Source organism: Xanthomarina maritima, assembly GCF_008084905.1.
GTDB lineage: Bacteria > Bacteroidota > Bacteroidia > Flavobacteriales > Flavobacteriaceae > Xanthomarina > Xanthomarina maritima.
Genome location: NZ_VSFC01000052.1, coordinates 173,015 through 288,357 on the forward strand (window position 1 = coordinate 173,015; position 115,343 = coordinate 288,357).

104 protein-coding genes and 3 tRNA genes (2 of these 107 running past the window's edge) are annotated in these 115,343 nt (G+C 31.4%); 61 read left to right on the top strand and 46 right to left on the bottom strand.

Features of this window, described 5'->3' with window-relative positions:
- From FVF61_RS10705 to FVF61_RS10740, 8 genes are all read left to right on the top strand, one after another.
- Positions 1–3,141, top strand: the 3' portion of a protein-coding gene (locus FVF61_RS10705; RefSeq protein ID WP_148456232.1) for an efflux RND transporter permease subunit. 732 nt of this gene lie to the left of the window's left edge; the window shows 3,141 of its 3,873 coding nt (coding positions 733–3,873); the start codon falls outside the window, past its left edge; its stop codon occupies positions 3,139–3,141.
- A 68-nt stretch (positions 3,142–3,209) separates the two neighbouring features.
- Complete coding sequence (locus FVF61_RS10710; RefSeq protein ID WP_148456235.1) at positions 3,210–3,563, top strand: four helix bundle protein; 354 nt, start codon at positions 3,210–3,212, stop codon at positions 3,561–3,563.
- A gap of 1 nt (position 3,564) precedes the next feature.
- Complete coding sequence (locus FVF61_RS10715) at positions 3,565–4,857, top strand: TolC family protein (RefSeq protein ID WP_233586801.1); 1,293 nt, start codon at positions 3,565–3,567, stop codon at positions 4,855–4,857.
- Positions 4,858–4,946: 89 nt separating this feature from the next.
- On the top strand, positions 4,947–7,484 hold the full coding sequence (locus FVF61_RS10720) for a heavy metal translocating P-type ATPase (protein WP_148456237.1): 2,538 nt from the start codon (positions 4,947–4,949) through the stop codon (positions 7,482–7,484).
- A gap of 4 nt (positions 7,485–7,488) precedes the next feature.
- On the top strand, positions 7,489–8,280 hold the full coding sequence (locus FVF61_RS10725) for a cation transporter (RefSeq protein WP_148456240.1): 792 nt from the start codon (positions 7,489–7,491) through the stop codon (positions 8,278–8,280).
- Between the two features lie 26 nt (positions 8,281–8,306).
- The gene (locus FVF61_RS10730; protein WP_148456243.1) at positions 8,307–8,789 is read left to right on the top strand and encodes a DUF305 domain-containing protein; all 483 of its coding nucleotides are present in this window, start codon (positions 8,307–8,309) and stop codon (positions 8,787–8,789) included.
- Positions 8,779–10,557, top strand: coding sequence for an efflux RND transporter periplasmic adaptor subunit (locus tag FVF61_RS10735; protein ID WP_148456246.1), 1,779 nt, complete (start codon positions 8,779–8,781; stop codon positions 10,555–10,557). Before FVF61_RS10730 ends, FVF61_RS10735 begins: the two co-directional genes overlap by 11 nt.
- A gap of 35 nt (positions 10,558–10,592) precedes the next feature.
- Complete coding sequence (locus tag FVF61_RS10740; RefSeq protein ID WP_148456249.1) at positions 10,593–11,087, top strand: heavy-metal-associated domain-containing protein; 495 nt, start codon at positions 10,593–10,595, stop codon at positions 11,085–11,087.
- Positions 11,088–11,155: 68 nt separating this feature from the next.
- On the opposite strand, the gene FVF61_RS10745 is transcribed toward FVF61_RS10740, so the two are convergent.
- Positions 11,156–11,231 (bottom strand) — tRNA-Phe (locus FVF61_RS10745).
- 101 nt (positions 11,232–11,332) lie between these two features.
- On the opposite strand from FVF61_RS10745, the gene FVF61_RS10750 reads away from it, so the two are divergent.
- The 7 genes from FVF61_RS10750 (at position 11,333) to FVF61_RS10780 (ending at position 19,088) form a co-directional block, all read left to right on the top strand.
- Positions 11,333–12,064, top strand: a complete 732-nt coding sequence (locus tag FVF61_RS10750; RefSeq protein ID WP_148456252.1) for a type III pantothenate kinase — start codon at positions 11,333–11,335, stop codon at positions 12,062–12,064.
- Positions 12,061–13,386 carry an outer membrane protein transport protein gene (locus FVF61_RS10755; protein ID WP_148456255.1) on the top strand — a complete coding sequence of 442 codons (1,326 nt, stop codon included), beginning with the start codon at positions 12,061–12,063 and terminating at the stop codon, positions 13,384–13,386. The genes FVF61_RS10750 and FVF61_RS10755 overlap by 4 nt, the downstream gene beginning before the upstream one ends.
- 17 nt (positions 13,387–13,403) lie before the next feature.
- Positions 13,404–14,786 (top strand): tetratricopeptide repeat protein, encoded by a 1,383-nt coding sequence (locus FVF61_RS10760; RefSeq protein WP_148456258.1) that lies wholly within the window; start codon positions 13,404–13,406, stop codon positions 14,784–14,786.
- The gene (gene lptC, locus FVF61_RS10765) at positions 14,786–15,340 is read left to right on the top strand and encodes an LPS export ABC transporter periplasmic protein LptC (protein ID WP_148456261.1); all 555 of its coding nucleotides are present in this window, start codon (positions 14,786–14,788) and stop codon (positions 15,338–15,340) included. Before FVF61_RS10760 ends, lptC begins: the two co-directional genes overlap by 1 nt.
- 37 nt (positions 15,341–15,377) lie before the next feature.
- Complete coding sequence (locus FVF61_RS10770) at positions 15,378–15,572, top strand: hypothetical protein (RefSeq protein WP_148456265.1); 195 nt, start codon at positions 15,378–15,380, stop codon at positions 15,570–15,572.
- Positions 15,572–16,861, top strand: coding sequence for a hemolysin family protein (locus FVF61_RS10775; RefSeq protein ID WP_148456268.1), 1,290 nt, complete (start codon positions 15,572–15,574; stop codon positions 16,859–16,861). Before FVF61_RS10770 ends, FVF61_RS10775 begins: the two co-directional genes overlap by 1 nt.
- Positions 16,862–16,961: 100 nt before the next feature.
- Complete coding sequence (locus tag FVF61_RS10780; RefSeq protein ID WP_148456271.1) at positions 16,962–19,088, top strand: peptidylprolyl isomerase; 2,127 nt, start codon at positions 16,962–16,964, stop codon at positions 19,086–19,088.
- A 50-nt stretch (positions 19,089–19,138) separates the two neighbouring features.
- On the opposite strand, the gene FVF61_RS10785 is transcribed toward FVF61_RS10780, so the two are convergent.
- Together FVF61_RS10785 and FVF61_RS10790 are read right to left on the bottom strand one after the other, a co-directional pair.
- A complete protein-coding gene (locus FVF61_RS10785) occupies positions 19,139–20,041 on the bottom strand; it encodes a GYDIA family GHMP kinase (protein ID WP_148456274.1) in 903 nt (300 codons plus the stop codon).
- A gap of 2 nt (positions 20,042–20,043) precedes the next feature.
- On the bottom strand, positions 20,044–21,381 hold the full coding sequence (locus FVF61_RS10790) for a hydroxymethylglutaryl-CoA reductase, degradative (RefSeq protein ID WP_262712018.1): 1,338 nt from the start codon (positions 21,379–21,381) through the stop codon (positions 20,044–20,046).
- A gap of 134 nt (positions 21,382–21,515) precedes the next feature.
- On the opposite strand from FVF61_RS10790, the gene FVF61_RS10795 reads away from it, so the two are divergent.
- From FVF61_RS10795 to FVF61_RS10810, 4 genes are all read left to right on the top strand, one after another.
- Complete coding sequence (locus tag FVF61_RS10795) at positions 21,516–23,747, top strand: S9 family peptidase (RefSeq protein WP_148456279.1); 2,232 nt, start codon at positions 21,516–21,518, stop codon at positions 23,745–23,747.
- Between the two features lie 20 nt (positions 23,748–23,767).
- Positions 23,768–25,285 (top strand): peptide MFS transporter, encoded by a 1,518-nt coding sequence (locus FVF61_RS10800; RefSeq protein ID WP_148456282.1) that lies wholly within the window; start codon positions 23,768–23,770, stop codon positions 25,283–25,285.
- A 26-nt stretch (positions 25,286–25,311) separates the two neighbouring features.
- Positions 25,312–27,096 (top strand): peptide MFS transporter, encoded by a 1,785-nt coding sequence (locus tag FVF61_RS10805; protein ID WP_148456285.1) that lies wholly within the window; start codon positions 25,312–25,314, stop codon positions 27,094–27,096.
- 114 nt (positions 27,097–27,210) lie between these two features.
- On the top strand, positions 27,211–27,756 hold the full coding sequence (locus FVF61_RS10810; RefSeq protein WP_148456288.1) for a thioredoxin family protein: 546 nt from the start codon (positions 27,211–27,213) through the stop codon (positions 27,754–27,756).
- A 4-nt stretch (positions 27,757–27,760) separates the two neighbouring features.
- Here FVF61_RS10810 and FVF61_RS10815 read toward each other — a convergent pair whose 3' ends face one another.
- From FVF61_RS10815 to surE, 5 genes are read right to left on the bottom strand one after another with little or no spacing between them, the layout of a single operon-like run.
- On the bottom strand, positions 27,761–29,800 hold the full coding sequence (locus FVF61_RS10815; RefSeq protein ID WP_233586803.1) for a ComEC/Rec2 family competence protein: 2,040 nt from the start codon (positions 29,798–29,800) through the stop codon (positions 27,761–27,763).
- A 21-nt stretch (positions 29,801–29,821) separates the two neighbouring features.
- Positions 29,822–30,352 (bottom strand): C40 family peptidase, encoded by a 531-nt coding sequence (locus tag FVF61_RS10820; protein ID WP_148456291.1) that lies wholly within the window; start codon positions 30,350–30,352, stop codon positions 29,822–29,824.
- A 1-nt stretch (position 30,353) separates the two neighbouring features.
- The gene (gene lpxB / locus FVF61_RS10825; RefSeq protein ID WP_148456294.1) at positions 30,354–31,469 is read right to left on the bottom strand and encodes a lipid-A-disaccharide synthase; all 1,116 of its coding nucleotides are present in this window, start codon (positions 31,467–31,469) and stop codon (positions 30,354–30,356) included.
- Positions 31,470–31,480: 11 nt separating this feature from the next.
- Positions 31,481–31,762, bottom strand: a complete 282-nt coding sequence (locus FVF61_RS10830; protein WP_148456297.1) for a hypothetical protein — start codon at positions 31,760–31,762, stop codon at positions 31,481–31,483.
- A gap of 6 nt (positions 31,763–31,768) precedes the next feature.
- Positions 31,769–32,557 (bottom strand): 5'/3'-nucleotidase SurE, encoded by a 789-nt coding sequence (surE, locus tag FVF61_RS10835; protein ID WP_148456300.1) that lies wholly within the window; start codon positions 32,555–32,557, stop codon positions 31,769–31,771.
- Between the two features lie 229 nt (positions 32,558–32,786).
- Here surE and FVF61_RS10840 point away from each other — a divergent pair, with 229 nt between their 5' ends.
- Positions 32,787–34,904 (top strand): carboxy terminal-processing peptidase, encoded by a 2,118-nt coding sequence (locus tag FVF61_RS10840; RefSeq protein WP_148456303.1) that lies wholly within the window; start codon positions 32,787–32,789, stop codon positions 34,902–34,904.
- Positions 34,905–34,910: 6 nt separating this feature from the next.
- Complete coding sequence (locus FVF61_RS10845) at positions 34,911–36,005, top strand: ABC transporter permease (protein ID WP_148456306.1); 1,095 nt, start codon at positions 34,911–34,913, stop codon at positions 36,003–36,005.
- Here the strand turns inward: FVF61_RS10845 and yihA are convergent.
- The gene (gene yihA / locus FVF61_RS10850; RefSeq protein ID WP_148456309.1) at positions 36,002–36,607 is read right to left on the bottom strand and encodes a ribosome biogenesis GTP-binding protein YihA/YsxC; all 606 of its coding nucleotides are present in this window, start codon (positions 36,605–36,607) and stop codon (positions 36,002–36,004) included. The genes FVF61_RS10845 and yihA overlap by 4 nt on opposite strands.
- A 47-nt stretch (positions 36,608–36,654) precedes the next feature.
- On the bottom strand, positions 36,655–37,419 hold the full coding sequence (locus FVF61_RS10855; RefSeq protein ID WP_148456312.1) for an alpha/beta fold hydrolase: 765 nt from the start codon (positions 37,417–37,419) through the stop codon (positions 36,655–36,657).
- 295 nt (positions 37,420–37,714) lie between these two features.
- Between FVF61_RS10855 and mraZ the strand changes: the two genes are divergently transcribed.
- The 16 genes from mraZ (at position 37,715) to FVF61_RS10935 (ending at position 55,139) form a co-directional block, all read left to right on the top strand.
- On the top strand, positions 37,715–38,182 hold the full coding sequence (gene mraZ, locus FVF61_RS10860; RefSeq protein WP_109682121.1) for a division/cell wall cluster transcriptional repressor MraZ: 468 nt from the start codon (positions 37,715–37,717) through the stop codon (positions 38,180–38,182).
- The gene (gene rsmH, locus FVF61_RS10865) at positions 38,169–39,065 is read left to right on the top strand and encodes a 16S rRNA (cytosine(1402)-N(4))-methyltransferase RsmH (protein WP_148456315.1); all 897 of its coding nucleotides are present in this window, start codon (positions 38,169–38,171) and stop codon (positions 39,063–39,065) included. Before mraZ ends, rsmH begins: the two co-directional genes overlap by 14 nt.
- Positions 39,066–39,383: an FtsL-like putative cell division protein gene (locus FVF61_RS10870; protein WP_148456317.1), complete on the top strand. Its 318-nt coding sequence runs from the start codon at positions 39,066–39,068 to the stop codon at positions 39,381–39,383.
- Between the two features lie 60 nt (positions 39,384–39,443).
- Entirely contained in the window at positions 39,444–41,396 is a 1,953-nt protein-coding gene (locus tag FVF61_RS10875) for a penicillin-binding protein (protein WP_148456659.1), read from the top strand.
- The gene (locus FVF61_RS10880; RefSeq protein WP_148456320.1) at positions 41,393–42,856 is read left to right on the top strand and encodes a UDP-N-acetylmuramoyl-L-alanyl-D-glutamate--2,6-diaminopimelate ligase; all 1,464 of its coding nucleotides are present in this window, start codon (positions 41,393–41,395) and stop codon (positions 42,854–42,856) included. Before FVF61_RS10875 ends, FVF61_RS10880 begins: the two co-directional genes overlap by 4 nt.
- 1 nt (position 42,857) lies before the next feature.
- Positions 42,858–44,099 carry a phospho-N-acetylmuramoyl-pentapeptide-transferase gene (mraY, locus tag FVF61_RS10885; RefSeq protein ID WP_148456323.1) on the top strand — a complete coding sequence of 414 codons (1,242 nt, stop codon included), beginning with the start codon at positions 42,858–42,860 and terminating at the stop codon, positions 44,097–44,099.
- Positions 44,100–44,145: 46 nt separating this feature from the next.
- Positions 44,146–45,483: a UDP-N-acetylmuramoyl-L-alanine--D-glutamate ligase gene (gene murD / locus FVF61_RS10890; RefSeq protein WP_148456326.1), complete on the top strand. Its 1,338-nt coding sequence runs from the start codon at positions 44,146–44,148 to the stop codon at positions 45,481–45,483.
- A 79-nt stretch (positions 45,484–45,562) separates the two neighbouring features.
- Positions 45,563–46,756 carry an FtsW/RodA/SpoVE family cell cycle protein gene (locus FVF61_RS10895; protein ID WP_148456329.1) on the top strand — a complete coding sequence of 398 codons (1,194 nt, stop codon included), beginning with the start codon at positions 45,563–45,565 and terminating at the stop codon, positions 46,754–46,756.
- A gap of 24 nt (positions 46,757–46,780) precedes the next feature.
- Complete coding sequence (gene murG, locus FVF61_RS10900) at positions 46,781–47,884, top strand: undecaprenyldiphospho-muramoylpentapeptide beta-N-acetylglucosaminyltransferase (RefSeq protein ID WP_394348926.1); 1,104 nt, start codon at positions 46,781–46,783, stop codon at positions 47,882–47,884.
- A gap of 7 nt (positions 47,885–47,891) precedes the next feature.
- Complete coding sequence (murC, locus tag FVF61_RS10905; RefSeq protein WP_148456336.1) at positions 47,892–49,247, top strand: UDP-N-acetylmuramate--L-alanine ligase; 1,356 nt, start codon at positions 47,892–47,894, stop codon at positions 49,245–49,247.
- A 16-nt stretch (positions 49,248–49,263) separates the two neighbouring features.
- Positions 49,264–49,956 (top strand): cell division protein FtsQ/DivIB, encoded by a 693-nt coding sequence (locus FVF61_RS10910; protein ID WP_317131668.1) that lies wholly within the window; start codon positions 49,264–49,266, stop codon positions 49,954–49,956.
- A 3-nt stretch (positions 49,957–49,959) separates the two neighbouring features.
- Positions 49,960–51,273, top strand: coding sequence for a cell division protein FtsA (gene ftsA / locus FVF61_RS10915; RefSeq protein WP_148456339.1), 1,314 nt, complete (start codon positions 49,960–49,962; stop codon positions 51,271–51,273).
- A gap of 86 nt (positions 51,274–51,359) precedes the next feature.
- A complete protein-coding gene (gene ftsZ, locus FVF61_RS10920) occupies positions 51,360–53,306 on the top strand; it encodes a cell division protein FtsZ (RefSeq protein ID WP_148456342.1) in 1,947 nt (648 codons plus the stop codon).
- A 162-nt stretch (positions 53,307–53,468) separates the two neighbouring features.
- Positions 53,469–53,918, top strand: a complete 450-nt coding sequence (locus FVF61_RS10925; protein ID WP_148456345.1) for a GatB/YqeY domain-containing protein — start codon at positions 53,469–53,471, stop codon at positions 53,916–53,918.
- Positions 53,919–53,959: 41 nt separating this feature from the next.
- Positions 53,960–54,033, top strand: a tRNA-Arg gene (locus FVF61_RS10930).
- A gap of 236 nt (positions 54,034–54,269) precedes the next feature.
- Positions 54,270–55,139: a zinc-dependent peptidase gene (locus FVF61_RS10935; protein ID WP_148456348.1), complete on the top strand. Its 870-nt coding sequence runs from the start codon at positions 54,270–54,272 to the stop codon at positions 55,137–55,139.
- A 39-nt stretch (positions 55,140–55,178) separates the two neighbouring features.
- Here FVF61_RS10935 and FVF61_RS10940 read toward each other — a convergent pair whose 3' ends face one another.
- Together FVF61_RS10940 and FVF61_RS14275 are read right to left on the bottom strand one after the other, a co-directional pair.
- Complete coding sequence (locus tag FVF61_RS10940) at positions 55,179–57,260, bottom strand: glycosyltransferase family 9 protein (protein WP_148456350.1); 2,082 nt, start codon at positions 57,258–57,260, stop codon at positions 55,179–55,181.
- Between the two features lie 73 nt (positions 57,261–57,333).
- The gene (locus FVF61_RS14275) at positions 57,334–57,591 is read right to left on the bottom strand and encodes a Vmc-like lipoprotein signal peptide domain-containing protein (protein ID WP_199757299.1); all 258 of its coding nucleotides are present in this window, start codon (positions 57,589–57,591) and stop codon (positions 57,334–57,336) included.
- Between the two features lie 160 nt (positions 57,592–57,751).
- On the opposite strand from FVF61_RS14275, the gene FVF61_RS10950 reads away from it, so the two are divergent.
- On the top strand, positions 57,752–58,171 hold the full coding sequence (locus tag FVF61_RS10950) for a CBS domain-containing protein (protein ID WP_148456353.1): 420 nt from the start codon (positions 57,752–57,754) through the stop codon (positions 58,169–58,171).
- Between the two features lie 45 nt (positions 58,172–58,216).
- Here FVF61_RS10950 and rpe read toward each other — a convergent pair whose 3' ends face one another.
- Positions 58,217–58,879, bottom strand: a complete 663-nt coding sequence (rpe, locus tag FVF61_RS10955; RefSeq protein WP_148456356.1) for a ribulose-phosphate 3-epimerase — start codon at positions 58,877–58,879, stop codon at positions 58,217–58,219.
- Between the two features lie 145 nt (positions 58,880–59,024).
- On the bottom strand, positions 59,025–59,888 hold the full coding sequence (locus FVF61_RS10960) for a sigma-70 family RNA polymerase sigma factor (RefSeq protein WP_055442537.1): 864 nt from the start codon (positions 59,886–59,888) through the stop codon (positions 59,025–59,027).
- 168 nt (positions 59,889–60,056) lie between these two features.
- Here FVF61_RS10960 and FVF61_RS10965 point away from each other — a divergent pair, with 168 nt between their 5' ends.
- Positions 60,057–60,452, top strand: coding sequence for a hypothetical protein (locus tag FVF61_RS10965; RefSeq protein ID WP_148456359.1), 396 nt, complete (start codon positions 60,057–60,059; stop codon positions 60,450–60,452).
- Positions 60,453–60,508: 56 nt separating this feature from the next.
- Here the strand turns inward: FVF61_RS10965 and FVF61_RS10970 are convergent, their stop codons facing one another.
- The 3 genes from FVF61_RS10970 to rpsO all read right to left on the bottom strand — a co-directional run bounded on the left by FVF61_RS10970 (position 60,509) and on the right by rpsO (position 64,335).
- Complete coding sequence (locus FVF61_RS10970; protein WP_148456362.1) at positions 60,509–61,567, bottom strand: hypothetical protein; 1,059 nt, start codon at positions 61,565–61,567, stop codon at positions 60,509–60,511.
- Between the two features lie 100 nt (positions 61,568–61,667).
- Positions 61,668–63,905 carry a polyribonucleotide nucleotidyltransferase gene (locus FVF61_RS10975; RefSeq protein ID WP_148456365.1) on the bottom strand — a complete coding sequence of 746 codons (2,238 nt, stop codon included), beginning with the start codon at positions 63,903–63,905 and terminating at the stop codon, positions 61,668–61,670.
- A gap of 160 nt (positions 63,906–64,065) precedes the next feature.
- Positions 64,066–64,335, bottom strand: coding sequence for a 30S ribosomal protein S15 (rpsO, locus tag FVF61_RS10980; protein WP_148456366.1), 270 nt, complete (start codon positions 64,333–64,335; stop codon positions 64,066–64,068).
- A gap of 170 nt (positions 64,336–64,505) precedes the next feature.
- Here rpsO and FVF61_RS10985 point away from each other — a divergent pair, with 170 nt between their 5' ends.
- Positions 64,506–65,351, top strand: coding sequence for a hypothetical protein (locus tag FVF61_RS10985; protein ID WP_148456368.1), 846 nt, complete (start codon positions 64,506–64,508; stop codon positions 65,349–65,351).
- A gap of 42 nt (positions 65,352–65,393) precedes the next feature.
- Here FVF61_RS10985 and accD read toward each other — a convergent pair whose 3' ends face one another.
- The 3 genes from accD to tamL form a co-directional block, all read right to left on the bottom strand.
- Entirely contained in the window at positions 65,394–66,251 is an 858-nt protein-coding gene (gene accD / locus FVF61_RS10990; RefSeq protein ID WP_148456370.1) for an acetyl-CoA carboxylase, carboxyltransferase subunit beta, read from the bottom strand.
- A gap of 139 nt (positions 66,252–66,390) precedes the next feature.
- On the bottom strand, positions 66,391–67,458 hold the full coding sequence (fbaA, locus tag FVF61_RS10995; protein ID WP_148456372.1) for a class II fructose-bisphosphate aldolase: 1,068 nt from the start codon (positions 67,456–67,458) through the stop codon (positions 66,391–66,393).
- A 51-nt stretch (positions 67,459–67,509) separates the two neighbouring features.
- Entirely contained in the window at positions 67,510–70,032 is a 2,523-nt protein-coding gene (gene tamL / locus FVF61_RS11000) for a translocation and assembly module lipoprotein TamL (RefSeq protein WP_148456374.1), read from the bottom strand.
- Positions 70,033–70,168: 136 nt separating this feature from the next.
- Between tamL and FVF61_RS11005 the strand changes: the two genes are divergently transcribed.
- Positions 70,169–70,900 carry a TrmH family RNA methyltransferase gene (locus tag FVF61_RS11005; protein WP_148456376.1) on the top strand — a complete coding sequence of 244 codons (732 nt, stop codon included), beginning with the start codon at positions 70,169–70,171 and terminating at the stop codon, positions 70,898–70,900.
- On the opposite strand, the gene porT is transcribed toward FVF61_RS11005, so the two are convergent.
- On the bottom strand, positions 70,887–71,600 hold the full coding sequence (gene porT / locus FVF61_RS11010; RefSeq protein WP_148456378.1) for a type IX secretion/gliding motility protein PorT/SprT: 714 nt from the start codon (positions 71,598–71,600) through the stop codon (positions 70,887–70,889). The genes FVF61_RS11005 and porT overlap by 14 nt on opposite strands.
- Position 71,601: 1 nt before the next feature.
- Positions 71,602–72,330, bottom strand: a complete 729-nt coding sequence (ubiE, locus tag FVF61_RS11015) for a bifunctional demethylmenaquinone methyltransferase/2-methoxy-6-polyprenyl-1,4-benzoquinol methylase UbiE (protein WP_148456380.1) — start codon at positions 72,328–72,330, stop codon at positions 71,602–71,604.
- Between the two features lie 203 nt (positions 72,331–72,533).
- On the opposite strand from ubiE, the gene trkA reads away from it, so the two are divergent.
- Positions 72,534–73,883 (top strand): Trk system potassium transporter TrkA, encoded by a 1,350-nt coding sequence (gene trkA / locus FVF61_RS11020; RefSeq protein WP_148456382.1) that lies wholly within the window; start codon positions 72,534–72,536, stop codon positions 73,881–73,883.
- 74 nt (positions 73,884–73,957) lie between these two features.
- A complete protein-coding gene (locus tag FVF61_RS11025) occupies positions 73,958–75,385 on the top strand; it encodes a TrkH family potassium uptake protein (RefSeq protein ID WP_233586805.1) in 1,428 nt (475 codons plus the stop codon).
- A gap of 7 nt (positions 75,386–75,392) precedes the next feature.
- Here the strand turns inward: FVF61_RS11025 and FVF61_RS11030 are convergent, their stop codons facing one another.
- Together FVF61_RS11030 and FVF61_RS11035 are read right to left on the bottom strand one after the other, a co-directional pair.
- Entirely contained in the window at positions 75,393–76,580 is a 1,188-nt protein-coding gene (locus tag FVF61_RS11030) for a pyridoxal phosphate-dependent aminotransferase (RefSeq protein ID WP_148456384.1), read from the bottom strand.
- A gap of 34 nt (positions 76,581–76,614) precedes the next feature.
- Positions 76,615–77,709: a fatty acid desaturase family protein gene (locus tag FVF61_RS11035; RefSeq protein WP_148456386.1), complete on the bottom strand. Its 1,095-nt coding sequence runs from the start codon at positions 77,707–77,709 to the stop codon at positions 76,615–76,617.
- 143 nt (positions 77,710–77,852) lie between these two features.
- Here FVF61_RS11035 and rsmG point away from each other — a divergent pair, with 143 nt between their 5' ends.
- On the top strand, positions 77,853–78,482 hold the full coding sequence (gene rsmG / locus FVF61_RS11040; protein ID WP_148456388.1) for a 16S rRNA (guanine(527)-N(7))-methyltransferase RsmG: 630 nt from the start codon (positions 77,853–77,855) through the stop codon (positions 78,480–78,482).
- 17 nt (positions 78,483–78,499) lie between these two features.
- Here the strand turns inward: rsmG and FVF61_RS11045 are convergent, their stop codons facing one another.
- From FVF61_RS11045 to pruA, 4 genes are all read right to left on the bottom strand, one after another.
- Positions 78,500–79,000, bottom strand: a complete 501-nt coding sequence (locus FVF61_RS11045) for a hypothetical protein (RefSeq protein WP_148456390.1) — start codon at positions 78,998–79,000, stop codon at positions 78,500–78,502.
- Positions 79,001–79,020: 20 nt separating this feature from the next.
- On the bottom strand, positions 79,021–79,560 hold the full coding sequence (locus FVF61_RS11050; RefSeq protein WP_148456392.1) for a DUF4440 domain-containing protein: 540 nt from the start codon (positions 79,558–79,560) through the stop codon (positions 79,021–79,023).
- A gap of 20 nt (positions 79,561–79,580) precedes the next feature.
- Positions 79,581–82,043: a T9SS type A sorting domain-containing protein gene (locus FVF61_RS11055; RefSeq protein ID WP_148456394.1), complete on the bottom strand. Its 2,463-nt coding sequence runs from the start codon at positions 82,041–82,043 to the stop codon at positions 79,581–79,583.
- A 157-nt stretch (positions 82,044–82,200) separates the two neighbouring features.
- A complete protein-coding gene (gene pruA / locus FVF61_RS11060) occupies positions 82,201–83,826 on the bottom strand; it encodes an L-glutamate gamma-semialdehyde dehydrogenase (protein ID WP_148456396.1) in 1,626 nt (541 codons plus the stop codon).
- 146 nt (positions 83,827–83,972) lie between these two features.
- Between pruA and FVF61_RS11065 the strand changes: the two genes are divergently transcribed.
- Together FVF61_RS11065 and FVF61_RS11070 are read left to right on the top strand one after the other, a co-directional pair.
- Entirely contained in the window at positions 83,973–84,698 is a 726-nt protein-coding gene (locus FVF61_RS11065) for an NRDE family protein (protein ID WP_148456398.1), read from the top strand.
- Positions 84,691–85,686: a DUF6695 family protein gene (locus FVF61_RS11070; RefSeq protein WP_148456400.1), complete on the top strand. Its 996-nt coding sequence runs from the start codon at positions 84,691–84,693 to the stop codon at positions 85,684–85,686. Before FVF61_RS11065 ends, FVF61_RS11070 begins: the two co-directional genes overlap by 8 nt.
- 3 nt (positions 85,687–85,689) lie before the next feature.
- Here FVF61_RS11070 and apaG read toward each other — a convergent pair whose 3' ends face one another.
- Positions 85,690–86,076, bottom strand: a complete 387-nt coding sequence (gene apaG / locus FVF61_RS11075) for a Co2+/Mg2+ efflux protein ApaG (protein WP_148456401.1) — start codon at positions 86,074–86,076, stop codon at positions 85,690–85,692.
- Between the two features lie 95 nt (positions 86,077–86,171).
- On the bottom strand, positions 86,172–87,422 hold the full coding sequence (locus FVF61_RS11080; protein WP_148456403.1) for a type IX secretion system plug protein: 1,251 nt from the start codon (positions 87,420–87,422) through the stop codon (positions 86,172–86,174).
- 193 nt (positions 87,423–87,615) lie between these two features.
- Here FVF61_RS11080 and FVF61_RS11085 point away from each other — a divergent pair, with 193 nt between their 5' ends.
- The 6 genes from FVF61_RS11085 to nqrF all read left to right on the top strand — a co-directional run bounded on the left by FVF61_RS11085 (position 87,616) and on the right by nqrF (position 93,755).
- Positions 87,616–88,971: a Na(+)-translocating NADH-quinone reductase subunit A gene (locus FVF61_RS11085; RefSeq protein ID WP_148456405.1), complete on the top strand. Its 1,356-nt coding sequence runs from the start codon at positions 87,616–87,618 to the stop codon at positions 88,969–88,971.
- 45 nt (positions 88,972–89,016) lie between these two features.
- A complete protein-coding gene (locus tag FVF61_RS11090) occupies positions 89,017–90,216 on the top strand; it encodes an NADH:ubiquinone reductase (Na(+)-transporting) subunit B (protein ID WP_148456407.1) in 1,200 nt (399 codons plus the stop codon).
- Positions 90,217–90,218: 2 nt separating this feature from the next.
- Positions 90,219–90,965, top strand: a complete 747-nt coding sequence (locus FVF61_RS11095; protein WP_148456409.1) for a Na(+)-translocating NADH-quinone reductase subunit C — start codon at positions 90,219–90,221, stop codon at positions 90,963–90,965.
- Positions 90,966–90,968: 3 nt separating this feature from the next.
- Positions 90,969–91,613 (top strand): NADH:ubiquinone reductase (Na(+)-transporting) subunit D, encoded by a 645-nt coding sequence (locus FVF61_RS11100; protein ID WP_148456411.1) that lies wholly within the window; start codon positions 90,969–90,971, stop codon positions 91,611–91,613.
- A 77-nt stretch (positions 91,614–91,690) separates the two neighbouring features.
- Positions 91,691–92,443: an NADH:ubiquinone reductase (Na(+)-transporting) subunit E gene (nqrE, locus tag FVF61_RS11105; RefSeq protein WP_148456413.1), complete on the top strand. Its 753-nt coding sequence runs from the start codon at positions 91,691–91,693 to the stop codon at positions 92,441–92,443.
- A gap of 4 nt (positions 92,444–92,447) precedes the next feature.
- The gene (gene nqrF, locus FVF61_RS11110; RefSeq protein ID WP_148456665.1) at positions 92,448–93,755 is read left to right on the top strand and encodes an NADH:ubiquinone reductase (Na(+)-transporting) subunit F; all 1,308 of its coding nucleotides are present in this window, start codon (positions 92,448–92,450) and stop codon (positions 93,753–93,755) included.
- Between the two features lie 119 nt (positions 93,756–93,874).
- Here the strand turns inward: nqrF and FVF61_RS11115 are convergent, their stop codons facing one another.
- From FVF61_RS11115 to FVF61_RS11160, 10 genes are all read right to left on the bottom strand, one after another.
- Positions 93,875–94,261, bottom strand: a complete 387-nt coding sequence (locus tag FVF61_RS11115; RefSeq protein WP_148456415.1) for a cupin domain-containing protein — start codon at positions 94,259–94,261, stop codon at positions 93,875–93,877.
- Positions 94,254–94,985 (bottom strand): DUF6090 family protein, encoded by a 732-nt coding sequence (locus tag FVF61_RS11120; protein WP_148456417.1) that lies wholly within the window; start codon positions 94,983–94,985, stop codon positions 94,254–94,256. The genes FVF61_RS11115 and FVF61_RS11120 overlap by 8 nt, the downstream gene beginning before the upstream one ends.
- 34 nt (positions 94,986–95,019) lie before the next feature.
- Positions 95,020–95,760: a hypothetical protein gene (locus tag FVF61_RS11125; protein ID WP_148456418.1), complete on the bottom strand. Its 741-nt coding sequence runs from the start codon at positions 95,758–95,760 to the stop codon at positions 95,020–95,022.
- 14 nt (positions 95,761–95,774) lie between these two features.
- Positions 95,775–97,472 carry a gamma-glutamyltransferase gene (ggt, locus tag FVF61_RS11130; protein WP_148456420.1) on the bottom strand — a complete coding sequence of 566 codons (1,698 nt, stop codon included), beginning with the start codon at positions 97,470–97,472 and terminating at the stop codon, positions 95,775–95,777.
- Positions 97,473–97,712: 240 nt separating this feature from the next.
- Positions 97,713–97,910: a hypothetical protein gene (locus FVF61_RS11135; protein ID WP_148456422.1), complete on the bottom strand. Its 198-nt coding sequence runs from the start codon at positions 97,908–97,910 to the stop codon at positions 97,713–97,715.
- Between the two features lie 16 nt (positions 97,911–97,926).
- Entirely contained in the window at positions 97,927–98,673 is a 747-nt protein-coding gene (locus FVF61_RS11140; RefSeq protein WP_148456424.1) for a DUF6090 family protein, read from the bottom strand.
- A 7-nt stretch (positions 98,674–98,680) separates the two neighbouring features.
- Positions 98,681–99,421, bottom strand: coding sequence for a DUF6090 family protein (locus FVF61_RS14280; protein ID WP_199757305.1), 741 nt, complete (start codon positions 99,419–99,421; stop codon positions 98,681–98,683).
- A gap of 9 nt (positions 99,422–99,430) precedes the next feature.
- A complete protein-coding gene (locus FVF61_RS11150; RefSeq protein WP_148456426.1) occupies positions 99,431–100,156 on the bottom strand; it encodes a DUF6090 family protein in 726 nt (241 codons plus the stop codon).
- Positions 100,153–100,956, bottom strand: coding sequence for a DUF6090 family protein (locus FVF61_RS11155; protein WP_148456428.1), 804 nt, complete (start codon positions 100,954–100,956; stop codon positions 100,153–100,155). The genes FVF61_RS11150 and FVF61_RS11155 overlap by 4 nt, the downstream gene beginning before the upstream one ends.
- Positions 100,953–101,741, bottom strand: coding sequence for a DUF6090 family protein (locus tag FVF61_RS11160; RefSeq protein ID WP_148456430.1), 789 nt, complete (start codon positions 101,739–101,741; stop codon positions 100,953–100,955). Before FVF61_RS11160 ends, FVF61_RS11155 begins: the two co-directional genes overlap by 4 nt.
- 83 nt (positions 101,742–101,824) lie before the next feature.
- Here FVF61_RS11160 and FVF61_RS11165 point away from each other — a divergent pair, with 83 nt between their 5' ends.
- From FVF61_RS11165 to FVF61_RS11175, 3 genes are all read left to right on the top strand, one after another.
- Positions 101,825–102,202 carry a Na(+)-translocating NADH-quinone reductase subunit F gene (locus FVF61_RS11165; RefSeq protein ID WP_148456432.1) on the top strand — a complete coding sequence of 126 codons (378 nt, stop codon included), beginning with the start codon at positions 101,825–101,827 and terminating at the stop codon, positions 102,200–102,202.
- Positions 102,203–102,260: 58 nt separating this feature from the next.
- Positions 102,261–103,241 carry an FAD:protein FMN transferase gene (locus FVF61_RS11170; protein ID WP_148456433.1) on the top strand — a complete coding sequence of 327 codons (981 nt, stop codon included), beginning with the start codon at positions 102,261–102,263 and terminating at the stop codon, positions 103,239–103,241.
- A 304-nt stretch (positions 103,242–103,545) separates the two neighbouring features.
- Positions 103,546–104,640 carry a hypothetical protein gene (locus FVF61_RS11175; RefSeq protein ID WP_148456435.1) on the top strand — a complete coding sequence of 365 codons (1,095 nt, stop codon included), beginning with the start codon at positions 103,546–103,548 and terminating at the stop codon, positions 104,638–104,640.
- An 18-nt stretch (positions 104,641–104,658) separates the two neighbouring features.
- Here FVF61_RS11175 and FVF61_RS11180 read toward each other — a convergent pair whose 3' ends face one another.
- On the bottom strand, positions 104,659–105,423 hold the full coding sequence (locus tag FVF61_RS11180; RefSeq protein ID WP_148456436.1) for a class I SAM-dependent methyltransferase: 765 nt from the start codon (positions 105,421–105,423) through the stop codon (positions 104,659–104,661).
- A 5-nt stretch (positions 105,424–105,428) separates the two neighbouring features.
- The gene (map, locus tag FVF61_RS11185; protein ID WP_148456437.1) at positions 105,429–106,247 is read right to left on the bottom strand and encodes a type I methionyl aminopeptidase; all 819 of its coding nucleotides are present in this window, start codon (positions 106,245–106,247) and stop codon (positions 105,429–105,431) included.
- A gap of 120 nt (positions 106,248–106,367) precedes the next feature.
- Here map and FVF61_RS11190 point away from each other — a divergent pair, with 120 nt between their 5' ends.
- Positions 106,368–107,639, top strand: a complete 1,272-nt coding sequence (locus tag FVF61_RS11190) for an acetyl-CoA hydrolase/transferase family protein (protein WP_148456438.1) — start codon at positions 106,368–106,370, stop codon at positions 107,637–107,639.
- Here FVF61_RS11190 and FVF61_RS11195 read toward each other — a convergent pair whose 3' ends face one another.
- The 3 genes from FVF61_RS11195 to FVF61_RS11205 are packed head-to-tail and all read right to left on the bottom strand — an operon-like array spanning position 107,640 to position 110,107.
- Positions 107,640–108,056 carry a BT0820 family HAD-type phosphatase gene (locus tag FVF61_RS11195; RefSeq protein ID WP_148456439.1) on the bottom strand — a complete coding sequence of 139 codons (417 nt, stop codon included), beginning with the start codon at positions 108,054–108,056 and terminating at the stop codon, positions 107,640–107,642.
- Positions 108,057–108,094: 38 nt separating this feature from the next.
- Positions 108,095–109,612, bottom strand: coding sequence for a 2,3-bisphosphoglycerate-independent phosphoglycerate mutase (gene gpmI, locus FVF61_RS11200; protein WP_148456440.1), 1,518 nt, complete (start codon positions 109,610–109,612; stop codon positions 108,095–108,097).
- Between the two features lie 54 nt (positions 109,613–109,666).
- Complete coding sequence (locus FVF61_RS11205; RefSeq protein ID WP_148456442.1) at positions 109,667–110,107, bottom strand: GNAT family N-acetyltransferase; 441 nt, start codon at positions 110,105–110,107, stop codon at positions 109,667–109,669.
- Positions 110,108–110,258: 151 nt separating this feature from the next.
- Between FVF61_RS11205 and FVF61_RS11210 the strand changes: the two genes are divergently transcribed.
- Positions 110,259–110,331, top strand: a tRNA-Gly gene (locus tag FVF61_RS11210).
- Positions 110,332–110,361: 30 nt separating this feature from the next.
- On the opposite strand, the gene pepE is transcribed toward FVF61_RS11210, so the two are convergent.
- Positions 110,362–111,069, bottom strand: coding sequence for a dipeptidase PepE (pepE, locus tag FVF61_RS11215; RefSeq protein ID WP_148456444.1), 708 nt, complete (start codon positions 111,067–111,069; stop codon positions 110,362–110,364).
- A gap of 90 nt (positions 111,070–111,159) precedes the next feature.
- On the opposite strand from pepE, the gene FVF61_RS11220 reads away from it, so the two are divergent.
- The 4 genes from FVF61_RS11220 to FVF61_RS11235 form a co-directional block, all read left to right on the top strand.
- Positions 111,160–111,969 (top strand): peptidase associated/transthyretin-like domain-containing protein, encoded by an 810-nt coding sequence (locus FVF61_RS11220; RefSeq protein WP_148456446.1) that lies wholly within the window; start codon positions 111,160–111,162, stop codon positions 111,967–111,969.
- An 81-nt stretch (positions 111,970–112,050) separates the two neighbouring features.
- Positions 112,051–112,803 (top strand): hypothetical protein, encoded by a 753-nt coding sequence (locus tag FVF61_RS11225; RefSeq protein WP_233586807.1) that lies wholly within the window; start codon positions 112,051–112,053, stop codon positions 112,801–112,803.
- Between the two features lie 62 nt (positions 112,804–112,865).
- Entirely contained in the window at positions 112,866–113,369 is a 504-nt protein-coding gene (locus tag FVF61_RS11230; protein WP_148456448.1) for a DUF6702 family protein, read from the top strand.
- A 66-nt stretch (positions 113,370–113,435) separates the two neighbouring features.
- Positions 113,436–115,343 carry the 5' portion of a M1 family metallopeptidase gene (locus FVF61_RS11235; protein WP_148456450.1) on the top strand. It continues 399 nt past the right edge of the window, so the window shows 1,908 of its 2,307 coding nt (coding positions 1–1,908); the start codon lies at positions 113,436–113,438; its stop codon lies beyond the right edge, outside the window.

Genomic DNA, 115,343 nt, shown 5'->3' on the forward strand with positions numbered 1-115,343 from the left:
GCAGAATATTTAGTGCGAGGATTGGGTTATGTAAAATCTATAGAAGACATCGAAAATGCCGTAGTTACTTCCGAAGATTATACAGCCATACGAATCAAAGACATTGGAAAAGTTTCCTTAGGGCCAGCAATCAGACGTGGTATTTTAGATAAAGAAGGTGCAGAAGTTGTAGGTGCTGCTGTTGTGGCACGTTATGGTGCCAACCCCATGGAAGTTATTAATAATGTGAAAGCCAAAATAAGCGAATTAAGCGCAGGATTACCTTCCAAAGTATTAGCAGATGGTAGAACCTCACAAGTCACTATAGTACCATTTTATGATAGAACCGTATTAATTCAAGAAACATTAGACACCCTTAACGAGGCATTGACTTTAGAAATTCTAATTACCATTTTGGTTATTATCATTATGGTATTTAATCTTCGAGCGTCCATATTAATTTCTGGCTTATTGCCTGTTGCGGTTTTAATGGTTTTTATCGCGATGAAGTTCTTTGGAGTCGATGCCAACATTGTTGCTTTATCAGGTATTGCCATTGCGATTGGTACTATGGTGGATGTGGGTGTGATACTTTCAGAAAACATTATAAGGCACTTGGATGAAAGTGAAAAGCGAACAGTTAAAAGTGAAAAGTTAAAAGTGAATAGTGAAAAGTTAGAAGTGAATGGTGAGGTTCTTCACCCTTTTCAGAATGACAAACGTTCAATAAACCAAATTGTTTATAATGCTACGGCCGAGGTTTCTGGAGCCATAGTAACTGCAGTAATGACCACGATTATCAGTTTTATTCCTGTTTTTACAATGATTGGAGCAGAAGGAAAATTGTTCAGACCATTAGCTTTTACAAAAACCTTTGCTCTAACAGCATCTATTATTGTCGCTTTATTTTTAATCCCACCATTTGCAGCCTTTTTATTCAGAAAGAAACCCATTAAAACCACTTTTAAAACTATTTTAAATGGTGTTTTAATAGCATTGGGAATCGTTGCCATAGTCTATGGATACTGGTTAGGATTGATTTTGATAGCGTTTGGAATTACAGCACTTCTCAATCTTCAAAATAAGATAACAGACAAACAAGCTAATCTTATCAATATCATTATTTCAGCATCAGCAATCATATTTCTGTTAGCCAAATATTGGCGACCATTAGGTGTTGATAAAAGCATTTTTTGGAATCTCATTTTTGTAAGTGTTATATGCTTTGGTTTATTAGGTGTTTTCTCATTATTTATTAAATACTACACGCGTATTTTAAGATGGTGTTTAGATAACAAATTAGTGTTTCTATCTGTACCAACAGCCATCGTCATTGCAGGGTTTTTCATTATGAAGAACACAGGTAAAGAGTTTATGCCATCTTTAAATGAAGGCTCATTTCTGTTAATGCCAACCTCCATGCCTCATTCTGGTGTGGAAGAAAATAAACGCGTTTTACAGCAATTGGATATGGCAGTAGCCAGCATTCCAGAGATTGAAACCGTTGTAGGTAAAGCAGGTAGAACAGAATCAGCTTTGGATCCAGCACCATTATCCATGTATGAGAACATCATTCAGTATAAACCAGAGTACATGCTGAATGAACAAGGCGAACGTCAACGCTACAAAATCAATGAGGATGGTTTGTTTGAATTGAAAGATGGACGATTGGCTTTTGATGGAAGTGACAGACTAAAGGAATCGTCAGGTCGAGTGTCACGAGGAACGAGTGATGTATCGAGACCTAATGCTTCTCGATACAATTCTGATGAAAAATCAGAATCACTCGAAGTGACAACTAATGTTGAGCAATCTCAATTAGTTGAAGACAAGGATGGCGAATACTATCGCAATTGGAGACCAGAAATTGAATCACCAGACGATATTTGGAATGAGATTGTAAGAGTCACCAAATTACCAGGCGTTACGTCAGCACCAAAACTACAACCTATTGAAACCCGATTGGTCATGCTTCAAACAGGCATGCGAGCCCCTATGGGAATTAAGGTGAAAGGCCAAGACTTAAAGCAAATTGAAGCGTTTGGCGTCCAATTAGAAAACATTATCAAGGAAGCCGAAGGCGTTAAAAAGGAAGCCGTTTTTGCCGACCGTATTGTTGGTAAACCGTATTTGTTAATTGATATTGATAGAGAGAAAATAGCACGTTATGGTGTAAGTATTGAAGAGGTACAAAACGTATTAAAAGTAGCTGTTGGAGGTATGGTATTAACACAAACGGTTGAAGGCAGAGAACGCTATGGTGTTCGTGTGCGATACCCAAGAGAATTACGAGCAAATCCAACAGACTTACAACAGATTTATGTGCCAGTTTCAACAGGTCGTCCTGTGCCTTTAAGCGAATTGGCAACCATTCGCTACGAACAAGGGCCACAAGTCATTAAAAGTGAAGACACCTTTTTAGTAGGTTATGTCTTGTTCGATAAACAAGCTGGTTTTGCAGAAGTAAGCGTTGTTGAACATGCACAAGCCTTAATTCAAGAAAAGATAGAATCTGGTGAATTGATTGTTCCAAAAGGAATCAACTATGCATTCACAGGAACTTACGAAAATCAATTACGAGCAGAAAAAACGCTATCCGTTGTTGTGCCATTAGCTTTGACAATCATCTTTTTAATTCTGTATTTCCAATTCCGTTCAGTAAGCACATCACTCATGGTGTTTACAGGAATTGCAGTGGCCTTTGCTGGTGGTTTTATAATGATATGGCTCTATGGACAAGATTGGTTTTTAAACTTCAATGTCTTTGGTGAAAATCTGCGTGATTTATTCCAAATGCATCCCATTAATTTGAGTGTTGCTGTTTGGGTTGGGTTTATTGCCCTTTTCGGAATTGCAACCGATGATGGTGTAGTAATGGCAACCTATTTAACGCAAACTTTTGATAGAAATACACCAGAAAATAAAAAGGAAATTAGAGCGTCCATAGTAGAAGCAGGAGAAAAACGTATCAGACCTTGTTTGATGACCACAGCAACCACTATTCTAGCCTTGCTGCCAATATTAACCTCTACAGGGCGAGGTAGTGATATTATGATTCCTATGGCCATCCCAAGTTTTGGAGGCATGCTTATAGCCTTAATCACCTTATTTGTAGTTCCCGTATTATATAGCTGGAAAGCTGAGTTTAAAGTGAAAAGCTAAAAGTGAACAGTGAAAAGTGAACAGTGAAAAGTGAACAGTAAAAAGTGAAAAACTAAAAGTGAAAAGTTATGAGTAAAAGTATCTTAAAAGACAAGAGCTATGATTTTGCAATATTAATTGTAAAACTATCTCAATCATTAGTAAATGAAAAAAAGGAATATGTTTTAAGCAAACAACTATTAAGAAGCGGAACGGCCGTTGGAGCAATAATTCGCGAAGCTGAATTTGCTCAAAGCAAAGCTGACTTTATAAATAAAATGAGTATTTCACTAAAGGAAGCTAATGAAACTTTGTACTGGCTAGACTTGTTAAAAGATACTGATTATGTAACCGAAGAAGCGCATTTATTTCATTATAACTTAAATAAAGAATTGATTGCAATGTTGGTTAGTTCAATTAAAACAACAAAATCCAGATTGTAAAATGATAAATTTAAAACACATAAATCAAAAGCGAAAGCGTGTCGTAATTTTTAGTTTTTCGCTTTTCACTTTTCACTTCAAAAGCGTCTTAATTACTGCTATTTTACTTTGTTCTATCAATTCAATAAATAGTCAATCGCTAGATGTATTGGTAACTGAAGCTTTAGAAAGCAATCCAGAAATTCAAAAATTTGAGTTGCAATACAAAAGAGTTTCAGAAAAGGTAAACGAAGTCAATACCATTCCAAATACCGAATTTGGTGTAGGTTACTTTGTAAGCGAACCAGAAACACGAACAGGAGCGCAACGCTTTAAAGTATCGGCTAAACAAATGTTACCGTGGTTTGGCACCATTACTTCACGAGAAAATTATATCAGTTCGTTAGCTGATGCCAAATATGAAGACATTGTTATTGCCAAACGAAAATTGATGGCTTCCGTATCACAATCCTATTATAATTTATACGCCAACAAAGCCAAACAAGAAGTGCTAACAGAAAACATTAAACTGTTGGAGACCTATGAAACATTAGCATTAACCTCTGTTGAGGTTGGTAAAGCATCTGCTGTAGATGTGTTGCGATTTCAAATGCGTCAAAATGAAATGCAACAACTAAAAGATGTTTTAAGTCAACAGTTTTTAGCAGAACAAACGAATCTGAATAACCTTTTGAACAGAGAAAATAATGTTACTGTTACTGTGGTAGAGAGCTTAATGATGCCTTCAGAAGACTTTGAAATCACTACTAAAAATTTAGCATTACATCCTGAATTGTTGAAGTATGACAAACTATATCAATCCATAGAGCAATCCGAATTACTAAACCAAAAAGAAAACAGTCCCATGATTGGTTTTGGATTAGACTATATTAATGTAGAACCAAGACCAGATATGAATTTCTCGGATAACGGGAAAGATATTGTAATGCCTATGGTTTCGGTTTCCATTCCAATTTTTAATAAAAAATATAAATCTCAAACCAAGCAAAATGAGTTAGAACAGCAAGAAATAACAGCTCAAAAACAAGAACGATTAAATACTTTGGAAACGCTTTTAAGCAAAGCCATCAACGAACGTATTTCGGCAAGAATAAGTTATGAGACTCAAACCAAGAACTTAAAACAAGCCAAAGATGCTGAAGATATTTTAATCAAAAGCTACGAAACAGGAACGATCAATTTTAATGATGTTTTGGATATTCAAGAACTACAATTAAAGTTTCAAATGAACCAAATAGAGTCTATTAAGGGCTACTATGTGCAAAGCACTATAATTAATTATTTAATACAATAGTAATGATATGAGCAGATGTATTATTTTAAATCTAATCAAGATTTTTAAAAGCGAATTATATCTGTCCATTAAGAAAAAATAAACAACAGATGAAACACACCTATCACATACACGGAATGACTTGCAACGGTTGTCGTACTCACGTAGAAGAAACACTTTCAAAAGTGGAAGGTGTTTCAAAAGCAACAGTCAATTTAGAAAAGGCCGAAGCCACCATCGAAATGGCATTGCATATTCCTATAGAGACCTTTCAAGAAGCCTTAAAAAATGATGGTGGGAGATACAGTATCCATAATCAAGGCGAAAAGCCCCACCCAGCCTCCCCAAAGGGGAGGAGCCAAAAAAAAGAGGAAACACATGCGCACAAGAGTAAAAACAGCCCCCTTCGGTGGTTGGGGGCTTTTTATTGTCCTATGCATTGCGAAGGCGATAAAACTTATGAAAAACCAGGCGATTGTCCTGTTTGCGGCATGGATTTGGTCGAAGAACAAAATCTATCATCGGCTACAACAGAACAATGGACGTGTCCAATGCACCCAGAAGTTATAAAGGATGAGGCAGGTTCGTGTACTATTTGCGGTATGGATTTAGTACCAATGAAACCTGACCTTTCAGCTGAAGAAAAGACCTATAAAAAATTATTGAAGAAGTTTTGGATAGCAACTGCATTCACATTACCAATATTCTTAATTGCCATGAGCGAAATGCTCAACAACAACCCATTATACGATATCATGGAACAGAAATATTGGAATTGGATTCAGTTTGCATTATCTATTCCAGTTGTATTTTATGCCACGTGGATGTTCTTTGAACGTGCTTATAGAAGTATAAAAACGTGGAACCTCAATATGTTTACCCTCATTGGGATTGGCGCAGGTGTGGCTTGGTTATTTAGTGTTGTAGGTATGTTGTTTCCAGATGTGTTTCCGGCACAGTTTAAAACAGACCATGGAGCTGTGCATGTCTATTTTGAGGCAGCAACTGTTATTCTAACCTTGGTGCTTTTAGGGCAGTTGTTAGAAGCTCGTGCCCATAGTAAAACCAATTCGGCTGTCAAAGAATTATTAAAGTTAGCACCCAATAAAGCTATAAAAGTAGTTGATGGCGAAGATGTTGAAGTAACCATTGATGCTATTGAATTAAATGATATCCTAAAAGTAAAACCAGGTGATAAAATTCCTGTGGATGGTGTGATAACCGAAGGCGAAACAACCATTGACGAATCTATGATTACAGGAGAACCCATTCCTGTAAACAAATCTCAAGATGATAAAGTAAGTAGCGGAACCATTAATGGGAATCAATCCTTTTTAATGAAAGCTGAAAAAGTAGGAAGTGACACCTTACTCTCACAAATCATCCATATGGTTAATGATGCCAGTAGAAGTCGCGCACCTATTCAAAATTTAGCAGATAAGGTGTCAGGTTATTTTGTGCCTGTAGTCGTTCTTATTTCTATCATCACTTTTATTGTATGGTCTATTTGGGGACCAGAACCCGTGTATGTATATGCCTTGGTCAATGCCATTGCTGTTCTAATCATTGCGTGTCCTTGTGCCTTGGGATTGGCAACACCTATGTCTGTAATGGTTGGTGTGGGAAAAGGTGCTCAAAATGGTGTACTGATTAAAAATGCCGAAGCTCTCGAAAAAATGGATAAGGTAAATACACTTATAGTTGACAAAACAGGAACCATAACCGAAGGGAAACCAACAGTAGAAACAGTAGGAGCTTTTGGTGATAGCTTTAACGAAAAACAAGTATTGAGTTATATAGTATCCTTAAACAATAATAGCGAACATCCATTAGCGGAAGCAACAGTTAAATATGGAAAAGAACATAATGCTGAAATAATAAAATCTGAAAACTTTAGTGCTGTCACAGGAAAAGGTGTTGAAGCTATCATAAATGATAAAAAAGTAGCATTAGGAAATCCTAAAATGATGGACTATGCCAAAGCAGATATTACTTCTAAAATGAAAGACGAAGCTAAAACGTATCAAAAGCAAGGTAAAACAGTTTCTTATTTATCAATAGATGAAAGCGTTGTTGGCTATGTAGTTATAGGCGATAAAATAAAAGAAACAAGTGCTAAAGCTATTAAAACACTACAAGATAAAGGCATTGATGTTATAATGCTCACGGGCGACAATCACGATACGGCACAAGCAGTAGCATCAGAACTAAATCTGGCAGATTTTAAAGCCAGTATGTTACCAGAAGACAAGCTTAAAGAAGTAGAAAAATTACAAGAAAAAGGAAAGGTGGTTGCCATGGCAGGTGATGGCATTAACGATGCACCAGCATTGGCAAAAAGCGATGTAGGTATTGCCATGGGAACAGGCACAGATGTGGCTATAGAAAGTGCCATGATAACCTTGGTAAAAGGTGATTTACACGGCATTGTAAAGGCCAGAAATTTAAGTCATTCTGTGATGAAAAACATTAAACAAAATCTATTTTTTGCGCTTATTTATAACACCTTAGGTGTGCCAATAGCCGCAGGCGTGTTGTTTCCTTTTTTCGGCATATTACTCTCGCCAATGATAGCAGCTTTAGCCATGAGTTTTAGCTCTGTTTCTGTAATAGGAAATGCACTACGATTAAGAACAGCAAAAGTATAATTATATGCAGAAAACAATTTTTAAAATATCAAAAATGGATTGTCCTTCTGAAGAAAATCTAATCAAGATGAAACTATCTGATATAGATGGTATTAAAAAACTTGATTTTGATTTAGAAGAAAGAACTTTAATTATCTATCATAATTGTAATGTGGATTTAATTAGTAAATCCATTAAAGAATTAAAATTAAATGAAAGTTTAATCGGTTCAGAAGAAACAGATACAATAATTACTGAATCTACAAAGAATCAATCCAAACTGTTGTGGACAGTTCTAATAATAAACTTTGCGTTTTTTATTGTTGAAATGAGTACAGGTCTTATTTCAAAATCGATGGGATTAGTGGCTGATAGTTTAGATATGTTGGCAGATTCATTTGTTTACGGATTAAGTTTAATAGCTGTTGGTGGTACTGTTTTAAAAAAGAAACGTATTGCAAAATATGCAGGTTATTTTCAGATAACACTCGCAATTATAGGAATTGTTGAGGTAATACGTAGATTTTTAGGCTATGAAGCGCTACCTGTATTTTCAACAATGATTATCGTTTCAATATTTGCTTTGATTGCAAACGGCATTTGCTTGTACCTCTTACAAAAATTTAAAAGTCAAGAAGCACATATGCGTGCCAGTATGATTTTTACATCTAACGATATTATAATAAATCTTGGCGTAATTACAGCAGGTGTTTTAGTCAATTGGCTGCATTCTGGTATTCCAGATTTAATAATAGGCATCATAGTATTTGGATTGGTGATACAAGGTGCATTCAGGATATTAAAATTAAGTAAGTAAAAAGTTTAACAATAAAATCAAAAAATATGGAAAATTCAAAAGAACACTTAAACAACCGAAATTACAAAACCTTCTTTATCATGTTGGCTTGCTCATTTGTAGCAATGTACATCACCATGTATTTAAATACCTATTCCATAGACCACGTATGGTTTAGTTTAACACGCTTTTATATGACCTGTTTAGGGATTTCAACCATGGCAGTCATCATGTGGTTTTATATGCGAAAAATGTATAATGATAAAAAGAAGAATATCGCCATACTTGCAGGTAGTTTTATTCTGTTTGTTGGTGCATTAGGGTTGGTTAGAACACAAGCGCCAATTATTGGTGATGTCCTTTGGATGAAAGCCATGATACCACATCATTCTATCGCTATTTTAACAAGTGAAAGAGCAGATATTAAAGACCTAGAAGTTAAAAAATTAGCAGAAGACATTATTAAAGCACAACGTAAAGAAATAGAAGAAATGAAAGCCATGATAAAACGATTAGAAAATGAAAAATAATAAAATACTGATATACATTGGGTTGCTAGTAGCAGGTGTTCTATTAGGATGGTTGCTTTTTGGTGGCTCATCAAGCGAACAGACAGAACATAATCACGATGTGGTTGCAGAGACCAATCAAATGTGGACCTGTTCTATGCATCCACAAATTATGCAACCAGAACCTGGTGATTGCCCTATTTGCGGTATGGATTTAATTCCTGCCGAAAGTGGAAGTGATGGCCTATTAGCAGACCAATTCAAGTTAACCGAAAATGCGATGGCTTTAGCCAATATACAAACAACTATAGTCGGCAAAGGAAATGTTGATGGCAACACCCTTAAATTATCTGGTAAAATTGCTGAAAATGAAGAAGCCAATGCAGTACAGGTCAGTTATTTTTCAGGAAGAATAGAACGTTTGAATGTGAGCTTTACAGGCGAAGAAGTTCGTAAAGGTCAATTATTGGCCACCATTTATTCGCCAGAATTGTATGCAGCACAACAAGAATTGATTACAGCTTCATCATTAAAGGAATCGCAACCTGCATTATATAAAGCAGTTCGTAATAAATTGAAGTTGTGGAAGCTCTCTGAAAATCAAATCAATCAAATAGAAGAAACTGGAAAAGTAAAAGAAAACTTTCCAGTGTATGCAACGGTTTCAGGAACAGTTACTGAAAAATTAGTAGAACAAGGCGATTACATCAAACAAGGTCAACCATTGCTTAAAATTGCAAATCTCAATACGGTTTGGGCAAACTTTGATGTCTATGAAAATCAAATCGATGTATTTAAAAAGGGACAAGACGTTTTAGTGGCTACAAACGCTTATGCTAATAAGGAGTTTAAGGGGAAAGTAGATTTTATTGAACCCATTCTAAATACTAACACAAGAACAGTAACCTTACGTGTGGTACTTACTAATAAAAACGATGTATTTAAACCAGGCATGTTTGTAACCGCCAATATTGAACGAGTTTCAAGAAGTCATGATGAGGTATTAACAATTCCAGCCTCTGCTGTACTTTGGACAGGAGAACGTTCTGTTGTGTATGTAAAAGTTAATCCTAATCAACCAGTTTTTGAAATGCGTGAAGTTACATTAGGCAATCAAATTGGTAATGACTATGAAGTTTTAGAAGGCTTATTTGTTGGCAATGAAATAGTAACCAACGGAACGTTTACTGTTGATGCAGCAGCACAATTACAAGGTAAAAAATCTATGATGAATAAAGATGGTGGCAAAGTAATGACTGGTCACGAAGGACATTTAGGAATAGACAATAATGCATCAAAAAAAGAAAGTGATCATACTAATATGAACGAAAGATTGACAGTATCAGGGAAATTTCAAGAACAATTAAAAGTTGTTTACAATGATTATATCAATTTAAAAGATGCTTTAGTTAAAGAAGATTCAAAAAACACTTCAGTTAATGCAACAAGTTTATTAAACAATTTAAGTAAAGTGAATATGAAATTATTATCAGACAACAATGCTCACACCCATTGGATGTCATTAGTAGGCGACATACAATCTTCTGCAATCTCTATTTCTAAAACGTCAGATATAAAAGAACAAAGAGATCATTTCAAACATCTATCATCACACTTAATAAATGCTGTACAATTGTTTGGTGTTAATGAAAAAGTGTATGTGGAATTTTGTCCCATGGCAGATAACAACAAGGGTGCGTATTGGTTAAGTAAAGAAGAAAAAGTAATCAATCCATATTTTGGTAGCGCCATGCTAACCTGTGGAGAAGTAAAACAAGTTATAGAATAATTAAACAGAAATAATAACAATTAAATTTTTAAACAATGAATTTTTCAAAGAAAAATCACGAACACAAAAACGAAAATGTAATGAACGTGAGTAAAAAAGTAATTTTAAGTGTAGCTGTAATAGCAGCATTAGGTTTAACCAGTTGTAAAAACGAAACTAAAAAAGAAACTGAATCATCAACTACTGAAATGTCCAAAGAAATAGCAATGACAGACTTGTCTTTTGGTGTAAGGGGAAATTGCGGCATGTGCAAAAAAACAATAGAAAAAGCAGCAAATGGTGTTGAAGGTGTAGCAAGTGCCAATTGGGATGTCGATAAAAAGAAAATTGATATCTCATTTGATGATACCAAAACAGATGCCATGGCCATTCATAAGGCAATAGCAGCTTCAGGTTACGACACCGAAAAAGTAGCAGGAAGTGAAGAGGCCTATAAAGATTTACCAGGTTGTTGTCAATATGACCACGACATGATGATGAACCAATCTGATGACAAGAAAAGTGATGACCATTCAGATCACGATATTTAGAAGTCTAGTAGTCCCTTATATGACCCTCTTAAAAACCAAAAAACCCGAACATTTGTTCGGGTTTTTAGTGGTGGTGCCTCCAGGAATCGAACCAGGGACACAAGGATTTTCAGTCCTTTGCTCTACCAACTGAGCTAAGGCACCAGTCGCATAATTGCGGATGCAAATATATATTCATTTTTATTATTCGCCAAAAGAAAATAAATAAAAAATGGTTTTGTAAATTTACAACCTAAATTAAAGGTATGAATTTAGTTATTGACGTAGGTAATACATTTGTTAAATTGGCTGTATTTCAAGACGATGAGATGTTTTACCAAACATCTGTAGAAGAACAGGGCTTTAAAAATGAGTTTGAAATTATTTTAGAAACGTACCCAAACATTGATACATGTATCATTTCATCGGTAGGAAATTTAAATGGAACAGCTTTAAAACTGATAAAACATAGTTTGAAAGTAATTGTTTTAAGTTCTGAAATCAAACTTCCTTTTATTAATAATTACACCACACCAAAAACCTTAGGAGTAGATAGATTGGCATTGATTAGTGCAGCCTCAAAACTGTATCCAATTAAAAATGTTCTGGTTATTGATGCTGGAACTTGTATTACTTACGATTTTATAACTAAAGAAAATATTTACTTGGGAGGTTCTATTTCTCCTGGAATTAGAATGCGTTATCAATCTTTAAATAATTTAACAGCTAATTTGCCGTTAATAGAAACACAAATGCCTGAAAACATTATTGGAAATTCAACCGAAAGTGCTATTCATTCGGGAGTCGTATTTGGAGTTTTAAACGAAATTGAAGGCGTAATTGGGAGTTATAAAGAAAAAAATTCAGATTTAACAGTTATTTTAACAGGTGGAGACGCTAATTTTTTGTCTAAACAATTAAAAAGTAGCATATTTGCCAACTCAAATTTCCTTTTGCAAGGATTGAACCATATTTTACAATATAATACAGCCGAATGATAAAAAAACTTCTAATAGTTTTTATTGCAATATTTGCAATTCAAAGTTACGCTCAAGAAGGCACAGCTTCTCCATATTCTTTTTACGGAATTGGTAGTTTGAAATTTAAAGGAACAGTAGAGAATAGGAGTATGGGTGGCATTAGTGTTTACTCAGATAGTATTCATGTCAATTTAAATAACCCAGCGTCTTATGCATCCAAAAATATTGAAGCCTATAATAATGAAAGTAGACCAGTAAAATTTGCTATAGGTGGTGGTCATACAAATGCAGAACTAAAAAGCGATAATGGTTCAGATGAGGTAAATTCAACAACCTTAGACTATTTAGCCATGTCTTTTCCAATTGGAAAATTTGGATTAGGATTGGGTTTGATTCCTTATACATCTGTTGGTTACAAACTAGAAACACTTAACATGGACAATGATCTCTCTAGCCAGTTTAGAGGTAAAGGAGGTGTCAATAAAGCATTTACCTCTTTAGGTTATATGGTTAACGATAAGCTAAGTTTAGGTGTTGATTTTGGTTTTAATTTTGGAAATATCGAAAATAAAACTATTGAGTATGTCTATACAAATGAAGGAACTTTAGCTCAATATCAGACTAGAGAAGATAATAGATCTGATTTAGCAGGAATTACTGTTAATTTAGGTGCTATATATAAGACCGTTTTAACTAACGGGTTTGAATTAACTACAACTCTAACTTATAGACCTAAATCTAATCTTACTTCTAAAAACTCAAGAACCTTTAATACAATTACTATAAACGCAGCAAATGGAGATGAGTATGTTGTTAACTCTATAAAAGCAGATTTAGATGCTGAAGGATTAAAAGAAACAGATTTAGCACTTCCAGCAAAATTATCATTAGGAGCAGGAATTGGACAGCCAAACAGATGGTTTGTTGGAGCAGAATATAGCCTGTTAAATTCTAGTGAATTTAAAAATGATTTATATGAATCAAGCGATTCTGCTGGAAACGTGACATATAAGAATGCTTCAACCATAGCTGTAGGAGGTTTCTTTATTCCAGATTACAATTCTTTTTCAAGTTATTTAAAAAGAGTAGTTTATAGAGCCGGAATTCGATTTGAAGGAACTGGTTTAAATATTAATGATGAAGATATAAACGAGTTTGGCATATCTTTTGGTCTAGGATTACCAATGGGGAATACTAATACTTTTTCTAATGTGAATTTTGGATTTGAATTTGGTAAAAAAGGAACCACCAATCAAAATCTAATTCAAGAGAATTTTATAAATTTCCAACTAAGTTTATCATTTAATGATAGATGGTTCCAAAAAAGAAAATTTAATTAAACAATAAACAAAATATTATGAAAACGAAGATTACATTATTAGCTCTTATGCTGTTTTTAGGATTCAATGTCGTTAATGCACAGCAAGACGAAGAATGTATGACTAATTTGTCAATATTCTCTGAATATGCAAAAGCTAAAAATTATGATGCTGCTTACGATACTTGGATGAAAGTAAGAAAAAAATGTCCTCAGCTTAACAGAGCCATTTATACTTACGGTGAAGATATTTTAGATGATAAAATTGAAAAATCTTCAGGAGCTGAAAAAACAGCATACATTAACGATTTAATGAAGCTTTGGGAAGAGCGTTCACAATATTTTGCTAGTAAAACACCAAAAGGGGAATATGCAGCAAAAGCATGTCAATTAATGTATGATAATAGAGAGTTGTTAAAGAAAACGGATGAAGAATTATATGCTTGTTTTGATGCAGCTTACAAATCTGATCCAGACACTTTTACTAATCCTAAATCTTTATACACATATTTTTCATTAATGGTTGATTTATATGATGCTGATAAAAAATCTGCTTCAGACTTATTTAATAAATATGATGATGTTGTTGAAAAAGTAGAACAAGAAGTAGGGAACTATTCTGAGAGTTTAAATAAACTTATTGAAAAAGAAGATGCAGGAACTGCTTTAACAAGTAAAGAAAAAAGCTATAAAAACTATTATGAAAGTTATTTAAAAGCTTACGACCAGATTGCTGGAAGTATAGATAGTAAATTAGGTTCAAGAGCCAATTGCGAAAACTTAATTCCATTATATACTAAAGACTTTGAAGCTAATAAAGGCAATGCTCTTTGGTTACAAAGAGCAGCAGGAAACATGTCTGCTAAAGATTGTACAGACGATCCGTTATTCTTTAAATTAGTTAATGCTTATCATAATTTAAGTCCTTCAGCTAATTCAGCTTATTATTTAGGAATCTTAAAAGATAAAGAAGGAAAAACTTCTGAAGCTATTAAATTCTACGAACAAGCCATTAGTTTACAATCTGATAATTTCAAAAAAGCGAAACTTTACGAAAAAATTGGAGATAAATTAAAAGCCAAAGGAGATTATGGTTCAGCTAGAAATTATTTCAGAAATGCATTAAAGTTCAATCCATCTAATGGAAGACCACATTTAAAAATTGCAGATATGTATAACAGAAGTGCAAATAACTGTGGAGATACAAACTTTAATAAGAGAGCTGTTTTCTGGTTGGCTGCAGATGAAGCAGAAAAAGCAGGTCGTGTAGATCCTACTTTAACAAGTGCAGCAGCCCAAGCAGCAGCTAGTTATAGAGCTAAAGCTCCTCAAAAATCTGAGATTTTTAGCGAAGGTAATGCTGGACAAAAAATCAATATTGGATGCTGGATTGGAGCTAGCGTTACAGTGCCAAGCTTATAATGACAAAAACATATTTACATAATATTTATTACATAGTCACAGCCATTGCTGTGACTATGTTTTTTTCATGTAAAAACAACTTCGAAGAAGTTAAAAAAATAGGTGTTTCAGAAAATGCACCCATTGGAATTGCAGAGCATATTGATTTAAAATACACAGATTCTGGTCGCGTAACCGCCAACTTAAAAAGTCCCAAAATGCTAGATTACTCGAATAGGGATTTTGCATTTAACGAATTTCCTGAAGGTATAGATTTAGATTTATTCGACGAGCAAAACCAAAAAAGTAATGTTATTGCAGATTATGCTATTGTTTACGATAAAACAGGGATTATAGACTTACAAGGAAACGTAGTGCTCTCTTCAGCTAATAAAGACACGTTGTTTGCAGAACAATTATATTACGATCAAAACAGAGAATGGCTTTACACAAACAATCCTGTTACCTTTAGAACAGGTCAAGATGTTATTAATGGCAAAGGATTCGACTCTGATATAAAATTTACAAAAGCTGAAGTTTTAGAAATTGATGGCATCATCACACTTGACGAATAATTCAGTATCTTTACACAACCAATTTTAAAATACTCAAATGAAAATATTTAAGTTTTTTCAATACGCCTATTTGCTTTTTGCAATTATCTTTTTATATGATGTTATTTCTAAATATATAGAATTTGGTACAATAGAATACACATCGTTATTATTAGCTGCTGCTGCAGTTTTTATGTTTTTCTTTAGAAAGAGATTCAATAAAAAATTCGAAAATAAAGGAGAAAATAAATAATGAACCCAGATGTCATTATAATCATAATCTCATTAATCTTATCTGCCTTTTTCTCAGGAATGGAAATTGCATATGTATCTTCAAATAAAATACACATAGAAATTGAGAAAAAGCAACAAGGAATCCTTGCAAAAATATTAACAAAACTTACAGCTAGACCATCTAAATTTATAGCTACTATGTTAATTGGTAACAATATAGCATTAGTTATTTATGGGTTTTTTATGGGAGATTTGTTAGTGGCATGGTTCCAGTCATTCTTACCATCAAGTTCTCAAGCTTTAAATTTTTTATTGGTCGATTTTAGCCTTTTAACACAAACCATAATTTCAACCTTAGTAATATTAATAACAGCCGAATTTTTACCAAAAGTATTTTTTCAAATTTATGCGAATTCCCTTTTAAAATTATTAGCAATTCCAGCTTATATGTTTTACGGGATATTCACTTTTGTCTCAGATTTTGTTATCTGGATTTCAGATTTTGTTCTTAAAAAATTCTTTAAAACAGATGGAGATCAAATACAACTAGCATTCTCAAAAGTAGAATTAGGTAATTATATTAGTGAACAAATGGAATCTGTTGAAGAAAGCGATGATATAGATACAGAAATTCAAATCTTTCAAAACGCTTTAGAGTTTTCAGAAGTTAAAGCTAGAGAAGTCATGATACCTAGAACAGAAATTACTGCTGTAGATGTTAATGAATCTTCTAAAAATTTAAGTGCACTTTTTACCGAAACAGGTTTTTCTAAAATATTAATTTACAAAGATACAATAGACGATATTTTAGGTTATGTGCATTCTTTTGAACTATTTAAAAAACCAAAAAATTTAAAATCCATTTTGGTTCAGGTTGAGTTTGTGCCAGAAACCATGTTAATAAAAGACATTTTAAGCATTCTTATCAAAAAACGAAAAAGTATTGCCGTTGTTCTAGATGAGTATGGAGGTACTTCAGGAATTGTAACTGTAGAAGATATTGTAGAAGAACTTTTTGGAGAAATTGAAGATGAGCACGATACAGTGGTTTTAACTGAAGAAAAACTTGAAGAAGATTTGTATAAATTTTCAGCCAGATTAGAAGTAGATTATATAAACGAAACGTTTAAAATAAATCTTCCAGAAAGCGAAAACTATGAGACTTTAGGAGGCTTTATTGTAGATTTCACTGAAGAAATTCCTCAAAAAAACGAAATCGTTAACATAGACAGATTTCAATTTACCATTCTTGAAGTTTCAACTACCAAAATCGATTTGGTTGAACTTAAAATATTAGGCTCGGACTAATTTCCTAATCTTAATATAATTAATGCGTCATTCTGTTTTTATTATTAAATAGAAAATGGTATTTTCGCGCACGATAATTTATAATCTATAGAAATAAAAAATGGCAGTTTTAAATAAAATTAGACAACGTGGACTTTTCTTAATCATTGTGATTGCGTTAGCGTTATTCTCTTTTGTAATTGGAGATTTGTTTAGAAATACAGATGCATTAGTAGGAAAATCTCAAAACATTGTTGCAACCATCAACGGGAAAGATATAACTCGTGAAGACTTTTTGCAAAAGGTTGAAGTGGCTCAAAGACAGTTAGGAGCTAATGGAACCAACACACAAGCAATGAATAGAGTTTGGGATCAAGAAGTAAGACAAGCAGTTTTAGAAACCCAATTTGAAGAATTAGGGCTTAGTGTTGAAAAAGATCAAATGAGAGATTTGTTAAGAACCAACTTAACAAATAGTCCAGAGTTTCAAAACGAAGCTGGCCTTTTCGACGAAAACAAGTTAAACGAATACATAGCAAACTTAAAAGAAACTTCAGAAGTAGCTTATAAGCAATGGATTGATTACGAAAATAATATTGCAGTAAATTCTTTGCAACAAGATTACTTTAACATGGTTAAGGCAGGTATGTCTGGAACTTTAGCTGAAGGTAAATTAGAGCATACCTTAGAAAATGAAACTGTAGATATTACATATGTTCAAATACCTTTTACTTCAATAGAAGATAGTACAGTTGAAGTATCTAAATCTGAAATCACTTCATATATCAATAAGCATAAAAAGCAATATGAAGTTGATGCTACCAGAGATCTTCAATTTGTAGAATTTAAAGAAGTTGCTACTGTTGAAGATGAAAATAACATCAAACAAGATTTAACTAAATTACTTAATGATCAAGTAGTTTATAATGAGGTGACTAAGGTCAATGATACTGTTAAAGGTTTTTCGCATGTAAAAAATAACAAGGTTTATATTAATTCTAATTCAGATATAAAATTTGAAGATCGTTTTGTATTTAAATCAAATTTACCAGCTGCTATAGCAGATACTATTTCTAATATGAATGTTGGTGATGTGTATGGACCTTATAAAGATGGTAATCATTTTAAATTATCTAAAATAATTGCAGCTGTACAAATGCCAGATTCAGTTAAAGCAAGACATATATTAATTCCTTATGTTGGAGCTTCAAGCGCTCAGCCTGAGGTAGTGCAAACTGAAGAAGAAGCAAAACAATTGGCTGATAGTTTATTAACTATCTTAAAAACAGATAAAGCTAGATTTCCTGAATTTGTAACTACATATTCATCTGATCAAGGATCTATTGAAAAAGGTGGTAGCTATGATTATTTTACTTACCCAACAATGGTTGAAGAATTTAGAGACTTTGTTTTTGAAAATAATGTAGGCGATATAGATGTTGTTCAAACTATGTTTGGATTTCATATTATTGAAATAGAAGGACAGAAAAACCCGCAACGTGCTATTAAAGTAGGTACAATTGCAAGAGTTATTGAGCCTTCTGAAGCAACCATTAACCAAGTATTTAGAGATGCTTCTAATTTTGAAATTGCTATAGATAAAGCCGATTTCCAAGAAGTAGCAGCAGAAAAAGATTATACTGTACGTCCTGTAAATGGGGTTAAAATATTAGATGAAAACATACCTGGTTTAAATAGTCAGAGAGCCATTGTTCGTTGGGCTTTTGAAGAAGGGTCGGATGTTGGAGATACAAAACGTTTTAATATTAATGGAGGTTATGTAATTGTACAGATTACAGCTAAAAATGCTGAAGGGCTAATGAATACTGAACAAGCATCAGTAACTGCTTTACCAGCTATTAGAAAAGAGAAAAAAGCCAAATTAATTAAAGATAGAATTACAGCAACTACAATTGAAGAAGTTGCTACTGCTGAAGGTCAAACAGTTAAAACAGCTTTAGCTATCAATATGAAAAACCCAACTATTTCTGGAGCAGGAAAAGAAGGTGTTGTTGTTGGAACTGCTTTTGGATTAAAAGAAGGAGAAACGTCTAAATTGATAGAGGGTGAAAAAGGTGTTTACATGATTCAAGTAACTAAAAAGACACCAGCTACAGAATTGGATAATTACCAAGGATTTGCAAACCAAGTAGGAACTGCTAAAATTGGAAATGTAAATACTAAACTTTATAATGCCTTAAAAGAAGCTTCAGACATTGAAGATAATAGAGCTAATACTGTACAATAAGCATTAATAATATTATTTTAAAAAAAGCTTCACGGATTTGTGGAGCTTTTTTATTTAATCATTTCAGAATAAGGAACAATGGTATCATAACCTTTAGAACTAAAATATTCTTTCGGATTTTCTTCAGAAGTCACCAACACAAAATCTCCTCCCCAAGCGCCAAGACTTTTTATAGAACCCTTAAAATCTGGAAACAGCTTTTCTTTAATAGGAGTTTCATTAATAATGTTGGCAATAATAGTTTCATGCTTATTTATTAATGACTCAAATTCTGAAATATTTGAACAGATAATTAATTTTGAAGTGATATCGCTTATCTCTTTGATTGTTTGTTTTTTATTTGATCTGTTTGCTTTATATTGAGCAATTCCATCACGACTATTTTGTTTTTTATTTAAGTACACAAAATAAAGTGCATCCTTAAATGAAGGATTAAAAGACACTTCTTTAACATGCCTTTTATCACTTAATAGCTGATAGCCAATCGGAAAATCATGTTGCGCACAAGCAATATCATATCCAGAGCCACCAAAGGTTAATTCTAAAAGTTTATAAGGATCTACTTTAGCCCAATTAGCTATATTATTTATTAAGGTTGAAGAAGACCCCAAACCCCAATTTTGAGGAAAAGTTAATTTGGTTTCTACATGACATCCATTTTTTAAAAAGTCAGGATTGAGTATTTTGGCAACTTGTAAAATGTCTAAAAGACGTTTTGATTTGTCATTGCGAATGTTTGAAAAACCTGTGGCAATCTCTTGACAAGTAAAAACATCTTCAAACCAAATATTATCTTGATAATCTAAACTTTTCCATATAATTATTGGTTCATCCAATACATTGATCTCTAAAGACTGTCTAAATTTAGTAGGTATAGCTAAAGATAAAGCGCCATCAAGAACCACATACTCTCCTGTGATTAATAATTTACCATTGCTATAGAATTCTTTCACTTTTATTTTTTAGATCTTAAATTATGAATTGCTTCCACAACAGCACTATGTGTAGCAGTATGTGTTTTAAAATAATCTATTAGTGTCTTTTTTTCTTCATTAGTTGCTTCAAACTGATTTAAAATATTCATCAAGTGCATTTTCATATGTCCTTCTTGTATTCCTGTAGTAGTTAGAGAACGTAAAGCCGCAAAATTTTGAGCCAAACCAGCTACTGCAACAACTTGCATCAATTCTTTTGCGCTAGGATTGTGTAATAGTTCTAAAGCTAATTTTACTAATGGATGTAAACTAGTTAAGCCACCTACCGTTCCAAGAGCTAAAGGAATTTCAATCCAAAAATAAAATATATCGTTTTCGATTTTAGCATGTGTTAAACTGCTATAACGTCCATTTCTGGAAGCATAAGCATGAACACCAGCTTCTACGGCCCTAAAATCGTTTCCTGTTGCAAGTACCACTGCATCAATGCCATTCATAATGCCTTTATTGTGTGTTACTGCACGAAAAGGTTCTACTTCGGCTATTTTAACAGCTTGAATAAATTTTTTAGCAAATTCTTCAGGATTAATATCAGGATTTTCGGTTAAATCATTAACAGGACAGCTTACTTCTGCACGAACTAAACAGTCTGGAACATAATTAGAAAGAATACTCATTATTATTTCAATGTTCTTTTCTTTTTCAGAAAAGTCATCATAATTTAATGCTTCTTCTCTAAATGTTTTGGCAAATTGCTCCAAACAAGAATTAATGAAATTGGCTCCCATGGCATCAAGCGTTTCAAAGGTTGCATGAAGTTGGAAATACCCATCCATACTTTCAGATTTATCACGAAGTTCAATATCAATAATTCCTCCACCACGTTTCTCCATGTTTTTAGTTATAGGCTGCGTAGCTTCAAAAAGTTTTGGCTTTACAGTTTTAAAGAAAGCATATAAAGTTTTAAAATTGCCATGAAACATAAAATGCACCTGACCAATTTTAGTGGTTGATAAGACTTCAGCCTTAAATCCACCTCTATCTAACCAAAATTTTGCAGCTTTACTTGCAGCAGCAACAACAGAACTCTCTTCTATAGCCATGGGAATGGCATACATTTTATCGTTAATCAAGAAATTTGGAGCTACGCCAAAAGGCAAATAGTAATTAGTTATGGTGTTTTCTATAAACTCGTCGTGTAGTTGTTGTAGTTTAATATTTGTATTCCAATACTGTTTTATAATATGTTTGGCGTCTTCATTATGGTTGAAATAAGTTGCTACTATCCAATCAATTTTATTGGATTTGGACATTTTAGAAAAGCCTGAAACAGATTTGCTCATGTAAATTATATTCAAATTACAAAGATAATGTACTTGTTACTAATAATGTCTGAGTAATGTTACAAAAGCCCATTTATCTGTTAATATTTAGTGTTTTTTGTTTATTTTTTAGTAAACTTGACATTATTTTATCTAAAAGAAACTAATTAATGAAATTATCAAAGCACCTTCTCCTTTTTTGCTTTTTAGCAACTCTCTTTACTTCAGCACAAAATAAAGAAATCACACTCGAAGACATATGGAACGGAACCTTTAGAACAGAAGGCATGGACGCCTTACATTCTATGAAAAATGGACAGCAATATTCTGTTTTAAATTTTGATAGAGAATCAGGAACAACTTCTATCGATGTATATGATTATAAGACATTAGAAAAAGTAAAAACTTTAGTTAATTCTAGTCAACTAGAAGAAATTAAATATTTTACGGATTATACGTTTAGTAATGATGAAGGTCAGATTCTTTTAGCTACAGAGGTTGAGCCAATATTTAGACGATCTAGTTTAGGAAAGTTTTATGTATTTAATACTAAAACAAATCAGGTGTCTTTAGTTGCAGAAGAAAAAATTCAAGAGCCAACATTTTCACCAGATGGTACAAAAATGGCTTATGGTTACAACAATAATTTATTTGTAAAAGATTTAAATTCTGGAAAGACTACTCAAATAACTTTTGATGGTGAAAAAAATAAAATCATTAATGGTATTACAGACTGGGTTTATGAAGAAGAATTTGGTTTTGTTAGAGCTTTTGAATGGAATGCTGATAGTAATAAAATAGCATTTATTCGTTTTGATGAAACTGATGTTCCAGAATTTTCAATGGATGTTTATGGTGATAAATTATATCAAACACAACAGGTTTTTAAATATCCAAAAGCTGGAGAAGCTAATGCCATTGTATCACTTCATTTATATAATTTAGAAACAGATAGAGCCTCAGAAATTAAAGTAAACAAAGCATATCATGACTTTTACATACCAAGAATAAAATGGACAAACAATCCTGACGTGTTAAGTGCTCATTTTTTAAATAGACATCAAAACGAATTAGATTTATGGATGATACATGCAGAAAGAAATTCAGCTAATCTTGTTTTAGAAGAAAGAGACAACGCCTATGTGGATGTGACTGACAATCTAACCTTTTTGAAAGATAATAGCTTTATTTGGACCAGCGAAAAAGATGGTTATAACCATCTTTATCATTATTCTAAAGATGGAGAGTTATTAAACCAAATAACTAAAGGTAACTGGGAAGTGACTAGTTATTATGGTTATGATGAAAAACAAGATAAAATATTTTATCAATCTACCGAAAATGGATCTATCAACAGAGATGTTTATTCTATAAAACTAAACGGAAGAGATAAAGAACGATTAACAAAAAGCGAAGGAAGTAATCGAGCCTCCTTTAGTGCAGATTTCTCTTATTTTATTAATTCGTTTTCAAGTGCATCAACACCACCAGAATATACATTAAATGAAGCAAAATCAGGAAACTTAATTAAAAGTATAAAAGATAACGACAAGCTTTCAGAAAAACTTTTAGACTATAAAACATCAAAAAAAGAATTTAGTACCATTCATGTAAATGGAAACGATTTAAACATGTGGATGATAAAGCCAGCCAATTTTGATGAATCTAAACAATATCCACTTTTCATGTATCAATATTCTGGACCAGGATCTCAAAGTGTTTCTAATAGCTGGAATAGTTCTAACGATTATTGGTACCAATATCTAGCACAAAAAGGTTATATAGTGGCTTGTGTAGATGGAAGAGGCACTGGATTTAAAGGAGCAAAATTTAAGAAAGTGACTCAAAAAGAAATGGGTAAATATGAAGTTGAAGACCAGATAGAAGCTGCTAAACAATTAGGAAAATTACCATATATTGATGCCTCAAGAATTGGAATTTGGGGATGGAGTTATGGAGGTTTTATGAGTAGCAATGCATTATTTAAAGGAAATGATGTCTTTAAAATGGCCATTGCTGTAGCTCCAGTTACAAGCTGGCGTTTTTACGATTCTGTTTATACAGAACGCTATATGACAACACCTCAGGAAAACCCAAGTGGTTACGATGAAAATTCACCTTTAAACCACGTAGATAAATTAGACGGGGATTTCTTATTAATCCATGGGACTGGAGACGATAATGTACATGTGCAAAATACCATGCGTTTAGCTGAAGCATTAATTCAAGCAAACAAGCAATTTGAATGGATGATTTATCCAGACAAAAACCATGGTATTTATGGTGGGAATACACGATTACACTTATATACTAAAATGTCCAATTTTATTGATGAGACTTTAGGAGATAAAAGAGAACAAACTGAAGAAGTTAAAGAAGAAAAGGTAAAGATTAAAGGATAATAAACTAACTAAACACTAATATGTCAAAATCTGTATTAACTGAATCTGGGGAGCCAGAATTATTCGGGCACCCAAAAGGATTATTTTATTTATTTTTTGCTGAACTGTGGGAACGTTTTAGCTTCTATGGTATGCGAGCACTACTTACGCTTTACATGGTTCAAGAGATTTTTAAAGCTTTAGTAGATAAAGACGCGGCAACAGCTGTGGTTTATGCATCATATGGCTCATTAGTATATGCTTCTACTGTTATTGGAGGACAAGTTTCCGATAAAATTTTTGGAATGAGAAGTTCTATATTTTTAGGTGGTATTTTAATGTCTATTGGGCATTTTGTTTTGGCTATAGAGAATAATATGGCATTCTTTCTAGCTTTAGCTTTTATAGTAGTTGGGAACGGTTTTTTTAAGCCCAATATTTCAACATTCGTTGGTTCACTATACAAAGATGGAGACGTTAGAAAAGATTCTGGATTTACTATCTTTTATATGGGAATTAATATTGGCGGTTTTGTAGCACCATTACTTTGCGGATGGTTAGCTATTGAGTATGGCTGGCATTATGGTTTTGGTTTAGCAGGTGTTGGCATGTTAACAGGGCTTATTTTCTTTTGGAGTGGTATAAAAAATAATGTTTTTGGAGAGAAAGGTTTACCACCAAATATAGAAGTTTATGAAAAGAAAGTTTTAGGGATTCCTCAGAAAACATTAATTCCCATTATCTCTGTATTGGCTGTTCCACTCATTGCATATGTTTTATCTCAATACAAGTCTATTCTAGGAGATGAGACTATTGTGAGTATTATATTTAAAGTTATTGGTGTTGCTATATTGATTTACCTAATAAGAATCATGATGAAAGCGACTTTAGAAGAAAGAAAGAAATTAATTATGGCCGTTTTAATTACTTTTTTTATGACACTTTTTTGGGGATTCCATGAGTTGTCCGGAAGTGTAATTACTTTATTTGCATCTAGAAATGTCGACTTAACTTTTATTAATGCAAGTCAGACAAATGCTTTAAACTCTATGTTTATTATCCTATTAGCAATTCCTATATCATTACTTTGGGCATATTTATCTAAGAGAAATCTTAACCCTAGAACACCATATAAATTTGGGCTTGGATTGGTTTTGGCTGGCGCAAGTTTTTATATTTTAGCGTTGAGTGCTGGAAGTGCAAATGAAAATGGCATGGTGCCTTTTGCCTATTTATTTATCATGTATTTTGTAATCTCCATTGGAGAATTGTTTATGTCTCCTGTAGGATTATCTAAAATAACAGATTTATCACCTAAAAGAATTGTAGCCTTTATGATGGGAATCTGGTTTTTATCTTCAGCATATGCTTTCCAAATAGTAGGATTTATTTCTAAACAATTGGCAGTTGAAAGCACAGATGTGAATGTGGGAGGTCTACAAACTTTATCAATATATACTGATGGATTTGGTCTTATCGCTAAATATGCACTTGGAGCTGGACTTGTTGTTTTGTTGTTTTCTCCATTAATGAAAAAACTAATGGGGAACGTACACTAATTTGAAACTAACTAAATTAATTATATATGAATACAGATATTGAAAATCTTTTTAAAGACAAGGTTATTGGACATCCAGCCGGATTGTTTGTGCTGTTTTTTACTGAAATGTGGGAGCGCTTTTCATTTTATGGCATGCGTATTTTATTAGTACTGTTTTTAACTGCACCAATTTTAAGCGATAATCCAGGTTGGGAATGGCCAAGAGAGCATGCTTTAGCATTAATTGGTACCTATGCTTCTTTACTTTATTTAACACCTATCATTGGAGGTTGGATTGCAGATAAAATTACAGGTTATAGAGTAGCAGTTGTAATAGGTTGTTTAATTATGACTTTAGGCCATGCAGCTATGGCTCTTGAAACTACAATGACGTTCTATTTAGGCTTAGCCTTACTTGTAATTGGAACAGGGTTCTTTAAACCAAATATTACGTCTATTATTTCTGAAATGTATAAAGGCAAAGAGTCTAAAAAAGATGGAGCATACACTATCTTCTATATGGGAGTAAATGCTGGAGCCTTTTTCGGAATGATGCTATGTGGTTATTTAGCTGAAAATTTTGGTTGGTCTTGGGGCTTTGGATTAGCAGGAATCTTCATGATGCTTGGTATGTTACAGTTTTGGTTGGCTAAAAATTTATTTGGAAATGTAGGTGGGAAACCTTCTCTAAAACATGTGGTCGAAATACCTCAAAACATTAATGAAGAAGCTCCAAAAGAACAAGAAGAAGCTAACGTTGATGAAAAGTTAAATCCATTTACAATGATGGATAAAGTACTTATAATTTTATCCTCTTTAGGAGGTTTACTCTATCTTTTTAATGATCCATTAGAAAAAATTGAAGGTACAAGTTTAGCTCCTTTTGAAATAGGTGGATTAAGTGGTTCAAACGTTGTTGTTTTAACTGCTTTAGTATTATTTTTAATTCTTTTAGTAACTAGAATAGCAAGATATATTCCTATTGTTAGAGACAGAATAATTGCTGTTTCTATTTTTGGGATATTTACAGTATTTTTCTTTGCTTTTTTTGAGCAGTCATTGGGTTCTATGACATTGTTTGCTAGAGATTACACAGATAGAACATTGGTCGGAAATTCGGCAATGATATTCAAAGTAGTTGATGCATTACTAACTACAGTTCCTTTAATTATTATTACTTGGGTTTTATTTTTATTAGCAAAAAAGACTTTTTCAAGAATAGGTTTATCTAATATTATTTTAGCCATAGCTTTTGCTGGATTATGGTTTTTAGTCATATTTAGACTAATGGATAAATTTTCACAAGAAGGGAATGAGGTTGATGCAACATGGTTTGGAATCTTAAATTCCTTCTTTATTATCACCTTAGCACCATTATTCTCTAAATGGTGGGAAAGTAAATACAATCCAAGTGCTGCCATGAAATATGGAATTGGACTAATTTTATTAGGACTAGGTTTTGCTTTTTTATCTTATGGAGCTTCAGAGATACCTTCAGGAGCAAAAACAGCTTCTGTTAGCATGATCTTTTTAATTTTAGCTTATTTACTACATACTATGGGAGAATTATGTATTTCTCCAGTAGGGTTATCTTATTTAAGTAAACTAGTGCCAGCTAGAATGATTGGATTTATGTTTGGAGTCTGGTATCTAGCTATTGCAGTTGGTCAAAAAGCAGCTGGAACTATGGGAGGAATGATTGATAAAATTTCCGAACAATACTCATTAGGAACCTTCTTTTTAATATTCACATTAATTCCTATAGGTGTTGGATTAGTATCAATTGTATTAAATCCATTATTAAAAAGACTAATGCATAACGTACGTTAATCGAATAATTCGTTAAAATAAATAGAAAACACTCCTAAATTGGAGTGTTTTTTATATTTTAGGAACAATTTTTGAATGATAAGAAACTTAGATATAAGTTATAAAATGAAAACTATGAAAAGAATTATAATACTAGTAGTAGCCATAATGTTTGTTGGAACTATTTCTGCACAAGAAATAAAATGGGTCACCTTAGAACAGGCTGTTGAGCTACAAAAGAAGAATCCAAAAAAAATCATGATTGATGCTTATACAAATTGGTGTGGACCATGTAAGATGTTAGACAAAAACACTTTTCAAAATAAAGATGTAGCAGATTATGTAAATACATACTACTATGCTGTAAAATTTAATGCTGAAGGAAATGAAACTATAAATTTTAAGGGGAATACGTTTACAAATCCTAGTTATAATCCTGCAAATGCTAATAGAAGAAATTCGCCTCACCAATTATCAACTTATTTTAGTGTGAGATCTTATCCTACTATTTTGTTTTTAGATGAAACAGGTGAGTTTTTAACACCTGTAATTGGTTATAAAACTCCCCAGCAATTAGAAGTATATTTAAAATTGTTTAAAGAAAATGCACATAAAAACATGAAAACTCAAGAAGATTTTTCGACTTATTACAGTTCGTTTAAGCCAGAGTTTTCAAATTAAAAAGTTATTCTATGATAAAAGCTCCCTTTTCATTGGTTTGATGAAAAGGGATTTTTTGTTTTTGGCAAGTTTCTTCCCAACGTTTTAAATAGGATTTGTAATTGCTTCCATCGGCAATTATGAGTTTAGGATTTATACTGTCTATTACACGAACCAAATTTATTTTAGGCGAATTTCTAAGCAGGATATAATCTGGCTTAAAACTCGACACCTCGTATAGGCCTAAACTATCAATTACAAGTATATTCTTATCTGATATTTTATAGACAGATTGTATAGTATCTTCTGTTATAAATGAAATGTTATTTTTTATTGTAAAATTTGAAATGATAAAATCTAACTCCTTATTGAAGTCTTTTATATTATGATGTAAACTCATTTTTTCACCATTTTGAATTCCAATTAGAGTTTGTTTGTTTTTTTGAAATATGATAAACCTATTAATTGATTGATATTGCTGTTTTGAATAAATCTGAACACTTTGAAATATAATGATGGTAAATAAAACAGCTATTGCATTTTTATATGATTTAATTTTATAGAATTGATAAAAAGCAAATATGAAAAGATAGCTTGCTAAAATATCAATAAAATTAAATGGAATATCTTTAAAATAAAAAGCTTCTTGTTGAGCAATCCATTTAAAGAAGTTATTCATCCAGCTAATAATAATGCCATAAATTAATGCCACTAAATTTGGAAGTATATTAAGTAAGGCCAAACCAATAACAACTAATCCAAAACTTAAAATAATTCCTAGAACTGGAACAACAATCACATTAGATAAAATAAATAATCCAGGAAATTGATGAAAATAAAAAAGGCTTATAGGTAGAATGCCAAATTGTGCAGCAATTGAAACTACAAAGGCTTGCCATAGTTTATCTGCTATCCAATATTTTGGTTTCCAAAGTCGATAAAAAAAAGGATAAAAAGTTACAATGCCAATTACTGCAAAATAACTTAATTGGAATCCAACATCGAATAAGAATGAAGGTCTTATAAGAAGCAATATAAATGCCGAACAGGCTAAAGTGTTTAGCGTGTTAATAGGTCGTTTTAAATTCATTCCTATAGTAACAAAAGTAAACATGGTTGCAGCTCTTGAAACAGATGCAGATAGTCCAGCAATTACAGCAAAACTCCAAAGACAGATTAATATTAAGATAATTTTATAAATATGTCCATGTTTAATAAACTCAATAGGCTTAAATAAATAGTTTAAAAACAATAAAATAATTCCAACATGAAGACCAGATACAGCTAGAATGTGTATGGCGCCTGCTCTTTTATAATCTTCATAAATCTCATTGCTAATTTCTTTTCTCTGGCCTAATAATAAGGCATTGATTATTGAAAGTTCATTAAGAGTAAAATGGTATTTTTTTAATTTCAGATTTATAGTTGATCTAAATGCATCTGCTAAACCAAAAAGGGTCGTTTTCTTTTTGCTAACAATATAAAGAGACTCATTATTAGTATATAGTTTTGAATAGATGTTTTTATTTTCAAGGAATGACTTATAGTTAAATTGATTAGGGTTTAATGGCTCTATTAAAGAATATATTTTTGAATTAATAATTAAAACATCGTCTACACTAAATGGTTTTGAGATCGAATCTACTTTTATATTTAATAGAGCTAAACCTGTAGTTTGGATATTATCAACACTTAATATATTTACAACATATTTGTCATTGTAAATGTTAGATTTTAACTGATCTGAAATCTTTATAGTAATGTAGGAAGTAGAATCACTTTTAAAGTTTTTTAAATGTGAATAATGATTTTTGAAATTTCTATGATCGTGAATATTAACAACTAATATACCTATAGAAATCATAGTCAGAAAAGCGATTATTCCAAACCAGATGTTTTTTAAGAAATGGGTTTTAGAAATTAAATAAACTAAAACAAGTACAAAAAATAGAATTAGAGTTGTAACTATAGAAAGCGATAAGGATACGGTAAAATAATGAGACAATAAAATGCCTATAACCAAACATGTGGTTAGTTTGATAATAGGAAATTGTAGCAGCTTCACACATTGAAGATACTAAATTTCTTACAATATTCTACGTGCTTGTACGAATGCGAAGTACCAATATTTGTCAGATAATTTTGATGTAATCACACCACTGCTAGTGGTTGAGTGAATAAATTCAACAAAACCAGGTCTAACATCTGTAACTAGACCAACATGATTTATATGTCTGCTGTTTTTCTTTGTAGCAAAAAATAAGAGGTCACCTTTTTGAACTTCTTTTACATCTACCCAACTTCCTGTTGTTGCTAAATCATCTGTAGTTCTAGGTAGAGAAATATTTTCACTATAATAAGCTGTCGTTATAAGTCCAGAACAATCCATGCCTTTTTTAGTTGTTCCTCCATATTTGTAACGTACCCCATTATATGTTTCGGCAGTTTTTATAATATTATTTATAGTTGAATTTTCAACATCAGAACCTGATGAATCTTTTGTTTTTATTTCCTTTTGAGTTTTTTGAGTATTTTTTGAGGCTACTTTACTTGTCTTAGTAGCTTTACAAGCTGAAAATGTTAATAAAAGCACTAATAAGTAGGTAATTTTTCGCATGCTAATTTTTAATTGAATTGTAAATTAATTTTGCAGTATTATCACTAGCTCCTTTACCACCTAATTTCTTTTCAAGATCGTAATAATCTAAAAATAGTTTGGCTCTTTGGTATGGATCTAGAATGTTATCTAATTCTTTTTTAAGAGTATTTTTATTAAAATCGTTTTGAATTAGTTCTGTTACCACTTTTTTATTCATTATTAAATTCACTAATGAAATGTATTCTAAATTTACCACAAGTTTACCAATTTGGTAAGAAATCCAATTGCCTTTATAACAAACTACTTGAGGTACTTTAAACAAAGCTGTTTCTAGAGTTGCTGTACCAGAAGTTACTAGTGCTGCTGATGAAACTGAAAGTAAATCATAAGTTTTATTTGAAATAAAACGAACATTAGTGTTTTTAATAAATTGTTTGTAAAAACTATAATCCTGACTTGGTGCTCCTGCAATAACAAATTGATAATAAGGATAATCTTTCACAACAGAAAGCATGACAGAGAGCATTTTTTTAATTTCTTGTTTTCTACTTCCTGGTAAAATAGCAATAATGGGTTTTTCGTTAAGTTCGTAGTCTGCCCGAAATGTATATTCATTTACTTGCATTCTATTCGCTATCGCATCAATGGTTGGATGACCAACAAAATAAACAGGATAATTGTGCTTTTTTTCGTAGAAATCTTTTTCAAAAGGTAGAATCACGTACATGTTATCTACATCTCTCTGTATGGCTTTTATTCGGTTTTCTTTCCAAGCCCAAATTTGTGGTGAGATATAATAATGAGTTTTAAAGCCTTTTTGTTTTGCCCATTTTGCAATACGAAGATTAAAACCTGGATAATCGATAAAAATAATAACATCTGGATTAAACGCTTCGATGTCTTTTTTGCAAAAGGAAAGGTTTTTAAAAATAGTTTTAAGGTTCATTAACACTTCAGCAAAACCCATAAATGCTAAATCTCGATAATGTTTTACTAAGGTATCGCTAGTTTCACTCATTAAATCTCCACCCCAAAATCTAAATGTAGCATTGACATCTTCTTTAAGTAATGCTTTCATTAAGTTTGAGCCATGTAAATCTCCTGAGGCTTCACCAGCAATAATATAGTATTTCATATAAGGCCTTTCTAGATAAATTTAAAAACAAAAGTTGAAATAGCAATAATAACAGTTGCTAAAAGCACACCTCTTGCACGATAATCTTGTTTTTTCTTTATAAAAATAAAAAAAGCTGCCAAATTTAATATGGCACCTAAACTAATAAGTTTTCCAAGAATACCTTCGGTTGAAGCCGATTTTAAAATTGTAAAAAAATCGTTGCCATCTCCAAAAAATAAAGCAGCAAAATAAAGTCCAATAGCATTAGCTATTAGCCCAATAATAAAACCAATTAAAATTTCTTTTTTCATTTATGCTTAATTTATTTCAGTATCATTAAAACTCCATGTATTTAAGTTTGAAATAACATGATGAGCTGTTAAATCAAATTGCACAGGAACCACAGAAATGTATCCGTTTTCTAGAGCCCATTCATCTGTATCTTCACCATTATCTAGATTTACAAATTTGCCAGTAAGCCAATAATAATCTTTCCCTTGAGGAGATTTTCTCTTATCAAATTCTTCTACCCAATTAGCTTTTGCTTGTCTGCATACTTTAACTCCTTTTATTTTGTTTTCAGGTAAATTAGGAAAATTAACATTTAAAACCACATTTTCTGGAATGCCATTTTCAAGCGCATTTTTAGCAATGTTTTTCACATATTTTTTTGAAGCATCAAAATTGGCATTGTAATTATAATCCAATAATGAAAACCCGATAGCTGGAATACCTTCTATTCCTGCCTCTAAAGCAGCACTCATAGTTCCAGAATAAATTACATTTATAGAAGAATTAGAACCATGATTAATTCCAGAAACACATAAATCAGGTTTTCTGTCTAAAATCTCTCTAACGGCAAGTTTTACACAATCGGCAGGTGTGCCAGAGCAACTGTACTCTTTTTGATTACCTTTATCAATAAAAACTTGTTCCAGATGAAGCATAGAATTGATAGTTATGGCATGTCCCATACCACTTTGTGGACTATCGGGAGCAACAACTACAACATCTCCAAGCTCAAGCATAACTTCAATTAGAGCTCTAATTCCAGGAGCAGTAATGCCATCATCATTAGTTACTAAAATAAGTGGTCTTTTAGACATAAAGTATAATTAAATTAACATTGCTAAAATACATAATTTCCTACGTAACCCATTATTTTATCTGGTTTAACAAAAAATTAGTATCAATTGATAATATTGGCATAGTTTTTTCTTTAATTTAGTAAATTAATATGAAATACTTTTTGCATTGTAGTAGTGTTTTATGTATTATTATAGCTCAAATTAAATTACTTCTACAATACATTAATAAATTAACATGATAAGATTTATGAAAAGGAATTATAAGATTTTAATGTTGGTGCTTTTATTGGCATTTGCTTCTTGCAGTTTTACAACTAAAACGTTTGAAGATCCAGATAAAGATAAATTACTTATACAAGTCATAACCTATGTACTTCAAAGAGGTCATTTTGATCCAAAAGATATAAACGATGATTTTTCAGCTGAAGTTTATGCTGATTATTTAGATCAACTCGATCCTTTAAAAAGATACTTCTATAAATCGGATATCGAAGAATTTGAGACATTCAAGTTTCAGTTAGACGATCAATTAAAAGAATATAATATTTCTTTTTTCAACTTAACTCACGACAGATTGGTTCAAAGAATTGAAGAATCTAAGGCTATTTATAAAGAAGTTTTAGAAAAACCTTTTGATTATTCTATAGATGAAGAATTTAATTCCGACTATGAAAATATAGAATTTGTTAAGACTAAAAAGCAAATGAAAGATCGTTGGAGACAACAACTTAAGTTTTCAAACTTGGTTAATTATGATGACTTAATGGTTGAACAGGAAGATAGCGAAGATAAGAAAACATTAGTTCAAATAGAAGAAGAGGCACGTGCAGAAACTTTAAAATCTATCGATTTATATTATAACGATTATTTAGGAGATTTTGAAAGAAAAGATTGGTTCTCTATGTATATTAATGCTATTGTTGAAGAATTTGATCCACATACTAATTATTTTGCTCCAGAAGACAAAGAAAATTTCAATCAGCAAATGTCTGGAAAATTAGAAGGAATTGGAGCTAGATTGCAAAAACGTATGGACAATACAAAGATTGTAGAATTAATTTCTGGAGGTCCAGCTTGGAGAGGCAATGAATTGGAAGTTGGCGATATAATCATGAAAGTACGTCAAGAAGATGAAGATGAACCTGTAAATATTGTTGGTATGCGCTTAGACGATGCTATCAAACTTATTAAAGGTCCAAAAGGTACAACCGTTTATTTAACTCTTAAAAAAGTAGATGGTACCATTGAAGAAATAAGCATTGTTAGAGACGTTGTTGAAATTGAAGAAACCTATGCAAAATCTTCATTTGTAGTAAAAGACGATAGACGATTTGGAGTTATAAATCTACCAAAATTTTATGTGGATTTTGAAGATTATAAAAGTAGAAATGCAGCTTCAGATATTAAGCAAGAAATAGAACGTTTAAAAGCTGAAGGCATGGATGGTCTGGTTTTAGATCTTAGAAATAATGGCGGTGGGTCTCTACCTGTTGTAGTAGATATAGCTGGAATGTTTATTAAAGATGGTCCAATTGTTCAAGTTAGAGCCACTGGAGAACCTAAAGAGGTCTTAAAAGACAAAGACAAATCTATTGTTTGGGATGGTCCTTTAGTAATAATGGTAAATGAATTATCAGCTTCAGCTTCTGAGATTTTAGCTGCTGCCATGCAAGATTATAAACGTGCTATTGTTATTGGAAGTAAACAAACCTATGGAAAAGGAACCGTTCAAAACTTTTTAGATTTGAATAATATGGTTCGAAATAATAAAAATGGCGATTTAGGAGCTTTAAAATTGACCACTCAAAAATTCTATAGAATTAATGGCGGTTCTACACAATTAGAAGGTGTAAAGAGTGATGTGGTTGTTTTAGATAGGTATAGCTTTATAGATATAGGCGAAAAAGATCAAAAAAACCCATTGCCTTGGGATAAAATTGAAGCAGTAGATTATACTTTTTGGGATGGTTATTTCGATTATAACGAAACTATTGAGAACAGTAAAAAAAGAATGAACGAAAATGAGCAACTAAAACTTATAGGTGAAAATGCTCAGTGGATAAAAACTAAAATGGATGAAAACATTCACTCATTAAATTATACTAATTATAAAGCTCAGTTAGATTTAAATGAAGAAGAAGCAAAACGATTCGATAAAATTTCTGAATATCAAACAAATCTTACCTTCCAATCTTTACCTTATGAAGAAGAAATGTTTAAAACTGATACCATTCTAAAAGAAAAAAGAGATCGTTGGCACAAGAGTTTAAGTCAGGATGTATATATAGAAGAAGCTATTCATGTGCTTGAAGATTTAAAAATGTCTTATTCTATTAAAAAAGTGGCTACTACAGTTAAAGATTAAAAATAAATGAGTCAGAATTCAAGCTCATTAAGTCAATTAGCGCTCCAAAAATTTAAACGAGATTTTTGGGGCGTTTTTAGCTTTTGGTTTATTGTATTAGTAGGTGTTATTTCAGTTTTTGCTTATGCATTTGCTCCAGATAATTCAAAACATGCCAATCAGATGCATTTAGCAATCCATTCTAAAAAGCCTGGCTTTAAAGTGCAAATGTTAGTTTTACCACCTGCTTTAGAGAACAATCAAAGCTTTTTTGATAAACTCTTTTTTGGAAAGAAACATACAGAAACAGAAATTCCAATTTCCTCTTACCAGCTTAAAGGCAGCACTTTATATTATACAGAATATGCTTCTGATGGACTTCAAGGAGCTGATAAATCAATAGATTTATCCAATTATCAAAAAATAGATTCAAATTCAATAATTCAAGAAAAAACCTATCTTTTCGGTACAGATAAATATGGACGTGATCTATTAAGTAGAATTCTTATTGGAGCAAGAATTTCCTTTTTTATTGGTTTTGTAGCTGTTTTTATTTCATTAGTTATAGGCATTTTTATGGGAAGTGTTGCAGGTTATTTTGGAGGAAAAGTTGATACTTTTATTATGTGGATTATTAACGTGACTTGGTCTATTCCAACATTATTACTTGTTATTGCAATTACATTAGCTTTAGGAAAAGGATTCTGGCAAGTGTTTATTGCAGTAGGTTTAACCATGTGGGTTGAAGTTGCCAGAGTTGTTCGAGGGCAAATTATTAGTGTTAAAGAAATGCAATATGTTACTGCAGCAAAAGCCTTAGGGTTTAATGATTTTAGAATAATAACCAAACATATATTACCAAATATAATGGCCCCAGTAATTGTAATTTCAGCTGCTAATTTTGCTGCAGCTATATTAATTGAAAGTGGTTTGAGTTTTTTAGGTATTGGCGCACAACCACCAATGGCAAGTTGGGGAGCAATGATTAAGGATCATTATAACTACATCATCTTAGGAAAACCTTATTTAGCCTTAATTCCAGGCTTCTGTATTATGAGTTTGGTAATGGCTTTTATGCTTATTGGTAATGCCTTGCGTGATGCTTTAGATGTGAAGAGTTAATTAAGCTTCATATTACTGTTTAGCTCATCAATATATACTAAAACATCCTCTTTACCAATGTCTTTTGAAGATGACGTGATAAAATAATTTGGCATTTCTTCCCAAGTTTCTAAAAGAATGTTTTTATATTCAGCTACATGGTTTTCAATAGCTTTTGGTCTTAACTTATCTGCCTTAGTGAAAATAATTGAAAAAGGAATGCCATTTTGGCCAAGCCATTGCATAAATTCCAAATCAATTAGTTGAGGTTTATGCCTAATATCTACTAAAACAAAAGCTGAAACCAATTGTTCTCGTAAAGCAAAATATTGTGTAATAAATTTTTGAAAGGTCTTCTTAGCACTTTTTGAAACCTTTGCATAGCCATAACCAGGTAAATCTACTAAATACCAGTTTTTATTAATTAGAAAATGATTAATTAGTTGAGTTTTCCCAGGTCTTCCAGAGGTTTTTGCAAGACTTTTTCTGCTTGTAAGCATATTTATAAGCGACGATTTTCCAACGTTACTTCTGCCAATAAATGCATATTCAGGAATGAGATTTTTTGGACATTTTGAAACATCCGAATTACTCATTACAAATTCTGCCGATTTTATTTCCATAATTATTTCCTACGAAAGTGGGAATTACATTTAAAGAATTAAGATTATTAAAAACCTCTTTTATTAAGCCAATTGTTTAGAATTTCGTTAAACTCATCAGGATGTTCCATCATAGCTGCATGACCACATTTGTCAATCCAGAATAACTCAGAATCTGGAAGCAATTCGTTAAATTCTTCTGCAACCTCAGGAGGCGTCACATTATCGTTTTTCCCCCAAATAATACAAGTTGGGGTTGTCATTTTTGGTAAATCTTTTGCCATGTTGTGTCTAATAGCACTTTTGGCAATGGCTAGAGTCTTTATTAGTTTATTTCTGTCGTTTACAGTTTCAAAGACTTCATCTACAATTTCTTTAGTAGCAATTGCAGGATCATAAAAAACATCTTGTGCTTTCTTTTTAATAACCTCATAATCACTTCGCTTGGTATAACCTCCACCCATAGCGCTTTCATACAAACCAGAACTTCCAGTAATAATTAATGCTTTTATTTTTTTTGGGTATTGTTTTGTGTGATAAAGACCAATATGTCCACCTAAAGAGTTTCCTAGTAATATAACTTCATCAAAACCTTTAAATTCTATAAATTCATGTAAATATTTTGCAAAACTTTTTACATTGGTTTTAAGCAATGACATAGTATAGATAGGTAATTCTGGAATTATAACTTTATAACCTATAGAACTAAAATGCTTTGTTACAGATTTAAAATTACTTAATCCACCCATTAAGCCATGAAGCACTATAATTGGTGTGCCTTCTCCTACTTCAATATACTTGTAATCCTTTTCTTTTTTTAATTTATGCTTCATTAATTAGTATGGCTTTACATTAAAAACAAATATAGATAAAATCATTCATAATATATCCATATTAATTTATTGGATTATAATTCCTAATCAAAGAGATATTAACAGAGTGTTGTAATTATTTACTTCACTTTACAACCTTTTGATTTTGAAGTGGTAGAGAGCCTTTCTCTTTTTAAATATCGAAATAAATACGCTGTTAATCGAAAATTTATCAACAAAGTGGTAAAATGTGGTAAAATGTGGTATATTTTTCGATATATTTGAAACTTAAACACAAAATCGGCAACCAAACCCTTTGAACTCATTAATAGGAACATACGAATGTAAAGTAGATGCTAAAGGAAGGCTTATGCTTCCTGCTGCATTAAAAAAGCAGTTATCTCCTGTTTTACAGAATGGGTTTGTTATAAAGCGAGCAGTTTTTCAGCCGTGTTTGGAATTATATCCAATGGCAGAGTGGGAAGCTTTAATGCAGAATGTGAACAAGCTTAATCGGTTTAAGAAAAAGAATAACGATTTTATCAGACGTTTTACGGCAGGAGTAAAAGTTGTTGAAGTAGATGCTACAGGTCGTTTATTGGTTCCAAAAGATTTAGTGGTTTTTGCAGATATCTCAAAGGAGATTGTGGTTTCGGCTGCAATTAACATAGTAGAGATTTGGGATAAAGATAAATATGAACAAGCTATTGATGATGCTACAGGAGATTTTGCAGATTTAGCTGAAGATGTTATGGGACAAGACGATGAGCATGGAATATCATAATCCTGTTTTATTAAAAGAAACTGTTGACGGTTTAAACATTGTTGAAGATGGTGTTTATGTTGACGTTACTTTTGGAGGAGGAGGTCATAGTAAAGAGATTTTGAAGAGACTTGGAAAGAATGGAAAATTATTCGCATTCGATCAAGATTCTGATGCTATTGAAAATAGAATTGAAGATGATCGATTTACTTTAATTCATGAGAATTTCAGGTTTATAAAAAGGTTCTTAAGATTTTATGGAGTAAAAGAAGTGGATGGCATTTTAGCAGATTTTGGTGTGTCTTCTCATCAATTTGATGTTGCAGAAAGAGGGTTTTCAACAAGGTTTGAAGCAGATTTAGATATGAGGATGAATCAACAAAACAAACTTTCAGCCTATCATGTAGTTAATGAATATGATGAGGAGCAACTTAAAGACGTGTTGTTGCAATATGGAGAATTAAGATTAGCTCCAGCCATGGCAAGTGTTATTGTTGCTAGTCGAGAACTTGAACCCATTAAAACAAGCGAACAATTAAAAAAAGTATTGAAAAAGTTTTTGCCACCTAAACATGAAAATAAAGTGTTGGCTCAAATTTATCAGGCTATAAGAATTGAGGTGAATCAAGAAATGGAAGCTTTAAAAGAGCTTCTGTTGCAAACACCAGATTTATTGAAACAAAATGGAAGGCTTAGTGTTATTTCTTATCATTCATTGGAAGATAGATTGGTGAAGAGATTTATAAGAAATGGCATGTTTGAAGGAGAACCAGAAAGAGATGTATTTGGAAACTTCGAAGTTCCATTAAAGAAAGTTGGTGGATTGATTATTCCAAGTAAAGAAGAAATTAAAATAAATAATAGAGCAAGAAGTGCTAAGCTAAGAGTGGCAGAAAAGTTATAAATGAAGAAAGGAATTTTAAATATTTTAAAAGGTAAGTTTCTTGTAAACGATGATGCGTTTAAAAATTGGCGTATGATATTTTTCATTTCTTCATTGGCTTTAATAATGATTGCGAGCTCGCATAGTGCAGATAAAAAAGTACACAAAATAGCCAGATTAAATAACGAAGCAAAGGATCTTCGTTCGGCATTTGTAGATGGTAGAAAAAAACTCATGGAGCTTAAAAAGGAATCCATGGTAGAATTAAAAATGAAAGAAAAAGGGTTAATACTTTCAGAGATTCCACCAACAAAAATTAAAGTTAAATCTCAAAATTAGTTCAGCTTGGCAGTAAACGAGAAGAACATATTAAACCGATTGTATTTTATAGCAGGATGTATGTTCATCTTCGCACTAGCAGTTGTGTTTAAACTTTTGAGTATTCAGTTTGTTCAAGGCGATAAATACAGAGAGTTAGCTGAAGAGAGAACCATAAAGAACGTAGTTATTCCTGCAAATAGAGGGAATGTGTATTCAGTTAATGGAAATTTGTTAGCTACTTCAATTCCAAAATACGATATTAGAATTGATGCCATGACACCTACTTCGGCAACATTCGAAAAGTATTTAAAACCATTATCAGATTCTCTTTCAAAGTATTCTGGAAAACCATCTTCTTATTATCAAAAAGAAATTAGAAAAGCTAGAGCTAATAAAAACAGATATTATCTATTAGCAAGAGATATTGGCTATTCTGAATACATCAGAATTAGAAATTTTCCATTATTAGAACTTGGAGCTTTTAAAGGTGGATTAATTGTTGAGCAAACTACCAAAAGAGAACATCCAATGGGTGGAGTTGCTGAAAGAACCATTGGATATGAACGATTTGATGAAAATGGAAATGTTACAAGGCCTGGAATTGATGGCGCATATGGTATAAAATATCTTAGAGGAACAGATGGACTAAGGCTAAAGCAGAGAATTGGAAATGGGCAATGGAAGCCCATTGCTGACTACAATCAAGTTGAACCAAAAGATGGATACGATTTATACACAACAATAAGTGTTAACATTCAAGATATAGCACATCATGCCTTATTACAGCAATTAGAGTATTACGAAGCAGATCATGGTTGTGTAGTGGTTATGGAAGTAGCAACTGGTGAAATAAGAGCCATTTCAAATTTAGGAAGAACTCAAAATGGTAGTTACTACGAAAAATTAAATTATGCAGTTGGTGAAGCTCATGAACCAGGTTCAACATTTAAAGTCATGGCTTTAATGTCTGCTTTAGAAGATAAACTTATTGATACATCAACAGTTGTAGATACAAAGCAAGGAGTTAAAACTTTTTATGGTAGAAGAATTAAAGATTCGCATCATGGTGGTTATGGAAAGATTTCAGCAGCAAGAGCATTAGAGGTTTCTTCGAATATTGGACTGGCAACTATAATAGATGAAAATTATTCTAAATCTCCAGCCAAATTTATAAATAGATTAAAAAGCTGGTCTTTAAATAAGCCACTTGGTTTGCCAATTTTAGGAGAAGGCCAACCTGTAATACCTGAACCAGGACATGATTTGTGGAGCAAAAATGCATTGCCATCAATGGCTTATGGTTACAACCTAAAATTAACACCACTTCAAACTTTAACTTTTTATAATGCTATTGCAAATAATGGAGTAATGGTTAAGCCAACCTTTATTAGGGAAGTTCGAGAACTAAATAAGCAAATAGAAACTTTCGATAAAACGATAATTAACAATAAAATATGTTCAGAAAAAACAATAAAAGAAACTCAAGAAATACTTAAGAACGTTGTTGTTCGTGGCACAGGAAAATCATTGTACTCACCTTATTTCTCAATGGCTGGTAAAACAGGAACAGCACAAACAGAATATTGGATGAAAGATTGGGAAGATAACCCTAGATACGTGTCTTCATTTGCTGGCTATTTTCCTGCTGAAAACCCAAAGTATTCGTGTATAGTAATCATTCATAAACCAAGTACTAAAAAAGGATATTATGGAGCAGATGTTTCTGGTCCTGTTTTTAAACGTATCGCACAAAAGATTTTTACTGATACTCCAATTATTGATGAAGTTAGGTCTTTAAATGTAAAAGATATGGTTGTTGAGAAGGAGTTTGACAGTTATTATACTACTGCTCAAACCTACAAAACTATTATGCCAAATGTAGTTGGATTACCTCTTATGGATGCTTTAGCGCTTTTAGAAAACATGGGTTTAAAAGTGCAATCTCAAGGCGTTGGAATTGTAAAATCTCAATCTCTAGATAAAGGCTTAAAAATAAAGAAAAATCAGACAGTTGTTATTCAAGCTTCATGATGAATTTAAAAGACATATTATATAAAGTAACCCTCAATGCAGTTGTGGGAAGTACGAGCGTGTCTGTAAATAAGATTGAATTTGATTCTAGAAATATTTCTAATAAAGATGTTTTTGTAGCAATAAAAGGAACCGTTTCTAATGGTCATGAATTTATTGATAAAGCAATTAATGATGGAGCTATTGCAATTATCTGTGAAACAATTCCTAATAATATTGAAGAGGGAATCACTTATGTTGAAGTAGATAGTACATCAAAAGCATTGGCTATAATGGCATCAAACTATTATCTAAATCCTTCCGAAAATTTAAAATTGGTTGGTGTTACAGGAACAAATGGAAAAACAACCATAGCTTCATTGTTATATCAGTTATTTAAAAAAGCTGGTTTTAAAGTTGGATTGTTATCTACTGTAAAAATTATGGTTGATAATAAAGAATACAAAGCAACTCATACGACTCCAGATTCCATAACAATTAATAAGTACTTAAAGAAAATGAATGATGAAGGAGTAGCTTATTGTTTTATGGAAGTAAGCTCTCATGGTATTCATCAAAATAGAACTGAAGGACTACATTTTGAAGGAGGTATTTTTACAAACTTATCTCACGATCATTTAGATTATCACGACACCTTTGCTGAATACAGAGATGTAAAAAAATCGTTTTTCGATAAGCTGCCAAACACAGCTTTTGCTTTAGTAAACGTCGATGATAAGAATGGCTTGGTTATGCTGCAAAATACCAAAGCGAAGAAATTTACTTATGCTTTAAAGGGCTATGCAGATTATAGATCACAAATTCTCGAAAACCAATTAAATGGTTTGTTACTTAAAATAAATGAGAGCGAAGTTTGGACTAGACTCATAGGAGATTTCAATGCATATAATGTACTTGCTATATATGCAACTGCTGAATTATTAGGGCTTGAAAAAGTAGAAAACTTAAGAATTATAAGTGAATTAGAAAGTGTAGCTGGCAGGTTTCAATATCTTATTTCAGATGAAAAAATAACAGCTATTGTTGATTATGCTCATACACCAGATGCATTAAAAAATGTATTAGAAACTATTAATAGTATTCGAACTAAAAATGAAGAACTAATAACTGTTTTTGGCTGTGGAGGTAATAGAGACAAAACTAAACGTCCTAAAATGGGACACATTGCTTCTGCTCTAAGCACCAAAGTTATTATTACAAGCGATAATCCAAGAAACGAAGTTCCTGAAACCATTATTGGAGACATTGAAAAAGGCATAGAACCACAAAATTTTAAAAAAACAATCTCTATTACAGATAGAAAGCAAGCTATTAAAACAGCTTGTCAGATGGCAAACCCGAATGACATTATACTAATTGCAGGAAAAGGTCATGAAACCTATCAGGAAATTAAAGGAGAAAGATTTGATTTCGATGATTATAAAATAGTTCAAGAATTTTTAAAACAATTACAAAAATAATATGTTGTATTACCTATTCGAATATTTAGAAAAGCAATTTCAGATTCCTGGAGCATCTCTCTTTGGTTTTATAACCTTTAGAGCTGCAATGGCTATCATTTTATCGTTGCTTATTTCTACAATCTTTGGTAAGCGCATTATTAGATTTTTGCAAAAGCAACAAGTTGGAGAAACTATTAGAGATCTAGGTTTAGAAGGTCAAGTAGAAAAGGCTGGGACACCAACTATGGGAGGAATCATCATTATTCTAGCGACACTAATTCCGGTTTTATTACTAGCAAGATTAGATAATATATATATCATTCTCTTAATAGTTACCACAGTTTGGATGGGAACCATAGGATTTATTGACGATTATATTAAAAAATTTAAAAAAGATAAAGAAGGATTAAAAGGACGTTTTAAAGTTCTTGGACAAGTAGGTTTAGGAATTATTGTTGGAACAACACTTTACTTTAATACAGATGTTACAATTAAAGAAAAGTTGCCTATTGAACAACAGCAAGAAATTTTGGCTTTAGATGCTAATGTGTCTCCCTCCATGCTTTTTGAAGCTGAAGAAAGATCTACCAAAACAACCATTCCTTTTGTAAAGTCTAACGAATTTGATTATGCCGAAATTATAGCTTGGGTAAATCCAGATTGGGCAAAATATGCTTGGATTATTTTTATTCCAATAGTCATATTTATTATAACAGCAGTTTCAAATGGTGCCAATTTAACCGATGGAATTGATGGTTTAGCAGCAGGTACTTCAGCCATTATTGTACTCACATTAGGCATCTTTGCTTGGGTATCTGGTAACATCATTTTTTCAGATTATCTCAACATTATGTATATCCCAAGAGTAGAAGAAATTACCATTTACATAACTGCATTTGTTGGAGCTTTAATTGGCTTTTTGTGGTACAATACTTATCCAGCACAAGTTTTTATGGGAGATACAGGAAGTTTAACTATTGGAGGAATTATAGCAGTTATTGCTGTAGCAGTTAGAAAAGAATGGTTAATTCCTGTGTTATGTGGCATTTTCTTAGCTGAAAATTTATCTGTAGTCATGCAAGTAAGTTGGTTTAAATACACCAAAAAGAAATATGGTGAAGGAAGACGCATTTTTAAAATGTCGCCTTTACATCATCATTATCAGAAATCAGGATATCATGAAAGTAAGATTGTTACCAGGTTCTGGATTGTTGGAATCCTGTTAGCTATTATTTCAATTGTCACATTGAAGATTAGATAAAAGTTTGTTATGCTGAGCTTGTCGAAGCATCTCAAAATATAACAGAATGACAAAACAAAGATTAGTCATATTAGGTGGTGGAGAAAGTGGAGTTGGAACTGCACTTTTAGGAAAAGCTAAAGGGTTTGAAGTTTTTGTTTCAGACAAAGGAAAAATTAAAGAAAAATATAAACAAGTTCTTATACATCATGAGATTGAATGGGAAGATGAAATCCATACAGAGTCCAAGATTCTGAATGCAGATTTAGTAATGAAAAGCCCAGGAATTCCAGATAAAGCGCCTTTGGTAAAACAAATTCGTGATCAGGGAATTCCAGTTGTTTCAGAAATTGAGTTTGCAGCAAAATTTACTAATGCAACCATTGTTGGAATTACTGGAAGTAATGGTAAAACAACAACAGCTTCGTTAACGCATCATATTCTTAAACAAAAATTAGAAGTTGGGTTAGCTGGAAATATTGGCGACAGTTTTGCCAAGCAAATACTGGAAAAAAATTACCCAAACTATGTGTTGGAGATCAGTAGTTTTCAGTTGGACGATATTGTAGGGTTTAAGCCTCATATAGCAATAATTACAAATATTACTCCAGACCATTTGGATAGATATAATTATGAATTTGAAAGATATATAGCTTCAAAATTTAGAATTGCCGAAAACCAAACAAAAGCAGATTATCTCATTTTTGATGCAGACGATCCAGTGATTTTAGATTGGTTGGAGAAGCATCCCGTTCAATCCACATTATTACCATTTTCATTGGTGAAAAAAATTGAAAATGGAGCGTATTTAGAAAACAAAACAATAAAAATAACAATAGATAACAACTCAATAGACATGCCAACAAAGGACTTAGCATTAGAAGGAAAACACAACATTAAAAATGCCATGGCTGCTTCAACAGTAGCTCATTTATTAAGAATAAGAAAACAAACCATTAGAGAAAGTTTAGAAAATTTTCATGGTGTAGAACATAGACTAGAGAATGTATTAAAAATTAATAAAGTTCAATATATAAATGATTCTAAAGCAACCAATGTAAATGCAACTTATTATGCTTTAGAAAGTATGGATGCACCAACAGTTTGGATAGTTGGAGGTCAAGATAAAGGGAATAATTATCAAGAATTATATCCTTTTGTGAACGAGAAAGTAAAAGCCATTATTTGTCTTGGAGTAGATAACGAAAAGCTATTAGAAAATTTCAGTTCCATGGTAGATGTGATTGTAGAAACGCAATTTATGAGTGAAGCTGTAAAAATTGCTTATAAGTTAGCTCAATCTGGTGATAATGTATTGTTGTCTCCAGCATGTGCAAGTTTCGACTTGTTTGAAAACTATGAAGATAGAGGAAGGCAATTTAAAGAAGCAGTTAGAAATTTATAAAAAATAAATAGATGTTTTAGCGAATTCTAAGACATAATTAATTGTATTAAAAAGATTCCCGACTTATTAGGAATAAAAAATGAAACAAATATTTAAAAACATAAAAGGAGATAGATTAATTTGGGCCATTGCAGCATTACTTGCAATTTTTTCTTTCCTTCCTGTGTATAGTGCTGCTAGTAATCTAGCATATGTAGGAGATAGTGGAAATACTTTTGCTTTCTTCTTAAAGCATCTTATGCATTTGTTTTTAGGTTTTACCATCATGTATGGTGTGCATAAAATTCCTTATAGATATTTCAGAGGTTTGTCTATAGTGTTGATTCCGGTTGTGTTAGTGTTATTAGTAATTACAATGTTACAAGGCACAACTATTGAAGGAGCAAATGCTAGTAGATGGATTCAGATTCCTATTGTTAATATGTCTTTTCAAACATCCACTTTTGCTTTTGTTGTTTTAATGGTTTTTGTTGCTAGGTATATGTCTAAAATTAAGGATAAGAAAATCTCTTTTAAAGAATCTATTTTACCCTTATGGATTCCAGTTTTTCTAGTTCTTGTTTTAATTTTACCAGCTAATTTTTCAACTGCAGCCATTATGTTTGTAATGGTGCTTATGCTGGTTTTTCTTGGAGGTTATCCTATAAAATATTTAACAGTAATTGTTGGAACAGGAATCTTAGCTCTCATATTATTTGTTTTAATAGCAAAAGCTTTCCCAGATGCTATGCCTAATAGAATTGATACTTGGATGAGCAGAATTGAAAGTTTTTCTGACGGTGGAGATACCGAAGCAGATTATCAAATTGAAAAAGCTAAAATAGCTATTGCATCAGGAGGTATTCAAGGTGTTGGTCCTGGAAAAAGTATTCAAAAGAATTTTTTACCACAATCTTCATCCGATTTTATTTATGCCATTATTGTTGAAGAGTATGGTTTGATTGGAGGGTTTATTTTAATGATATTTTATCTCTGGTTATTGTTTAGAATCGTAATTGTTTCACAAAAAGCAGATACCATATTTGGAAAACTATTAGTATTAGGTGTTGGCCTTCCAATTGTATTTCAAGCCTTAATAAATATGGCAGTTGCTGTTGAGTTATTTCCTGTAACTGGACAAACTTTACCATTAATAAGTAGTGGTGGAACATCTATTTGGATGACTTGTTTAGCCTTAGGGATTATACTTAGTGTAAGTGCAAAGAGAGAAGAAATTAAAGAGCAAGAAGATAGAGAAGATAATCCGTTAGAAATACTATCGGAAGCGATATAACTAAAAAAGATTAAAGAAATAATAGTGTCAACTAAAAAAGCATATAAAATTATTTTATCAGGTGGAGGAACAGGTGGTCACATCTATCCAGCTATAGCTATTGCAAATGAATTAAAGCAGCGTTTCCCTGATGCCGAATTTTTATTTGTAGGTGCAGAAGACCGTATGGAAATGGATAAGGTGCCTCAAGCTGGTTATCAAATTGAAGGGCTTTGGATTTCTGGTATCCAAAGAGAGTTGACCTTAAAGAATTTAAGTTTCCCATTTAAACTTATAAGTAGTTTGTTTAAAGCAAGAAAAATAATTAATAGGTTTAAGCCAGATGTTGTTATTGGAACAGGAGGTTTTGCAAGTGGTCCCTTATTACAAGTGGCAACTTCAAAAGGAATTCCTAGTTTAATACAAGAACAGAATTCCTATCCTGGAATTACGAATAAACTTTTATCTAAAAAAGCCAATAAAATTTGTGTTGCCTACAATGGATTGGAGCGTTTTTTCCCAGAAGACAAAATAATTAAAACAGGAAATCCTGTTAGACAAGGATTGTTGGATATTAATTCGAAAAGAGAAGAATCTCAGAAGGTATTTGCTCTTGAAAAAGATAAAAAAACACTGTTTGTTTTAGGTGGAAGTTTAGGTGCTAGAAGAATTAATGAGCTAATTGAAAAGGAGCTCGATTTTATACTTAGTCTTAATATGCAAGTTATCTGGCAGTGTGGAAAATTGTATTATGATAAGTACAAAATATATAACAATACAAAACACGTGCAAGTCCATGAATTTATAAATAACATGGATTTTGCATATGCAGCATCCGATGTGATTATTTCAAGAGCAGGAGCAAGTTCGGTATCAGAATTATGTATTGTTGGAAAGCCTGTTATTTTTATTCCTTCACCTAATGTGGCTGAAGATCACCAAACTAAAAATGCCATGGCCATTGTAAATGAACAAGCGGCATTATTAATTAAAGAAGCCGATTTAGAAGTGGATTTTGAAAATAAGTTTTCACAATTACTATTGTCTGTAGAAAAGCAAAAAGAATTGAGTAAAAACATACAAAAATTAGCATTAGTAAATGCAACAAAACAAATAGCAGACGAAGTAGAAAAACTTATCAATAAGTAAACATTAAATGAATTTAGACAACATACATAACGTTTATTTTGTTGGAATTGGAGGCATAGGAATGAGTGCTTTAGCCAGATATTTCCATGCAAAAAACAAACGTGTTGCTGGATATGATAAAACCCAAACAGACATAACTGATGGTTTGGAGTCAATAGGGATACAAGTTCATTTTAACGATTCTGTAGCTAATATTCCTGATGCTTTTTTAAATTACGATACCACTTTGGTTGTTTACACTCCAGCTATTCCAAAGGACAATATGGAGCTGGTGTATTTTAAAAACCAACCAAGTTTTAGCGTTTTAAAACGCTCTCAAGTTTTAGGATTAATTACTGAAAACACTTTTTGTTTAGCAGTAGCTGGAACACATGGAAAAACTACAACAACAAGTATTTTAGGACATTTACTTAATGAATGTAACGTTCCTGTAACAGCATTTTTAGGAGGTATTAGCGAAAACTACAATTCAAATTTAATTTTAAAAGGTACCAAAGTTTCTGTAGTTGAAGCTGATGAATTTGATAGATCCTTTTTAACACTATCACCAGATTTAGCATGCATAACGTCTATGGATGCAGATCATTTAGATATTTATGGAGATGCTTCAGAATTAATAAAGTCTTTTGAAGATTTTTCAAAAAGAGTTAAAGAAAACGGGAAACTGTTTGTTAAAAACGGTTTGCCTTTAAATGGAATTACTTACGGAATTGAAGACGATTCAGATTATTCAATTCACAATATAAAAATAGAAAATGGTGTCTATGTTTTTGATGTAAAAACACCAAAAACAACACTTGAAAAGTTACAATTTAACCTACCTGGTAGACATAATATGTCGAATGCATTAATAGCCTTGGCGATGGCTGTAGAGTACGGTTGCCCTCACCAGCAGCTCGCCAAAGCTTTAGCATCTTACAAAGGAGTTAAACGTCGTTTTTCTTATCATATTAAAACAGACAATTTAATTTTTATTGACGATTATGCGCATCATCCAGAAGAGATAAATGCTGTGCATCAAGCTGTTCGAGAAATGTATCCTGAAAAACACGTATTAGCTATTTTTCAGCCTCATTTGTTTAGCAGAACTAGAGACTTTGCAGAAGAATTTGCCAAAAGTCTTTCGAATTTTGATGAAGTCTTACTTTTGGACATTTATCCAGCTAGAGAGCTACCAATTGAAGGAGTAAATTCGAAATGGTTATTAGATAAAATTGAAAACAAAAACAAACAGTTAATTAATAAATCTGAGATCGTTCCAAAAATAAAAGAAAGTCAAGCACAAATAATATTGACAATTGGTGCTGGAGATATTGGTGAAGAAGTTAAACAAATAAAACAAGCTTTAAGTGTTGCGAGTTAATTGGAATTACATAAAAATGATTGTTTTACTAGGAATAGTAGTGTTTCTATATGCCTTTTCAACTGTAAAAAACACTGAAAGAAAAGTAACTGAACCTGTCATTAAATTTAAAGGAGATAACAACCTTTTCTTAACACATGAGAATGTTAGTAAATTGTTAATACAAAAAAATCAAAGTGTTAAAAATAAGTCTAAAGAAACTTTAGATTTGAATGATTTAGAAACTGCCCTGAATTCTAATCAAATGGTTAAATCGGCTCAAGTGCACTTGTCAGTAAATGGAGTGCTTACAGCCGAAATTGAACAAAAAAGACCTATAGCAAGAGTACGTACAAATGCATCATATTATATTGATGATCAAGGGAGTTATATGCCTTTGTCATCAAATTATACTGCTAGAGTACCACTCGTAACTGGACATATTGAAAAAAACAATTTAGAAAATGTTTTTAAAATGGCTCAGAAAGTTAATGAAGATGAATTTTTAAGAACGCATGTTATAGAAATTCATCAATCAGAAAAAAATACAATTTTTTTAAAGTTTAGACAATGCAATTTTATTATCCAACTAGGAAATTTAAAACATTTAGATAAAAAAATCATGAATCTAAAAGCATTCTATAACAAGGCATTAAAAGACAAAACACTTAATGACTATGTGAATGTAAACTTACAGTTTGATAATCAGGTTGTGTGTACTAAAATATAAACTATGGAGAACAATATAGCAGTAGGATTAGACATAGGAACCACAAAAATTGTGGCCATGATTGGTCGTAAAAACGAATATGGAAAGGTTGAGATTTTAGGCATAGGTAAATCTAAAAGCCTTGGTGTGCATCGAGGTGTAGTTAATAATATTACTCAAACCATCCAATCTATCCAGCTAGCAGCTCAAGAAGCAGAAGCAGCTTCAGAATTTAAAATAGAAGATGTTACGGTTGGTATAGCAGGACAGCATATAAGAAGTTTACAGCATAGCGATTATATAACAAGACCAAATTCTGAATTGGTTATAGATGAAGATGATATAGAACGATTAATCAATCAGGTGCACAAATTAGTCATGCTTCCTGGAGAAGAAATCATTCATGTGTTACCACAAGAATACAAAGTTGATGGTCAAGCCGAAATTAAAGAACCCATAGGAATGTATGGTGGCAGATTGGAAGCTAATTTTCATGTGGTTGTTGGTCAAGTTTCATCCATAAGAAACGTAGGTCGTTGTATTAAAAGTGCTGGATTAAATCTAGAAGGTATCACACTTGAACCCTTAGCATCTGCGAATGCTGTATTAAGTCAAGAAGAAAAAGAAGCAGGCGTAGCTTTAATTGATATTGGTGGAGGAACCACAGATTTGGCCGTATTTAAAGATGGGATAATTCGTCATACAGCAGTTATTCCATTTGGTGGAAATGTGATTACTGAAGATATTAAAGAAGGTTGTTCAATTATTGAAAAACAAGCCGAATTATTAAAAATAAAATTCGGTTCTGCTTGGCCTGGAGAAAATAAAGAAAATGAAATTGTATCAATTCCTGGTTTAAGAGGAAGAGATCCAAAAGAAATAACTCTCAAAAATCTGTCGAAAATAATTCACGCAAGAGTTGTTGAAATTATTGAACAGGTTTATGTGGAAATTAAAAATTACGGTCACGAAGAGCAGAAAAAGAAACTGATAGCTGGAATTGTTTTAACTGGAGGAGGAGCGCAACTTAAACACTTAAAACAACTTGTAGAATATATTACCGGAATGGATACTAGAATAGGTTATCCAAACGAGCATCTAGCTGGTGATAGTGATGATGAAGTAACAAGTCCATTGTACGCAACAGCTGTTGGTCTGGTTATGGATGGTTTAAAACGACATGAAAGAAAAAGAGCAGAAAAAATTGAAGAAGAGATTATTGAAGAAGCAATAAATGATGTAGAAGAGGAACTTGAAATTAAACAAAAACCAGAGAGACGTTCTTTTCTAGACAAATTAACAGAAAGAGTAAAAGATTTTTTAGATAACGCAGAGTAATTCTAAAAATTAAAAATAAATAAAATTAATCCAAACAGATATTTTAAATATCACAAAAAGTAATAGAATCATAAAAAACGAAATTCATGAGCAGCAACAAAGAATTCGAAAGTAATATTTCATTTGATCTCCCTAAAAATCAATCAAATGTTATAAAAGTAATTGGTGTTGGAGGTGGAGGTAGCAATGCTATCAATCACATGTTTCAACAAGGTATTAAAGGAGTCGATTTTGTAATCTGTAATACAGATGCACAAGCACTTCAAAATAGTGGAGTCCCAAATAAAATTCAATTAGGCCTTAACTTAACCGAAGGTTTAGGAGCTGGTGCAAATCCAGATGTTGGGGAAAAATCAGCTATAGAAAGTTTTGAAGACATTCAACGTATGTTAGATTCAAATACCAAGATGGTATTTATAACTGCTGGAATGGGTGGAGGAACTGGAACAGGAGCTGCTCCAATAATTGCTAAAATGGCTAAAGACTTAGATATTTTAACGGTTGGAATAGTTACTATGCCTTTTCAATTTGAAGGGAAAATGCGTAATGAACAAGCACAAATAGGTATTGAAAACCTTCGTAGTGTTGTAGATTCGTTAGTGGTTATTAATAACAACAAACTTCGAGAAGTTTATGGAAATTTAGGCTTTAAAGCAGGATTCTCTAAAGCAGACGAAGTACTTTCTACTGCTGCACGTGGAATTGCTGAAGTTATTACACATCACTATACTCAAAACATCGATTTACGTGATGCTAAAACAGTGCTAAGTAATAGTGGAACAGCTATTATGGGATCTGCAACTTCTTCTGGTCAGAACAGAGCTCATGATGCTATTTCAAAAGCTTTAGATTCCCCTTTATTAAATGATAATAAAATAACTGGAGCCAAAAATGTATTGCTGCTTATTGTCTCTGGTTCTCAAGAAATTACTATTGATGAGATTGGTGAAATAAACGACCACATTCAAAACGAAGCAGGTCATGGAGCCAACATCATTATGGGAGTTGGTGAAGATGAATCTCTAGAAGAGTCTATTGCTGTAACTATTATAGCTACAGGTTTTAATATTGATCAGCAAGATGAAATATCTAATACTGAAGCAAAAAAAGTTATTCATGCTTTAGAAGAAGATAAACCTTTTGAACAGGATTTATCAAAAAAAGAAAAAGCTCCAGCTATCATTACTCCAAATATTGAATTAGAAGAAAAAACTGAAACTCCAATAGTGAAACACACATTAGATTTAGATGAGCTAGAAGAGTTTAATAGCCCTAATAATTTTTCTAATGAAGAAGAATTAATTCCTACTTCAGAATTAATTAGAAATATAAAGGTTGTTTATGATGAAGTTATAGATGCAGTTGAAGAAGAAGATTTTATAATTACTGAAATTGAATCTGAAACTAAACAAGATATATCTTTTGAAGTTGAAGAAGAAGAGCAACAAATTACTTTAACGTTCGATTTGCCTATTAGTGAATCAACTATTGAAAATAAAGACGATGATTTTGTTGTTCATGATTTAGAAGAAAACATTAAAAAGATTCCAGTTAACGATTATGTGGAGTTAATTCCAGTTACAGAAACAAACGAACATGGTGAAACTAGATATGCTCTTGACGATTATATTGAAATAGAATCTGGAATCAATCAAAACAAAAAGAAAGAACAAACAATAGAAATAGCTGATGAACTTGATAAAGAAATAGTTTTCGAAAAGAAAATTATGAATCAAGAAGAACCTAAAGTAACAACAGAAGAAATAGACCCAATGAATAGCCCTATTTCTGAATTACTTAAAGAACGTGCAGAAGAGCGTAGACGTAAGATGAAAGATTTTAATTATAAATTCAATAATTCTAAAATTGATGATATAGAAAAAATTCCAGCTTATAAACGTCAAGGTATTAATCTTGATGAGACACAACATTCTTCAGAATCTAGTATGTCTGGTACAAGTGTTAGTACAGACGATAACGACGATTTACAATTTAGAAGCAACAATTCGTTTTTACACGATAACGTAGATTAATTAATAGCGATTAGGTTTAGTGTTAGAGCTTCTTTCAAAACCCGAATAATCATTTAGATTATTCGGGTTTTATTTTCTATTTTTATAATCATAGGATTACTTTTCTAGTAGGCTTAACTGTTTACTTTTTGTTATCTTCGTAACCTCTTAAAAACATAAAAAATGAGTTTACAACAAGATGTCATGACAGCTTTAAAAGAAGCCATGAAAAGTAAAGATCAAACAGCATTAACAGCTTTAAGAGCTGTTAAATCAGCAATTTTATTGGCACAGACAGAAAGTGGAGCAAAAGAAGAATTAACCGAAGAACAGGAATTAAAAATACTCCAAAAGCAAGTCAAACAACGTAAAGATAGTGCTGCAATTTACATAGAACAAGGTCGCGAAGATTTAGCTGCACCAGAATTAGCAGAAGCAGAAGTTATCAATCAGTTTTTACCAGAAGCACTTTCAGACGAAGAAATTGAAAAAATAGTAGTAATGACTATAGAAAATGTTGGAGCAGAAGGTATGAAAGACATGGGAAAAGTGATGGGAATTGTTAGTCAAAAATTAGCAGGACAAGCCGATGGAAAGACTATATCAAATATTGTAAGAGCTAAATTGTCTTAAAACTTATGGAATAATCGAATTCCATCTGTTATTTGACTTTTGGCCTCGTAGTTCAACTGGATAGAATATCAGATTTCGGCTCTGAGGGTTGGAGGTTCGAATCCTCTCGAGGTCACAAATAAGTAAAAATGCTGTACGGCAAATTCAAGTAATATTGAATTTGCCGTACAGCATTTTGATTATTAAAGCGTAGCTTTTAGGGATCAGTAGGCAAAGAGAATTTAAATCTAAAGATCACTATATTTATAAGTTTACTTGAATTTATAAAAAATAAAAAAATATTATATGCTTATATAAGTAAATGAGATATTATTATTTTTTCTTTAATTGTATGTTTGAAATTTTAAATCCATGCTTTTATTAAACCCAAATCAAGATTATTTAATAGGAACTATAATTTTAATTATACTAGTTGGTTTTTTACTTGTTATTATTCTAATATGGATGAGACAAATTGTTTCTAGTGTGTTTGATGGCTTTGAAATTGGCTATGTTTTTTTAACAAGACGTCCACTATATGTCTATTTTCACCCATTTTTAAATAAGTTAAAGCCAAATCAAGAAAATATATTAAAAGAACAATTTACTTTTTATAATAGGTTAAGTAAAAGGCATAAAGCATATTTTAGACATAGAGTCGCTATTTTTATCGAGAATAAGCAATTTATTGGTAAAGAAGATTTTATAATTACAGAAGAAGTAAAAATATTAATTTCTGCAACTGCTACCATGCTTACATTTGGATTTAGAGATTTTACTATTAAATCCATAAAGAATATAATTGTATATCCAAGCCAATACTATTCAACTATTAACGACAATTACCATAAAGGAGAGTTTAATGTAAATCTTAAAACTTTGGTGCTTTCGTGGGATAATTTTAAAGAGGGTTTTAGAATTGAGGATGATAAATTAAACCTAGCCATTCATGAATTTGCACATGCTATTCATTTTAATAGCATCTATCAAAATGATATAAATTCGGTTATTTTTATAGATACATTTAATGAGCTTAGAGAATTACTTACAATTAATGATAATTTAAAGTCTAAATTAGTTAATTCAGAATCCTTAAGAAATTATGCTTTTACAAACGATTTTGAATTGTTGGCAGTTATTCTAGAAACCTTTATTGAGTCTCCTAAAGAATTTAAAAATGAATTTCCTGAGATCTATAGTTTAGTTAAACAAATGTTGAATTTTAATTTTTCTGGATATTAGCAGATTATGTTAGCCTGTTATATTATACTTGACTTGTTGTTAAGCAGAATTACTATTTTTAAAACTTGGGATATTAAAAATAATGTTTTGTTGTTCTAACACATCTAAAACAAGTTTCAAATTTGGGTCATTAGACTGGTTTATTGTTTCATTTTTCAAAAGAGACTCTACTTGTTGTTTCATGTTTTTTTCATGATATTCAATTAAAAATTCGTTGTCTTCTAATTTTATTAAGCAATCGTTTTTTCCAAAATCGAACTCGGCAATCGGATTAATTTTATGTAATGTTTGTTCATTATAATAAGCTTTTTGCAGTACTTTATATAATGCAGCTATTACACGGTCTGTAGTAACAGAATTCAAACAGATTCGATGTTCACAATTTAAAATAACGTCATAATTACATCTAATAGTACAAACACCTTTTTTGCCCCAAATAAGCTCGTTGTATTCAGCAAAACTTCCCCAACTTCCAGGTCCAGTTGGCCCATAAATTCCAATAGATGGAATATTAAAAGCTCCTGCTACGTGTGTAATTCCTGCATCATTACCAATATGGAATAAGGCTCCAGAAAGAGCTTCTCCTACTTTGTTCATGTCTCCAGTTATATAACTTACATGTGGCATTGGCTTGCTAAAATAAGATGCAATTTCTGGATCGTTTGGACCCATAATTATTTTACAATCTAAATCAGGAAAAATAGAGGCTAGTTCTTCAATAAGTTGTGCATATTTTTCGGTTGGCCAAATTTTTAATAAAAATCCAGCTCCATGATGAACCACAAAATGTTTTTTATTTAAAGGTTTTGATTGCTCGAAATATGGATATCCATCGTATTTATTATCTATAGAAATATGAAGTTTGGAAATAGTATCAATATAATGCTGTATAGCATGTTGTTTTACTTTTTTGTGGGTTGGATATTGCAAAGCATGAGGCAAATCATATCCTCTAAAAGCTGGATAATTACCTAACTCAAAAATATGGTTGTAATTAGGTTCCTGTAATTTAACTTCCTCTTCGTTTACCACAGTAACATTTTTTAAATGTTTAGAGAAAAAAGAAACTAATCTTGGAGCTACTGCAAAATGTAAGCTTTTAGAAACTTTTGCGAGTTTGTAAATAGCAGGGACTGCAAAGAAAATATCTCCTAAACCACCATAGCTTTTATAAACTAATACGTTTCCTAGTTTTTTTATTTCTTTAGTTTCATTTGTTGTTAGAATGTGTTCTGTTTCAACCCAAAAATTCTTTAAAGCAGCTATCATTTCTTCTATAGCTTTTGTTTTATTATCTGGATAAAAATCGAACGAAAATGTTCCAATTCTATCATTAGATATAATTTCACATCCAGATAAAAATGCTTCAGCTGCTAACCTTCCAGAAGGTTCTGGCCAAACAGGTTGACAAAAAAAGGTTTTAGTTTTACCTAATATTCTTAAAACTTCATAATTAGGTACAGGATCTTTAAAAGTAATATTTTCAGGAATAGGTTGTCTTAATTGATTTTTCCCATAAACGGGAAATTTTTTTTCAGGATGAGATTCGGCATAGGCAACATAAGCTTTGCCTCCTTTTAAATAATTTAAATCCCCAAAAAAAGGAATGGTGTCTTCCACTTTCCATTTTGAAGGTTGAAGGTCATCCACAAATACAGTTGGTGGTTTTATATTATAATTTGAAATGGCCTCGCCAAAAAACTCATAGTGAGATTGATAGTGTTTTGGGGATTGAAATATGTTTAAACTAGCTTTCGCAAATAATTTTCTATAAAGATGAAATTTTTTGGAATGGCAACAATTATTAATTTTTCTATCTACAGTACAAAGAATATTTCTTCTAACGCAAAAATTATAATCAAACTCAATCTTAATATATGGTTGATTTATGAATATTAAATATTCAATTAACTCAATTTCAAAATGACAACGAGAAGTACTACAGACAACAATTAAATTTGAGTTTAGGATATGGCTTTTTGTCTTATCAAAATCTTTGATGTTGTCTAATACAATATGGAATTTTTTGCTTGAATTATGATTAATTAATTGCTTAATAGTAAGTTCTGCACCTCTTGGTGTTTGTAAGGAAGTGTCATGTAAAAAAAGGATGTTATTCAAGGCATAGAAAGTTTAGACTACAGAAAAGAGTCTGTTTGATTTTAGAATGAAATTTAAAAAATTTAATTTCTAATTAACCTCCATAATAGCCATCATCATAGTAACCATCATCATAGTAGCCGTCATCATAATATCCATCATCATAGTAACCGTCATCGTAATATCCATCATCATAGTAACCGTCATCATAATAACCATCACCATAATATCCATCATTAAATGAACCATCATCGTCATTACTACATGAACTAGCAACAGAAGCAGTTATAGATATTGCTGAAATTGCTAAAATAGCTTTACCAGATTTCTTTAAAAAATGTCTTCTATTCATAATTAAAAGTTATGTTCTTAAATGTAAGAAAATATATTAATACTTCAAAATGATTATTTATAACGATGTTTTAGGTTAAATTATTATGAATCAATGACATTTGTCATGGTTTTTAATGGTTTCTATTCATAACTTTATTACTGAATTTAAAACCAATAAGATGAAAAGAAGAACACCAATTTCAGAAATAATGACCAAAGAAGTCATTACATTAAATCATACAGACGATTTAGAAACAGCAGAAAGATTATTTAAAACTAAAAAAATTAGACACATACCTGTAGTAAGTGGAGATAAAATAATAGGTATGTTAAGTTATACAGATTTACTTCGAATTAGCTTTGCAGATGCTATTGATGAAGATGAAGATACTGTAGATACTGTAGTTTACAATATGTTTACTATAGAGCAGGTAATGGCTAAAAACCTAGTGAGTGTTACTTCTACTACATTAATTAAAGAAGTGGCTGAAATATTATCTAAAAAAGAATTTCATGCGCTTCCAGTTGTTGATGAAGATAAATTAGTAGGTATTGTTACAACTACAGATTTAATAAACTATTTAATAGATCAATTCTAACCAAATTATTATTCTAACAAAAAAAAGCTCCATTTGGAGCTTTTTTTATGAGTTAGCTATCTGTTTTAATTGCTTTATAGTATCTGTTGGATAATTACTTTTAAAAACATGAGATCCAGCAACAAAAACATCTGCTCCAGCATCTACCAGTTGTTTTATGTTTTTATCTGTAACACCTCCATCGATTTCGATTTTGGTGTTCAGGCCTTGTTCGTCAATCATACGTCTTAGTTTTTTAATCCTATTGTAGGTTATGTCTTCAAATTTCTGACCACCAAAACCAGGATTTATAGACATTAGTAACACCATATAACATTTTGGTAATATATCTTCTAATACAGAAATAGGTGTTGTTAAATTTAAAACCACTCCCGCTTTACATCCTGTATCTTCTATTTGAGTTAAAGTTCTATGTAAATGAACAGTTGATTCGTAATGAACGGTAATTATATCTGCACCAACTTTCGCAAACTCTTCAATATATCGCTCTGGTTTTTCAATCATTAAATGCACATCCAAGGGTTTTGTGGCATGCTTTTTTATGGCCTGAATGACTGGCATGCCATAAGAAATATTTGGAACAAAATGTCCATCCATAACATCTATATGAAACCAATCGGCTTCACTGTTATTAACCATTTCTACATCGCGTTGCATGTTGCCAAAATCGGCTGCTAACATGGAAGGTGCTATTAATTTTGAGTTCATTTTTTGTGTAGTTGTTTGTTTGTGCAAAAATAGGTAAAAAAATGAAGCCAGAGTAATCAGCTCTGGCTTCTTTCATCAATCAAAAAACGAACAGTTATTTTGTAACTATTTGTTACTGTTATTTAGTCGTAATTATTAAAAATTACTATCCTAAATATGTTTTTAATATTTTACTTCTAGACGTATGTTTTAATCTACGAATCGCTTTTTCTTTAATTTGTCTAACACGTTCTCTAGTAAGATCGAATGTTTCTCCAATTTCTTCTAATGTCATTGGATGTTGGTTTCCTAAACCAAAATACAAACGAATCACATCAGCTTCACGAGGCGTTAATGTTTCTAGAGCTCTTTCAATTTCAGTACGTAAAGATTCGTGTAATAAATCTCTATCTGGATTTGGAGATTCACCAGAGTTTAATACATCATATAAGTTGGAGTCTTCACCTTCAACTAAAGGCGCATCCATACTTACGTGGCGACCAGAATTTTTCATAGACTCTTTAACATCGTTAATAGTCATGTCTAATTCTTTAGCAATTTCTTCGGCACTAGGTGGACGTTCGTGTGCTTGCTCTAAAAAAGCAAAGGTTTTATTAATTTTATTAATAGAACCAATTTTGTTTAAAGGCAAACGTACAATACGAGATTGTTCTGCCAAGGCTTGTAAAATGGATTGTCTAATCCACCAAACAGCATACGAAATAAATTTAAAACCACGAGTTTCATCGAAACGTTGTGCCGCTTTAATAAGTCCTAAATTCCCTTCATTAATTAAATCTGGTAAGGTTAATCCTTGGTTTTGGTATTGCTTAGCTACAGAAACTACGAAACGTAAGTTAGCCTTCGTTAACTTTTCTAAAGCAAGTTGATCTCCTGCTTTAATACGTTGTGCTAATTCTACTTCTTCGTCTGCTGTAATTAAGTCAACTTTTCCAATTTCCTGAAGATATTTGTCTAACGAAGCAGTTTCTCTATTGGTAACCTGCTTGGTAATTTTAAGTTGTCTCATCTAGTGTGTGCCTATAAATAAGTTAAGTTGTTACTTTATGTTATGGTTATACGTTGAAAGAGCAATTTTTGTTACAGAAAGGTTTGATTATTTTTGTAGCATGTTGAATTTATATAAAAATTAACAGAAATATAGTATATTGACAGTTCTAAAAACAAAATAAACAACATGAAAAAATTACTATTTTTATTTTTTGCATTTAGTATGATGCAAGTATCAGCGCAGAATTTATCGTCTATGTCAAAAAGTGTTTCTTCCTCTACAAGCTCTTTGATTGAGAATTTGGCTTCAGACCAAGTAGAGAATTTAACAAAAAAATTAAATTTAAACGAAAAGCAACAAAAACAGGTTTCTGTATTGGTTGTTAGTCAGTTAAAAAGCGAAAAATTTCAAAAAATGATTGGAAGTTTAGGAACAGATAAACTAATGGGTTCTGGTGACAAGAGTGATCAAACCGAAAAAATCCAATCGGCTTTAATGAGCGACGATAATTTTCAAAAAGGGATGAGTACTATTCTTGATGAAAAACAAATGGAAACCATGAAAAAGTATATTCCTAAATAAACAACATTTTATTATATTGAAAAAAGCCCATCAAATTTTAATGAGCTTTTTTTTGACTAGCAATTGATAACCACTAAAAGTATCTTTAAGATTGAAAATTCTCCAGTGGTATTATCCGCAATTCTAACATAGATATATTTCGGATTTAGAATATTGGTATATGGTGACAAAATTTGATTTAGGTTGTTAGTTGCATCCATTTCGGTTTCAAAAAAGGTTACAGTGGAGTTACTTAGATCGAGATTAGAAGCAAAACAATTAATGTAGCTTTCTAAATCGAAATTTGAAACGTTAGAATCTATTTCAATTTCACACTCCTCAAAAATATATTTCGGACAAATTTCTAAACCACATTCTTTTTCTAAAAAGAAAACTTCGGAATTACCGTCTTGTAACATGATGTTGTTTTCGTCAATGATGGTCACATACCAATTTTTATTCCAAACAATTGACGCGTCTGTGTTCGCCTCAAATGAAATATTAAAAAATAATTGATTGAATGACGCTAAAACGTTCCAACTCCCAAAAACAACCGTGTCATTGTGTTCCAAAGTTGTTAATCCTATAGGACTTAAATTAAATATTGCATTTTCATAATCATTATTGCCATTAGGATTATTGATGACTTTCCAAATACATTCTTGGCCTATCTCGCCAATTAAAATATTGTTGCAATAGAATTCTAATTCTATATCTAAACATTCTTGAAGCTTCTCGCCAAGTTGCTCGTTATTTTCTATTTGTATTTCTTCTCCAGTATCATTTGTATAAATAATAGGATAACTGATACTAATTGTATATTCAATTTGTAAACTCGCCAAGAACTGGATGAAATTATCTTTATTTTCTATAGTTTGAAAATTGACAAAATCTAGTAATTCATCAAAAACATTGATAGTAATGGGATATATAAATTCAATGCAATCGGTAGGGTTAGTGTTTTCATTATCAATATAAGATTGTAAATTGTTATAAAGTTCAGATCCTACTGTGATTGGGAATTCTGCGGTTGGAGTTTCTTGTTGGACTGGGTTACTTAATTCATCATCAAAATCATTAAAGCAAGCGACAAATGTTAATACGAGAAATAAATACGGAACTAAGGTTTTTTTCATAATTTAAGAATTTGTTAACGCATATTTCCTTACAAATATTATACCAAAAAACCCGCTTCAATTTTTTTGAAGCGGGTTTTTATAACATTTATAAAAAAACTTAATCGTCTTTTCTATCTTCTCTAGGTTTTCTGTCGTCACGTCTGTTATCGCGTCCACGATTATCTCTTCCACCAGAACGCTTATCATCTCTAGGAGGTCTTTCCTTAAAACCTTCAGGTTTTGGTAAGATGGCTTTTCTAGATACTTTTTCTTTACGTGTTCTTGGATCGACACCAAAATACTTCACATCAAAAACGTCTCCCATATTCACCACGTCAGATACATTTTCTGTACGTTCCCAAGCTAATTCGCTTACGTGTAACAAGACCTCGTTCCCTGGCGCTTCTGTATATTCTACTACAGCACCAAAGTCAAGCATCTTAATGACTTTTACTTCATAAACGCTACCAACTTCCGGTTTAAACAATAAAGAATCTATTTTTGCTAAAACAGCATCAATACCTTCCTGACCAGTTCCTAAGATTTCAACAATTCCTTCTTCGGTTTCTGGATCTTCATTGATAACAATGGTTGTTTTGGTTTCTTTTTGTAATTCTTGAATGACTTTTCCTCCAGGACCAATAAGAGCTCCAATAAATTCGTTAGGAATTCTTCTGGTTATCATTTTAGGAGCATGAGGTTTCACATCTGCATTAGGTTGTGCAATCGTTTCAACTAATTTTTCTAAAATATGTAAACGTCCTTCTCTTGCTTGTTTTAAAGCTTTAACAAGAATTTCGTACGATAAGCCTTTTACTTTGATATCCATTTGGCAAGCGGTAATACCATCTGCTGTTCCAGTAACTTTAAAGTCCATATCACCTAAATGATCTTCATCACCTAGAATATCAGATAATACAGCATATTTTCCAGATTCAGCATCAGAGATTAATCCCATAGCAATACCAGAAACAGGTTTCTTTAATTGTACACCAGCATCCATTAAAGCCATAGTACCTGAACAGACTGTAGCCATTGACGATGAACCGTTAGATTCTAATACTTCAGATACCACACGTACTGTATAAGGACAATCTTCTGGAACCATTCCTTTTAGAGCACGTTGTGCTAAGTTACCATGTCCAACTTCACGACGCGACGTTCCACGAATTGGTCTAGCTTCTCCAGTTGAAAAAGGAGGGAAGTTATAGTGTAAATAAAAACGTTCTTCGCCTTCAAAAGATGGCATATCAATTTGATTAGCCTCTCTAGAAGTTCCTAAAGTAACAGTTGCTAAAGCTTGAGTTTCTCCACGAGTGAATATAGAAGAACCATGTGTAGATGGTAAATAATCTACTTCACACCAAATAGGTCTGATGTCTGTAGTTTTACGTCCATCTAAACGTAAGCCTTCGTTTAAAGTTAAATCTCTTATGGCTGCTTTTTCAGCTTTGCTATAGTATTTAGAGATTAGACCACCTAAATCTGCTAATTCTTCTTCAGAAAAAGTTGCTTTTATGTCTTCTTTAATTTCTGCAAAGGCAGCACCTCTTTCATGTTTAGATGAACCAGCTTTAGCTACAGCATATACTTTATCGTATGCCATATCGTGAATTTTCTTAGCCAAATCTTCATCTTCTCTTTCTGGCTCGTACTCACGAGTTTCTTTTTTACCAAAAGCTTCAGCTAATTTTACTTGAGCAGCACATTGCACTTTTATAGCTTCGTGTGCAAACTTAATAGCTTCAGCCATTTCTTCTTCAGAAATTTCATCCATTTCACCTTCAACCATCATCACAGAATCTGCAGATGCACCAATCATCATATCTATATCAGATTCTAACAATTGTGATTGTGTTGGGTTGATAATGAATTCTCCATTAATTCGACCAACTCTAGCTTCAGAAATTGGAGTTTCAAAAGGAATATCGGATAATTGAATTGCTGCAGAAGCTGCTAATCCAGCCATAGCGTCTGGCATAACATCATCGTCATGAGACATTAACTGAATCATTACTTGAGTTTCTGCATGATAATCTTTTGGAAAAAGTGGGCGTAATACTCTGTCTACTAAACGCATGGTTAAAACTTCACCATCACTAGGTCTTGCTTCTCTCTTGAAGAAACCACCAGGATAACGTCCTGCTGCTGCAAATTTTTCGCGATAGTCAACAGTTAATGGTAAAAAGTCAACGTCACTTTGTTGGTAATTGGAAACAACAGTACATAATAACATACATTTTCCAGATTGAACAACTACCGAACCATGAGCTTGTTTAGCTAATTTTCCGGTTTCGATGGAGATTTCTCTACCATCACCAAGGTCTATAACCTCTTTAAATACTTTTGGAATCATAAATTTTTAATTCTAATTAAACAATGGTCGTTGTGTTGTTGTAGTAGTTGTTGTGTGTGACCAATGAAAAACTATGAATAGCTTCTTATACACGATGTTAGACTCTTTCGAATGAGTTATATTAAAACAAAAAAGAGGCGCGAAGCCTCTTATATTGTGATTATTTTCTTAATCCTAATTCTTTAACAATAGCACGATATCTTAAGATATCTTTCTTAGTTAAATAGTCAAGTAAAGCACGACGTTTACCTACTAATTTTACTAACGAACGCTCAGTGTTAAAATCTTTACGATTGTTTTTTAAGTGCTCAGTTAAATGGTTAATTCTGTGCGTAAATAACGCAATCTGACCTTCAGCAGTACCAGTATCGTTTTTTCCTTTACCGTGTTTTGCGAAGATTTCTTCTTTTACTTCTTTAGTTAAATACATTCCAATATTATTTTAAATGATTTTTATGTACATGAAAGTTTTTCTTTCAAGCTGCAAATATACTACTTTTTAACTAATTGCCATCTTTTGTAAAAATATTATTTTGAGACCATTAATAATTTTTTTCAATGTTTTTCGTTTTAACAATATCTTAACCTTAAAAATTGATTATGAAAACAATGAAATTAAAAGTAACCTTAATATTTACTTTAACAGTATTTGTACTTTTATTTACTGCCTGTACAGATAACGAAACTACAGAACCTGTTTCTGAAGAACAAGCTCTAAACGAAGTTGTACAATCATCAGAGATAGATCAAATTTCAACTTCTTTAGAAGATTTTATTATTGAAATGTATGAAGATCAAGAAAGTGCTGAATCTAAAAGTTTAGATAGGTTTAAATTATCTTACCCTAACTGTGGAACAGTTACTTTAGTTGTAGAACAGAATTTTAGAGAATTAACAATTGATTTTGCTGAAGGAGGTTGTGTTATTAGAGGTCATTTGTATGAAGGACAAGTTGTTTTAACTTACGAGCGAAACCCAATAGCTCAACAAGTTTTATTAAGCTATGTTTTGAATGACTTTTATTTTGATAATAAACATGTTATTGGTAGTAACTCTATTCTAAGAGAACTTTCAAACGATAATGGTAATCCACAGTTTACACATACGGTAGATTTAACTGTTGTTTGGCCAAATGGTTTGCAAGCATCTAGAGAAGGACAAATTGTTAGAGAGTGGATTGATGGATTTGCTTCTGGTATTTTTACTGATAATGTTTTTGAGATTACAGGCTATTGGAATGCTACTTTTATTAGTGGAAGCACACATACTTATGAGATAGTTTTACCATTACGTCATGAAGTTGCTTGCTACCATTTTGTTAGTGGTTCCATTTATATGGAAAGAACATTTTTTGGAGGCACACTTGATTATGGAGATGGAACTTGTGATAATCTAGCTACTTTTACATTAACTGACGGAACAATGTTTGATATTATTTTAAATTAAACGTAGTAATAAAATAAAAAAGCGACCAATTGGTCGCTTTTTTTATTCTCTAATAGGTTGATTTGTAATTAAATCAATATATAGGTTCACTTTGTTTTTAAGGTTTTTTCTATGTGTAATAAAATCTAGAAAGCCATGTTCTAATAAAAATTCAGACGTTTGGAAACCTTCTGGTAATTCTTGTCCAGTAGTATCTTTTACAACTCTTGGTCCAGCAAAACCAATTAAGGCTCCTGGCTCACTAATATTAATATCTCCTAACATAGCAAAAGAAGCTGTAGTTCCGCCAGTAGTTGGATCTGTACATAAAGAAATATAAGGGATTCCTGCATCTGCTAATTGAGCTAATTTAACCGAAGTTTTAGCTAACTGCATTAAAGATAAGGCTGCTTCCATCATTCTTGCTCCTCCAGACTTAGAGATAATCATAAATGGCATTTTCTTTTTTAAAGCATAATCTGCAGCACGTGCTATTTTTTCGCCAACCACAGAACCCATAGAACCACCAATAAATGAAAAATCCATACAAGCAACCACTAAATCTTTTCCTTTAGATTTACCTACTGCAGTACGAACGGCATCTTTTAGTTTTGTTTTTTCCTGAGCCGCTTTTAAACGGTCTGGATATTTTTTAGTGTCTTCGAATTTTAAAGGATCTTTAGATTCTAATTTAATATCTAATTCTTTAAACTTATTGTCATCGAATAAAATTTCGAAATATTCTTTACTTCCAATTCTTACATGGTATCCATCTTCTGGACTTACATAAAAATTTTGTTCTAATTCTTTGGTGTCTACTATTTTTCCAGTAGGAGATTTATACCACAAACCTTTAGGAGTATCCTTTTTTTGTTCGGTTGTAGTTTGAATTCCTTTTTCTTTTCTTTTAAACCAAGACATAATGATTCACGATTTTAGATCCTTCGACTTTGCTCAGGATAGGTTTACGATTTTAGATTATTTCTATAATCGTTTAGCTATAAGCCAGACCACAAAATTATAGTTTTGTTTTTAATAATGTGGAAACACTCAGGTTTTTTTATAAAGTATTTACATTGTTTAAATCTTCGAAAGCCTTTTTTAAGCGCTCTACAAAGGTGTTTTCTCCTTTACGTAACCAAACTCTTGGGTCGTAATATTTTTTATTTGGAACATCGTCTCCTTCAGGATTTCCAATTTGCGATTGTAAATACGCTTCTTTTTCTTTCATATAATCACGAACACCAGATGTAAATGCATATTGCATGTCTGTATCGATATTCATTTTAATAACACCATATCCTATGGCTTCTCTAATTTCTTCAACCGTAGAACCTGAACCACCATGAAATACAAAATCGATGTGGTTATGGCCTACACCAAATTTCTTAGAAACATATTCCTGAGAGTTTTTAAGAATTTTTGGAGTTAGTTTTACGTTTCCAGGTTTGTAAACACCATGTACGTTTCCAAAAGCAGCTGCAATGGTAAATTGATTACTAATTTTGCTTAATTCTTCATATGCGTAGGCTACTTCTTCAGGTTGTGTGTACAGTTTTGAATCGTCTACATCTGTATTATCCACACCATCTTCTTCACCACCAGTTATACCAAGTTCTATTTCTAAAGTCATACCCATTTTGCTCATTCGTTTTAGGTATTCTTTGCAAATTTCTATGTTTTCTTCAATAGGTTCTTCACTTAAATCTATCATGTGCGAACTGTATAAAGGTTTTCCAGTTTCTTTAAAATGTTGTTCGCTGGCATCTAATAAACCATCTATCCAAGGTAATAATTTTTTAGCACAATGGTCAGTATGTAGAATAACAGGAACTCCATATGCTTTGGCTAATAAATGAATGTGTTTGGCTCCAGCAACACAACCTGCAATAGCTGCTTTTTGATTGTCGTTACTCAACCCTTTTCCAGCATTAAATACACCACCACCATTAGAAAACTGTATAATAACTGGTGCGTTTAAATCTCTAGCTGTTTCAAGAACACCATTGATGCTATTTGAGCCAACTACGTTAACGGCAGGTAAAGCAAATCCTTTTTCTTTAGCTAGTTTAAATATATTTTGAACTTCTTGTCCTGTTGCAACTCCAGGTTTGATATTATGAGCCATATTTATTAATTAAATAGTTTTTGAACTACAAAAATAAGAAAATTAAATAGCTTAGAAAGGGTAATTGATACCTATGTTATAAACAGCTTTAGAAAAATTATAGTCGTTAAACCATCTGTTACCTGATGGATATGATGGATCATAAGTTTTGAACCCTATATCAAATCGAAAAACGGCAAAGCCAAAATCGTAACGAAGACCAAAACCAGAACCAACAGCGATATCTTCGAGAGAAGAGAAATTAGTGAAAGTTGCTTTTGGATCTGTAACATCATCAAATACATTCCAAATGTTTCCTGTATCTATAAAAAGAGCGCCATTAAATTTCTCGAAGATGTTAAATCTATGTTCTATGTTAAATGCTAATTTTAGGTTAGCCTCATTAAACTCATCGTTACTATCTAGGCTTCCAGGTCCAAGGCTATAAGCAGTCCATGCACGATTATCATTGGTTCCTCCTGCAAAAAAACTTTTTGAAAAAGGTATATTCGTGGAGTTTCCATAAGGAATAGCAATACCTGCAAAAGCTCTAATAGCTAACACATTTTTTTTGCTTAAATCCCAATGTTTTATATAATCCAATTCTGTTTTTGCATACTGTGAGTAAGCTACATTAAATAGTTCGTATTGTCCAGCATCATTTTTATGTAGATTCCCAATTTTAGATACGGCTGCAAATAAATTTCCTGCAAATTCTATTTTAAATCTGAAAATGGAAAATGTTTCATCGTAAAGGTTTTCTCTATTATCTCTTGTGTAATTGAAATTTGTAGCAAAAATTAGATTGTCTTCTGTTAGCCTTATTTTTCTTTCATTTATAGAATACACGTCATCGTAATCAGGATCACCAGGTTGTAAAGATGTATTACCTGATAATACATCATTAATAAACATATCTGTTTCATCTGGATAGGTTAAATCTTCACCATTATTATAGTTTATATCTTGTGAAATGTCATTTAATGCATCATAAGAATTACCATAAATCCCAAAATAATTATCTGGATTTAAATTTCTTATATACTGAATATTAAATAAATCTAACCTATTAGTTACTAGGTTTGAAGCATACCATTTGTAATTAAAAACACCTGCTACAGTTTGTTTGTCTAAACCGACGTTTGTTTGACTGGAAGTAGAAATAGATATTCTAGTGCTAGGAAACATGGTTTTTGGAATAATTCTTTCTGTATTTATTGGGAATAATAATCTAGGAATTGTTAATTTTAAATCGACACCAAGTTCATTAATATCAAAAAAAGGATCGCTTTCATCTCCACCATCTTTCGATGCACCAATAGACCCAAAAGCAGAAAGTTCTAAAGTTTCAGCTCTTTTAAAAACATTTCTCATTAAAATACTAGGATTAAATGCAAGACCAATAGATTGTATGTTGCTTTGTGATACTTCTGCACTAAAATTTAAACCGAATTTTTTTAGAGGTGTTAATAAAATATTTGCTGTTAGTGTTGTATCTGGATTTTCAATATAATCAATACTAGGATGTTTAAAGGTCTGTAAACTATTTATATGCCTAAATGTATTTGATCTATCTTTATCTTTAAAAACACTATCTGGAGTAATAAAAATAGCATCAGTTATAGCCTTTGGTTTGAAGCGCATTTTTCCAATGCTATATAAGTTAAAGCCTTTATACTTTATAGAATCTAATATATCTGAGTCTTTTTTTTCATAAGAATAATCAGTAATTATATTCACTTCTTTTACCTTATAGATGTTAAAAGGTTTTCTTAAAACCGTGTCTTGAGTTCTAATCGCTCTATTTAAAATCTGTAATTCTACGTTAACTTTTTTGTTGGTATTTACTGTATCCATTTCGAAATACACATAATCCTGACTAAAATGATAGACTCCAGAATTTCTTAATTCGGAAGTGATACGGTCTTTTTCCAGATTGAAGGTTTGAGTTTTGTACTGATCTTTAGGTTTTATAAAAGACTTTCTTTTAGTTAATTCATATAAAGAATCTATAACTGGAGATGCTATTTTAGTAGATATGGAATCTAAGATATAAGGTTCGCCAGTTATTACATGATAATCTACTCTTGCTTTTTTATCATCTATAATATTTGTTTTAGAAGTAGCTTCAACATTAAACCATCCATTATGAAAATAATAAGCTTCTAATTGTTTTTCAGATTTTTGAGTTTTAAATTCTTTGACAATTACAGGAGCTTCTCCAGTTTTTTTAAGCCAATTATTAAATGAAATTCTAGCTTGAATGTATCTTTCTAATTGTTTTTTAGATAAAAAAGTTTCTACTCTATTTCTGCGTTTTGGATTAGAGTCTAACTTGCCATTAATAATGGAATCTATATTTGGTCTAGCAGTATTGTAAATATAAAGTCTTAAGGGGATAGTAGCGACCTTTTTATTTCTTTGCTGAAATAGAAGATTATTTATACGTTCTGATTTGGTTTTTTTATCATTAACATATATGATGTTTTCTATAAGTAAATGTTCGTTTTCTGGAACTCTTTTAACTGAATTACATGAATATAAAAAACCTGTAAATACAATAATTAATACTATTTTTGAGAAATGTAGTTTCAAATACAAATAAAAATTAACTAGTAATAAAAGAGTTGTTGTTTTTAAAAAGTAATTAATACTTTAAATTTTTATAATTACTTCATTTAGACTCAAAAATACACTATTTCAATTGAAAAATATATTTAAATAAGTTTGAATGTTAACTAAAAACCAAATAAAATTAATAAGCAGTTTAAAACAAAAAAAATTTAGACTTCAACATGGATTATTTGTTGTTGAAGGCCTTAAAACAATTAATGAATTAATTGCTTCGCATTTTAAATTGTATCAATTATTCACTATAGATTCTTTCAAAATTGATGCCAATCTTGAAACAATTATTTCTGAAAGCGAATTAAATAAAATTAGCTTTTTATCAACTCCTAATAAAGCTTTAGCTATTTTTAAAATTCCAGAGCCGCAATTAATTCAAGAAAATCAATTAATTGTAGCTTTAGATAATGTTCGTGATCCTGGTAATTTGGGAACCATAATTAGACTTTGTGATTGGTTTGGAATAAAAGATCTTGTGTGTAATTTAGAAACTGTAGATTGTTATAATCCAAAAGTAATACAGGCAACAATGGGTTCTATTACAAGAGTAAATGTAACTTATCTGGATTTAAAAACTTTTTTAAATAAATCTTCTTTACATTCTTTTGGAACTTTTATGTATGGTGAAAATGTGTATAATAAACAGCTTCCAAAAAATGGAGTTCTAGTTTTGGGTAACGAAGCGAATGGGATATCTGAAGATATAGAGAGTCTTGTTTTAGAAAAAATTTTTATTCCACGTTTTGGAACTATTCAAGTTGCAGAAAGTTTAAATGTGGCTACAGCAACAGCTATTTTGTTAAGTGAGTTTAAACGAAATATTATTGAAACGTAAAGTTTATAAACACACCACGAGTTTTCATGGTTTCGATATTTCCAGTCCAAGGACTGTTTGGGTCTGCATCTCTAACAAGCTCATCATTTATAGCAAATACACCTCGAATTGAAGGTGTAAATTTAAAATAGTATAGATAGAAGTCGATACCAAAACCTATCTCGTAGAAATACATATTTTTCTTAGTTCTAAATTTTCCTGCGCTATTATCATCAGGATTATCTTGATTACTAGATAAATTTAAAGCCGTTGATACTCCTCCAACAATAAAAGGCTTAAAATTATTTAAGCGTTTAGTGGAAAATTTTAATAATAATGGAACATGGATGTAAGTTGACTTTACTTCTCTTTCTAAATCAGATGAAGTGTATTCTATGCCTTGAAAATAACTTTCGTCGTATTCTAATAATCTAGTAGTTATATATAAACCTGGCTCTAATCTTAAATCTAAATATTCGTTAATGCGCATATTACCAACTAAACCAACATTAAAACCCGTAGATTTTTTTACTTGAATATCTTTTTTGTCTGTAACATAATCGAAGTTAAAGTCGTAACTATTAAACCCAATATAATATCCATAACTTAAAAAAGCTTTGTCTACATTTTCATCGTTTAGAACCTTTTCTTTACTAAATAATTGTGCAGATATAGGCTGAAAGATGAATAAAAAAGCTATTAGAAGAAAGAGGTTTTTCATATTATTTTTTTGATGATGTATAAATGGTAGCCACTCCAAATGTTTGAGGTTTGTTTATTACATTTATAAACCCAATTTCTCTTAAAATATTGTTTAAAGCTTCACCATATGGAAAAACTGAAGCTGAATCGCTTAAATATCTATAAGCACTTCGGTCTTTAGAAAAAAGTTTTCCTATAAAAGGCATTATGTTTTTTGTGTATAAATGATACCCTTGTTTAAAAGGCGTTTTAGTAGGGACAGAAGTTTCTAAAATAACAAAAACACCATTAGGTTTTAAAACTCTATAAATTTCTGAAAGCCCTTTTTCTAGAGTTTCAAAATTTCTAACTCCAAAGCCTACTGTAATGGCATCGAATGTGTCATTTTCAAAAGGTAAATTTTCAGAATCTCCTACAACCATTTCAATTCTGTCTTGTAATCCTTTTTTTAAAATCTTCTCTTTTCCAACGTTTAACATGCCTTCGCTTATGTCTAAACCAATAATTTTATCAGCTTTAGTTCGTGCTAAATTTATAGCCATGTCACCAGTACCTGTAGCAATATCAAGAATGATGTTAGGTTTAGATTCTGTAACAATTTTAACCACTTTATTTCTCCATTTGACATCTATTCCAAAAGATATAACACGATTTAATCCATCATATTCTTTAGAAATAGCATCAAACATTTTTGTTACTTGCTCTTTTTTCCCTAAGTCGCTATTTTTGTAAGGCTTAACTTTTGTCAATGTGAATAATTTTGCACAAACCTACATATTTATTTTGAATTTAAAATATTCAATTAATATCAAAATTTATATTTATTAGATATCCAGTTAGAATTTAAGTCTAAGTCATTTTAGCAACTTCAAATCAAATAATTATATATCTTGAAATTATATAAATCTATCAATTTTGCAGTATATTTGCTTACTTTATTATTAAATAACACATGAAAATAATTATTGCTGGAGCTGGTGAAGTTGGATTTCATTTAGCAAAATTATTGTCTTACGAGTCTCAAGAAATTACCTTAATAGATACCAATAAAGAGAGTCTTAATTATGCAGACAATCATTTAGATATAAAAGTTATTAAAGGAGATGCTACCTCCATTGCTATTTTAAAAGACGCAAAAATTGAATCAAGCGATTTATTAATAGCAGTTACATCTTCTGAAACAACAAATATTACTGTTTGTGTTCTTTCCAAACAACTTGGAGCAAACAGAACTATAGCTAGAATTTCTAATACCGAATTAATAAATCATAAAGATGAAATTGGGTTTACAAAATTAGGTATTGATGAACTTATTTCTCCAGAATCTTTAGCAGCATCAGAAATTGAATTGTTATTAAATCAATCTGCTTTTAATGATAGTTATGAGTTTGAAGAAGGAGCTTTAACCATGGTTGGACTAAGCCTTTCTAGAACTGCAGCATTTGTTGGTAAAACTGTAAAAGAAGCAGCTAAAATATTTCCTGAAATTCATTTTGTACCAATAGCTATACAACGATTTGGAACACAGTATACTATCATACCAAGAGGAGACACCCAATTTAAAGAAGGAGATAATGTGGTTTTTATAACTTCTGAAGGTGGTGGTCAAGAACTTTGTACTCTTACTGGAAAAATCAACACAGAAATTAGAAATGTGATGATTCTTGGTGGGAGTAAAATTGGTTATAAAACGGCAAGAGATTTAAGTAAAGTATACAACAATGTAAAACTTATTGAGAAAGACAAAGATAGAGCTTTCGATTTAGCAGATGAGTTATCTGATGTTCTTGTAATTAATGGAGATGGTAGAAATGTAGATTTATTAGATGAAGAAAGCTTAAAAGATATGGATGCTTTTATTGCTGTAACAGGTAATTCTGAAACCAATATCATGTCTTGTTTAGTTGCCAAATCTAAAGGAGTTAGAAAAACTATTGCCTTGGTTGAGAATATGGATTATTTTGAATTATCTCATTCCATTGGAATAGATACCTTAATTAATAAAAAGCTTTTAGCAGCAAATAATATTTTTAGATATATTAGAAAAGGTGAAGTAATAGCCATGACTAGGCTAAATAATATGAATGCCGAATTATTAGAATTCCAAGTGAAACCAACTTCTAAAATTTGTAATAAATTGATTAAAGATGTCGATTTTCCAAGGTCAGCCATTATTGGTGGAATTATTAGAAATGGAAAAGGGCATATTGCTTTAGGCGATTTTAAAATTGGTGTTGCAGATAAAGTAGTTGTTTGCTGTTTGCCTAGATCTATAAAACAAGTAGAAAAATTATTTCTATAATTTAAATTGTGAAACTTAACTATAAAATAATCTTTCATTTTTTAGGACTGCTATTATTGTTCAATGGTGGTTTTATGATGCTTTCTTCTTTAATAAGTTTTATATATAAAGATGGAGTTACATCTAAACTGTTTATTTCAGGAGCCTTAACCATTTTAATAGGTCTTTTAGCAATGTTTAATACTAAAGACCATAACAAAGAAATGAATAAACGAGAAGGTTACATAGTTGTAACCTTTGGTTGGATTGTTATGGCTTTGTCAGGCACTATTCCTTATTTATTAACTGGAAGTATTACCAATTTTACTGATGCTTTTTTTGAGACCATGTCTGGATTTACAACTACAGGAGCTTCCATTTTAAATGATATTGAAGTACTTCCTGAAGGTGTTCTGTTCTGGAGAAGTTTAACGCATTGGATTGGAGGAATGGGAATTATAGTATTAGCAATCGCTATATTACCTTTATTAGGAATAGGTGGTATGCAAATGTTTGCAGCTGAAGCTCCTGGACCTAGTGCAGATAAATTACATCCAAGAATAACAGACACAGCAAAGCGTTTGTGGCTCATTTATTTTGGATATACTATTGCAGAAACCATTTTATTAAAAGTTGCTGGAATGTCTTTTTTCGATGCTATAAATCATTCCATGAGCACCTTATCTACAGGTGGATTTTCTACTAAAAATGCCAGTGTTGCTTATTGGAATGGACAGCCAATAATACAATACATTATAATTATATTTATGTTTTTAGCTGGAACAAACTTTGTTCTTAGTTATTTTGCATTTAAAGGAAAAGTTCAAAAAATAATTAAAGATGAAGAGTTTAAACTTTACTTTAAGTTTATAGCCATTTTTACCATAATTGCTGCTTTTATTATTTATTTTAAAGCAGATGTATCTGCATCTTCCATAGAGCATCCAATGGTTTGGGGAGAAGCAGAAAGCGCTTTTAGGCATGCACTCTTTCAAGTATTAGCCATTGTAACTACTACTGGATTTGTAACAGCAGATTATACGTTGTGGACACCTTTTTTAATGGTATTCTTTTTCGGACTCATGTTTTTAGGTGGTTCGGCAGGAAGTACTTCAGGAAGTGTTAAGGTCGTGAGACATTTGATATTAATTAAAAATGGGTTTTTAGAGTTTAAACGTGCCTTACATCCAAATGCAATATTACCTGTAAGATATAATAATAAAGCTGTAACAGGAGACATAGTATTTAATATTCTAGCCTTTTTTATTCTGTATATGTTGTTTTTTATTGTAGGAGCTTTGGTGTTCTCTATGATGGATATAGACTTTGAATCTTCTATAGGTTTGGCAGCTTCAAGTTTAGGAAACGTTGGACCAGCACTTGGCGAATATGGTCCTGTAAATAATTATGCTAGTTTACCAACTTTTGGAAAATGGTGGAGCTCTTTTTTAATGTTAATAGGACGTTTAGAATTATTTACGGTTCTTATTTTATTAACCCCTTTCTTTTGGCGTAATCGTTAATTGGATTTTAATTAACAGCATCCTTAATGCGCTTAATAGCTTCAATAATTTGTTCTTGGCTTGCTGCATAACTAATACGAATACAATCTGGATTTCCAAAGGCATCACCTGTAACAGTTGCCACTAAAGCTTCCTCTAAAAGGTACAATGAAAAATCTGTTGCGTTATTGATGGTTTTTCCCCTTAAGGTTTTTCCGAAGTAATAAGACACATTTGGAAACACATAAAAAGCACCCTCAGGTGTGTTGGTTTTAAAGCCTTCAACTTCAGATAGTAAATCTAAAACTAAATCTCTACGAACTTTAAATTCGTCAATCATAAATTTAACACGTGTAGGAGATTCGTTTAAAGCAGTAATAGTTGCACGTTGTGCAATACAATTGGCTCCACTTGTAATTTGTCCTTGCATTTTATTACAAGCACGAGCTATAACTTCTGGAGCACCAATAAAACCAATTCTCCAACCAGTCATAGCAAAAGCTTTTGAAACACCATTTACTGTAACCGTTCTATCAAACATGTCTTCAAACTGAGCCATACTTGCATGACCATTTTTTGTGAAGTTTATATGCTCATAAATTTCATCTGAAACTACATAAATATCTGGATATTTCTGAAGCACATCTGCCAATGCACGCAACTCTTCAGTACTATATAATGAACCACTTGGATTACAAGGCGAGCTATACCAAATCATTTTAGTTTTTGGTGTAATTGCAGCTTCCAGCTGTTCAGGAGTCATTTTAAAATCGTTATCAATAGATGTTTTTACTTCTACTGGAACCCCTTCAAATAATTCAACAATATCAGCATAACTTACCCAATATGGACAAGGTAAAATTACTTCGTCACCTTTATTAATCATAACCGAAGCTACATTTGCTAATGATTGTTTAGCTCCAGTAGAAACAACAATTTGAGGTAGTGTATAGGTTAGATTATTGTCTCGTTTAAACTTGGTAATAATTGCTTCCTTCAACTCAACATAACCATCTACAGGAGAATAAGAATTATAATTCTCATTGATAGCTTGAATTGCAGCATCTTTAATATAATCTGGTGTATTAAAATCTGGTTCACCTAGACTTAAACCAATAATATCTTTTCCTTGTGCTTTAAGTTCTCTTGTCTTTGCAGCCATAGCTAAAGTGGCAGAAGTAGACATATTTAAAACTCTTTCTGAAAGTAGGCCCATTGTGGTTAGTTATTTTTGTAATGCAATTATATAATTAAGCCATACTAGGTTTTCTTCCTAATATTTTTAATTGTTCGTAATGTTCTGCAATTGCTCTCCAAATAGAATTATATTCGTTATATGGTAAGCTAAACTCATGAGCAGTTTCTCTTACTATTTTTGCAATATTTTTATAATGAACGTGACTTATATTTGAAAATAAGTGATGCTCTACCTGTCTGTTTAATCCACCAGTATAAAATTCAACAATCCAACTTTTAGGTGAAAAATTAGATGTCGTAAATAGCTGATGAATTGCCCAAGTATTTTTCATATTTCCCTCTTCATCTGGTAATGGCATTTCTGTATTTGGCATGACATGTGCTAATTGGAAAATAACACTAAGTATTATGCCTGCAGTATAATGCATGATAAAGAATCCAATTAAAACTTGCCACCACGCGTAACCTAAAGCTAAAGGTAAAACAACCCAAATAGAATAATATAATATTTTGCCTATAATTAACTTCGTCCATTGAGTAGCAGGATTAGGGAAATCGCCATAAGACAATTTTCTTTTTAAATAGATATAGGTTTGTTTAAAGTCGGTTGTAATTGCCCAGTTAACGGTTAATAATCCATATAATAAAAAGGCATAGTACTTTTGATATTGATGAATTTTTAACCATTTAGAATGTTTTGAAAAACGAATAATTCTTCCAGCATCAATGTCTTCATCATGGCCTTGAATATTTGTATATGTATGGTGTAATACATTATGTTGTACTTTCCAGTTATAATCATTACCAGCTAAAATGTGAATGCTGCTTCCCATTATTTTATTAACCCATTTTTTACTGGAAAAAGAGCCGTGATTTGCATCGTGCATCACATTCATTCCTACTCCAGCTATTCCAATTCCTATAACTATCATAGAAATTATTTGAGCCCAAGCAGGTAAATCGACTGTTAATAGTAATACTAATGGTCCAAGAAGTAATGTAAACATGAAAATGGCTTTAGAATATAACTTCCAGTTTCCTGTTTTTTTAATATTATTTTCTTTAAAATAATTGTTTACACGTTTGTTTAATGTTCTAAAAAAATTAGTAGAGTCAGTTCTAGAGAAAGATAATGTTTGTTTTGTCATGCTATAGTTTTTAATAGATAGTAACGTTATAAAAACGAGTATCATATATGGTGCCAAAGATAATTAATAAAGATGTGTAACTTAATAAAGTTTTCATAAAAATGCATAATAATTTATCTATTTTTGTTCAAAATTAAAAATCCATGGAGCTAATTCTTAAGTATTTTCCTAACCTCACTGAAGATCAGATTGATAAATTTTCAAAGCTTGAAGCCTTATATCAAGATTGGAATTTAAAGATAAATGTGGTGTCTCGTAAGGATATTGACGAGTTGTATTTAAGACATGTATTACATTCTTTGGCGGTTGCAAAAGTAATTGAATTTAAACCTGGAACTAAAATTATGGATGTTGGAACTGGTGGAGGTTTTCCTGGAATTCCACTAGCAATTTTATTTCCAGAATGTTCTTTTCATTTAGTAGATAGTATAGCTAAAAAATTAAAAGTGGTTGATGAGGTAGTAGAAGGCTTAGGATTGGAGAATGTGAAAACTACCAATAAACGAGTTGAAGAAATTAAAGGCAATTACGATTTTATAGTAAGTAGAGCAGTAGCCGCCATGCCAACTTTTGTGCATTGGGTAAAAGGAAAAATAGCAAAAAAACAAAATCACGAAATCAAAAATGGAATCATTTACTTAAAAGGTGGCGATTTATCTGAAGAATTACAAGATTACAAAACGGCAACTATTTATAATATTATGGATTTCTTTAACGAGGATTTTTTTGAAACTAAAAAAGTGGTGCATTTACCTTTGAAGTATAAAGGTTAAATATCCAATAAGAATTCTTAGACTTTTTTTCCAAACACCATTTCTTTGAATTTATCTTTACCTACAAGTTTTATAAGTTCAGCAAAAGACACATAAATTATAAGAAATACAACTAGAAAAATTTGAATTGTCCAAAACTTAGGCCACTTAATTTCTTCAAGTAAATGTTGGTTTGCAGAACCAAAAGAACCAAATTTAGATATTAATGGAATAACCTCTTCTAGATATCTGAAAATAAAAACCATTATTGTGTAAATAAAGACTTTCCAAATCACACGATGAACCAGGTTGCTTTTTTGAAAGAGCTTTAATAGTTTTAATTTGTCAGCAATTAGTACAGCTTTACCTACTATTAATGCTCCAATGGTTGCAACTATAGACGATGTTACGCTTATTCCATATTCATTGGCAATTAATGATCGAATAAAAAATAAAATATGAAATACCACAAAAAAGAAAATGGTTGGAGGCAGCATTTCTAAGAACTCTTCCTTTAGAAATTTAAGTGTTTTACGCATAAAAAATAACTATTTTAAAATTACTTTAATGAATCCCATTCTTCTTCAGTGGCAATTCCTTTCTGGTGTTCCATTAAGCCATACCATTTGCCATCACGCTTTATAAGCAGCATTTCAAAATGAATAGTTTGATCTGCAAGGAGTTTTCCCTCTGTATCTTTAGATGTAAACCGAAATATTCCAGTTTCAAAAGCTGTTGTTTCATCACCAATTCTCTGTGAAAACCTAAACTCAACATTGTCTTTCTGTTTTCCTTCTTTAGTTTTTATAAAACCTTCTTTCCATCCAGCTAATGCTTTACTTAATGCAACAGAAGTTTTGTTTTTTCCTGTTGCAAATATTACTACTGCATCTTCGTGGTAAGTGGCTGCATACCCTTCATAATCTCCTTCTTTAACTGTTCTAGATAATTCAATCCAGTATCGATCTAGTTCTGCTAATCGTATTGAATCTTTTTGAGTTTCAACAGTAAATAAGAAATTGGTTTTAAAATTATTTGAAACTGTTGTTTGGAAGGTGGTAGCAATTGTTATTACAAGTAATAGTGCGACTTTTTTCATGATTAATTTTTTATTGCGAATTATTTTAAAATCACTTTTGTTTTTAGAATATAATCTGTATTTGTATCAACATTTAATATGTATAAACCAGATGCTAGATTCAAAGGAATTGATGTTTTACCATTTAAATTGGTTTTATTGTTATAAACTAATTTTCCAGTCATATCAATAATTGAGATTTCAGCATTTTGATAATCTTTAGAACTTATTAAGGTTAGATTGTTAGTAATAGGATTTTGTTCTAATTTAATAAAATTTTCAATTAAAGTATTATTAATTGATAAGGTATTCGTATCAATAATTTCTTCCCAAGCAAATGCTACATTACTAGGGGTTAGAGTTACATGGCCTTCATTTTCATCAGGAATATACCAATTTACAAAAGGTGTGTTTGGGTTTGTAGTTGTTGAAGCATCCCAAGGCGTGTCACCTGCTCCTAAATTAATGTTTTGATACCAATCCGAAGAGCCACCATTTATTAAAGCTATAGCACTAACTGCTGGAATAAAATTGAAATAATCTGTAGTTAATCCAGCAAAAAAGGCATCAATAGTTGGGTCTCCACCAAAATCTGCTGCTAAAGCACCAATGTCAAATAAACCACCTGGAGCAGCATCAATACCATCAGAATAAGCTGGTGCTTGTGCGTTTTCTTCAGTTTCAATATCGCAAAAACAAATAAAAACAATGTCTATCCAAACTTCGCTAATTTTAGCTGTAGTACCACTTGTTGGAGTTAGCCAAGCGTCTAAATAGGCATCAGTTAAAGTTGCCACTTCTTCAATAAATACATCTAAAACTTGTTGACCTGGAGTTACATCGCTGCCATTTTTATTTTTATATGGAGCACCAATTCCACTTCCATTTATTATTGAAACATTTCTAGTGTCTTCAGGATATCCAGAAGAAGTTAATCCATTCATATTATCATAAAAAATAGGATTAAATGGATGTGCTTCAGGCAATAGTTTTGTTGGGTCAAAATCTAATGTACTTCCACTAGCTAAGTGAGCCTCAAATTGGTCACGTAACATTTGTCTTGCTGCTCCAGATTTCAACATGCCTTCTACAACAGGTCTTATGGCTTCAATACTATAATCACCTAAAGGTGTATCTAATCCATAACCTAAGTAATTAAATAAATGTTGAAATCCTATGGGTACATTCGCTCCTAAATGTGGTGAATCGAATGAAATCCAAAGCCTAGTTTCATGATCTATGCTAACACTTTCCATGTAATTTAGCGCATATCTTGAAATTAATCCTCCCATACTTGGACCAATAATAACGTTTTCTTCTGCGCCAACTTTCTGAGAATTAATAAGATTTATAACTTCAATAGTAGACATGGCATTACGTTCAATAAAATCTGAACCCCCATCTATTAAAGTACTTCCAGGATAATCTGCGGTATCAATTACTCCATTATTATTTACGTCTGTAGAGTTTGCCATAGATTGTAATGAGCCATTAGATAAAATGAAATATTGAGGATGATTAATTATAACTATATCAAAATTCTCTTCTTCACGAATTTTTGTTCCTAAGTTTTCAATAACACCACCACCAACATCATAATTTAGCATATTATAAATAGCCATTGTGTTTCTAGAATCTGCTGGATCAAAACCATCAATTAAAAAAATAGGTTTGTCTAAAACATTATCTGCTCCTAAAAAGATTTCATATTCTGCCATTCCAGCAGAGTTTGTAGCTCCACTATACGCACCCAAATTTGGAATAATAGTAGAAGTAACTTCATTTACAATTCTTTGATTATTTAAAGATATTATGTCTTTGTTACTGTATTGAATATTTATTTTAGATAGTCTGTTTATTGTTGATCCATCAGAAAACGTTAATTTAAATATTAAGTTTTTATCGCCTTCAGACTGATAATTTACTTGAATTGGGGAATTAAAACTTATGGTTTGTAAGCCACTACCATCGTCAAAATCTGCTTTTACTTCACTTAAATTATTAGTTGTATTATTAAAATAGAAATCTGATGCTAATTCAAATTTAGTATGTAGTCCTTTTTTATTAATGCATAAAGGAGCAATAATAGTTGACGTGTTTTTTGTAAAAATATATTCTGAAGTATTTCTAATAACAGAATTATTTTCTAATCTAATTTTTTGTTCTTCTAGTGCTTGTTTATTTAAAGACTCATATTCCGAATGAATAAGTCCTATTTTAACTGTTTCAGCATACGAAACTGTTTTAGTAAATCTTTGAATTTCATTTGTTTTCTGGAGTCTTTTTAAATCATCATTGTTTGAAAGTTCCTTATAGGCTTGAATAAAAGTATACATGCCATTTTTAGAATAATTTTTCCCAATAGGAGAAAAAGGTGATGTGTTTTTTATTAATAAATCTGTTTTCATATCAGACTTATCAAGTTTAGAGTAATCTAAAACTTGTATTTTTTGAGCAAATGTAAAACTGGATAGAAGTACAATTAAAAGCGTAATTTTTTTCATTGTAAATAGATTGATTAATAGCAATTAAAAAAACATGATTGAGAATTAAGAATTTTTAATATACCAAGTTAATGAAAATATAAAACACTAGTAATATTTGAACAAAAAAAATCCCAAACGATTACATTTGGGATTCTTAGAAAAGTATAATATTTAATTATCCTAAAAAAGGATATCTATAATTTGTTGGAGTAACAAATGTTTCTTTAATCATTCTTGGAGACACCCAACGTAATAAGTTTTGAGCAGATCCAGCTTTGTCATTTGTTCCGGAAGCTCTTGCTCCGCCAAATGGTTGTTGTCCTACGACTGCACCAGTTGGTTTATCGTTAATATAGAAGTTTCCAGCACAATTTTGAAGTGTTTTTGTAGCCTCTTCAATTGCATAACGACAGGTAGATAAAATAGCTCCAGTTAAAGCGTATTCACTAGTTTCGTCAACTAATTTTAATGTTTCAGAATATTTATTATCATCATAAACATAAATAGTGATTACTGGGCCAAATAATTCAGTACACATGGTAGAATATTTTGGATTTGTAGTTACAATAACAGTTGGTTCTATAAAGTAACCTTTAGATTTATCGTAGTTTCCGCCAACAATAATTTCTGCATCAGCATCGGCTTTTGCAGCATCGATATATTTTGCTAATTTATCAAACGAACCTTCATGGATAACAGCAGTTATAAAGTTGCTCATATCTTCAGGAGATCCCATTTTAAAAGATTTTACATCTTCAATCACATACTTTTTAACATCATTCCAAAGGTTGTTAGGAATATAAGCTCTAGAAGCTGCACTACATTTTTGTCCTTGGAATTCAAATGCTCCTCTAACAATAGCAGTCGCTACTTGTTTTGCATTTGCAGTTTTATGTGCAACAATGAAATCTTTTCCACCAGTTTCACCAACTATTCTAGGGTAAGTTTTATAATTATGAATATTATTTCCAATTTGCTTCCACAATTCTTTAAAGATGTAAGTCGAGCCCGTAAAGTGTAAACCAGAAAAATCTGGACTTGCCATTACTGTATCTGTAATCATCACAGGATCACCAAAAACAACGTTGATTACTCCATCTGGGACACCTGCTTCTTTAAAGATATCCATGATGACTTTTGCAGAATATATCTGACTATCACTTGGTTTCCAAACAACAACATTGCCCATTAATGCCATACATGCTGGTAAATTTCCAGCAATTGCAGTAAAGTTAAATGGTGTTACAGCATATGTAAATCCTTCTAGAGGTCTATATTCTACTCTGTTCCAAGCATCACTTGTACTTTCAGGTTGTTCCATATAAATGTCTGTCATAAACTGGACATTAAAACGTAAGAAGTCTATCAATTCACAAGCTGCATCAATTTCAGCTTGATGGATTGTTTTAGATTGAGCAATCATAGTTGCAGCATTAATTTTAGCTCTAAATGGACCTGCAATTAATTCAGCAGCTTTTAAAAAGATTCCAGCACGTTGTTCCCATGGCATTTGTGACCAAGCTTTTCTTGCTTCTAAAGCCGTTGCAATAGCTTCATCTACATGTTTCTTTTCAGCTAAATGGTACGTTCCAACAATATGTTTATGGTCATGAGGTGGAGACATTGTTCTAGTATTTCCAGTAGTTACATCTTTTCCATTGATATACATTGGTACATCAATTTGACTGTTAAACATGTCTTTATACGTTTTAGAAACAGCTTCTCTTTCTGGACTTCCTGGAGCATAACTCATAACAGGTTCGTTAACAGCAATTGGTACATTAAAAAATCCTTTTCCCATGATTGTTTTTGTTTAGTAATTTGTAAAAAATTCAGCTGCAAAGGTACGATATTTTTGTCGATTTATAATTTTTAGAATCCTAAAGAGACGTTAAATTCTTGTATATTTTTTGTAAGTTGCTATCTTATTATCAGACAATTTTAATTATGTGTACTGTTACTTTAATTCCTATAGGAAAAGCAGATTTTATCTTGACTTCAAATCGAGATGAAGCTCCAGATAGAAAGTCTTTAGATCCTGATTTTTATATTGAAAAAGGAGTAAATCTGTTATATCCAAAAGATGTTTTGGCTGGAGGGACTTGGATTGGCGTTAGTGAAAAAAAAAGAATGATATGTTTATTAAATGGAGGTTTTACTTTACATAAAAGATTAGCTGAATATAGATTAAGTCGTGGAATAATAGTGAAAGATTTATTAGTTGCTTCATCTTTTATAGATCAAATTGAAAAATACAATCTTGTTGATGTAGAGCCGTTTACAATTGTTTTGGTAGATTGGCTTGATGAATTAATATTTATTGAATTTGTTTGGGATGGTGTAGCAAAGCATGTTTCAAAATTACCACTTAAGCCAAAAATCTGGTCATCTTCTTCATTATATACAGAAGAAATGAAGAATGTACGGTTAGATTGGTTTGAAGATTATAAAGCCAATAACGAATTGAATCCAGAGTCTATTTTGAATTTTCATAAATCAGCTGGAGAAGATAACGAAGATTATGGAGTGATTATGGATCGTGGTTTTGTAAAAACAACTAGTATTACTCAAGTAGAAAAGCATCAATCAGATATTGAAATGACCTTTTATAACCTTCAAAAAGACACATTTTCTAAATCCAATATCTCATTTTCTAAATCAATAAATGACTAACACTGGAATAATTTTAACGCTTGCATATCCTGAAACTATAGTGTCTCATGCAGAAGAGTGGTATTCGCCATATTTAAAATATTTTGGCATAGGAAATAAGACAAGTGTTCGGGCTGGACATTCAGCATTAGTTTTAATTAATAAAGAAACTGGCATTTTAGAATATCATGATTTTGGACGTTATATTACGCCAGAGCCAAGTGGTCGAGTTAGAGGTAAGGACACAGATTGCGAACTAGATTTTCCTTTAGTTGCTGCTATTGATAAAGGAGAGATTACAAATTTGAATGAGATATTAATTTTTCTTGCAACCAATCCAAAATTAACTCATGGAGATGGTAATTTGTATGCATCAGTTTGCGATGAAGTAGACTATCTATCTGCACGAAACCATATTATAAAAATGCAAAACAAGCATTTTATTCGATATGCAGCATTTATTAATGATGCCTGTAATTGCGCTCGTTTTGTTACAGATAGTATAATTTCATCAGTAACTAACAAGCGTATAAAAAATAAATTGATACGTTCTAAATGGTTTACACCAAGTACTGTTGGAAATGTTATACTAACAGATACAAGAAATAGAATATATCAATTAGATGAACAGGGCAATTTTAAAAATGATTTTGTTTCAATTGGAAAAATAAACAGAGCTTGTTTTTTAGATAGGTTACATTCTTATGAGCCAAATGTTATAGGAACATTACATCCAAAGCCAGTTTCTAATTCACATGAAATAGCACAATGGTTATCTGGAATAGCTGCTGGTGCTTGGTTTGAATTACATCCAACTCAAGAAATTCATTTATTTGTTTTCAAGCGCATCTCTCCTAATGGTAATGTAGATATCCATGCCATTTTTGAAGTTGATGACATAAGTTTTGAATATGAAAAAGGATTTGAATTTATACATTATTCAAACTGTAAATTTTTTCATGTAAAACAAGAAAAACAGATATATAAATTTAATAGAATTTTAGATTAGTAATTAATTAAGGGCAAATGGAGCACTTAATTTAAAAGTAGGGATAGCTACATTAAACTTTTTTGTAGTTGTGTAATTCTCCATGTTATAAAAACCATACATGGCACCAAAAGGGGACGTTAATAAACATCCAGACGAATAAGTGTGAGATTCGCCAGGTTTTAACAATGGCTTTTTACCTATAACGCCTTCACCAGCTACTATTTCAATATTATTTAAGGAATCTAATATTGTCCATTCTCTAGTATGAAGCTGAACAGAATCTTTACTTTGGTTTTCTATGGTTATTTTATATCCAAAGGCATATTGCATTTTATAATTTTTGTAAAATGTGCCCTCGAATGAAGTTTCTACCGAAATTTTAATTCCTTTTGTTACTTGTTGTACCATTTACACCTAGGTTACAGAATTTAGTAATATACCAAATTTATTAAATAAATATGTTATAATGTAATTTTTAAGACGATTGTCACGGAAATTAGGTTTTAATTAGCAATATTAATTGATTCTGCTTCACCTATTCCAATAAGTCTATCATATCTAGCTCCTAAATCTCTATAATATACTAATACTTTATAATTGTTACTTGTTTCGTGAAAATTTCCACTTATAGCTCCTTCTTCAAGCTTATTATTTTTATCTAACAATACATATTTATAACTATAAAACCCTTGTTTTAACAATATTTGAGCTTCATAAACGCCACGAGCATCGTTAAAATGCATTTTGTTAGCTTCGGTTAGTTCGTAATTATTGAAATTACCATACACATAGATCTCTTTATTTAAAATATTTTCTTCTGGAAGTAATGAAAAATGTATCCAAGCATAATCTGCTTCAATCCAAGGTCTTTCTGTATCTAAAGCAGTTATTACAAAATTACCATTAATGTCTGGATTAAATGTATATGGTCTATTTGCTCTTACAATATCAGTAAATAAAAAATTGTTATATATATCTTCTAGATCTATATATTCTATATCAACATTGGCACCACGAATATCTTTGTTTTCAAAATTTAAATATTCATTTCCAGCCCAAAAACTTGTCTCACTTGTATACTTGTAAATTAATTCGTTGCCTAAAGTATATTGTGGTTTTAAATTTGAAATGGCTGTATTTAAGTTGTTGTTTTGAATGAATATGGTTTTAACAGTTTCTGTAGGATTGTTAAATTGTATGCTTGAAGAAGCAATTGTAAGATCTATTGTGTGTTTTTCGTCATAATATTTCACGTCTCTAGATCTTCTAACTATAACTCCAACGGTTGCTTGGTCTTCATAAACCATAAACTTTCTTGAAAACACTAATTCATCATAATCATTAAATATTTCAACCATATAATTACCAGATTTTTTTAATCCACGTGTTCTTTCGTTAGGTATGGTAAGATTATAATGAGAATATATTTGAAAAGTGTTAAAAGAATTTTCATAATGTCTAATCCTGTTATTATCGAAGCCTATCATATATTCTGCTTTACTTAGATTGGATGGTTTCCAGTCGAAATCGTAGTGTTCAATTTTATAATAAAAATCATCTTCATTTCCATTTAAAGCATCAAATTCTAAAACAATTCTATCTCCTAATTTTATAATAGGAAGTTGGCTTTCAGGAGTTTTTCCAGTAAAAATTATGGTTTTAATATAGTCTGGAGGAACAACTTCTTTGGCTTGACCAAAAATTATAAGTGGGAAAATTATAAAAAAAAGTAAAAGTTTAAGTCTTTGTTTCATGTTGTATTTCATTGTTTGTGTAAAGATAAACAAATTTTACGCCTAATTAATTTCAGTAATTTAGAATAAATATAAATAACAAACTTCATTAAAGTCTAGTATATTTTCATATAGAATTTAGTAAATTTGCACGGATTTTTAAGTCGATTAAAAATCTTAATCACATTTACTATTAACAAATAGATTTAAAAATATGTCAAACGACATTAAGATTAAAAAAGGTCTGGACATTAAACTTATAGGTGAAGCTGAAAAAGCTACAGAAAATGCTATTATAAGTAATTTTTGCACATTAAGGCCTGAAGATTTCCATGGAGTGATTCCAAAATTATTAGTTAAAGTTGGTGCTAAAGTAAAAGCAGGAGAACCTGTTTTTTATGATAAGTCTAATGAAGCTATAAAATTTGTTTCCCCTGTTTCTGGTGAAATTCTTGAAATTTTACGTGGAGAGAAAAGAAAAATATTAGCTGTAAAACTACAAGCTGATAAAGAGCAAACGTATCAAGACAATGGAAAGTTTGATGTAAACTCTTCTAATGCAGATAAAATTAAAGCTCATTTATTAGCCTCTGGATGTTGGCCATTTGTAAAACAACGTCCTTACGATGTTATTGCAAATCCTAATAAATCCCCAAAAGCAATTTTTATTTCTGGCTATGCTAGTGCACCATTAGCAGCAGATTTAGATTATACACTTAAAGGTAAAGAAGCAGAGCTTCAAGCTGCAATAAATGCTTTAGGTAAATTAACCGATGGTCAAGTGCATGTGTCTGTCTCTAAAAATGGAAATTCTCCGTTTTCAGGATTATCTGGACTTACTTTACATACTGTTTCTGGACCACATCCTTCAGGGAATGTAGGAACATTAATAAATAAAATAGATCCAGTAAATAAAGGAGAAGTAGTTTGGACAGTTAATGCCCAAGATCTTGTTATTATTGGAGACTTACTGTTAACTGGAAAATTCAATGCAGAACGTATTGTTGCTTTAGCTGGATCATCAATAAAAAAACCAAGATATTTTAAAACTAAAATTGGTAGCGAAATTGCAACCATGGTTTATGATAATGGTGTGGAAAAAGACGGAAACAATAGAATTATATCTGGAAACGTATTAACTGGTAAACAAGTTAAACCTGATGGTTGTTTAGATTATTATAGTAATGTAATTACTGTAATTCCGGAAGGAGATGATTACGAATTGTTTGGTTGGAACAAACCTATTTTTAATAAAATATCTTTATCAAGAGCTCTAACTTTTTCATGGTTAACACCTAATAAAAAATTCGATTTAAACACCAATACAAATGGTGAGCATAGAGCGTTTGTTTTAACTGGTAATTACGAAGAGGTATTTCCATTAGATATTTTTCCTTTACAAATATTAAAAGCTTGTATGTATAACGATTTAGATGAAATGGAAGCATTAGGTATGTACGAAGTGGCACCTGAAGATTTTGCACTTACAGAATTTGTTTGTGTTTCTAAACAACCACATCAAGAGATTATTAGAAAAGGATTAGACGTAATGATTAAAGAAATTGGATAATTATTCATTTTGTAAAACAAAGTGAAAAATATTAAAAAAAGAACCATGGGTTTAAAAAGCACATTACATAATTTAAAAGAAAAGTATAAAGGAACCAAAATGGCTCCAGCGTTTAACGCCATACATACTTTTTTATATTTACCAAATGAGACCACACATAATGGAACTCATATTAAAGTAGCAGACGACTTAAAACGTACTATGAACATAGTTATAATGGCTATGATTCCATGTTTGATTTTTGGAATGTTTAATGCTGGTTATCAGCATTTCGCTGCTTTGGGAACTCCAGTAGAATTTTTATCATGGGATGCCTTTTATATTGGGTTAATAAAAGTATTACCTCTTGTAATTGTATCTTATGGTGTTGGTTTAGCAATTGAATTTTTATTCGCTGTTATTAAAAAACACGAAGTAGAAGAAGGATATCTTGTAACAGGAATGTTAGTTCCTTTAATTGTTCCTATTGATACACCACTTTGGATGCTTGCTGTAGCTGTTGCCTTTGGCGTAGTGATTGGAAAAGAAGTTTTTGGTGGAACAGGAATGAACATCTTAAATCCAGCTTTAACTATTCGTGCTTTTTTATTCTTTGCTTATCCAACTTGGATGTCTGGAGATAAAGTATGGGTTCATGGAGCAGTTGAAAGAGATCAAATGATTGCAGCTGGCGAAAAATTAGATGCTATTTCTGGTGAAACAATTTTAGGATCTTTAGCCCAAGGAAAAGAAGCAGGATACGAATTAATGGATATGTTCTACGGTTTTATTCCTGGCTCTGTTGGTGAGACTTCTACTTTATTAATTTTATTAGGAGGATTGTTCTTGATTTTTACTAAAATAGGAAGTTGGAGAATCATGTTATCATCTGTTATAGGAGCTTTAACAATGGGCTTAATATTTAACGGATTAGTTAATGCAGACATTATATCTGAAGGAAGTAAATTTTATGGCTTGATGAGTACCACATATTGGCATCACTTATTAATTGGTGGTTTTGCCTTTGGTACTGTATTTATGGCCACAGATCCAGTAACAGCTTCTCAGACAAATAAAGGAAAATGGATTTATGGTTTCTTAATAGGATTTTTATCAATTATGATTCGTGTATTCAATCCAGCTTATCCAGAAGGCGTTATGTTAGCTATTTTATTAATGAACGTATTTGCACCAACAATAGATCATTATGTGGTTCAAGGTAATGTAAAGAAAAGAATGAAACGTTTTAAAGTTAAAAATGCATAATAATGGGAAAAAGAACAGATAAAAATTCATATACCATCATTTTTGCCATAGGAATGGTATTAGTAGTTGGATCGTTATTAGCTTATGCTTCATCTTCTTTAAAAGGTAGAATAGATACTAATAAAGAGTTAGAAAAACAACAGAATATTTTATATGCTATGGGAGTTAATGAAAACGACGATAGTAATGCTGTTTTTGTTTCTACTGAAGATGCTCCAAAATTATTTTCAGAATACATTAAAAAACAAATTGTTATTCAAGGAGATGATATTTCTGAAGATAATAATGCTTATTTAATTGATGTTAAAAAACAACAAACTTTAGCAAAAGCAGGAGAAAAAAGAAAATTACCACTATTTATTGGAGAAAAAGAAGGGCAAACTTATTATATAGCTCCCATTAGAGGTAAAGGACTTTGGGATGCTATTTGGGCTTATATAGCCATGGATGATAATATGGTTATTCAAGGAGCTTTCTTTGATCATAAAGGCGAAACTGCAGGTCTAGGAGCAAACATTAATAAGCGATTCTTTATGGACGATTTTATAGGTGAAGAATTAATGTCTAACGGAAAATTTGTTGGTGTTAATGTAGCCAAAGGAAATGCAGATCCATTAAATATAGATAAAACAGATAATGAGGTAGATGCCATTGCTGGCGCAACAATTACTGGCGATGGTGTTTCAGCTATGCTAAAAAGCGAGTTAAAACTTTATGTGCCTTATTTTGAAAACTTAAAAAACAATTAATTTATGGGACTTTTATCAAAAAAAGATGCCAATTTAATATTAGATCCTTTAGCAGATAACAACCCAATTACTATCCAAGTACTTGGTATTTGTTCTGCATTAGCTATTACTGCTGAACTTAAGGCTTCTTTAGTAATGGCCATCTCGGTAATATTTGTACTTGGATTAGGGAACGTAGTTATTTCTTTAATGAGAAATATTATTCCTTCAAAAATTAGAATTATTGTACAACTAATTGTAGTAGCAACTCTAGTTATTATAGTAGATTTAGTTCTTAAAGCATTTGCATACGAATTAAGTAAAACTCTATCTGTTTTTGTTGGATTAATTATTACAAACTGTATCATTATGGGACGTTTTGAAGCTTTCGCTTTAGGAAATGGCCCTTGGAAATCTTTCCTTGATGGTATTGGAAATGCATTAGGATATGGTGTTATTTTAATTATCGTAGGATTCTTTAGAGAGTTGCTAGGTTCAGGAACACTGTTTGGAATTCCAGTATTAGGAGATCCAATTGCAAAAACAGGACTATATTCAATAGGTTATGAAAATAATGGTTTTATGATTATGCCTCCAATGGCTTTAATAGTTGTAGGAATTATTATTTGGGTTCAACGTAGTAGAAATAAAGCATTAATAGAAGACTAAAAGGTAGTAGTGAGATATTAGATGTGAGAATTGAGATTTCACAATTCTAATTACTCAAAACTCAATACTAAAAACATATGGAACATATAGAATTATTTTTCAAATCAATATTTATAGATAACATGGTATTTTCAGTATTCCTGGGAATGTGTTCTTACCTTGCTGTATCTAAAAAAGTAGCAACAGCTGTTGGTTTAGGTGCTGCTGTTATTTTTGTATTAGCAATAACAGTGCCTTTAAACTGGTTACTGGATCAATACTTATTACAACCAGGAGCTCTAGTGTGGTTAGGAACTGAATATGCTGATTACGATTTAAGTTTCCTTTCATTTATCATGTTTATTGCTACCATTGCAACTATGGTACAACTAGTAGAAATAATTGTAGAGAAATTTTCTCCATCATTATATAATTCACTTGGTATTTTCTTGCCATTAATTGCTGTAAACTGTGCTATTTTAGGTGGTTCGTTATTTATGCAATCAAGAGAAATAGCAACATTAGGATTGGCAACAACTTATGGAATAGGTTCAGGAATTGGATGGTTTTTAGCTATTCTTGCTATTGCTGCTATTCGTGAAAAAATTAGATATTCGAATGTGCCTGCTCCATTAAGAGGATTAGGAATCACATTTATAATTACAGGTTTAATGGCAATTGGTTTTATGAGTTTTGGAGGTATGTTAACTGGAGGAGATGAAGAAGTTGTTGTTGAAGTAGAAACAGCAGAAGTAAAACCTGTAATAGAACAAGAAGAAATTAAAACAGAAGCTGAGGTTGCTGAAGGTAGCCAAAGCATCGCTGATAACACAATAAAAGTAATTGAATAGCATGATAGTATTAGCAGCAGGTACATTAGGTACAATCATCATTACAGTAGTCGCTTTCTTAATAATTACATTGTTATTAGTAGCATTGTTATTGGTTGTAAAACAAAAATTATCTCCATCTGGTCCAGTAAAAATTACTATCAATGGAGAAAAAACAATAGAAGTAGCATCTGGAGGAAGTTTATTATCAACCTTAGGATCAGAAAAAATATTTTTACCTTCAGCTTGTGGTGGTGGTGGAACATGTATTCAGTGTGAATGTCATGTATTATCTGGTGGAGGCGAAGCACTTCCAACAGAAACACCTCATTTTACACGTAAAGAATTACAACATGGAGCACGTTTATCTTGTCAGGTAAAAGTGAAACAAGACATGGAAATTACCATTCCAGAAGAAGTTTTTGGAATTAAAAAATGGGAAGCTACTGTTGTTCGCAATTATAATGTAGCTTCATTTATAAAGGAATTTGTAGTTGAAATTCCTGAAGATATGGGTTATAAAGCAGGTGGATATATTCAAATAGAGATTCCTCCTTGTACTATAAAATATGAAGACATGGACATTACAGCTCACCCAGAAGAGCATGAAACACCAGATAAGTTTCAAGCAGAATGGGATAAGTTTGGACTTTGGCCTTTAGTAATGAAAAACGATGAAACTGTAGAAAGAGCATACTCAATGGCTTCTTATCCTGCAGAAGGACGTGAGATTATGTTAAACGTTCGTATTGCAACTCCACCATGGGATAGAAATAAGAATGGATGGATGGATGTTAATCCAGGAGTCGCATCTTCTTATATATTCAATCAAAAACCAGGAGATAAAGTAACTATTTCTGGACCTTATGGAGAGTTCTTTATCAATGAAAGTGAATCTGAAATGCTTTATGTAGGTGGAGGAGCAGGAATGGCACCAATGCGTTCACATTTATATCATTTATTCAGAACATTAAAGACAGGTAGAAAAGTAACCTATTGGTATGGAGGGCGTTCTAAACGTGAGTTATTCTATTTAGATCATTTTCATAAATTAGAAAAAGATTTCCCTAACTTTAAGTTCTACTTAGCATTATCTGAACCATTACCAGAAGATAATTGGAAAGTAAAAGAAAACATTGATGCTCCTGGAGATGGGTTTGTTGGCTTTATTCACAATTGTGTTATAGACAACTACTTAGATCATCATGAGTCACCAGAGGATATTGAATTATATTTCTGTGGACCTCCTTTAATGAACAAAGCAGTTCAAAAAATGGGAGAAGATTTTGGAATTCCAGACGAGCATATTAGATTTGATGACTTTGGAGGATAGATCGCTTGACGATATTTGGCAAATATGTTAATCTGAATGTTTACTAGGCATCTATAAAAAATAAAAACCCAACTCAATAAGTTGGGTTTTTATTTTTTATAGACGAAAGAAAAACATTTTTATTTATATTCCATAATTAAAAATACAGCTGTAGTTTCACCTATGTTTAAAACTTCATGCTGTGTAATTTTATCATTACTAAAAGTATATCCTGTAGGAACATCAACTTCTCTAGTTCCAGAAGTATCTGATATTCTAAATTTCCCACCAGTGAGTGTGTATCCTACATGTGGATTGTGATAATGTTTTTCATGGCCAACACCTGGCGCAAACGTGCATTTTAATACACGTAACTCTAAATTGTCTTCTATAATTTCGCAAACGGCTTGACCGTTCCAGCCTGCTTTTAGTGGGTCTGGTAAGGTGTTTTTCTTATTGCAACTAATTGCTGTAGTTAATAAAATTAAGATTAGTGATAAATGTATATGTCTAAAGAATTTAATCATTATAATTTTTTAAATAGTTGTTAATGTCGTTGCTTAATGATTCAATTTTTGGAATTGTTTTGTTATAGGCATCTATATGATTGCTTTCTAGATTGATAATCCTGTAGTGTACAATATTTTTGTAATACGTATCTATCCATAACTCATTAAAATTATTTGGACTTGCCGAAATTAGAAAATCAATGTTATTGAAATTTTTTAAATAATAAGGTCTGGTAATATCATTAATATGTAATTCCATTGCGAATATGTTGTCTAGAAGCACATAATTATCTTCGAAGAGATTTACTATTTTAAGTCTAATATCATCGTTTTTAATAAGTCTTAAACTTGATGCTTTTAGGTCTTCGTAAAAAGCTTTATTTATACGAATGGAATGCACTCCATATACGGCTCCAAAAAGCGTGTCTAGTTGTTGTGAGTAGTTATAATCTTTATCTTTTAGTAAACCTTTTAATTCTTTCATTCTATCAACACATTGGCTAATAATGGCAAGTGAGTTTTGCATTAATTTACTATCGCGTTCAATACCATTTTTTAACTCAATAAGTGTTTTTATTTCTGCTTCTTTTTCTATTCTGTTATTATTCCAAGTATTAATTTGAAGTGCAATGAGAATACCAATTACTACCAATACAATTTCACCAACAGCGTATTTAAAATACTTTCCTGTTTTATTTTCCATGAGTAGTGATTTACGAATATGTCTAAAGAATTTAATCATTAGTTTTTGTTCTTGATGATAAAAACATTTGTTTTTATTTTAGTTCTCTATTTATAAGTTCTGTAACCTCATTAATATCAAATAAAATCTTTTCAAAGCTTTCAAGGCTACCATTTTCCGATAATTCTTTTAAATGTTGAGCTGATTCCAAAGCCAAAAGCAATTCAATTTGTCTATTTTCTTCAAATATATATTCTGAAAATTGAGGTTGATTCACAATTCTTTGAAGGAGCGAGCCACTTCCAAAATATCTAGTAGCGTAATTTGTCATTTCTAAACTTAAATTATTATTGGCATTTGATACAAATTCTGTGTGATCTTGGGTTATTTTAAGGTCTGTTAATTTATCTCTTATATGTGTTGGTATTAACTTAATTTCACCTGTATTCTGTAGTGAAGTTATTGTATTTGATGGAAATTGAACATCACGACAAAACCAATCTAAATTACTTATGTTTTCTAAAATTTCTGTTGTAGGTAAGTTAGGCTGTTTAAAAATATCTGTATAGGTTTTTAATTTAATCATATTAGAATCAAAGTTTTTTGACGTCTTTTCTATATAATTTTTGTCTTTTTCTAGATCTTGTAATAATTGTTTGTAATAAACTTGCCTTATGTTTTCAATCTTTCTTTCATCATTTAGGTTGTTTAGTTGTAAGGCAATTAAAATACCAATAACCACAAGAATGATTTCGCCAATGGCGTATTTGATATATTTGGATGTTTTATTTTGCTCCATGAGATTGTATCTTATTTTTCTGAAAAGCTTTATCATAAAAAATCGTTTAATTAATATCCAACGGCAGCACCTTCTGGTCGAGATGAATCTGCTGCTCCTGTAATAATTTTATTTTCTGGATTTAGGGTTATTCCCATTAAAGCACCTAAACCACTTGATGCTTGTAACGTATGTCCCATAGATTCTAAGGCTTTTCGAGTATCTGGAGACATTAAATCAATTTCATAATCAAGAACATCTGGTGACCATTGATGGTGAATTTTCATAACTTCAATGGCTTTATTAATTGGCATGTTAAACTCTAAAACATTTAGTGTGGTTTGAAAAACCGTATTGATAATGGTTCTTCCTCCAGGACTTCCTATAATTAAATATGGTTTACCATCTTTTGCAACAATTGTAGGTGTCATGCTAGAAAGCATGCGTTTTTGTGGAGCTACCAAATTTGGTTTCGTGCCAATTTGCCAACCTGAGGTTGTTACGCCTGGAACTGGATTAAAATCTCCCATTTCGTTATTGAAAATAAACCCAAGTTCCTTAGAACCCATTTTAACACCATACCAATTTTCTAGTGTGTAAGTAAGAGAAACAGCATTTCCATCTTTATCGATTACCGAAAGATGCGTGGTGTTTTTTCCATCATAGATTTGACCAAATTTTGTAGAATCGCTTAAAGAAGCTCTTTCCATATTAATGTTATCAAACCTATTTTTTGCAAATTCTTTTGAGGTTAATCTATCTAATGGCATGTCTAAATTAAAATCTGGATCGCCTAAAAATTCAGCACGATCAGCAAAGGCTCTACGCATGGCTTCTGTAAGTATATGAACATATTCGGTTGAATTAAATTCTATGGTGTCCCAATCAACCAACTCCATCAGGTTCATCATTTCAATAAGTGCTACACCACCTGAACTTGGTGGTGGCATGCCATAAATATCAAACCCTTTGTAAGTCCCTTTTATGGGTTCACGCTCAATGGCATCATATTCTTTTAAGTCTTCAGTAGTAATAATGCCTCCATTGGCTTTCATGTAATTGGCTATTGTTTTTGCCACTTCTCCTTTGTAAAATCCATCGCGACCATGATCTCTTATTTGTTTTAAGGTGTTAGCTAAAGCAGGTTGTTTCCATGTGTCTCCTGGTTGAGAGATGTCACCTTCTTCATTATTAAAAAAGATTGCCATAAACGGATATTCTTCAGCGATACTATTAAAATATAATGCTTCCCGATATAAGGTCCAATTAAATTCAAAGCCATTTTCTGCTAAATGAATAGCAGGTTGTACCAAATCTTTCCAAGGTAATGTTCCATATTTCTGATGTGCTAAATACAAGCCTGCAACAGTCCCTGGAACTCCAACAGCTAATAAACCTTTATGGTTGCTATCCTCTTTTATATTGCCATTTTCGTCTAAAAACATGGTTTCTGAAGAAGCCAAAGGTGCTTTCTCGCGAAAGTCGATGGTTGTTGTTTTTCCTTCAGAATTCATAAACACCATAAAACCACCACCTCCAATATTTCCAGCCGTTGGATGCGTTACAGCTAAAGCAAATGCAGTAGCAATAGCAGCATCGACAGCATTACCACCTTGTTTTAAAATATTAACTCCTGTTTGAGAAGCTATTTTACTAGCAGTAACTACCATACCATTTTTGGCATAGGTTTGCGCATTTAAAATGAATGAATTCGTGAATAGAAAAAGACCTAGTAAGAAAGTGAAAAGTGATTTTATTATTATTTTCATTAATGTTGTTTTAGTTGATAGTTAATTTGTAAATATAGTTTTTCAATAAAATCGAAACGTATTTTCTGAAAATTTAATCAATAGGTTCATCCGTGTTTTTTTGTTCTTTTCTATATTTTGAAATTAATCGGACAATAATTCGTAAAATTAGCGCAAAGGCAACTAGGTATATAATGGTTTTAGTTTCCATGTATGTTTTAATTTTTAATTAATTGTAAAGGTTAGATTTTGACAGTATTTTTATGCTTCACCAGTTTTCCCATCTCCATCAATATCTTTTACTAAATGCGTTTCTAATGCAATCAATGTTTTTTTAAGTAAGGCTTTTGTGTTGGCCAATTCTTCTTCTAAAATCTTGACACGATCTTCTACGCTATCAGCTTGTTCTTGTTGTTTTTCTAATTCGTCTTGTTGTAATAAATCCCAGAAAATTCCCATAATATGTGGTTTTAAATTAATTTTTTAATGTTGTGTATTTAATAATGGTGTCTGTAATGCTATTTAAATTTTCATATTCCTCTTTTAGAATGGCAAAATGATAGATGTTGTTGTCTATCATGTTTTCAAATTTTCGGTCGTTGATGATGTATTTGAAACCATCATCAAACCTGGATTTTTCTTTCCAATTTAAGGAGCCGTACATATCCATATTCCTTAAAGCAATATGTTCAGCTAAATAAGGTAGAATGCCACCTTCTATCCATTTTTCTAACATGATATATGTAGCCTTGTTGTTTTCTAAATCTCTGTAATATACAAACAAAGCATTTTTTATGGTCTCATTTTTAAGAAGCTCAATCTCTCCAGTATTTAATATTTCGGTATAGGTGTTATTATTGGGAATAAAGGGTCTGTATTCTAGTGCCATGTATAACAGACTATCTAACTGTTTGGCATTTTCATGTGTTTCGCCAATTAATAAAATATCCATGATTCCTAAACAAGCATCTGTGCCTTGTTGAACGGCATTAAGCATGTTTGTATTGAGTATTTTGTTTTGGGTGAATTCCTGATGTAAATTCGCTATAATTTGCTGTTCTTTTTTTAGGTCTTTTTGGTTTTCGTTCCAATTATTTATTTGAAGTGCAATGAGAATACCAATAACCACGAGGATAATTTCGCCAATAGCGTATTTGAAATATTTAGAAGTTTTATTTTCCATAAGTAAAGATTTCCTGATATGTCTAAAAAATTTAATCATAAATAACTTACTGTTTGCGAAGTTTGGTTAATAATTCATTTGTTTTTTCTAAAACGAGAGGTAAATGCCTTAAGGATAACCTGTAGGCATCTCCTTTACTTAAAAGGATGGCGTTGAATTCGGTAGCATGATTAACTAATGAAGCATTATTCCAGATAAGATCTGCAATTTTGCTATCCTTCTGAATTGCATTAGATTGAAATGGAATGGGATATTTTAGCGAATATGCTCTTAAAATATCTACATAACCAACAAAAGTTTGTGTAGTTGAAAAATTTGCGGTTTCTTGAAGATTATTAAGAATATTAAGATCTTTAATTAATTCTTCGCTAAATAAAGAGATATTGCCTGTGGATGATAATACGCTGTATGTATCATCATTAAAGTCTGGATGAATCCATATTAAAAAATCATATTCATAACGTGCAATTTTTAGCAAGGTGTCTAAGGTAGCAGTTGGTTTAGAAACTCGGGTTTCATAATTTTTAATAGCTGCTGAATCCTGTTTAGTACCACGAATGGATTCCATAATTTCCATACTATCTTTTGCAAGATCTTCTATTAAACTTATTTTATAATTATGGACTAAAGTTTTATTTTTTCTATTCTCATTCCAATCATTTATTTGAAGCGCAATTAAAATTCCAATAACTACAAGGACTATCTCGCCAATGGCGTATTTAAAGTACTTGCCTGTTTTTCCTGTTTCCATTAAGGTGAATCGTATTTTTCTAAAAAATTTAATCATGTTTGCAAATTAATTATTTGACTCTTTTATAATTTCTTTAATGATGTTTTGAGCATCTAAATATTCCTTTTTTCTTATAAGAACAACCTGATTATAGTTAATTAAAAAACTCATAAAGATTTTATCTTTTAAAAGTAATTCAACTAACTGTTTGTGTTTTGACAAATTGCCAGAGTTGATACTAGTCATTAGATCAAAATAAATCCCATTATTTAATGTATAGGATAATAGATTTTGATAAGAAATTTCTGAAACTTTTATATCTTCAAGATAGTCTGTATAGAAAGAGTACCAGTTATATAAGCTCTGTTTTAAATGATTGTTAGATATTTTTGAGAGCTTACCACTATTTTTTAAATCGTCTAAAATCATCAAGCTAGGATTCCAAGTAGGATGTTTAAACGCTTTTTGGAATGCGATAGACAAGTTGTTCGTTTTATTAAGATCATTATAATTTATTAAATAGTCTTGATTATTAAGAACAGTATCTATTCTAACGATATCATATTCTGATAGTAGTTTTAAATTTTTTTTAAATTCAGAACGCATATCTGTAAGCAGCTTTACTTCTTCATTTTTTTCTAACCGAATTGTATTCCAATTATTTATACTTAAAGCAATAAGAATGCCTATTACCACAAGGATAATTTCACCAATGGCATATTTAAAATACTTGCCTGTTTTTCCTGTTTCCATAAGGAGTGATTTACGAATATGTCTAAAGAATTTAATCATTGAATCTGGTACTTTTCTTTTATAAGCTGCATAAGTTCCTCAGCCATTTGTTTTTGATTAGTAATTATGAGATTAAGATTGTTTAGAGTGGTTCTGTAAAATAAAATGTCGTTATAGTAGCGTCCAAATAGTTGATTGTCGAACTTTAAAAAATAGTTACCTTCAAGAGTCATCTCATTAAAAGTCTCAATTGGAGCTAACATATTGTTATTGTCTTCTTCTATAAACTCATACACTTTTTTAGCCAAGCTTAAATTGAATATGCTTTTTTGAGTATTCTCATGTTCATGAAAATAATGCTTAATCTCATCGTATCGATGGTAACAATCTTCTAATCCTAAAGTATAATTAATAATGGCTTCGGAAATGGTATGGTGTTGAATAAGTTGAAAGTTTCCTGCATTTTTTAATTGAGACAATGTTACATCTGAGAATTCGGCTTGAAAGTACCAGTAAGTATATTTCACCGAATAGAGATACAATAAACGTTGCTCTGTTAGATCTGTTGATGGAGCTGCAATCATTTTTAGTAAGTCATTGAGGCCATTGAGTAATTCTGTATTACCTGAAACTGTTTGATTTATGTTCGTGATATCACTTTCAAGATCATTGAGTAAAGAAGTCATGTATTGTTTTTCAAGTATTCTGTCCTTTTTCTCTAGGTTACTATTGTTAATTTGTAGTGCAATTAAAATTCCTATCACAACAAGAACTATTTCGCCAATAGCATAAAGTAAATATCTAGAAACTTTGTTTTCCTTTATCATTTGTTGTCGGATTTTACGAAAGAATTTAATCATAACTCATTCTTTAAATCTTCATTAATTAAACGAATAAGCTGTTTTAGATGCAGCTTCATCTTATCATAAAGAGATTTTATTCCCATGTTATTAACAGCAGCTAGTTTTAAACCATTCTTTATCATCCTATCCTTTTGGATAAATTCAGATTCTTTATAAAACAAGTCAACTTGCTCAATGGTTAGTGTTGTATCTAAAGTTATACCTGATTTCAAAGATGCTTCGAAATCGAGTAGCGGAAACATGGTCGAGTTAGCAAAAGACCTGTCATATAGGTAATGTTCATATTCTCTGCGCATATGTTCACGAGCTCCTACAATTCGATCGTTTTCTTGATTTAAAACAAGTATTAAGGTTTTAATGCTATCGTTTTGAATCAGGCTTAATTGTCCCGAACTAATAAGTTCTTGACGTGTAGTACTACTAGGAACAAAACTAGTCCAACCATATACATTCATATACAAAGAGTCTAAGGTAGTTAACTCTTTTTTTGATGTAGCTCCAGGCAGTTTTAGTAGTTTAAAAGCTGATTCTGTTTTACTAACTCTGTCTTTAGAAAGAGAATCTAGATTATAGAGATCAACCTCTAAATCGGTTTTTAAATTTTTAAGAAATTTTTGCTCAATTAGCCTGTTTTTCTTACTCGTGTTCCAGTTGCTTACATGTAGAGCCATCAAAATACCAATCATTACTAAAAGTATTTCGCCAATGGCATATTTAAAATATTTTGTGGTTTTTCCTTCATTAAGGAGGTTTTGGCGAATGCGCCTAAAGAACTTAATCATTTAAAAAATAGTTGGTTAGTGCTTTTAAAGTTAAACAATTTTTAATTCTATTGCAGTCAAATAAATAATATTAATTTTGCAACATGAGCAAAGCACTTACTGAACAAGAATTACACAACCTAGCCATGAACCATGTTGGGAAAGATTTAGAGCAACGTGGTTTTGAATTTATTGCTATAAATAGCAAGTTGAAAAAACATCCACAATTTGTATGTATCGATAAAAAAAGCCAATACTTTTTTGTAATAGTTAGAGCTGTTATTTTACCAGATAATCCTAATAATTTTGATGTTGTTTGGATGGAAACTTTTAAAAAACATGCTACGGAAAAAGATGCTAAAGTACTATATGCAGGAGTTGGTTTAGGAAACCCGAAAGGGGAAGACTTGCCTATCTATTTAAACGAAGAATACTTGATTGAATATAATGGTATTCAGGTTATTGAAACAAATTTAAATTAAACTGTCATTGCGAGGAGTTCGCAACGAGGCAATCTCTTAATTAGAGTTAAATCATTATATGAAAAAATCCTTTATTCTATTCTTAGTAGTAACACTGTTCTTTTCATGCAAACAAGAACCTAAAAACATCAAACTTTCAGGTGAAGTTTTTGGAACAAGTTATTCGGTTATTTATGATTCGAACATAAATTACCAAAAACAATTTGACAGTTTATTTTATGTAATTAATAAATCCATGTCAACCTATCAGACTAATTCAGATATTTCAAAAATAAATAGAAATGAAGCTTTTGGCATTGACGAACACTTTACAACAGTGTTTGATGCTTCTAAAGAGATTTATAATCAAACTCAAGGTGTTTTCGATCCAACTATTGGTGCCGTTGTAAATGCATGGGATTTTGGTCCAGAAGGAAAAATAGAAAGTTTAGACAGCCTAAAAATTGATAGTCTCATGCTAAGTGTTGGACTCGATAAAGTTATACGAACTGATTTTACAATCGAAAAGCAAAATCCAAACACCTTTATAGATTTCAATGCCATTGCCAAGGGTTATGGAGTAGATGTTATCGGTTTATTTTTGGAAAGTAAAAACAGCACTAATTATTTAGTTGAAATTGGCGGAGAAATAAGAGCCAGAGGCGAAAATATTGAAAAACAATCTGCATGGAAAGTAGGTGTCGAAGAACCACATTTTGATGGTTCACAATCTGTATTAAAAGCCATTTCCTTACACGACGAAGCGATGGCAACTTCAGGAACTTATAGAAAGTTTAAAACAGATAGTTTAGGAAATAAATATTCTCATATAATAGACGCAAAAACAGGATACCCAAGCAAAACCAATTTATTAAGTATTTCTGTTATAGCTGAAGATTGTATGACAGCAGATGCTTATGCTACAACCTTTAAGGCCATGGGAATAGAGAATGTTAAAGCATTTTTAAAAACACATCCAGAACTTAAAGTATTTCTGATTTTTGAAAATGACATAAAAGAGTTTGAAACATTATCGTTAAACGGATTTCCAGAGAATTAAGAATAGGAATCCGAAGCTTCAATGATGCTAATTCCTTCTTGATAAAAATCCGATAATTGAAAGAATAACAGCAAGTTGATATATAAATTGTTATTATTTTTTTTAAAAGAGTCAAATGTTTATCTGCAAAATTTTCCTTTTAACAGTAAAGGGAAAAGCATTTGAAAGCTCAAATTTCACATTTAAGCGAAAAGTTAACTTCTTTTTAATTTCACATTAAAACTTCTTCTATTTTAGATCTTAACTTATTGATATGATGCTATTAAGCATTTGTTATTTTTATTGTTAAACTAAAATTTAAAAAATGAAATCCTACTTATTCACTTTTTTATTTCTTATTAGTATTCTTACTATATATGCACAAGTAAATCAAGAAATTGGTCTTGTCTATTCAAAAAACACTCAAAATCTTACAAACCAATATGTTGGATTATATTCAGCAAAATCTAATATTGAAAAATCTCAGGATCTAAATAATGTTAGAACCCATGATGGAAAAAGTAAGGTTACTCTTGAAAAAAGACGAAGAGATTCGCTTATAAATGTATGGACACAAGAGTCTGAAACATTTTATATTATAATGGATAGTATTGGTGATTTCAATAAGTATAATTTGGCAGTCTATAAAGCATATAACAAGTATGGTATTATGGATGATTTAGGAAATGTGGTTGTAGAAGCAAATAGCTATAATTATGCCATAGAAAATGATGGATATGTTTTGTTAATGGATAATAAGAATCAACCAACGAGTTTGTTTTGTTATAACACTAAAAAAAGAGAAGGTTATCTACTTCCTAGTGTAATTCAATTTAACTCTGAAGCAACTCATTATGGAAAAGTGATGCTTCCACGAGCAAATGGTTTATTAGTTACCTATCCTAACAATACATCTAATGTGCTTATTTATGATTTAAACGCTCAGAAAATTCAAGACACTTTCGATAAAGAAACCTTTTTAAAAACTTTGCAAAAAAATGATATTATTGAAATTTATAATAGAAATTTGCAGGTAAAAATAGACAAAAATTGGTACGAACTTGGTGAAGGCATAGGTGGAGGAATCCATCCGATATTTTATAATAACATGTTGTATGGGTTTTTAAACTCCTATAATGGAAAAGTATTTTCATCAGATTATTACAGCTATTTTGGAGCATTCTGTAATGGGAAATTTCAAATTATTGAAAACGAAAAACAATTTTGGATGAACCTAGATGGTCTAAAGTTTAAAGAAAATACAAATGAAGGTGGCGTTTATACAGGAAACTCAACTTTTGAAGAAGTGAACAATATAGAATATAAAATACTTCAAGAAATTGATGGAAATAAAGTTCTGGTTTTAGGAGATAAACAATTACCTATTTTAGATGATTTTTTGAAGCTTTCTTCACATTAACAGTAAAGTTGTTGTTTGTTATTTATAAACCATAGGAATAATTTCCCCTTTTGCTAAACAATATTTAGTAATATCTTCTTCTGAAAGATTAGAGGTATAATCAACTTCATCCACTTTAAAACCTATGTTTCGTAATTTATCAAAATAATCAAGACCATAAATCCGAACATGATCGTATTGTCCAAAGATTTTTGCGCGTTCTTTTCTGTCAGTTATCGAATTGTCTTCAAAAGTTGTTTCTCTAGATAAATCTTGAGGAATTTGAAACACACCAAAACCACCAGGTTTTAGTATTCTAAACAATTCTTGCATGGCTTTAGTGTCGTTTGGAATGTGTTCCAAAACATGATTGCATAAAATAACATCGTAACTATTATCTTCAAAAGGAAGATTACAAATATTTGCTTTTACATCAGCAATTGGAGATTCTAAATCTGTTGTGGTGTATTCTAAATTTTTAAGACTTTTAAATCGTTTCAAGAAACATTGCTCTGGAGCAAAATGCAACACTTTCAAATTCTCTGAAAAGAAATTGGTTTCATTTTTAAGATACAACCATAATAATCTATGTCGTTCTAAACTTAAAGTTGAAGGAGACAAGACATTGTTTCTTTGTTTACCATAACCATAAGGTAAAAAGCTTTTAAAACTTCTCCCATCTATAGGATCTGTATAGGTGTTTCCTTTTAATAATAGGGCAAAAATAGGACGAGCCACATAGCTTAATCTAATAAGTATGGTCCTTGGAATAGTGTTTAGGATTATTTTGAAGAGTTTCTTCATATAATCTACAAGACAAATGCTTTTTGTCTAAATTCTTCTTCTTCGTTAGAAGTAATTCCTAACGCATCATAGATATAAGCAAAGGTTGAAAGTAATTCTGGTTTGCCATCTAAAATAGCCACATCGTGTTCAAAATGAGCACTTGGTTTATTATCTAAAGTCGTAATAGTCCAACCGTCTCTATGTTGTTTTATTCTATGTGTTCCCATATTTATCATAGGTTCAATGGCTACAACCATGCCTTCAATAAACTTTTTGCCACGACCACGTTTTCCATAGTTTGGCATTTCAGGATCTTCATGCATTTTCTTTCCTAAACCATGACCTACTAGTTCTCTAACTACGCCATAACCATGATCTTCGCAGTATTTCTGGATAGCATATCCAACATCTCCAACACGATTTCCTAATTTGAATTCACGAATTCCAACGTATAATGATTCTTTAGTAACATCAAGTAATTTTTGAGTTTCAGGAGCAATCTCTCCTACAGCAAAGGTATAGGCATGATCTCCATAAAAATCGTTTTTTACAGCACCACAATCAATAGAAATAATATCACCTTCTTTTAAAGGTTCGTTTGTTGGAAATCCATGAACTACTTGAGAGTTAGGGCTCATACAAAGCGTGTTAGGGAAATCATATAAGCCTAAAAAACCAGGAATAGCTCCTTGTTCTCTAATATATGCTTCTGCTAATTTATCTAGTTGTAACGTGGTTACGCCAGGCTTCACTTCTTTAGCTAACATGCCTAAAGTTCTAGATACAACCAAGGCGCTTTCGCGCATTAATTCAATTTCTTCTCTTGTTTTTACTATAATCATTCTTAAAAAATATGTGCAAAGATAAATAAAATTAAAATGGGAATCTTTTTTCTGAAACATGACTTTAGACAGTTTTTAGTTGATTTTAATTGAATATTTTTGCACTCTAAATTAAATATTATGTATAAATCGGTTAGTGCAGAAGAAGCAGTAAAAGTTATTAAGTCTCATAGTAAAGTATATATTCAGGCAGCAGCAGCAGCACCACAGGTGTTAATTAAAGCTATGACTGCAAGACACGAAGAATTAAGAAATGTTCAAATTTGTCAATTACATACGGAAGGCGAAGCACCTTATGCTAATCCTGAACTTAGAGATAGTTTTCATGTAAACTCCTTTTTCATTGGAAAAAATGTGAGACATACTCTAAAAGCTGGAAACGGATCTTATACACCAGTTTTTTTAAGTGAATTACCTCTTTTGTTTAAACGAAATATTGTCGATTTGCAAGTAGCGTTGATTCATGTGTCTGTTCCAGATAAGCATGGTTATTGTTCTTTAGGAGTTTCGGTTGAAGCAACGCTTGCAGCTATTGATAATGCAGATTACGTGATTGCACAGGTTAATAAGCAAATGCCAAGAACTCATGGAGCAGGAATTATTCATATTTCAGAAATAAATGCTTTTGTAGAATGCGATGAGCCTTTACCTATTCATGAAATGTCTGAACCTTCAGAAATTGAAAAAAGAATTGGCAACCATGTTGCTGGATTAATAGAAGATAGAAGCACCTTACAAATGGGAATTGGTAATATTCCAAATGCTGTTTTAACTTTGCTTACTAACCATAAAGATTTAGGGTTGCATACCGAAATGTTTTCTGATGGTGTTATCGATTTGATTTTAAAAGATGTGATTAATGGTAATTATAAAGGCATCAACAGAGGAAGAGCTTTAACGACTTTCTTAATGGGTTCTAAACGACTATACGATTATGTTGATGATAATCCATTTATAGAAATGAGAGCCTCAAATTACACAAACGACGTATCCATAATTAAACTAAACCCAAAAATGGTTGCTATAAATTCTGCTATTGAGGTAGATGTAACTGGACAGGTTTGTGCAGATTCTATTGGAACAAGAATGTATTCAGGAGTTGGTGGGCAAATGGACTTTATTAGAGGAGCTTCTTTAAGTGAAGGAGGAAAAGCCATTATAGCTTTACCATCAACTACAAAAAATGGAATTAGTAGAATTGTACCAACCTTAAAACCAGGAGCTGGAGTGGTTACAACTCGTTCGCATGTGCATTATGTTGTGACAGAAAATGGAATAGCTAATTTATATGGTAAGACAATTCAGGAGCGTGTAAAAGCCTTGGTAAATATTGCTCATCCAGACCATAAAGAGGCAATAGACAAGCAGTATTTTGAATTAGCAAGAGAATAATTATTTTTTTCTGAAGAACGAAAATAAACCTTTCTTTTTCTCTAATTTAAGAGGATTGTAATTTGGGTTTGATAACATTTGATAAATTTCTCCCCAACCTTTAAAGCCACCAATGTTTCGGTCGTCTATAAATAAATCGGCATGAATTTTTCGACTTTTTGAATAGTCGAATTGTTCTTCAGGAAAGCTTTTGTTTACTGCATAAAACTCCAATCCGTTTTCTTTACAGAATTTTACAGCTTCTTGTAATCTAATATCACTTCGGTAAGTCCATAATATTAATCGATGACCATCTTTTTGCAATCGTAAAAGTGTTTCGAAAGCAAAAAGTTTAGGTTTACCTATTTTTGGATAGGCATCTTCAACTATTGTTCCATCGAAATCTATAGCAAGAATAAGTTTGTCGTTAAAATTCATACTTTAAAGTTAATTTCAAAAATACATAATAAATTATATTAGATTAACGAGTGCTGAGTCATTTTTCCAGGTTGCTCAATTCCCATAAGTTTTAGAATGGTTGGAGCAATGTCTCCTAAAACACCATCATTAATAGTATTTAAATCTTTGTCTATTAATATTATAGGCACTGGATTTGTAGTGTGAGCTGTGTTTGGAGTGCCATCTGGATTAATCATGGTTTCACAATTTCCATGATCTGCAATAAGTATGGTTGTATATTTATTTTCAAGAGCAGTTGTCACTACATTTTTAACGCAAGTATCGACAGCTTCACAAGCTTTAATAGCAGCTTTCATAACTCCTGTATGTCCAACCATGTCTCCATTTGCAAAGTTTAAACACACAAAATCAACCTCACCCTTTTTAAGTTCAGGGATTAACGCATCTGTTAATTCAAAAGCACTCATTTCAGGTTTTAAATCGTAAGTAGCAACTTTTGGTGAATGACGTAAAATACGTGTTTCACCATTAAAAACAGATTCTCTTCCGCCTGAAAAGAAAAAAGTAACATGAGGATATTTTTCAGTTTCGGCAATTCTAATTTGCTTTTTATTGTGTTTTGCTAAGACTTCACCTAATGTGTCTGTTAGGTTGTCTTTGTTGTAAACAACATGTATGTTTTTATAAGTTTCATCGTAATTAGTCATGGTTACATAATACAAATCTAATTTGTGCATGTTTTGTTCATGAAAATCATTTTGTGTTAAAGCTTCTGTAAGTTGACGACCTCTATCAGTTCTAAAATTAAAAAATATAACGACATCTCCATTTTTAACTTTTGCGATAGGTTGATTGTATTTATCAACCATAACAATCGGTTTTATAAACTCGTCTGTAATATTATCATTATAGCTTTTCTTGATAGATTTTAACGCATTTTTGGATAGTTCGCCAAAACCATTTACTAAAGCATTGTAGGCTAATTTTACACGTTCCCAACGTTTATCTCTATCCATAGCATAATAACGGCCAGTAATTGTAGCTAATTTTGTTGGTGTGTTTTCGATAAAAGCTTCTAACTCTGTAATAAATCCAAAACCCGATTTTGGATCTACATCACGACCATCTGTAAAGGCATGAATGTAAGATTCTGTAACGCCAGAGTCTTTTGCAGCAGAAATTAATCCTTTTAAATGATTGATATGAGAATGCACACCTCCATCGCTCACCAAACCTAAAAAATGAATGTGTTTTTTATTTTTTTTTGCGTAATTAAAGGCATCAACTAAAGCAGATTCTTGAGCTAAAGTGTTGTTTTTTACTGCTAGATTTATTTTAACTAAATCTTGATACACAATGCGTCCAGCACCTAAATTCATGTGGCCAACTTCGCTGTTTCCCATTTGTCCTTCTGGTAATCCAACATTCAAACCGTCTGTTCTTAAACTTGCATTTGGATAATTGTTATAAAGAGAATCTATAAAAGGTGTTTTAGCATGTTCTATAGCTGAAACTTTTGGATCTGGAGATTTTCCCCAGCCATCAAGAATCATTAAAATAACTTTTTTATTCATGTTACTTGGCTTTAAAGCCAAAGATAAAAGTTTAAAGTAAGAGACTCTTTTCTTTTAACTGAAATTTTTAAACATGACATAATGAAGCCCAACTTCTGGTATGTTAAAAGCATCTCCAATGGCTTGATAATTATTTTTTTTATAAAAATTAAAAGCAATTTCTCTTGCATTAAACCAAAGAATATCTACTTTTTTTTGATTTAATATTTTTTCACCTTCATTTAGAAGAAGATCTCCAAATCCCTTTTTTTGATACTCCTTCAGTACAGCCATTCCTCTAAGTTGATATTGATTTTTTTCTAAAAATAATTTAGAATTATTTTTTATGTATGAAGCAACTCCAACAAGTTTAGAATCAAAATATAAACCTAAATGAAAAGTGTTTTCATCTTCATCAGAATCAAAAGCACAATCTTCAATAGGTCTGCCTTCACGTAATACTGGATGTCTTACAACATATGTTTCTTTAGCTGAAATAAATTTTATCTGAGACATTTTTAATTAGGTGTAAACGTTTAGAATGAATAATTTTAAAATTAAATTCCTTCAAATTGAGATGATTAGTTTCAAAGTTGAAATTATTATATAAACTTATAATTTTTTTCTTTTATTAGATTGAATTGTTATTTATATTTGCATCGGAAATGCGAGAGTAGCTCAGTTGGTAGAGCGTCAGCCTTCCAAGCTGAATGTCGCCGGTTCGAACCCGGTCTCTCGCTCTAAAGCTTCACAATTTGTGAAGCTTTTTTTTATTTTAACCTATTTAGTTCAGTATTAGATTCAACTTCAAAAGGAGCTTTATTGTACTCAAAAATTCTAGCTGATAATTCGCCTTTTAAAATTATTGATTCACCTTCTACTCTTAACCAACTTCCTTCTCTAAGTCCAACAACAGGTTGTGTATTAAAATGATGGAATTCTTGAATTCGCGTTTCTCTAGTTTCACCCATATGGGGATTATTAGGAATTGGATCAAGATAGTGAGGATTGATATTAAAAGGTACAATCCCTAAAGACTTGAAGCTTGGTGGATAAACTATTGGCATATCGTTAGTTGTGTTGATTGTTAATCCGCAAATATTACTACCAGCACTTGTGCCAAGATAGAGAGTGCCATTCTGTACAACCTTTTTTAAGGGTTCAATTAATTGGTTTTTGTAAAGTTGATATAATAAAACAAAGGTGTTTCCCCCTCCAGTAAAAATGGCTTCAGCACTTTGGATAGCTTCAATAGGATTTGCAAATTCATGAATGCCTTTTACATTTTTATTTATTTTTAGAAATGCTTCTTTTGCTTTTTTTGTATAGTCATCATGAGATATACCACTTGGTCTAGCATATGGAATGAACATAATGTTTTCAACATTTTTATAAAACTCAGATAATTCATCTAATAAATAGTCTAGGTATCCACTTCCATGAATTGTTGAAGTACTAGCTATAATTAAGTTTTTCATTTACATTAATTTGTTGTAAATTTAAGTAAATACAAGATTTATCAAAAGTTTATTAGATTTTGTGTTAATTTAAACTCAAATAAAAATACTATGAAGCAGAACCTATTGCCATTAATTGCCTTTTTTATGTTTCTTTCAATAGGAATATCTCAAAATGCAGATAGAATCGAAATCTCCGGAAAAGTTATTGTAGATGCTAATGATGTTGAAGGGCTTACTATAAGTAATGTCACTTCTAAAAGAATAGCTGTAACAGATATGAATGGAGAGTTTAATATTTATGCTGCGTTAAACGATAAAATTGAGATTTCTGCTTTGCAATTCGAAACTGTTTATATGATTATTACTAAAGAAATTATGTCCTCGAAGCAGTTAACAGTTTTTTTAAATGAACGTTTAACTACTTTAGACGAAGTGGTTATATTACCTTTTAGTTTGACAGGAGAATTAGCTTTAGATTTAAACAAAATAAAATTACACAACCCTAAGTTTGAAAATTTTTATTTTAGAGAAATTGATATAGAAGATAATCCAAATGCAGAAATATATTATCAAAAAGTTGAAAATACAATCTTAAACCAAGATAGGTTTTATAATGGAGTAGATTTTGTGAAAATAACTAATTGGTTAATAAAACCATTATTTAAATCTAATAAAAACACATACTTAGCAAAGGACAATTTAAACTCAAACTACTTAGTTTTAAGAGAGGCATATACAAAAGATTTTATAAGTTCAAGTTTTAATATTCCTGTAGATGAAGTTGATGAATTTATAGCTTTTGCTGAAGCAAATAACACAGATACTATGCTTTATGAGGGAGGAAATGACATCGAACTGATAGAATACCTAGTTAACCAAAGTAAATTGTACCTGAACTCTGAAACTTTAAAGAATTAGCTATTTTAACATAAGTTTAGTTAGTTGTTGTATTTAAATTAAGATTAGAAGTGGTTTCTTTATTGAACTAAACCCAGCCATTTGAAATATCTTATTTCCATTTTCTTTTTTATGTACTTGCATACTGCATTTACACAATCAGTCGAGATTATTGGAAAAGTAACAACATCATTAGATGTTGAAAATATTCATGTAATAAATAAATCTGCTCAGGTTTTTACAACTACAAATGCCTTTGGGAGTTTTAGAATATCTGTAAAATTAAATGACACCTTACAGTTTACTTCCGTTCAACATAAATTAAAAGAAGTTATAGTTGATACTAAAATTCTAATTGATAAGGAACTTGAAATTCAATTAGAAGAACTTACATATACTTTAGATGAAGTAATTGTAGGAAGAATTTTAACAGGAGATTTATTAATGGATCTTGGTACAGTTAAAGGAGAGCCAATTACTGCCAAAAAGTTAGGAATTCCTAGTTACCAAGGTAAACTTAAAACCCAAAGTGAAAGAAAATTAAACGAAGCTACAACTGGAGGTGGATTTATCCCATTAAATCCAATATTAAATGCTATTACTGGAAGAACAAAGCAATTAAAATATCAAATAAAATTAGAAAGAAAAGACGATTTATTACATGATATTCGTGTAAAGTTAGAATCTATTTTATTTTCAATTGAAACACTAAATGAAGATTTAAGAACCGATTTTTTCTACTTTTGTTCAGAAGACGAAAACTTCATTAATCGATGTAAAGGAAAAAGCGATTTGGAAGTTTTAGAATATCTAAAAGAAAAACTTATACAATACAAAATCAATTTAAAAAAATAAATTTTATACGGAACACTTTTTGAATAAACAAATAAGTAGTTTTGTTTAATTAATCCTTTTTTATGAAAATTATTAAAATATCACTCCTTGTTATAGCATTATCATTATTCGCATTTACAACAATCCATAAATATTACGTTAGTGTTACACAAATAGAATATGTTAAAGAGAAGGAATCTGTGCAAATAATTTCTAGAATTTTTATTGATGATTTAGAAGATGTACTCCAACTTAGATATAAAGAAGATTTAATAATTAAAAAAGAAAACGAAGCTCCAGAAGTTAATTTATTTATAGAGAAATATTTAAAAGGAAAGCTGACAATAATTATAAATGGAGAAGAAAAACCTATTAATTTTTTAGGTAAAGAATTCGATAATGATATTGTTATTTGCTATCTGGAAATTGAAGATATAAAAGAAATTAAGACTTTCGAAATTCAAAATTTAGTTCTTTTCGATTTATATGCTGAACAACAGAATATTATAAGAACTAAGATAAATTCTAAAAACAAAAGCTTCATTCTTATTAAAGAAAATGATAAAGGTTTGTTAAACTTTAAATAAAGCAAATTAATACCTAAAAAAATATTGTTATTTTTCACCTCAATTTTTTGTAACTAAATTTTACCAATGAAAACACTAAAGTATTTTATTCTTTCTGTTTTGTTCATTTCAGCTAATTCTTTTGCTCAAGAACAAGAACAACCAACTAGAAAACCAGGTCATACTAACAACAACAAATTTAAACAATTGTATGATGAGTTTTCAACGCCAAATATGTTTAGAACAGCTTCTGGAGCGCCAGGACCAGCTTACTATCAGCAACAAGCAGATTATAAAATGGATATTGTTTTAGATGATAAAAATGCAAAAATATCTGGTTTTGAAACCATTACATATACTAATAATTCTCCAGACCCATTAAAATACCTTTGGGTACAATTAGATCAAAATATGAGAGCAAAAAACTCCCTTACTCCTTTAATTGAAGGTAGTGGAGTAGCACCAGCTCAACAAGCTTCAACCTTTGCTACTACGTATATGACAGATGGTTTTGATGGAGGCTTTAACATTCAAGAAGTAAAAGATGTTAATGGAAATGCATTACCTCATATGATTAATCAAACTATGATGCGAGTTGAATTGCCTAAAGTTTTAAACACTGGCGAAAAGTTCTCATTTAGTATCAAATGGTGGTATAATATTAATGATCACGTCAATGGAAGAGGTCGTTCTGGTTACGAATATTTTCCTGAAGATGGAAACAGAGCTTATGTAATTGCTCAATTCTACCCAAGAATGGCAGTTTATAACGATGTTGAAGGATGGCAAAACTCTCAGTTTTGGGGACGTGACGAATTCGCACTTCCTTTTGGAAACTTTGAAGTAAATATTACAGTACCTGCCGATCATATTCTTGATGGAACAGGAAAGTTAATAAACAGAAAAGAAGTCTTCTCTAAAGAGATGATGGATCGTTACGAACAAGCTAAAAAATCTTATGATAAACCTGTAATCATTGTGTCTCAAGCAGAAGCAGAAGCTGCTGAAAAAGGATTTTCTAATGAAACTAAAACATGGAAATTACATGCCGAAAATGTACGTGATTTTGGTTTTGCAACATCAAGAAAATTTATTTGGGATATGATGTCAGTTAAAATTGGAAACAAAGATGTCATGGCTGTTTCTATGTACCCAAAAGAAGGAAACCCTCTTTGGGAGGAATGGTCAACATATGCAGTTGCAGCTACTTTAAAGTCGTATTCAAGAATGACATTCGATTACCCTTATCATAAAGCAATTTCGGTTCACGCTAAAAATCAAGGGATGGAATATCCAATGATTTGCTGGAACTATGGTCGTCCAGATGAAAATGGAAACTATAGCGATAGAACTAAATATGGAATGATAAGTGTTATTATTCATGAAGTAGGACACAACTATTTTCCAATGATTGTAAATAGTGATGAACGTCAATGGACTTGGATGGATGAAGGTTTAAATACCTTTGTACAATATGTAGCTGAGCAGGATTTTGCTGAGTGGCATCCAACAGCTTTATCTCCAGGGCATGATAAATATCCATCAAGTCGTGGACCAGCAGCTAATATAGTTCCTTACATGGGAGGAGATCAAGATTTTATTGCTCCAATTATGACAAAAGGATTAAATACTTATCAGTTTGGTAACAATGCTTACGGAAAACCAGGAACTGCACTTAATATATTACGTGAAACAGTTATGGGACGAGAGTTATTTGATTATGCATTTAAAGAATACTCTAACCGTTGGATGTTTAAACACCCAACACCAGAAGATTTCTTTAGAACTATGGAAGATGCCTCTGCATTCGATTTAGATTGGTTCTGGAGAGGTTGGTTTTACACTACAGATTATGTTGATATAGGAGTTAAAGATGTTAAAAAATACTATGTATCTTCAGAACCTAACGAATATGCTAGAATGATGGCAAAACGTTATGGTATGGAACTGTCAGATTTACCACCTTTAGTATATATGGTTGAAGAAGGAAGTGAA

Coding starts and splice junctions, on each gene's coding strand:
- FVF61_RS10710 (WP_148456235.1), top strand. CDS start 3,210: ATGAGTAAAAGTATCTTAAAAGACAAGAGCTATGATTTTGCAATATTA.
- FVF61_RS10715 (WP_233586801.1), top strand. CDS start 3,565: ATGATAAATTTAAAACACATAAATCAAAAGCGAAAGCGTGTCGTAATT.
- FVF61_RS10720 (WP_148456237.1), top strand. CDS start 4,947: ATGAAACACACCTATCACATACACGGAATGACTTGCAACGGTTGTCGT.
- FVF61_RS10725 (WP_148456240.1), top strand. CDS start 7,489: ATGCAGAAAACAATTTTTAAAATATCAAAAATGGATTGTCCTTCTGAA.
- FVF61_RS10730 (WP_148456243.1), top strand. CDS start 8,307: ATGGAAAATTCAAAAGAACACTTAAACAACCGAAATTACAAAACCTTC.
- FVF61_RS10735 (WP_148456246.1), top strand. CDS start 8,779: ATGAAAAATAATAAAATACTGATATACATTGGGTTGCTAGTAGCAGGT.
- FVF61_RS10740 (WP_148456249.1), top strand. CDS start 10,593: ATGAATTTTTCAAAGAAAAATCACGAACACAAAAACGAAAATGTAATG.
- FVF61_RS10750 (WP_148456252.1), top strand. CDS start 11,333: ATGAATTTAGTTATTGACGTAGGTAATACATTTGTTAAATTGGCTGTA.
- FVF61_RS10755 (WP_148456255.1), top strand. CDS start 12,061: ATGATAAAAAAACTTCTAATAGTTTTTATTGCAATATTTGCAATTCAA.
- FVF61_RS10760 (WP_148456258.1), top strand. CDS start 13,404: ATGAAAACGAAGATTACATTATTAGCTCTTATGCTGTTTTTAGGATTC.
- lptC (WP_148456261.1), top strand. CDS start 14,786: ATGACAAAAACATATTTACATAATATTTATTACATAGTCACAGCCATT.
- FVF61_RS10770 (WP_148456265.1), top strand. CDS start 15,378: ATGAAAATATTTAAGTTTTTTCAATACGCCTATTTGCTTTTTGCAATT.
- FVF61_RS10775 (WP_148456268.1), top strand. CDS start 15,572: ATGAACCCAGATGTCATTATAATCATAATCTCATTAATCTTATCTGCC.
- FVF61_RS10780 (WP_148456271.1), top strand. CDS start 16,962: ATGGCAGTTTTAAATAAAATTAGACAACGTGGACTTTTCTTAATCATT.
- FVF61_RS10795 (WP_148456279.1), top strand. CDS start 21,516: ATGAAATTATCAAAGCACCTTCTCCTTTTTTGCTTTTTAGCAACTCTC.
- FVF61_RS10800 (WP_148456282.1), top strand. CDS start 23,768: ATGTCAAAATCTGTATTAACTGAATCTGGGGAGCCAGAATTATTCGGG.
- FVF61_RS10805 (WP_148456285.1), top strand. CDS start 25,312: ATGAATACAGATATTGAAAATCTTTTTAAAGACAAGGTTATTGGACAT.
- FVF61_RS10810 (WP_148456288.1), top strand. CDS start 27,211: ATGAAAAGAATTATAATACTAGTAGTAGCCATAATGTTTGTTGGAACT.
- FVF61_RS10820 (WP_148456291.1), bottom strand. CDS start 30,352: ATGCGAAAAATTACCTACTTATTAGTGCTTTTATTAACATTTTCAGCT.
- lpxB (WP_148456294.1), bottom strand. CDS start 31,469: ATGAAATACTATATTATTGCTGGTGAAGCCTCAGGAGATTTACATGGC.
- FVF61_RS10830 (WP_148456297.1), bottom strand. CDS start 31,762: ATGAAAAAAGAAATTTTAATTGGTTTTATTATTGGGCTAATAGCTAAT.
- surE (WP_148456300.1), bottom strand. CDS start 32,557: ATGTCTAAAAGACCACTTATTTTAGTAACTAATGATGATGGCATTACT.
- FVF61_RS10840 (WP_148456303.1), top strand. CDS start 32,787: ATGAAAAGGAATTATAAGATTTTAATGTTGGTGCTTTTATTGGCATTT.
- FVF61_RS10845 (WP_148456306.1), top strand. CDS start 34,911: ATGAGTCAGAATTCAAGCTCATTAAGTCAATTAGCGCTCCAAAAATTT.
- yihA (WP_148456309.1), bottom strand. CDS start 36,607: ATGGAAATAAAATCGGCAGAATTTGTAATGAGTAATTCGGATGTTTCA.
- FVF61_RS10855 (WP_148456312.1), bottom strand. CDS start 37,419: ATGAAGCATAAATTAAAAAAAGAAAAGGATTACAAGTATATTGAAGTA.
- rsmH (WP_148456315.1), top strand. CDS start 38,169: ATGGAATATCATAATCCTGTTTTATTAAAAGAAACTGTTGACGGTTTA.
- FVF61_RS10870 (WP_148456317.1), top strand. CDS start 39,066: ATGAAGAAAGGAATTTTAAATATTTTAAAAGGTAAGTTTCTTGTAAAC.
- FVF61_RS10875 (WP_148456659.1), top strand. CDS start 39,444: ATGTTCATCTTCGCACTAGCAGTTGTGTTTAAACTTTTGAGTATTCAG.
- FVF61_RS10880 (WP_148456320.1), top strand. CDS start 41,393: ATGATGAATTTAAAAGACATATTATATAAAGTAACCCTCAATGCAGTT.
- mraY (WP_148456323.1), top strand. CDS start 42,858: ATGTTGTATTACCTATTCGAATATTTAGAAAAGCAATTTCAGATTCCT.
- murD (WP_148456326.1), top strand. CDS start 44,146: ATGACAAAACAAAGATTAGTCATATTAGGTGGTGGAGAAAGTGGAGTT.
- FVF61_RS10895 (WP_148456329.1), top strand. CDS start 45,563: ATGAAACAAATATTTAAAAACATAAAAGGAGATAGATTAATTTGGGCC.
- murC (WP_148456336.1), top strand. CDS start 47,892: ATGAATTTAGACAACATACATAACGTTTATTTTGTTGGAATTGGAGGC.
- FVF61_RS10910 (WP_317131668.1), top strand. CDS start 49,264: ATGATTGTTTTACTAGGAATAGTAGTGTTTCTATATGCCTTTTCAACT.
- ftsA (WP_148456339.1), top strand. CDS start 49,960: ATGGAGAACAATATAGCAGTAGGATTAGACATAGGAACCACAAAAATT.
- ftsZ (WP_148456342.1), top strand. CDS start 51,360: ATGAGCAGCAACAAAGAATTCGAAAGTAATATTTCATTTGATCTCCCT.
- FVF61_RS10925 (WP_148456345.1), top strand. CDS start 53,469: ATGAGTTTACAACAAGATGTCATGACAGCTTTAAAAGAAGCCATGAAA.
- FVF61_RS10935 (WP_148456348.1), top strand. CDS start 54,270: ATGCTTTTATTAAACCCAAATCAAGATTATTTAATAGGAACTATAATT.
- FVF61_RS14275 (WP_199757299.1), bottom strand. CDS start 57,591: ATGAATAGAAGACATTTTTTAAAGAAATCTGGTAAAGCTATTTTAGCA.
- FVF61_RS10950 (WP_148456353.1), top strand. CDS start 57,752: ATGAAAAGAAGAACACCAATTTCAGAAATAATGACCAAAGAAGTCATT.
- rpe (WP_148456356.1), bottom strand. CDS start 58,879: ATGAACTCAAAATTAATAGCACCTTCCATGTTAGCAGCCGATTTTGGC.
- FVF61_RS10960 (WP_055442537.1), bottom strand. CDS start 59,888: ATGAGACAACTTAAAATTACCAAGCAGGTTACCAATAGAGAAACTGCT.
- FVF61_RS10965 (WP_148456359.1), top strand. CDS start 60,057: ATGAAAAAATTACTATTTTTATTTTTTGCATTTAGTATGATGCAAGTA.
- FVF61_RS10970 (WP_148456362.1), bottom strand. CDS start 61,567: ATGAAAAAAACCTTAGTTCCGTATTTATTTCTCGTATTAACATTTGTC.
- FVF61_RS10975 (WP_148456365.1), bottom strand. CDS start 63,905: ATGATTCCAAAAGTATTTAAAGAGGTTATAGACCTTGGTGATGGTAGA.
- rpsO (WP_148456366.1), bottom strand. CDS start 64,335: ATGTATTTAACTAAAGAAGTAAAAGAAGAAATCTTCGCAAAACACGGT.
- FVF61_RS10985 (WP_148456368.1), top strand. CDS start 64,506: ATGAAAACAATGAAATTAAAAGTAACCTTAATATTTACTTTAACAGTA.
- accD (WP_148456370.1), bottom strand. CDS start 66,251: ATGTCTTGGTTTAAAAGAAAAGAAAAAGGAATTCAAACTACAACCGAA.
- fbaA (WP_148456372.1), bottom strand. CDS start 67,458: ATGGCTCATAATATCAAACCTGGAGTTGCAACAGGACAAGAAGTTCAA.
- FVF61_RS11005 (WP_148456376.1), top strand. CDS start 70,169: ATGTTAACTAAAAACCAAATAAAATTAATAAGCAGTTTAAAACAAAAA.
- porT (WP_148456378.1), bottom strand. CDS start 71,600: ATGAAAAACCTCTTTCTTCTAATAGCTTTTTTATTCATCTTTCAGCCT.
- trkA (WP_148456382.1), top strand. CDS start 72,534: ATGAAAATAATTATTGCTGGAGCTGGTGAAGTTGGATTTCATTTAGCA.
- FVF61_RS11025 (WP_233586805.1), top strand. CDS start 73,958: ATGATGCTTTCTTCTTTAATAAGTTTTATATATAAAGATGGAGTTACA.
- FVF61_RS11030 (WP_148456384.1), bottom strand. CDS start 76,580: ATGGGCCTACTTTCAGAAAGAGTTTTAAATATGTCTACTTCTGCCACT.
- FVF61_RS11035 (WP_148456386.1), bottom strand. CDS start 77,709: ATGACAAAACAAACATTATCTTTCTCTAGAACTGACTCTACTAATTTT.
- rsmG (WP_148456388.1), top strand. CDS start 77,853: ATGGAGCTAATTCTTAAGTATTTTCCTAACCTCACTGAAGATCAGATT.
- FVF61_RS11045 (WP_148456390.1), bottom strand. CDS start 79,000: ATGCGTAAAACACTTAAATTTCTAAAGGAAGAGTTCTTAGAAATGCTG.
- FVF61_RS11050 (WP_148456392.1), bottom strand. CDS start 79,560: ATGAAAAAAGTCGCACTATTACTTGTAATAACAATTGCTACCACCTTC.
- FVF61_RS11055 (WP_148456394.1), bottom strand. CDS start 82,043: ATGAAAAAAATTACGCTTTTAATTGTACTTCTATCCAGTTTTACATTT.
- pruA (WP_148456396.1), bottom strand. CDS start 83,826: ATGGGAAAAGGATTTTTTAATGTACCAATTGCTGTTAACGAACCTGTT.
- FVF61_RS11065 (WP_148456398.1), top strand. CDS start 83,973: ATGTGTACTGTTACTTTAATTCCTATAGGAAAAGCAGATTTTATCTTG.
- FVF61_RS11070 (WP_148456400.1), top strand. CDS start 84,691: ATGACTAACACTGGAATAATTTTAACGCTTGCATATCCTGAAACTATA.
- apaG (WP_148456401.1), bottom strand. CDS start 86,076: ATGGTACAACAAGTAACAAAAGGAATTAAAATTTCGGTAGAAACTTCA.
- FVF61_RS11080 (WP_148456403.1), bottom strand. CDS start 87,422: ATGAAACAAAGACTTAAACTTTTACTTTTTTTTATAATTTTCCCACTT.
- FVF61_RS11085 (WP_148456405.1), top strand. CDS start 87,616: ATGTCAAACGACATTAAGATTAAAAAAGGTCTGGACATTAAACTTATA.
- FVF61_RS11090 (WP_148456407.1), top strand. CDS start 89,017: ATGGGTTTAAAAAGCACATTACATAATTTAAAAGAAAAGTATAAAGGA.
- FVF61_RS11095 (WP_148456409.1), top strand. CDS start 90,219: ATGGGAAAAAGAACAGATAAAAATTCATATACCATCATTTTTGCCATA.
- FVF61_RS11100 (WP_148456411.1), top strand. CDS start 90,969: ATGGGACTTTTATCAAAAAAAGATGCCAATTTAATATTAGATCCTTTA.
- nqrE (WP_148456413.1), top strand. CDS start 91,691: ATGGAACATATAGAATTATTTTTCAAATCAATATTTATAGATAACATG.
- FVF61_RS11115 (WP_148456415.1), bottom strand. CDS start 94,261: ATGATTAAATTCTTTAGACATATACATTTATCACTAATCTTAATTTTA.
- FVF61_RS11120 (WP_148456417.1), bottom strand. CDS start 94,985: ATGATTAAATTCTTTAGACATATTCGTAAATCACTACTCATGGAAAAT.
- FVF61_RS11125 (WP_148456418.1), bottom strand. CDS start 95,760: ATGATAAAGCTTTTCAGAAAAATAAGATACAATCTCATGGAGCAAAAT.
- ggt (WP_148456420.1), bottom strand. CDS start 97,472: ATGAAAATAATAATAAAATCACTTTTCACTTTCTTACTAGGTCTTTTT.
- FVF61_RS11135 (WP_148456422.1), bottom strand. CDS start 97,910: ATGGGAATTTTCTGGGATTTATTACAACAAGACGAATTAGAAAAACAA.
- FVF61_RS11140 (WP_148456424.1), bottom strand. CDS start 98,673: ATGATTAAATTTTTTAGACATATCAGGAAATCTTTACTTATGGAAAAT.
- FVF61_RS14280 (WP_199757305.1), bottom strand. CDS start 99,421: ATGATTAAATTTTTTAGAAAAATACGATTCACCTTAATGGAAACAGGA.
- FVF61_RS11150 (WP_148456426.1), bottom strand. CDS start 100,156: ATGATTAAATTCTTTAGACATATTCGTAAATCACTCCTTATGGAAACA.
- FVF61_RS11155 (WP_148456428.1), bottom strand. CDS start 100,956: ATGATTAAATTCTTTCGTAAAATCCGACAACAAATGATAAAGGAAAAC.
- FVF61_RS11160 (WP_148456430.1), bottom strand. CDS start 101,741: ATGATTAAGTTCTTTAGGCGCATTCGCCAAAACCTCCTTAATGAAGGA.
- FVF61_RS11165 (WP_148456432.1), top strand. CDS start 101,825: ATGAGCAAAGCACTTACTGAACAAGAATTACACAACCTAGCCATGAAC.
- FVF61_RS11170 (WP_148456433.1), top strand. CDS start 102,261: ATGAAAAAATCCTTTATTCTATTCTTAGTAGTAACACTGTTCTTTTCA.
- FVF61_RS11175 (WP_148456435.1), top strand. CDS start 103,546: ATGAAATCCTACTTATTCACTTTTTTATTTCTTATTAGTATTCTTACT.
- FVF61_RS11180 (WP_148456436.1), bottom strand. CDS start 105,423: ATGAAGAAACTCTTCAAAATAATCCTAAACACTATTCCAAGGACCATA.
- map (WP_148456437.1), bottom strand. CDS start 106,247: ATGATTATAGTAAAAACAAGAGAAGAAATTGAATTAATGCGCGAAAGC.
- FVF61_RS11190 (WP_148456438.1), top strand. CDS start 106,368: ATGTATAAATCGGTTAGTGCAGAAGAAGCAGTAAAAGTTATTAAGTCT.
- FVF61_RS11195 (WP_148456439.1), bottom strand. CDS start 108,056: ATGAATTTTAACGACAAACTTATTCTTGCTATAGATTTCGATGGAACA.
- gpmI (WP_148456440.1), bottom strand. CDS start 109,612: ATGAATAAAAAAGTTATTTTAATGATTCTTGATGGCTGGGGAAAATCT.
- FVF61_RS11205 (WP_148456442.1), bottom strand. CDS start 110,107: ATGTCTCAGATAAAATTTATTTCAGCTAAAGAAACATATGTTGTAAGA.
- pepE (WP_148456444.1), bottom strand. CDS start 111,069: ATGAAAAACTTAATTATAGCTAGTACTTCAACAATTCATGGAAGTGGA.
- FVF61_RS11220 (WP_148456446.1), top strand. CDS start 111,160: ATGAAGCAGAACCTATTGCCATTAATTGCCTTTTTTATGTTTCTTTCA.
- FVF61_RS11230 (WP_148456448.1), top strand. CDS start 112,866: ATGAAAATTATTAAAATATCACTCCTTGTTATAGCATTATCATTATTC.